General features: G+C 44.0%; 92 protein-coding genes, 1 rRNA gene, 1 pseudogene and 1 riboswitch (1 of these 95 running past the window's edge). Of the genes and pseudogenes, 74 read left to right on the top strand and 20 right to left on the bottom strand.

Annotated elements, in window-relative coordinates; translation table 11 throughout:
• From EL84_RS00640 to EL84_RS00615, 6 genes are all read left to right on the top strand, one after another.
• Window positions 1-303, top strand: the 3' end of a protein-coding gene (locus EL84_RS00640; RefSeq protein ID WP_047840301.1) for an arginase family protein. Its footprint begins 828 nt before the window's first position; 303 of the gene's 1,131 nt are visible here — the last part of the coding sequence; its start codon lies off the left edge, out of view; its stop codon occupies window positions 301-303.
• Window positions 300-1,277 carry a hypothetical protein gene (locus EL84_RS00635; RefSeq protein ID WP_047840300.1) on the top strand — a complete coding sequence of 326 codons (978 nt, stop codon included), beginning with the start codon at window positions 300-302 and terminating at the stop codon, window positions 1,275-1,277. The genes EL84_RS00640 and EL84_RS00635 overlap by 4 nt, the downstream gene beginning before the upstream one ends.
• 25 nt (window positions 1,278-1,302) lie before the next feature.
• Window positions 1,303-2,661 (top strand): insulinase family protein, encoded by a 1,359-nt coding sequence (locus tag EL84_RS00630; RefSeq protein WP_047840299.1) that lies wholly within the window; start codon window positions 1,303-1,305, stop codon window positions 2,659-2,661.
• Between the two features lie 15 nt (window positions 2,662-2,676).
• Complete coding sequence (locus tag EL84_RS00625) at window positions 2,677-3,894, top strand: M16 family metallopeptidase (RefSeq protein ID WP_047840298.1); 1,218 nt, start codon at window positions 2,677-2,679, stop codon at window positions 3,892-3,894.
• Between the two features lie 30 nt (window positions 3,895-3,924).
• Window positions 3,925-4,680 (top strand): 4'-phosphopantetheinyl transferase family protein, encoded by a 756-nt coding sequence (locus EL84_RS00620; protein ID WP_047840297.1) that lies wholly within the window; start codon window positions 3,925-3,927, stop codon window positions 4,678-4,680.
• Window positions 4,681-4,804: 124 nt separating this feature from the next.
• A complete protein-coding gene (locus EL84_RS00615) occupies window positions 4,805-6,616 on the top strand; it encodes a S9 family peptidase (protein ID WP_047840296.1) in 1,812 nt (603 codons plus the stop codon).
• A gap of 186 nt (window positions 6,617-6,802) precedes the next feature.
• Here EL84_RS00615 and EL84_RS00610 read toward each other — a convergent pair whose 3' ends face one another.
• The 4 genes from EL84_RS00610 to EL84_RS00595 all read right to left on the bottom strand — a co-directional run bounded on the left by EL84_RS00610 (window position 6,803) and on the right by EL84_RS00595 (window position 12,733).
• Complete coding sequence (locus tag EL84_RS00610) at window positions 6,803-7,837, bottom strand: phosphotransferase family protein (protein ID WP_047840295.1); 1,035 nt, start codon at window positions 7,835-7,837, stop codon at window positions 6,803-6,805.
• A gap of 21 nt (window positions 7,838-7,858) precedes the next feature.
• The gene (locus EL84_RS00605; protein ID WP_047840294.1) at window positions 7,859-8,833 is read right to left on the bottom strand and encodes an SMI1/KNR4 family protein; all 975 of its coding nucleotides are present in this window, start codon (window positions 8,831-8,833) and stop codon (window positions 7,859-7,861) included.
• Window positions 8,834-9,015: 182 nt separating this feature from the next.
• The gene (locus EL84_RS00600; protein WP_036607380.1) at window positions 9,016-10,047 is read right to left on the bottom strand and encodes a ribonucleotide-diphosphate reductase subunit beta; all 1,032 of its coding nucleotides are present in this window, start codon (window positions 10,045-10,047) and stop codon (window positions 9,016-9,018) included.
• A gap of 367 nt (window positions 10,048-10,414) precedes the next feature.
• Complete coding sequence (locus EL84_RS00595) at window positions 10,415-12,733, bottom strand: ribonucleoside-diphosphate reductase subunit alpha (RefSeq protein WP_047840293.1); 2,319 nt, start codon at window positions 12,731-12,733, stop codon at window positions 10,415-10,417.
• A 773-nt stretch (window positions 12,734-13,506) separates the two neighbouring features.
• Between EL84_RS00595 and EL84_RS00590 the strand changes: the two genes are divergently transcribed.
• The gene (locus tag EL84_RS00590; protein ID WP_036672111.1) at window positions 13,507-13,833 is read left to right on the top strand and encodes an MTH1187 family thiamine-binding protein; all 327 of its coding nucleotides are present in this window, start codon (window positions 13,507-13,509) and stop codon (window positions 13,831-13,833) included.
• Between the two features lie 180 nt (window positions 13,834-14,013).
• Here the strand turns inward: EL84_RS00590 and EL84_RS00585 are convergent, their stop codons facing one another.
• On the bottom strand, window positions 14,014-15,138 hold the full coding sequence (locus tag EL84_RS00585) for a PsbP-related protein (RefSeq protein ID WP_047840292.1): 1,125 nt from the start codon (window positions 15,136-15,138) through the stop codon (window positions 14,014-14,016).
• A 445-nt stretch (window positions 15,139-15,583) separates the two neighbouring features.
• On the opposite strand from EL84_RS00585, the gene EL84_RS32390 reads away from it, so the two are divergent.
• The 6 genes from EL84_RS32390 to EL84_RS00565 all read left to right on the top strand — a co-directional run bounded on the left by EL84_RS32390 (window position 15,584) and on the right by EL84_RS00565 (window position 20,668).
• Window positions 15,584-15,688, top strand: a complete 105-nt coding sequence (locus EL84_RS32390; RefSeq protein ID WP_017690880.1) for a hypothetical protein — start codon at window positions 15,584-15,586, stop codon at window positions 15,686-15,688.
• A gap of 43 nt (window positions 15,689-15,731) precedes the next feature.
• Window positions 15,732-15,839, top strand: a complete 108-nt coding sequence (locus EL84_RS32190; RefSeq protein WP_017690879.1) for a hypothetical protein — start codon at window positions 15,732-15,734, stop codon at window positions 15,837-15,839.
• A gap of 264 nt (window positions 15,840-16,103) precedes the next feature.
• On the top strand, window positions 16,104-16,415 hold the full coding sequence (locus tag EL84_RS32385) for a hypothetical protein (RefSeq protein ID WP_017690878.1): 312 nt from the start codon (window positions 16,104-16,106) through the stop codon (window positions 16,413-16,415).
• Window positions 16,416-17,433: 1,018 nt separating this feature from the next.
• A complete protein-coding gene (locus EL84_RS00575; protein ID WP_036607374.1) occupies window positions 17,434-18,030 on the top strand; it encodes an RNA polymerase sigma factor in 597 nt (198 codons plus the stop codon).
• The gene (locus EL84_RS00570) at window positions 18,027-18,965 is read left to right on the top strand and encodes an anti-sigma factor (protein ID WP_047840291.1); all 939 of its coding nucleotides are present in this window, start codon (window positions 18,027-18,029) and stop codon (window positions 18,963-18,965) included. The genes EL84_RS00575 and EL84_RS00570 overlap by 4 nt, the downstream gene beginning before the upstream one ends.
• Before the next feature lie 191 nt (window positions 18,966-19,156).
• On the top strand, window positions 19,157-20,668 hold the full coding sequence (locus tag EL84_RS00565; RefSeq protein ID WP_047840290.1) for an HD domain-containing phosphohydrolase: 1,512 nt from the start codon (window positions 19,157-19,159) through the stop codon (window positions 20,666-20,668).
• A 4-nt stretch (window positions 20,669-20,672) separates the two neighbouring features.
• Here EL84_RS00565 and EL84_RS00560 read toward each other — a convergent pair whose 3' ends face one another.
• Complete coding sequence (locus EL84_RS00560; protein ID WP_036607365.1) at window positions 20,673-21,326, bottom strand: phosphatase PAP2 family protein; 654 nt, start codon at window positions 21,324-21,326, stop codon at window positions 20,673-20,675.
• A 239-nt stretch (window positions 21,327-21,565) separates the two neighbouring features.
• Here EL84_RS00560 and EL84_RS00555 point away from each other — a divergent pair, with 239 nt between their 5' ends.
• From EL84_RS00555 to EL84_RS00540, 4 genes are all read left to right on the top strand, one after another.
• Window positions 21,566-22,981 carry a sensor histidine kinase gene (locus tag EL84_RS00555; RefSeq protein WP_047840289.1) on the top strand — a complete coding sequence of 472 codons (1,416 nt, stop codon included), beginning with the start codon at window positions 21,566-21,568 and terminating at the stop codon, window positions 22,979-22,981.
• Between the two features lie 208 nt (window positions 22,982-23,189).
• The gene (locus tag EL84_RS00550; RefSeq protein ID WP_235431468.1) at window positions 23,190-24,347 is read left to right on the top strand and encodes an MFS transporter; all 1,158 of its coding nucleotides are present in this window, start codon (window positions 23,190-23,192) and stop codon (window positions 24,345-24,347) included.
• A gap of 137 nt (window positions 24,348-24,484) precedes the next feature.
• Window positions 24,485-25,141: an oxidoreductase gene (locus EL84_RS00545; protein WP_047840456.1), complete on the top strand. Its 657-nt coding sequence runs from the start codon at window positions 24,485-24,487 to the stop codon at window positions 25,139-25,141.
• A gap of 148 nt (window positions 25,142-25,289) precedes the next feature.
• Window positions 25,290-25,664: a RidA family protein gene (locus tag EL84_RS00540; RefSeq protein ID WP_017690870.1), complete on the top strand. Its 375-nt coding sequence runs from the start codon at window positions 25,290-25,292 to the stop codon at window positions 25,662-25,664.
• Between the two features lie 115 nt (window positions 25,665-25,779).
• On the opposite strand, the gene EL84_RS00535 is transcribed toward EL84_RS00540, so the two are convergent.
• Window positions 25,780-26,538, bottom strand: coding sequence for a tryptophan-rich sensory protein (locus EL84_RS00535; RefSeq protein ID WP_047840287.1), 759 nt, complete (start codon window positions 26,536-26,538; stop codon window positions 25,780-25,782).
• Between the two features lie 226 nt (window positions 26,539-26,764).
• On the opposite strand from EL84_RS00535, the gene EL84_RS00530 reads away from it, so the two are divergent.
• A complete protein-coding gene (locus tag EL84_RS00530) occupies window positions 26,765-27,730 on the top strand; it encodes an arsenic resistance protein (RefSeq protein WP_047840286.1) in 966 nt (321 codons plus the stop codon).
• 360 nt (window positions 27,731-28,090) lie between these two features.
• Here EL84_RS00530 and EL84_RS00525 read toward each other — a convergent pair whose 3' ends face one another.
• Together EL84_RS00525 and EL84_RS00520 are read right to left on the bottom strand one after the other, a co-directional pair.
• Window positions 28,091-29,719, bottom strand: coding sequence for a response regulator (locus EL84_RS00525; RefSeq protein WP_047840285.1), 1,629 nt, complete (start codon window positions 29,717-29,719; stop codon window positions 28,091-28,093).
• 5 nt (window positions 29,720-29,724) lie between these two features.
• On the bottom strand, window positions 29,725-31,554 hold the full coding sequence (locus EL84_RS00520; protein ID WP_047840284.1) for a sensor histidine kinase: 1,830 nt from the start codon (window positions 31,552-31,554) through the stop codon (window positions 29,725-29,727).
• Between the two features lie 143 nt (window positions 31,555-31,697).
• On the opposite strand from EL84_RS00520, the gene EL84_RS00515 reads away from it, so the two are divergent.
• The 11 genes from EL84_RS00515 to EL84_RS00465 all read left to right on the top strand — a co-directional run bounded on the left by EL84_RS00515 (window position 31,698) and on the right by EL84_RS00465 (window position 46,968).
• Complete coding sequence (locus tag EL84_RS00515) at window positions 31,698-32,579, top strand: carbohydrate ABC transporter permease (RefSeq protein ID WP_036607341.1); 882 nt, start codon at window positions 31,698-31,700, stop codon at window positions 32,577-32,579.
• Entirely contained in the window at window positions 32,579-33,415 is an 837-nt protein-coding gene (locus EL84_RS00510; RefSeq protein ID WP_047840283.1) for a carbohydrate ABC transporter permease, read from the top strand. Before EL84_RS00515 ends, EL84_RS00510 begins: the two co-directional genes overlap by 1 nt.
• A gap of 643 nt (window positions 33,416-34,058) precedes the next feature.
• Entirely contained in the window at window positions 34,059-35,357 is a 1,299-nt protein-coding gene (locus tag EL84_RS00505) for an ABC transporter substrate-binding protein (protein WP_047840282.1), read from the top strand.
• Window positions 35,358-35,789: 432 nt separating this feature from the next.
• A complete protein-coding gene (locus EL84_RS00500; RefSeq protein ID WP_036607516.1) occupies window positions 35,790-36,356 on the top strand; it encodes a TetR/AcrR family transcriptional regulator in 567 nt (188 codons plus the stop codon).
• 60 nt (window positions 36,357-36,416) lie between these two features.
• Window positions 36,417-38,408, top strand: a complete 1,992-nt coding sequence (locus EL84_RS00495; RefSeq protein ID WP_053061331.1) for an alpha/beta fold hydrolase — start codon at window positions 36,417-36,419, stop codon at window positions 38,406-38,408.
• A 93-nt stretch (window positions 38,409-38,501) separates the two neighbouring features.
• On the top strand, window positions 38,502-39,449 hold the full coding sequence (locus EL84_RS00490; protein ID WP_047840281.1) for an aminopeptidase: 948 nt from the start codon (window positions 38,502-38,504) through the stop codon (window positions 39,447-39,449).
• 612 nt (window positions 39,450-40,061) lie between these two features.
• On the top strand, window positions 40,062-40,493 hold the full coding sequence (locus tag EL84_RS00485; protein ID WP_017690859.1) for a chemotaxis protein CheW: 432 nt from the start codon (window positions 40,062-40,064) through the stop codon (window positions 40,491-40,493).
• Between the two features lie 227 nt (window positions 40,494-40,720).
• Window positions 40,721-43,924 carry a DEAD/DEAH box helicase gene (locus EL84_RS00480; protein ID WP_047840280.1) on the top strand — a complete coding sequence of 1,068 codons (3,204 nt, stop codon included), beginning with the start codon at window positions 40,721-40,723 and terminating at the stop codon, window positions 43,922-43,924.
• 46 nt (window positions 43,925-43,970) lie between these two features.
• Window positions 43,971-44,783 (top strand): hypothetical protein, encoded by an 813-nt coding sequence (locus tag EL84_RS00475; protein WP_053061330.1) that lies wholly within the window; start codon window positions 43,971-43,973, stop codon window positions 44,781-44,783.
• 574 nt (window positions 44,784-45,357) lie between these two features.
• Window positions 45,358-46,332 carry a D-alanyl-D-alanine carboxypeptidase family protein gene (locus tag EL84_RS00470; protein ID WP_047840279.1) on the top strand — a complete coding sequence of 325 codons (975 nt, stop codon included), beginning with the start codon at window positions 45,358-45,360 and terminating at the stop codon, window positions 46,330-46,332.
• Window positions 46,333-46,566: 234 nt separating this feature from the next.
• Window positions 46,567-46,968 carry a RidA family protein gene (locus EL84_RS00465; RefSeq protein ID WP_047840278.1) on the top strand — a complete coding sequence of 134 codons (402 nt, stop codon included), beginning with the start codon at window positions 46,567-46,569 and terminating at the stop codon, window positions 46,966-46,968.
• A 630-nt stretch (window positions 46,969-47,598) separates the two neighbouring features.
• Here EL84_RS00465 and EL84_RS00460 read toward each other — a convergent pair.
• On the bottom strand, window positions 47,599-48,669 hold the full coding sequence (locus EL84_RS00460) for a copper amine oxidase N-terminal domain-containing protein (protein WP_047840277.1): 1,071 nt from the start codon (window positions 48,667-48,669) through the stop codon (window positions 47,599-47,601).
• Between the two features lie 249 nt (window positions 48,670-48,918).
• Between EL84_RS00460 and EL84_RS00455 the strand changes: the two genes are divergently transcribed.
• Window positions 48,919-49,395: a GNAT family N-acetyltransferase gene (locus EL84_RS00455; RefSeq protein WP_047840276.1), complete on the top strand. Its 477-nt coding sequence runs from the start codon at window positions 48,919-48,921 to the stop codon at window positions 49,393-49,395.
• Between the two features lie 47 nt (window positions 49,396-49,442).
• The gene (locus EL84_RS00450; protein ID WP_047840275.1) at window positions 49,443-50,513 is read left to right on the top strand and encodes a Gfo/Idh/MocA family protein; all 1,071 of its coding nucleotides are present in this window, start codon (window positions 49,443-49,445) and stop codon (window positions 50,511-50,513) included.
• A gap of 90 nt (window positions 50,514-50,603) precedes the next feature.
• Here the strand turns inward: EL84_RS00450 and EL84_RS00445 are convergent, their stop codons facing one another.
• On the bottom strand, window positions 50,604-50,972 hold the full coding sequence (locus EL84_RS00445) for a hypothetical protein (RefSeq protein WP_036668594.1): 369 nt from the start codon (window positions 50,970-50,972) through the stop codon (window positions 50,604-50,606).
• A 94-nt stretch (window positions 50,973-51,066) separates the two neighbouring features.
• On the bottom strand, window positions 51,067-53,646 hold the full coding sequence (locus EL84_RS00440; protein WP_047840274.1) for a UvrD-helicase domain-containing protein: 2,580 nt from the start codon (window positions 53,644-53,646) through the stop codon (window positions 51,067-51,069).
• Between the two features lie 349 nt (window positions 53,647-53,995).
• On the opposite strand from EL84_RS00440, the gene EL84_RS00435 reads away from it, so the two are divergent.
• Both EL84_RS00435 and EL84_RS00430 read left to right on the top strand, forming a co-directional pair.
• Window positions 53,996-54,808, top strand: a complete 813-nt coding sequence (locus EL84_RS00435) for a zinc ribbon domain-containing protein (protein ID WP_047840273.1) — start codon at window positions 53,996-53,998, stop codon at window positions 54,806-54,808.
• 73 nt (window positions 54,809-54,881) lie between these two features.
• A complete protein-coding gene (locus EL84_RS00430; RefSeq protein WP_036613206.1) occupies window positions 54,882-55,688 on the top strand; it encodes a TrmB family transcriptional regulator in 807 nt (268 codons plus the stop codon).
• Between the two features lie 269 nt (window positions 55,689-55,957).
• On the opposite strand, the gene EL84_RS00425 is transcribed toward EL84_RS00430, so the two are convergent.
• Window positions 55,958-56,650 (bottom strand): NUDIX hydrolase, encoded by a 693-nt coding sequence (locus tag EL84_RS00425; protein ID WP_047840272.1) that lies wholly within the window; start codon window positions 56,648-56,650, stop codon window positions 55,958-55,960.
• A 79-nt stretch (window positions 56,651-56,729) separates the two neighbouring features.
• Between EL84_RS00425 and EL84_RS00420 the strand changes: the two genes are divergently transcribed.
• A complete protein-coding gene (locus EL84_RS00420; RefSeq protein ID WP_047840271.1) occupies window positions 56,730-57,032 on the top strand; it encodes a hypothetical protein in 303 nt (100 codons plus the stop codon).
• 241 nt (window positions 57,033-57,273) lie between these two features.
• Here EL84_RS00420 and mscL read toward each other — a convergent pair whose 3' ends face one another.
• The gene (gene mscL / locus EL84_RS00415; protein ID WP_047840270.1) at window positions 57,274-57,768 is read right to left on the bottom strand and encodes a large conductance mechanosensitive channel protein MscL; all 495 of its coding nucleotides are present in this window, start codon (window positions 57,766-57,768) and stop codon (window positions 57,274-57,276) included.
• 271 nt (window positions 57,769-58,039) lie between these two features.
• Window positions 58,040-58,139, top strand: a riboswitch (purine riboswitch).
• A gap of 300 nt (window positions 58,140-58,439) precedes the next feature.
• Between mscL and EL84_RS00410 the strand changes: the two genes are divergently transcribed.
• The 3 genes from EL84_RS00410 (at window position 58,440) to EL84_RS00400 (ending at window position 61,931) form a co-directional block, all read left to right on the top strand.
• Entirely contained in the window at window positions 58,440-59,027 is a 588-nt protein-coding gene (locus EL84_RS00410; protein ID WP_036613196.1) for a xanthine phosphoribosyltransferase, read from the top strand.
• A 1-nt stretch (window position 59,028) separates the two neighbouring features.
• A complete protein-coding gene (locus EL84_RS00405) occupies window positions 59,029-60,390 on the top strand; it encodes a nucleobase:cation symporter-2 family protein (protein ID WP_036613194.1) in 1,362 nt (453 codons plus the stop codon).
• A gap of 728 nt (window positions 60,391-61,118) precedes the next feature.
• Window positions 61,119-61,931 carry a DUF418 domain-containing protein gene (locus EL84_RS00400; RefSeq protein ID WP_161799392.1) on the top strand — a complete coding sequence of 271 codons (813 nt, stop codon included), beginning with the start codon at window positions 61,119-61,121 and terminating at the stop codon, window positions 61,929-61,931.
• Between the two features lie 96 nt (window positions 61,932-62,027).
• On the opposite strand, the gene EL84_RS00395 is transcribed toward EL84_RS00400, so the two are convergent.
• Both EL84_RS00395 and EL84_RS00390 read right to left on the bottom strand, forming a co-directional pair.
• Window positions 62,028-62,366 carry a DUF4870 domain-containing protein gene (locus EL84_RS00395; protein ID WP_047840268.1) on the bottom strand — a complete coding sequence of 113 codons (339 nt, stop codon included), beginning with the start codon at window positions 62,364-62,366 and terminating at the stop codon, window positions 62,028-62,030.
• 195 nt (window positions 62,367-62,561) lie between these two features.
• Complete coding sequence (locus tag EL84_RS00390) at window positions 62,562-62,837, bottom strand: hypothetical protein (protein WP_036613189.1); 276 nt, start codon at window positions 62,835-62,837, stop codon at window positions 62,562-62,564.
• 399 nt (window positions 62,838-63,236) lie between these two features.
• Between EL84_RS00390 and EL84_RS00385 the strand changes: the two genes are divergently transcribed.
• From EL84_RS00385 to EL84_RS00345, 9 genes are all read left to right on the top strand, one after another.
• Window positions 63,237-63,425, top strand: a complete 189-nt coding sequence (locus EL84_RS00385; protein WP_017690840.1) for a hypothetical protein — start codon at window positions 63,237-63,239, stop codon at window positions 63,423-63,425.
• 133 nt (window positions 63,426-63,558) lie between these two features.
• Window positions 63,559-64,320 (top strand): type I methionyl aminopeptidase, encoded by a 762-nt coding sequence (gene map, locus EL84_RS00380; protein ID WP_047840267.1) that lies wholly within the window; start codon window positions 63,559-63,561, stop codon window positions 64,318-64,320.
• Between the two features lie 565 nt (window positions 64,321-64,885).
• Window positions 64,886-65,938 (top strand): cytochrome c oxidase subunit II, encoded by a 1,053-nt coding sequence (gene coxB / locus EL84_RS00375; RefSeq protein ID WP_047840266.1) that lies wholly within the window; start codon window positions 64,886-64,888, stop codon window positions 65,936-65,938.
• Between the two features lie 71 nt (window positions 65,939-66,009).
• Window positions 66,010-67,860 carry a cytochrome c oxidase subunit I gene (gene ctaD / locus EL84_RS00370; RefSeq protein WP_397376306.1) on the top strand — a complete coding sequence of 617 codons (1,851 nt, stop codon included), beginning with the start codon at window positions 66,010-66,012 and terminating at the stop codon, window positions 67,858-67,860.
• Window positions 67,857-68,483, top strand: coding sequence for a cytochrome c oxidase subunit 3 (locus tag EL84_RS00365; RefSeq protein ID WP_047840264.1), 627 nt, complete (start codon window positions 67,857-67,859; stop codon window positions 68,481-68,483). The genes ctaD and EL84_RS00365 overlap by 4 nt, the downstream gene beginning before the upstream one ends.
• Before the next feature lie 3 nt (window positions 68,484-68,486).
• A complete protein-coding gene (locus tag EL84_RS00360; protein ID WP_036613178.1) occupies window positions 68,487-68,807 on the top strand; it encodes a cytochrome C oxidase subunit IV family protein in 321 nt (106 codons plus the stop codon).
• A 108-nt stretch (window positions 68,808-68,915) separates the two neighbouring features.
• Window positions 68,916-69,839, top strand: coding sequence for a cytochrome c oxidase assembly factor CtaG (ctaG, locus tag EL84_RS00355; RefSeq protein WP_047840263.1), 924 nt, complete (start codon window positions 68,916-68,918; stop codon window positions 69,837-69,839).
• 34 nt (window positions 69,840-69,873) lie between these two features.
• Window positions 69,874-70,338: a DUF420 domain-containing protein gene (locus EL84_RS00350; protein WP_036613174.1), complete on the top strand. Its 465-nt coding sequence runs from the start codon at window positions 69,874-69,876 to the stop codon at window positions 70,336-70,338.
• Between the two features lie 142 nt (window positions 70,339-70,480).
• The gene (locus EL84_RS00345) at window positions 70,481-70,852 is read left to right on the top strand and encodes a hypothetical protein (RefSeq protein ID WP_036613171.1); all 372 of its coding nucleotides are present in this window, start codon (window positions 70,481-70,483) and stop codon (window positions 70,850-70,852) included.
• A gap of 110 nt (window positions 70,853-70,962) precedes the next feature.
• On the opposite strand, the gene EL84_RS00340 is transcribed toward EL84_RS00345, so the two are convergent.
• Entirely contained in the window at window positions 70,963-71,292 is a 330-nt protein-coding gene (locus tag EL84_RS00340; RefSeq protein ID WP_047840262.1) for a hypothetical protein, read from the bottom strand.
• Window positions 71,293-71,492: 200 nt separating this feature from the next.
• On the opposite strand from EL84_RS00340, the gene EL84_RS00335 reads away from it, so the two are divergent.
• The 5 genes from EL84_RS00335 (at window position 71,493) to EL84_RS00315 (ending at window position 75,808) form a co-directional block, all read left to right on the top strand.
• Complete coding sequence (locus EL84_RS00335; RefSeq protein WP_047840453.1) at window positions 71,493-72,206, top strand: hypothetical protein; 714 nt, start codon at window positions 71,493-71,495, stop codon at window positions 72,204-72,206.
• A gap of 89 nt (window positions 72,207-72,295) precedes the next feature.
• Window positions 72,296-72,685 (top strand): GntR family transcriptional regulator, encoded by a 390-nt coding sequence (locus EL84_RS00330; protein WP_036613231.1) that lies wholly within the window; start codon window positions 72,296-72,298, stop codon window positions 72,683-72,685.
• A gap of 15 nt (window positions 72,686-72,700) precedes the next feature.
• On the top strand, window positions 72,701-73,597 hold the full coding sequence (locus EL84_RS00325; RefSeq protein ID WP_047840261.1) for an ABC transporter ATP-binding protein: 897 nt from the start codon (window positions 72,701-72,703) through the stop codon (window positions 73,595-73,597).
• Window positions 73,598-73,617: 20 nt separating this feature from the next.
• Window positions 73,618-74,520, top strand: coding sequence for an ABC transporter ATP-binding protein (locus tag EL84_RS00320; RefSeq protein WP_036668607.1), 903 nt, complete (start codon window positions 73,618-73,620; stop codon window positions 74,518-74,520).
• Complete coding sequence (locus tag EL84_RS00315) at window positions 74,513-75,808, top strand: ABC transporter permease (protein ID WP_047840260.1); 1,296 nt, start codon at window positions 74,513-74,515, stop codon at window positions 75,806-75,808. The genes EL84_RS00320 and EL84_RS00315 overlap by 8 nt, the downstream gene beginning before the upstream one ends.
• 1,506 nt (window positions 75,809-77,314) lie before the next feature.
• On the opposite strand, the gene EL84_RS00310 is transcribed toward EL84_RS00315, so the two are convergent.
• The 3 genes from EL84_RS00310 to EL84_RS00300 are packed head-to-tail and all read right to left on the bottom strand — an operon-like array spanning window position 77,315 to window position 79,497.
• Entirely contained in the window at window positions 77,315-78,163 is an 849-nt protein-coding gene (locus tag EL84_RS00310; RefSeq protein WP_047840259.1) for a hypothetical protein, read from the bottom strand.
• Window positions 78,164-78,176: 13 nt separating this feature from the next.
• Entirely contained in the window at window positions 78,177-78,743 is a 567-nt protein-coding gene (locus EL84_RS00305; RefSeq protein WP_047840258.1) for a hypothetical protein, read from the bottom strand.
• Between the two features lie 43 nt (window positions 78,744-78,786).
• Complete coding sequence (locus tag EL84_RS00300; RefSeq protein ID WP_047840257.1) at window positions 78,787-79,497, bottom strand: hypothetical protein; 711 nt, start codon at window positions 79,495-79,497, stop codon at window positions 78,787-78,789.
• Window positions 79,498-80,234: 737 nt separating this feature from the next.
• On the opposite strand from EL84_RS00300, the gene EL84_RS00290 reads away from it, so the two are divergent.
• The 23 genes and pseudogenes from EL84_RS00290 to EL84_RS30620 form a co-directional block, all read left to right on the top strand.
• On the top strand, window positions 80,235-80,918 hold the full coding sequence (locus EL84_RS00290; protein ID WP_161799391.1) for an RES family NAD+ phosphorylase: 684 nt from the start codon (window positions 80,235-80,237) through the stop codon (window positions 80,916-80,918).
• 920 nt (window positions 80,919-81,838) lie between these two features.
• Window positions 81,839-82,642 carry a hypothetical protein gene (locus EL84_RS00285; protein WP_047840254.1) on the top strand — a complete coding sequence of 268 codons (804 nt, stop codon included), beginning with the start codon at window positions 81,839-81,841 and terminating at the stop codon, window positions 82,640-82,642.
• Complete coding sequence (locus tag EL84_RS00280; RefSeq protein WP_047840253.1) at window positions 82,639-83,685, top strand: type II glyceraldehyde-3-phosphate dehydrogenase; 1,047 nt, start codon at window positions 82,639-82,641, stop codon at window positions 83,683-83,685. Before EL84_RS00285 ends, EL84_RS00280 begins: the two co-directional genes overlap by 4 nt.
• Before the next feature lie 104 nt (window positions 83,686-83,789).
• Window positions 83,790-84,479: a ribose-5-phosphate isomerase RpiA gene (gene rpiA, locus EL84_RS00275; RefSeq protein ID WP_047840252.1), complete on the top strand. Its 690-nt coding sequence runs from the start codon at window positions 83,790-83,792 to the stop codon at window positions 84,477-84,479.
• 5 nt (window positions 84,480-84,484) lie between these two features.
• On the top strand, window positions 84,485-85,396 hold the full coding sequence (locus EL84_RS00270) for an isocitrate lyase/phosphoenolpyruvate mutase family protein (protein WP_047840251.1): 912 nt from the start codon (window positions 84,485-84,487) through the stop codon (window positions 85,394-85,396).
• A gap of 16 nt (window positions 85,397-85,412) precedes the next feature.
• Window positions 85,413-85,907, top strand: coding sequence for a phosphoribosyltransferase (locus EL84_RS00265; RefSeq protein ID WP_047840250.1), 495 nt, complete (start codon window positions 85,413-85,415; stop codon window positions 85,905-85,907).
• Between the two features lie 19 nt (window positions 85,908-85,926).
• Window positions 85,927-86,874 (top strand): NAD(P)-dependent oxidoreductase, encoded by a 948-nt coding sequence (locus tag EL84_RS00260; protein ID WP_053061328.1) that lies wholly within the window; start codon window positions 85,927-85,929, stop codon window positions 86,872-86,874.
• Window positions 86,871-88,073: pseudogene (locus EL84_RS00255) on the top strand (phosphoglycerate kinase). Before EL84_RS00260 ends, EL84_RS00255 begins: the two are co-directional and overlap by 4 nt.
• Before the next feature lie 7 nt (window positions 88,074-88,080).
• Window positions 88,081-88,986, top strand: coding sequence for a ribose-phosphate diphosphokinase (gene prs / locus EL84_RS00250; protein WP_047840249.1), 906 nt, complete (start codon window positions 88,081-88,083; stop codon window positions 88,984-88,986).
• Window positions 88,987-88,992: 6 nt separating this feature from the next.
• On the top strand, window positions 88,993-89,664 hold the full coding sequence (gene rpe / locus EL84_RS00245; protein ID WP_047840248.1) for a ribulose-phosphate 3-epimerase: 672 nt from the start codon (window positions 88,993-88,995) through the stop codon (window positions 89,662-89,664).
• Between the two features lie 133 nt (window positions 89,665-89,797).
• Complete coding sequence (locus EL84_RS00240; RefSeq protein ID WP_047840247.1) at window positions 89,798-90,745, top strand: DMT family transporter; 948 nt, start codon at window positions 89,798-89,800, stop codon at window positions 90,743-90,745.
• A 170-nt stretch (window positions 90,746-90,915) separates the two neighbouring features.
• A complete protein-coding gene (locus EL84_RS32705; RefSeq protein ID WP_268794670.1) occupies window positions 90,916-91,041 on the top strand; it encodes a hypothetical protein in 126 nt (41 codons plus the stop codon).
• Window positions 91,042-91,068: 27 nt separating this feature from the next.
• Window positions 91,069-91,929 (top strand): Cof-type HAD-IIB family hydrolase, encoded by an 861-nt coding sequence (locus tag EL84_RS00235; protein WP_161799390.1) that lies wholly within the window; start codon window positions 91,069-91,071, stop codon window positions 91,927-91,929.
• Window positions 91,930-92,556: 627 nt separating this feature from the next.
• Window positions 92,557-93,411, top strand: coding sequence for a pentapeptide repeat-containing protein (locus EL84_RS00225; RefSeq protein ID WP_047840245.1), 855 nt, complete (start codon window positions 92,557-92,559; stop codon window positions 93,409-93,411).
• 652 nt (window positions 93,412-94,063) lie between these two features.
• Window positions 94,064-98,962 carry a toxin C-terminal domain-containing protein gene (locus EL84_RS00220; protein WP_047840244.1) on the top strand — a complete coding sequence of 1,633 codons (4,899 nt, stop codon included), beginning with the start codon at window positions 94,064-94,066 and terminating at the stop codon, window positions 98,960-98,962.
• 5 nt (window positions 98,963-98,967) lie between these two features.
• On the top strand, window positions 98,968-99,480 hold the full coding sequence (locus tag EL84_RS00215; protein WP_047840243.1) for a hypothetical protein: 513 nt from the start codon (window positions 98,968-98,970) through the stop codon (window positions 99,478-99,480).
• A gap of 407 nt (window positions 99,481-99,887) precedes the next feature.
• Window positions 99,888-102,362, top strand: coding sequence for a chitobiase/beta-hexosaminidase C-terminal domain-containing protein (locus tag EL84_RS00210; RefSeq protein WP_053061325.1), 2,475 nt, complete (start codon window positions 99,888-99,890; stop codon window positions 102,360-102,362).
• Window positions 102,363-102,383: 21 nt separating this feature from the next.
• Window positions 102,384-108,671: a polymorphic toxin-type HINT domain-containing protein gene (locus EL84_RS00205; RefSeq protein ID WP_047840242.1), complete on the top strand. Its 6,288-nt coding sequence runs from the start codon at window positions 102,384-102,386 to the stop codon at window positions 108,669-108,671.
• Window positions 108,672-109,252: 581 nt separating this feature from the next.
• A complete protein-coding gene (locus tag EL84_RS32995; RefSeq protein WP_082218764.1) occupies window positions 109,253-109,399 on the top strand; it encodes a transposase in 147 nt (48 codons plus the stop codon).
• A 1,207-nt stretch (window positions 109,400-110,606) separates the two neighbouring features.
• A complete protein-coding gene (locus tag EL84_RS00200) occupies window positions 110,607-110,951 on the top strand; it encodes a DoxX family protein (protein WP_036613160.1) in 345 nt (114 codons plus the stop codon).
• A 92-nt stretch (window positions 110,952-111,043) separates the two neighbouring features.
• Window positions 111,044-111,469, top strand: coding sequence for a MarR family winged helix-turn-helix transcriptional regulator (locus EL84_RS00195; protein ID WP_047840241.1), 426 nt, complete (start codon window positions 111,044-111,046; stop codon window positions 111,467-111,469).
• Between the two features lie 1,106 nt (window positions 111,470-112,575).
• A complete protein-coding gene (locus EL84_RS00190; protein WP_047840240.1) occupies window positions 112,576-113,796 on the top strand; it encodes a TraB/GumN family protein in 1,221 nt (406 codons plus the stop codon).
• 539 nt (window positions 113,797-114,335) lie between these two features.
• Window positions 114,336-115,343, top strand: a 16S ribosomal RNA gene (locus EL84_RS30620); the annotation flags it as partial.

Genomic DNA, 115,343 nt, shown 5'->3' with positions numbered 1-115,343 from the left:
TCGTTTGATTTAGATTGTCTTGATCCTGGGAGTTTTCCTTATGTTGATTTTCCTATCAGTGGAGGCCCGTCATGGTTTAACACCCGAAACTGTGTGGTCGCAGCGCTGGAATCCTCCTTGCCTTACGTGGGCTTTGATATGGTGGAAGGGCAGGAAGCAGAATCGGATGAACGCATTCCGGGGCAATATGAGATGGCCCTCAGAATGCTTACGTATATGATGGATGGCATGCATCGAAATTACCTGCGACATGGAAAGGATGCTCTTAGAGTGTCTCAAGCCTTGGAGGGGACACGTAGATGATGAACTTTAGATCTTTATATGATATGTACCGTGAACAGGTCAGAGATGAACTTCATAAGGAGCGACAGGATGGCATTCATTTGGGGTCCTTTTATGCACTGATGAACATTATCAAGGAGATGGCTCCGCTTAAGCCGAAGCAGTCTGCTGAGTCCATCTGGATGGACTATCTCGCATTTCTTCGTACAATTAATGAGCACAAGAAAAGCCCCTATTCGTTTATGGAGTGGGATGAGGTAGAGGGGCGGGAACATCTGCAGGCAACGTTGCGTGAAGGTGGGGCGTTATTAACCTGGCATTATGGTTTTGTGAGGCACAATATGATTACGATTGGACAGGAAATACGTGCAGGCCATATGTCTGCCAAGCTTCCATTCTATCTGATCGCCGAGCAGGAAACAGTGGAACAGGAGAAGAAGCTATCCGGTTGGGAGGCCATCCGCAAGTATGCAGGTGCGGAACTGCTCAATGCGGAGGATGAGATGATTGGCATCAGGCTGTATTCCCATTTGCGGAAAGGTGGATCATTCAGTCTTTTTGTAGATGGACAGACCGGATTCAATACGGATAACCATGCTGTTGAACTACCTTTTCTAAGTTCGAAAATTCGCACTCGAAGTGGTATTTTTCGTATTTTGGCCAAAACACAAAAGCCAGTATGTGTATACTTTATGACCCTTACAGAGGACTTTCGTTCCAAGATCGTTTTTCTGCCACCGGTTGTATTGGATCAGGATATTCAGGCTTCTGCTGATAGGATATACGAGCCATTTCGCGAGCAACTGTTAAGCCAACCAGCATTGTGGCGTTTCTGGGACAGGCATCACCAGCAGGTCATTCACTTGCGAGATGATGAAACGTCAATTACTGATGAAGCAGTCAGCCGTGTGGACTGGATTTCCAAGCCACTTGATGGTTTTGGACAGCTCGGTCTGAACACGGACAGTGGAGCAATCTATAATATCAGTTCGTAGATGGAAGTGAGAGGAGGGGCGAAAGATGCAGTCTTTTACTACTGAGAGGCGTAACAATCTGTCGGTGCATGTGCTGCCAACACACCAATATGCCAATTATTATGTACAGATTAATCTGATCAATGCTCAGCAAACCATACCCTCAGCTATATTTGTCATGATAGTCCGTTTGTTAATGAACAGCTGTCGTCGCTTTCCATCGAACAGGCTACTCCAGCAACAGTTATGGTCCCTGTATGGTGCAGACCTGACCTGTCGTTTTGATTACAAAGGCGATACTCAGATTGCCTCGATCACAATGCGCATACCTCGTATAACAGAAGATAAGTTAATAACTGGAACGCAGATGGAAGCCATACATAGCGCTGTGCAATTACTCGCAGGCTTGTTGTATGACCCAGCGGTTGATGATCATGGCATGTTCGATGAGATGCAAGTACAGGATGAAATGGCTTGGACTGAACATCATATCGCGCATGATGGAACGGATTGGGACAAGGTGGTGCAGAGCCGCTGTCTGGAATGGATGGGATATGAAGGGCAGAACCGTCAATTGGCTCTGGATGAACTACGGCATTGTGTCATATCTCATGAGTTGTGTCGGCACTATCAGGCATTGATCCAAATTCCGATCCATGTTCATGTTCTTGGCGATATCTATCCTGGGCGAATTATGGATCTGATCTGGGAACAATTTGAATGTGGGAACAGGGAAGTGTTCAAACGCTGTTGTTCGGAGAGGGAATCAGAACTACACCCAATCAACACACAATATCCAGGAGAGGATGAAGTAGAGGGGCGACAAGGTAATCCTGCCGAGCAGCGGGAGGCTGAAGCCATGATGATGGAACTGTTGGACATTCAACAGTGCAAGATCAATGTTACTTATAGTACAGATATTCGATATGGCTCTGCTTTATATCCGGCTTTGTTTGTATTCCATACCTTATTTGGAGCGACACCCGCGTCCCGGTTGCAGGTTGAATTACGTGAACGTTCCCAGTTGGTATATCAAGTTACCAGCACATTGGATGATTTTCGGGAAACGCTTCACATTACAACGGGCACCAGCAGTGCTAACGTGACGGCTGTTCTCGAAGGAATCGATATGGAATGGAAGAGAATCTGTGACGGAGATGTATCCGAGAGGGAGTTATATACCGCTGTGCAGAATGTGATGCATTATGTTCAGGTCGGATTCGATCTGCCACATCAGGTCATTACAAATCATATGGATCAGGTGTTGAGCGAAAGTCAGATGACGACTGTACAATTCCTTGAAGAAATAGCAGAAGTAACTCCTGAAAGGGTGGCTTCCGTTGCTACCGAGTTGAGGAAAGAAGTCACATGGATTCTGTACCCTGAGAGTGAATATTCCGCATAGTACAGGAGGGAAATCATGAGTACTACTATATTAAATTCATGTGTCTGCAAGCGTTTATCCAACGGCCTGAACGTGAGTATACTGCCACAACCCAAATATAGTCATACATTTGTATCCTGTTCTGTACCCTATGGGTCCATTCACGATATTGCCCTTGCGGGTACGGCACATTTCCTTGAACACATGATGTTTTATAATCCCGATGGTCAGTCCGTCAAATCACTTCTTCATGCCGAAGGGGCCTCAACGTCGGCGCTGACGCGTTATGATGTAACGACGTACCAACTTGCTTGTACAGGCAATCTAAGGAACAGCCTTCAACTTTTTATGAATATGATTGCAACTCCCTATTTCACGAAAGGAAACATTGAGCGTGAGCGGGCGGCGATTCATCAGGAACTGGAAATGTACAAGGATCAACCCTCCTGGCTGGCTCTTCAGCAATTGTTGCAGATGATGTATGGTAACGACCATCCAATCACACAGGATGTTGCGGGCACACCGGAGAGTATTGCCGACATTACCGTAGAATTGCTGAGCAATGCCTATACAAGTCATTATGCGGCTTCTAGAATGTCTGTGGCAGTAGTGGGACCTGTTGAACCGGCGGAGATATTCGAATGGTTAGAGAACTTTTCGATGGATCAACCCAAGATCATGTCCCCTACTCCATTCATTCAGCCGTTGCAGGAACAGGACGAGACTTATAAGGAAATGAATGGTGGATCTTCGATACCTCTTGTCCGGTTTGGCTTTCAGGAAGAGAGGCCGGTTACGCAATTGGAGACTCAGGTTGCAACCATGATTGGTATCGAAGCCCTTCTAGGAGAGACTTCAACATTCTTCACAGAGAGTGTGAAGTCAGGTTTGCTCGGGAAGGGGAGTCATTGGGATCACTATTACAGGCAGGAATTTGCTTTCTCCAATGTCTGTGGGTATTCCGTTGATCCCGTTGAATTACATCAACGAGTTAAGGAAGAATGCAGTCGCATTCAGGACCGTACACTCTCTTCCGAAGATATATACTATGCTCGGATGAAGTGGATCAGTAATCACTATGCAGATATGGATTCATTGAAAAAACGTTGCATGCACGTCTCTGAATATGGCGTTATCGGGCTGGATTACATGCAAATGAGCGAATGTGCTATGAAACTGACGGATGAGGAGATCGGAATCCACCTAAAACGTATAGCGAAACCGAGTCATCTGAGGATGTCCGTTGTTCGTTGAGCAAGAAGAGCAGGGAGAGGGGGTGACCTTGTGAAGCCTGTAGTTACAGGATGGAAGGAATCCGCTGCGGTTTATTTTGTGGCAAATGAAGTACATATCTGGACGCAGCCTCTTCCGCACAAGGGAGAGGATTTTTTGTCAAGGTTGGATATAGACACCTGTGTACTGAGCCAGGATGAAATTGAACGTGTACAGAGAAAACAGAAACAATCCATGCATGATGCTCAAAAGCTGGTTATGTCGCGTACATTTCTGAGAGAAGTACTGGCAATGTACACGGGACAATCAGCGTCAGATATTTATATTGAATATGGTGCTTCAGGCAAACCTTATGTTCAGAGCGGACCACAGTTTAACCTTTCTCATACCGAAGGATGTTGTGTACTGGCATTAGCGGCTCATACAGAGCTGGGAATTGATCTTGAGTATGTACGTCCGTTGTTGCGGATGAGCGCGGTGATCAGGCGATTTTTGACGGAAGATGAGAAGTGTTATGTACTGAATCACAGGGAGGAAGAACAGGTAACGATCCGGCGTGTTTGGCAAGTCCTCACACAAAAAGAGGCTTGGATTAAGGTGTGTGGTCAATCTCTGTCCGGACAGTGGCGAAAACTGAATACGATGGGAGAAGGATTAGATGGGCATCACGTTGTGGAACGGGAAGGGCAACATTATAATTTTCAGTCTTTGAACGTAGGTCCGAATTACTCCGCTACCCTATGCACTACAGGGAAGACAAGACCGCTTGTACGCTGGATGAATGTTGCTGATGATAAACAAAGCTAAGGATAATTTTAAATTATAACTCACATATCTATTGTCTAAACATTGGCATTACCTATAATATGGACAAATGGTACCTTAATTTACCAATGTTAAATTCATTGGTTCAATTCCAAGGAGGTTTGTCATGATTCAGTTCCCTAAACCGGATGTTGAGCAATATTTTCAGACGTACCGTATTTCACATTTTGCCGTATCGGCAGACGAGAAACGTTTGTTCATGGACAGCAATCTGAACGGTCAGCCGAATATTTGGGCGATGGATTTGCCTGGAGGATACCCGTATCCTTTAACGTACTTGAATCAGAGCAGTCAATTTATCAAAGCAGACCCGCAAGGACGTCATCTTCTTACCGCGTTTGATCGGGATGGAGATGAGAACTATCATCTATATGCACTCCCACCCGAGGGTGGTGTTCCACTGCCTGTGGTTCCGGCGGAACCGAATGATCGCTGTTATTTCGCTGAGTTGTCCGAGGATGGACAGCGTCTCTATTATGTTACCAGCGCGGGTAATCCGAATTATCTGAATTCACGCCGCATCGATCTGGAGACAGGGGAAGATGAACTGTTATACAGTGGAGAAGAGGTTACGAGCAGCCTGGTTGCTGTAAGTCCTGACGAGAAGAGTTATGTCATTTTAAAAATGTACTCCAATACGTATCAGACGGCGCATCTGTATCGTAACAATGAAGAAATGGTGATTCTGCCAGCTTCAGAACGTTATAGTCAGGTATCTGATCTGATTTTTGCAGATGATAATCGTCTTCTGTTCATTACCAATGATGACTCCGCTTACGCCTATGTGGCTGAGTATTGTATCGATACCCGTGAATTCCGTTTATTGTGCAGAATCGAAGGGGAAGATGTGGAGTTCATCCGCTGGCATCAGGCTTCCGAAACCTTATATTTCTGGACACTTACAGGGCCGGAGAATCGTATGTACGTATTGGGCAAAAATGCCGATGAGCCTCGGCGCATAGAGATGCCGCTGGATACGATAGAGCAGGTGAACGTTACAAAGGCTGGCAATGTGTATATCCTTGGACGTGGAGCGATTCAACCGCATAATATATATCGCAAAATAGCAGGTGCTGAGTCCTGGGAGCCGCTGACCGCCAATCGGGTAACCGGACTGGACCCAAGTGATCTCGTGTACCCTGACGTTATTCGGTATAACTCCTACGACGGACTGGAGATCGAAGCTCTCTTGTTCAAAGCAAAACCAGAGCAGGCCAATGGCTACACCGTATTTTGGCCTCATGGTGGGCCGCAATCTTCCGAAGCAAAGTTTTTTCGGCCGATGTTCCAGATGATGCTCGCTCAGGGCTATCATATCTTTGCACCTAACTTCCGTGGCAGTACCGGATATGGTGCGGAATTCGTCAAATTGGTTGAGCGGGATTGGGGCGAAGGCCCAAGGCTGGACTGTGTTGCCGGGATCAACTGGTTGTTTGATCAGGGAATTACATCGCCAGAGCGGTTGTTTGTGGTAGGTGGAAGTTATGGGGGATATATGACCCTGTTATTGGCAGGTCGCCATCCGGAGCTCTTCCGGGCAGCGGTCGATATTTTTGGGCCAAGTAACTTGTTCACATTCCTGGAATCCGTACCGGAAGATTGGAAACCGATGATGGATAACTGGCTGGGTGATCCGGTCCGTGACCGCGAACGTTTAACGAAGGATTCACCGATTACGTATCTCGATCAGATGGTGAATCCAATGCTGGTCATTCAGGGTGCTAATGATCCAAGGGTCGTGAAGGCCGAATCCGATCAGATCGTGGCTGCGCTCCAGTCCAAGGGAATTGATGTGGAATACATCGTTCTGGATGATGAGGGTCATGGCTTCTCCAGAAAAACAAATGAGATTCTCGTGTACCGCCGGATGCTGGAGTTTTTGCAGAAACATCAGGAGTCACCCGTTGCACAAGCTTAAGTTGAGAGATTCCATCGTTGATCGAAGTATATAGTGGTATGAAGAAAACCGCCGGAGATCGTCCTTGATCTTTGGCGGTTTTATGCGTATACCCGTATGTTGGGCGACATATATGGAATGATACATACGTTAGTTTGGAAGGTCGCTATCCATTGAGCGACCTGTCCAAATCTACTAACTAATCTACTAATCTAACAATGCGACAATCGAATTAATGGACTGCTGCGCCCACTGTGCAAAAGGCAGGTCGGCTGCCCAAGTCACTTGTCCTGTGGCGTTGGCTTCCCCCCACCACAAGATACGTTGATAGAGCAGATGCATGCGGAGACGTGTGTGGAAGTGTTGGCATTTCTCCGCATCTGCTGCACAGACCAGATCCCGGTAGCAGCGAAGGAACTGTGCGGCCAGTTCTGGTTGACCCTCACGAACATACCTGGTGGATATTTTGGTTAGGTCGGCTGTACCGTCTCCGAAATAGGCCGTTGTAAAATCGAACAGACCACTAATCTGCCACCCTGAAGAACGGTCGTCCAGATTTTGTATCAGAATATTCTCGACCTTGAAGTCTCCCATAACAAAACACGGAACAGCCCTGGACCGAAATGCCGGTTCAGCATTCTTGAATTGCTCGTCCACCCACTGAACATCTTCATCCGTAATCACCGAGTACTGTTCAGCATCATGTAACCAGTGACGAATGGTTCCGTACAACCAGTCCAGATAATCGCCTGCAAAGGAAACAATCTGCTGCGCTACAGGATCATATTCCCCGGCATCAGGCACCTTCCAGCGATGCAGTTCAGCCAAAGTATGGGCAAACATACAGGCGATCTCTTCCTGATCTTGCTGTGACAGTGAAGCCTGGAATGCTGGATCATACAGGTGATTCCCGGGCAGGCGTGGCATTATGGCATAACTCCAGCCTAGCAGATGGGTATCTTCATGTAACAAATATGGATCAGGGACAGGGATGGACGTATGTTTTGCCAGTTGTTCTACAAAGAACTTTTCTTCCTGTAACTGTCCTGCATATAAAGGATTGCCTTTCAGAATATACTCTCCACGGGAAGAGCGAATGAGCAGTGTCTGACCCATAACCCCTTTATCTGTTCGTTGATAATCTTCAAGGGTTCCCAGGTCAAGCTCATTCAGCGCATCCTGCAATGGAACTGCGGCCACTTCGCCAAGTTGATTGGAACCAAAATATATACGGGTTGTCATATGGCGGGACCCTCCTGGGTTTTAGTCCTCATTCTCTTCGTCAGACAGGTCATACGTATCCTCATCGACCAATCCACGGATGAAAGCTTCAAAATTGGGCGCAAGATATGTAATCTCATAATCATTTTCCTGATCGACATGAACTACACAGGGTTCACCTTCAGGGCCACAGAAGCGATAATCCAGCATAACAACATCATGACCAGCGGATGGACAATCACAGATCACAATCCCCAGGTCGGGGTATCCCCAATCCTCGATCATGAACCGACTTCCCAGCTCACCAGCGAGTGCGTATATTTTATCGTGTCCAATTCCCATAATGCTTGAAATGGCAATGTGATCCTCAGCCCAGGAAGTCGCTTCTTTGGTGGGAAATACAGTGAGCGCAGGGATACCGCCGTTTTGCGTATTCATCAGTTGAATATAGGAAGCGGGCAGCTTGTAACCCAATTCTTTCTCAATAGTCAAAATCTCTTCTTCATCAAAAGGTTCTGATACATGATTGTCCTGCGCATAATCACTCTGTACCCAGAACGTTGCGGGATCATAAGTCCCTGAAGCGGCTCTTAGATGGTTCTGTGTACCGCTCTGCTCCAATGCTGCGATATTCTCTTCATGACGCTGGCGATCTTGACGCATCTTGTCCGCTTCGGGACGAATCTCGCGAAGGAATTCAAGGGTAGATTCATCATGGGGCAGAAGTTCATCAGCTCTCTCAAAAGCCAGTAGTGCCTGTTCATAACTCGCTATATGACAGTATGCATAACCCAAGCGGTATTGCCAGAGCGGGTCGCTTACCCCTTGCTCCTGGACAGACAACAAATGTTGAATGGCTTCGCGGTAACGTGCGTCATTGTTATAAGCTCTGGCGAGTTGACCAATCAGATCATAATTCCGCTCTGAGACGGGGATTCGTTCAATATGTTCAATAATGAGACTAAATTGGTCCTGCTCATGCCACAAGTTGATTTGTTCCATCAGTTCTCTTTCCATGAATAGGCCTCACTTCCGTAGGAGGGGTATGAATCTCTTTCAAAACTATCTTACAAGGTTAAGAGACAAAAAAACACTCCCGCATGCAGATAGCCATGAAGGCATTCTATCAAAGGGAGTGCTTTAATTTGTGTTTATTTATACCGGATATACTCAAGTAGTAGATACCCGATCAGAAGATTTTACAAATCGTCAAATCCGTTATCGTCGCCAACTTTACCGTAGTTACGGGATTTAGCTTCGAAGAAGTCGGTTTTGGTTGCATTTAGTGCTTCATCGGAGAATGGCTTAATCCAAGGCATGCAGTTTACATCCACACCTTCATATGCTTTTTCCATACCCATCAGACGCAGGCGTTTGTTGGCGATATACTTGATGTAATCTTCCAACTCGTTCAGGTCAATACCACGTACGTTGCTGAGTGTGTAATGTGCCCAGTTGGTTTCAAGCTCAACAGCACGATGGATGGTTGTGTATACGTAGTCCATGTTCTCAGGTGTGTTCAGTTCAGGGAAGTCTACCAGCAACTGTTTATACACTTCAGCGAAGAAGTAACAGTGTTGGTTTTCATCCCGCTGGATATACGAGATCATCTGGCTGGTTGCCATCATTTTCTGGTCACGGGCCAGGTTGTAGAAGAAGGCAAACGTACTATAGAAGAAGATACCTTCGAGTACCAGATCGGCTACCATGGCCTGGAAGAACGTCTGTGGAGACGGCTCGTCCCGGAATGTTTGGTAAATGTCTGCGATGAAACGGTTACGGTCAAGCAGGACTGGATCATGTTTCCAGTATTCAAAAATTTCCTTTTGCTCCCGATCAGATACGATCGAAGACAGGACGTAGGAGTAGGATTGGTTATGAACGACTTCCTGTTGTCCGATAATGGCCGAGATCGCTTCGAGTGAAGAATCGGTAAAGTAACGTTTTACGTCACCAACAAACATCGTCTGCATGGAATCAAGTACCGCGAGCAGGGAGATGTTGATTTTAAACGTACGTTGCTCTTCCTCATCCAGTTGAGCAAACTGGGAAGCATCTTTGGACATTGGAATCTCGTCTGCAATCCAGTGGTTGAGCAGCAGTACTTTGTACAATTTGTACATATGAGGCATGCGAATGTCGTTCCAGTTCAGGATACCGGAGCATTCACCTTCAATAATACGGGTTGATTGGTTAGGGGCTTCGGTGTTGAAAATTTTCTGTACTTGCATTGTTCCGTTCACTCCTTGAATGAATTTGCACTGTATAACTACGATGACAGAACAACCTTCCGATCGCTGTTATCCCTGATTTTTTTGATTCCCTCTTTTAAAGGGGAAAATCCGGTGATAAAGGCGAGCGCTCCGCTTCTTCAGCTTTGTTCTGTCCTCTTCGTTATCGTGTAATCATTAATTCTTTTATATATATTAGGGTTGTATAATGTGGCATCTATATCAACATCTTGCGATGCTGTGATCGTTTTTTAGGCAAAAAAGAACCAGGGCAACGCCATTTTGCAATCAAAACAGGATGCCCTGGTGGTCACCTCGAATCTAGTAAATCTTCTCTATCATGGATAAAGCGTAACTTGCGCAAAAATCAAGATTCTTCAATCGTTAATGCACGGCTACGAACATAATAAGTAGATTTCATGCCGGCTCTCCAGGCGTGCAGGTGCAATTCCAGGAATTCTGTTGCTTTGATATCTGGTCGAACGTAGAAGTTGAAACTTTGTCCCTGATCGACGTGGCGCTGACGGGCAGCCGCCATATTAATGGAAGCATGTTGGTCCACCTGGAACGCCGTTTGGTAATAAGGGCTTGTTTTTTCGGACAGATCCGGAGCCGGATTGGCAATTTTGTAAGTTGTTTTCTCTTCATAAGATAACAGCTCATAGAGCGGATCAATACTAGCCGTTGAACCGGCAATAATGGACGTGGAACCGTTAGGTGCAATGGCGAACAACCAAGCATTACGTACACCGTTTTGTCGTACTTCGGCTTGCAGTTCTTTCCACTGTTCGGTTGTCACGAACTCGCCTACGCGCTCACCTGATGTGTACTCGCGTTGGTCGAAGTAATGACCACTTTCCCAATCGGAACCTTTGAATTTCGGATAATGTCCTTTTTCTTTGGACAGCTCCATACTGGATTTCACGAGCAGGTAGTTAATTTTTTCATACAGATTATCGTTATACGTTACAGCTTCTTCAGACTCCCAATGAATGCCTTCGAGAGCAAGCAGGTGGTGAAGTCCAAACGTTCCCAGACCGACTGCGCGATATTGGCTGTTGGTATATTGGGCTTGCAACACTTCAATGTTGTTAATGTCGATAACGTTGTCCAGCATGCGCACCTGAATTGGAACGAGACGCTCCAATACATTATGAGGTATAGCACGTGCCAGATGGATGGAGTTCAGGTTGCAGACAACAAAGTCGCCAGGCACTTTGGAAATCACGATGCGAGTTTGTCCATCCTTGGTTACGAGTTCTTCCTTTTCAATTACAGTGGCAGACTGGTTCTGCATAATTTCGGTACACAGGTTGGAGGAGTATACCATACCGTGTGCACGGTTAGGATTCGAGCGGTTAACCGTATCCCGGTAGAACATGTATGGCGTACCTGTCTCCAGTTGGGATTTAAGTACACGCTTCATGATGTCAATCGCCTGTACTGTAATCCGGGACAGCAGTGGGTGATTCACTGCTTCTTCGTATTTATCACGGAACGCACCTTCGCCAAAGGACTCATCATAGAAATCTTCCAGTCCGAGTGCACGACCATTCTCGTCCTTCCAGCCCATCACTTTCTTTGTTTCGTGCGGACAGAACAGGCTCCATTCGCCGCGAGTGGATACCCGCTCCATGAACAAGTCAGGCAGACAGATGCCGTGGAATACGTCATGCGCACGCATACGCTCGTCGCCGTTGTTCAGCTTCAGATCGAGGAAGGCCAGAATGTCTTTGTGGAAAACGTCCAGGTACACGGCAATGGCACCTTTACGTGTACCGAGCTGGTCTACGCTGACCGCTGTATTGTTCAGTTGGCGAATCCAAGGGATTACACCGGAACTTGTATTTTGGTGACCACGGATATCCGAACCACGAGCTCTGACTTTGCCGAGGTAAACGCCGATGCCGCCACCCATTTTGCTCAGACGAGCTACATCCGTGTTGGAATCGAAGATACCTTCGAGTGAGTCGTCCACCGTATCAATGAAGCAGCTGGAGAGCTGACCGGCTACTTTTTTACCTGCATTGGACATCGTAGGAGTAGCTGCGGTCATGTACATGTTGCTCATTGCCCAGTATGCTTCCTTGACGAGATCCATACGTTTCTCGGCAGGCTCTTGGTGCATTAGGAACATGGCGATAACCATATAACGCTCTTGTGGCAGTTCCATTACTTTTCCATCAAAATCGTGTGCGAGGTAACGCTCTGCCAGTGTGAGCAAGCCGATGTAATCGAAGAGCAGATCGTTGCGGTAGTCAATGCACTCAGCAAGTTCGTCGATCTGTTCCTTGGTGTAACATTCCAGCAATTCTTCGCGGTAGATACCTTTCTTCACGAGATCTACAAGAAGAGGGTGGAATGCGCCATAAGGCTCGTCCGGGTAAGACTTGTATCTGCGGTTGGTAGCCGCTTTTTTGTAAAGGGAAGTGAGCAGGGAGCGTGCCGCTGCAAATTTCCAGTTAGGCTCCTCTTTGGTTACCAGTTCCAGTGCGCTCATGATAAAAGCGTTGCTGATTTCGTCTCCGGTAACTTCATCACGGCGGAGCTTGCTGTTTACCCCACGTACAAGACGTTCCTTGTCCAGCATTTCCAGTCCTTCCAAAGTACGGTCGGCATATACCGAGATGCGCATATCATCAAAGGCAAGCTGGCGGTTGTTCGGCTTGGTCACAACTTGTGGCATGAATATTCCTCGCTTTCGCATGTTTAAGAGATAAATTGGAGAAATTCTTTATATAAAGAATTGAGTGTTGTCTTACGGTGAGAAAAAGGTAAAGGTTGCTTTTGGCAGACTGAAACGGCGGTGACAAGTTCATGTCTTAAATCGCTCAACTTGCGGAGCACAAAACAGCACAATGCAGAACATGCTCATATAAAAAGCATTCTCCCGCCTCGCGGCTGAAAATGCCCATGGATGCTCTGGCTTCCTTACTGTCTTAGAGGTTCAGGATATCGACAGAAAAGGGTGCTTATGTAAGCTTTGGTCTATTGCAGATGTGCCTGTAGTTTGAGGATACCGGATGCAGTCCAAACAGCCCCGTTAACCTCCATGTCAACTCTGTTTCGAGAAAGCGATTTACACCTACAGGGACGTGCCTTTGGAGGTGATTTCATCCTGTTTTTCGCGAGAATGCAGAAGGTGACTAATAGAAGCGGAGAAATCTAGTGTTACTACATTTTGTAGCTGTCAACATACTGTAACCCAACATATTGTGTTTGTAAAGTGGGCCGATACAGTAAAACGTAATTCCGAGTATACCATTTAAGCCAGGAATCCGCAAAGGAAAAGGACTGGAAGATTTGAAGATTTATCAAAAAAAATTTTTGACCAATTTGAATGACGTCTTCACGTCAGTTTGAATTGTAACGCATTCAACTGGTAGAATAAAAATAGTCAAAAATCAACTAAAATTAGCGGCAGCGGTTGTTCACGGGGCCCAGAGGAGGCGGAGCAAAATGGCAATAGCAGAAGTGACTGTAATTCCAATCGGAACGGGTACAACCAGTCTAAGCAGTTATGTGGCGGACATGCAAAAGGTATTGGAACATCAACGGGGCATTACATATCAGTTAACTTCGATGAGCACCATTATTGAGGGACCGCTTAACGAGATCTTTACAGCAATTGCGGCTCTGCATGAAGCGCCGTTTCTGTCAGGAGCTCAGCGTGTTTCCACATCCGTCAAAATTGACGACCGTCGTGATAAACCGGATGCCTCAAGTATACAGAAGTTACAATCGGTTCAGGATAAACTGACGTCACATCAGGCGAGACCTAATTAATGGATTAGTGTAAACATCCGTATATTCGGTTATTCAGTATGTTATAAGTCATTAATTAAAGCTTAGATTGTGTATATTGTGTAGCTAACGTGAATTTCTGACATTTATAAACTGAAAGACAAAAAAGGACCAGCTTAGCGTTCATAAGCTGGTCCTTTGTGTACACACATTTATCATCAATTAATCTGCAACTACCAATGAGGCTCCAATCAAAGTGGCGTTGGTGTAACCACCGCCAACATTTTCAAAAGAGAAGTTGGTAATTGGTGCACCGATAACCGTGGCGTAATCACCATCAAGCAAATCTCCGGTCGTTGCAGGATATAACGCTATAATATCGTTTCCGTTCTCATCCATGACATGAACGATAGAGAAGGTTGCTCCGAGCGAGCTATCTTCTTCAACGGAAATGACTTCACCGCTAACTTGCACGAATTGATCATAATAGTTAGCCACATTTTTATTCAGATGGCGGGTCGTCACATTGGTGTCAACGAGATCCTTCGCCTTTTTGCGGAGTTCTGCTGTGCTGGCAGGGAATACATCGCTATGCTTGCCAAAGAAATCATAGGAAGCCTGCTCCATGAAGGCTGTATCTTCCGTAATGTACGGAGTTAACTCATTAAAGAAATCGGCAGCTGATGCTGTGGCAGATGAATTTCCAGTCGTTGCAGTTGGTGCTGTTTGCTCCAGAGGAGCAGTAATGCTCAGGGAATCAAGGATATCTTTGATCTCATCCTGATTATAAGTATCCTTGGCGTAGGTTAACGTCATGGTATAGAGTTCTGTATTGGTCGGAATCAGATACTGCACAAGGATAACATCTGTACCCGAGGAATGCTTATAGGCTCCTTCCAAGACACCAGCGCTATATTCTTTATAAGGCTTGTTTGTGTAGCTGGTTTTTTTATAATCGGAAATGCCGATGCTTGAACCGCTTTGTGTGTAATAATCCACTATATTATTGGCGTATTCTTCAGGATTAATTGAACCGGTTGAGCTGGCCTCAATCGTCAGATTCATATTATCTGCAAATGTGACTGATGAAGATTGGTCTGAAAAAGCAGCTTTAATGGATGGAGCATTCATTTGACTTGTATCTACGCTTTTCCAGGATTCAGGATATGCAAAAGAAAATCCTTCTCCACTATATGTAGTGTATTTCGTAGCTTTAGCTTCTGTTGAGACAGTTTCAGTTGCCTTGGATGCTTCGGTCGTTTGGCTATTGGTTGTTGTATTTGTTTCTGAATTACCACAAGCACTAAGCAATGTGGCTAATGCCAAAATCGTAATAAGTTTCTTCATTATGTCTAATTTCTCCTAATGTGCTTCCCATCGGTTGGGATTTTTTCTAAGGTCATCATTTCGTTTGGGATAATCTGGTTTAGGTGGTGGGCATGGAAACTCCTTTCTATTTTATTAGTAAAATAATAACATAAATAAAGATTTCAGTATTCATAATTACTAAAAAGATAATTTATCTGTATTTAACAAGTTAAAAGCTAATAATATACCGTATGGGTATCCATTTTGAGTGATAGTACATACATTTGGTTGATATAACCGTGGGATTTATTTATGAATTAAACATATATGAACATAACATTCCGGCTTAAGAACTAACCCTTTATGTAGGTGCAATTAGCGAATAGTCGGTGGAAAAAAAACAGCCCATTTTCGACCTGAGCCCGGTCCCATGTGTGATTGGTGCATATAGTGAACTGTACCTCAAATCAAAGGAGGGGTTTACATGAGTGGAGTAGTAGGTGGATACGGCGGCGCATGGACATCGACTGGCGCGATCTTGGTTCTCTTTATCTTGTTGGTCATCATCTCTAAAGCATTCTTGATCTAATAAACCGCTTGGACCCTAATATATTTGTAAAGGAGGGTTCTGCATGAGCAACGTAGTTGAAGGCGTAGGATACGGCGGCTGGACATCGACTGGAGCAATCCTGGTTCTGTTCATTCTTCTCGTAATCATCACTAAATCTTTCTGGGTATAATTTGGCGAGCTCTGCCGGGCAACCGGTGGGGTTTTTTTTTCTAGAGGACAAGCATGGTGGAGAGCCAGGCAGATAAGATAGCTTGTGGTTGAATGGAAGAATTGGTGGAATTCAAGAAATGGAAGGACGGCGTATGCTTCGAAAATGGGGAAGGTACCTCATGGCTAAACGCCCATTTTGTCAAAATGAGGGCGATAGCCCGGTCCATAGGTAGGCTGAATACATAGCTTAGGGGTGTAGGCAAATGTTAAGGAGGAATGAACAATGAGCGAAGTAAAACCGAATTCACCGAACGGACAGGGACACGTATACGGACATATGGGAGGTTATGAGCATATGCAAGGATACCAATACACAGGTCATGAAATGCATGGGTATGGATATGGTTGTGGAACAATGCCAATGGGATATGGCTATGGATACGGACACCATGCCAATCAGGCTCCAATGATGCACGGCTATCAACAGGGTTGTGGAGTATCCTATGGTCATGGCGGCGGAAGCTGGGGTTCCATGGGTACGATCCTTGTACTGTTCATCTTGCTGGTCATCATCTCCAAAACGATGTTTATCTAAGGATTTATGAGTGCAAGGGGACTTTGCTGATCGTGGATCGTTGTGATAGATGCTCCAAATAAACTCCGAGTTTGAGTTCCATGTTGGGGCATAACGTACCTATGATTCAGAGCGGGACAGCGTAGGATTTCATCCTGCGGTGTCCCTTTTTTATTAGAAGTGAAGGATCGTTGGGATTACTTTCTTTAACGAACTCCACAGACGCTATTCCATGCATTTTTGCCATTTCAAAAGTTTAACGAATCGTAGACGTCTTATTTCCTCAATTTGGGCATGTTTGGAGCTTATATTCATGAAGTGGCATGGATTAACGTGGCTGAGATTCGTTAGATTTTACATAGCACAGAAATCCTTAATATAAGGTGTGCAGGATTCGTTAGCGTCTGGTGAGCGTAAACATTTAAAAGCATATCCGAATTTATCTGATTATCTGATAAGTGGAAGGAAGACTTTTCTCAATGAAGAGGGGAGCAATTGCCTGTAGATGGTGCTAAATTGGATATGTAGACATGGATAAACACCCGGAACCCAATTCCGGGTGCTTTGTGTATGTTTTCAATCTTCTCAAGAATAAGTGATATCCAAAACAACAAAAGCCCTACCTCTCTTTTGTCCTTGCGGCTCCGATGACCGCGCCAGTGTGAATGGGAACATCTTGTGAAACTCTGTACTACCGGGTTATTGTGATTCAGGTTCTTCAATCTTCATAGGTTAATTGTGCTTAGAGTTCGCTGCGGTCGCAGCATGAAGAAAATATTCCGGGGTTTAAAGAAGACAGAAATCATATGAGGTTGTTTAATACAACTCTTATAGTATACCACAGGTTGTAATTATCTGCAATAAAAAGGAAAGCGTGACCAGAGCAACATGTTTTCGAACTGTTTTTAAGTTGGAAAGTGAAAGGTTAGTTTGAAAAGATACAGAAAATTTCTCAGACTATTTCTTCATAGGGGTAATCCTCTTCAAAAGATTCTGCGTAGGTTATAATAAGAGGGAAGAAACAGAAAGGGGCCCTCGCATGACTGAATCGATGGAGGACAGCAGGTTAATGCGGCAGATTGCGGAACGTGATGCCTCCGCACTGGAGCTTTTATATGACCGTTATGAGCGAGCGGTGTATTCTTTTGCCTATCGGATCGTTGGTGATCCCATGACGGCAGAAGAGACCGTTCAGGAACTTTTTATGCGGGTCTGGAATAATGCTGAACGTTACGATGCCTCACAGGGGAAGCTGACCACATGGATGTTTGCGATTACGCGTAACATTGCAGTGGACATGCTGAGGCGGAAATCAAAAGGGGCAGCGACTACTTCAGTTGAACACGAGACACTGGCGGCCTATGCCGATGAACATACAAACACGGAAGAAGAAGTGCAGCGTAAATGGGAAGGTACCCGGATTAAAGAGGCGTTGTCTCAATTGAACGGTGATCAGCAACAAGTTATAGAATCGATTTATTATGCGGGATTAACCCAGCAGGAAGTATCCAGCCGATTCGGGATTCCGCTGGGTACAGTAAAGAGCCGTGTCAGGCTTGCCATGCGACAGCTCCAAAAGTTGCTGGCCGATGCTGAATTGCATCCGGACGCGGGAAGGGAGGGCATACATCCATGATAGAACGACATGAGGAGTGGTCTGATCTGGCACCGATGTATGTGCTGGGCGGACTGGAAGCAGAGGAAGTGGCGGCGTTTGAAGCGCATATGGCAACTTGCGAACCTTGCCGCCAGGAGGTAAGGGAATTGCAGGAAGTGACTGGCTTCCTGCCACTTGCGGCGGAACCTGTAGCACCGCCGCAAGGCATGCGAGCACGTGTGCTGGGCAACGTGCTCGGACATGGGCAGGAGAGCGCCGAGGCGAAGCCAGCGGCTGCTCCTGCAGAGCCTGAAGCACCCGTGGTGCTTCAGGAGGATCTTGCGCCGCAGTACAAACGTGCGGCCCGGGTGGAAGAGGCTGCCCAGGCACAGCCATGGCAGCCACAAGCGCGCGCGCGTGCGCGCAACAGCAGCGCCTGGCGCATAGCCAGTGCCGGCCTAGCGGCCGCGGCACTGTTGCTGGGCGTGTACACGGCGCAGCTGCGGAGCCAGATCGACTCGCTGACGCAGCAAGCGGCGGGCTCGTCGGCTACGCAAGAGCAACTGGTGCAGGCACAGGCGCAGAATGCACAGCTGCAAGAGCAGCTGGCATCAGCTCTGAAGCCCGCACAGGGCATGCAGACTGGCGAGGCAGTGAAGCTGAATCCTGCAACGCAGGACATTGTAGCTCAGGGTCTCGCAACCATCGTTATTGACAGCAAAGGCACTCACCTGGTTGTGCAGGCTGAGAACCTGCCGAACCTGGAAGGCAACGAGGCTTTTCAGGTCTGGTTGATCAAAGGAGATACCCCTCAGAATGCGGGTACTTTCCTTAGTCGTGACGGAACGGGAGCGGTATATTACACATTGGATTCGGCCAACGACTATGATACGGTTGCCATCACGCTTGAACCGGATGCAATGGGAGATGAGCCGCGCGGTACAATGATTCTGGCTGCCAGGATTAAAGGATAAATATAGGATATATCACCAAAGGCTGCTCCGTCGTGGAGCAGCCTTTTTGTGTTTTCCAGTTCTGATGCCCATCCATTGGATTTTATTAATTTTTTTAGTCGGAGCAACCGATAAACAAATAGAAGGCAATACCCTTAATCTCCCTGTATCTCAAGGGAGAACTGGTTGCACATAGAGAGTGAGGGGTTCAGTTGGAAGCATACCGTTCATTTATCTTTCGCCTGATACGCAATTATCTGATCGGTTCACTGGCAGCTGTTTTTGTTGTCGGTACAGTAGTTATGGTATCTACTCTGCAAATACCCAATATTCAATTTGTTCGGCTCATCTTCATTGTACTGATTTCACTCTTGTTCATGCTGGTTGCAGAATTAATTACGCTGTGGGTGCAGCTAGGCCCCATAAGACAATTTTTCACTTCCGAGCATCACGAGAGAGACGAATTGAACCACATGTATGAGAAAATTCATCGTTTTCCGGGACAGACCATATATCGGATCATGGGTCCGCACATGCTTGGTTTCTCACTTCCGGCAGCCGGATTAACATTATGGATGATATCCACAGGGTGGCTTGAATTTCCTTACTTCTATACTGTCGTGGCCGCTGCGTGTGCCTTTCTGATTGCCATCATGCATGCGCTGATTGAGTATTACTTAACGGTGCGGGCGATTAGACCCCTGTTACTTGAGATTCGACATCGAGGCAAAGTCCAATACGGGATGGAACCTTCACTGGGAGGGCGAATCCTGGTATCGATCCAGCGTAAATTTCAGCTAAGTACGGCACTGATTGGCTTATTTCCTCTATTTCTATTTTTCCTGGCTACATATATCAGACTTCAGTATATGGACAGTGAATTTGCGAAAGAGTACATACTGTGGGGAATTCTCATCGTTGTTCTGGGCGCGGGGTTTGCGCTGGTGGGAAGTTGGCTGTTGATTCGTGATGTTCGTGATCCAGTTGCTGAACTGACGCATGAGATGAACCGAATTCAGGGGGGAGATCTTGGCAGACGAGCCCCGGATCTATATGCGGATGAGTTTTCGGCACTGATCTCCGGCTTTAATATGATGATTAATCGGCTGGAGATGAGACAGGAGCGCAATCGACAGCTGTTGCAAAGTTATTTTTCTACGCTGGCTGCTGCTTTAGACGCCCGAGATAAGTACACGGCAGGACATTCCATGCGTGTGGCAGAGTATTCGCTGATGATTGGTAAGCTGAGCGGAATGAGTGAGGAACAGGCGGATTTATTGTACAAATCAGCCCTGCTTCATGATATCGGGAAAATCGGCATACCTGATGAGGTGCTGCTGAAGGATGGAAAACTAAGCGATGAAGAATTCGCAATTATTCGGACACATCCCGTGCAGGGAGAGAGTATTTTGCTCCAGATAGAACCCATTGATGCCATGGCTGACTTTCTGCCTGGTGTACGATCTCACCATGAGAGATATGATGGCAAAGGATACCCGGATGGGATGGCTGGTGACGATATTCCCCTTTTTGGCCGCATCATTGCGGTAGCGGATGCCTTTGATGCCATGACGTCTGATCGACCATATCGGAATGGGATGAGTCACGAGAAAGCGCTAACGATTTTGGAAGAAGGAAAAGGGACCCAATGGGACCCCTATTTTGCAGGTTTGTTTATTGATGAATGGAGACGACAACAGCATCTTCAGAAACCATCGAAGTGAGGGATCAGCTGATTCCCTCTGTCCACTTCGATTCTTTTCTGCGTCTCCGGTGTAGAGCGAGGCCAGTTATGATGGTGAGAACACATTCGCCGAGTATGACCGCACCCAAGGCGTCATAGATCACATGTTGTTTGATCATTAGCGTGGATACTATAATGGTTGCTGCCCCGGCGGCCACCAAAATCTTGATGGGTTTGCGGATGCTTGGAACCGAGAGAACAGCACGCATAACCAGATAAGAGTGAAGAGAATGAATACTTGGAAAACAATTATAAGGACGATCCTGACTATAGAGCCATCCGAGGACAGATGCTCCCAGGCCTGTACCCGTTAGTTCCGGGCGCGGTACCATGGTCTGAAAGTTGAAGTAGATCAGATAACATATCCAGACACAGATATTCATGGATAACAAGACACGGTAATACGTCAGGCGATCCTTGGCACACAGGTAAGCGAGCACACCGAATACAAACGGGTACCAGCCCAAATATGGAATGGACATGCCAGGCACGTAGGGAATGATCCGGTCGAGCGGCGAATCAAGCACTACGAACCCGCGTTCTGGACTATTAAGAATATCATAGAAGAGCCCCATGACGGCCAAAGACAGCATTAAACTCAATGACAGCCAATAGGATTTGCTTTTTAACAATTGCACAACATCTTTCTCCTTTCATTCATGTTCCGACGAACATGACCCCAGCAAATAACTAATTCAAATTTAAACAACAATATATTCTACTACGACCAGCGCACAAATTGAATCCTGATTTGTGTATTTTTGTGTATTTTTTTGACGAAGAAGGAATGCGGAAGTTTCAATGGGCATGATATGATAGAGACACATACGGACGAAGGCACTTTGGCCAGTAAAGTCGGTACAACAGGAGTGAGTGAATGCAATTTTCAAAAATGTTCGTATTGAATATGGGGATGCTTATTACCATTGCATATCTTGCTAGTGTGTTCTATAAATATGTCGTAATACGTACCTCTTCCCGAGTGAAGCAGATCAGTTCCGTGCTTGTCCTTATATTTGCAGGTTGGATCAGTACGGTTTTTGGGTTTCAACTCACCGAAGAAGTGGTCTTTGATCTTCGATATGTTCCTTTAATTGTTGCCGTTCTAACGTATAGACAACCCTATAGCGTAATCATCGTGGGTATTGGAATTGGGCTGTCGAGGCTGACTTTTGGCATCACGGATGCTACATTGGCGGCAGTACTTAACATGTCTGTTTTGGGCGTGATATGTGCAGGTCTGAATATATGGATGAGACGCAGCAACTACAGGCTGATTATTAAAGGAATCCTTGTTACAGTTATCGTCAATGTAGTCAATAGTGTAAACATTGCTATCGTTGGTGTGATCCCGGCTACATACTTCTTTTCACATATTATGCCTTATACACTCCCTACAGGCATTTTGCTGAGCCTTATTTTTGCATTTATTTTACGTGATTTTCAGAATGAACAGAATCGAATTTTGCTGATCCAGAGTACAAACCGGCTATTGTCTGTGCAAAAGGAAGAGTTACAGAAAGCCCAGATTGTACTGGAGGATCGAGCGAAACAATTGATGATTGCCTCACAGTACAAATCGGAATTTCTCGCCAATATGTCCCATGAACTGCGTACACCGCTCAATAGTGTCATTAACTTTGCCCAGATGATCAGCGAGAATGCCGACACGATGGATCAGGAGGATATTGTACGTTTTGCCAATATGATCGACCACTCCGGGCAGGAACTGCTCACGCTCATTAACGATATTCTGGATCTCTCCAAAGTAGAAGCGGGGCGGCTGGATATTGTACTCGAGGATATCAGTGTCGCACAACTTACAGAAGATGCCATGAGCCACTTTCAGCTTGTTGCCGAGAAAAAAGGTATTCAGTTGGTTCTGGACAAAAAACAGGGACTGCCTGAGACGCTCTGGTCTGATCCCCAGCGGGTTCAACAGATTTTGCGGAATCTGATGTCCAATGCCATCAAGTTCACTCACCGGGGGAAGGTCACGCTGATCGTAAGCACCAAGCAGATTAAGAATGCAGGTATTCAGAATCGATGGCTTATTTTCTCCGTTCAGGACACAGGCATTGGTATTTCGGAGGACAAGCATCATTCCATATTTGAAGCATTTCAGCAGGCTGACGGGTCGATTAGTCGAAAATTTGGCGGTACCGGACTTGGCCTGTCAATCAGTCGGGATTTAGCGAGATTACTGGGGGGATCGATTGAACTGGAGAGCGCTGAAGGTAAAGGAAGCACCTTCCATCTCTATCTCCCGTTGGACCGTGAAAAAATGAGTTGACAACCTTCGCGCCGTGAGTAGAATTTGGGATGACAACTAGCATCGACCGGCTCTTGAGACCCGGTCTAAGGAGTGTATCCCCATACAGAAGACGGTCAACGTTAACCCTCCCCCGTTAGCAAGCAAACCACGGCGCAAGGGTTCGACACAACGCACGAATTTATCGATTGCAACATGGGAGGGTGTACCGGCAATTATTTTACAGACCTTGCTGGGAGGCCCATTTTTAACCGGATTTCTGCTGTACCTTGGGGCCGGGTCGAGACATATCGGCTTTGTGCTCGCGATTACGACGTTTGTGAACATTGCCCAGATCGGAGCAGCTTACTGGATGCAGCGTATTCGCAGCCGTAAACGTATGCTGCTGTTATTTGTGGGCACACATCGCATCTTGTGGAGTGCAACGGGACTGATCCCGTTTATATTCCCCAAAGAGTGGTGGGTAAGTGTATATATTGGCGTGTATACGGTTGCTTTTATATCAAATACCATCGGCGGTATGATCTGGACTTCACTGATTGGCGATATCGTACCTGCTAAGGTGAGAGGGCGTTATTTTGGAATTCGAAATACGATTCTGAATGCTCTTGGAAGCGTATGCTTATTTGCAGGCGGTATTGTTTTGGATCGTTACCCTGGAGAAATGGGCTTTCTGATCCTGTTTATTCCGGTGTGGATATGTGCTATTGCCAATACAGTCATCTATTTTTTCTATCCGGACGTTCCCTTTGAACGTTCTACCGAAAAGGTTTTCTGGCGCATGTTCATCAAGCCGTTCCAGGATCGTTCTTTCCTGAAAGCAACGCTGTTCTTGGCTTCATGGTTATTGATCCAGACCTTGATTGTTCCGCTTTATTCCTATGTTATGCTCGATTTATTGAACATCAATTATCAGACGGTATCCCTGATCACGGTAGTCCAGACGCTGGTTATGATGGCCGGTTTCTATGTTTGGGGCAATCTGAATGCCAGATTCAGTAACAAAACCCTCCTATTTTGGACATTGCCAGTCATTGCACTCTCCTGTTTGTCGTGGGGTTTAATGTCGTTCATGCCTGTATTGACTGCACTATTTCTATCTCATATCTTCCTTGGGATCGGTGTAGGTGGATTCAACCAGCTGGCATTTAACTTTACGATTGGAGACACACCCAAAAGTGAAAGACCGATGTTTGTCGCGGTGTATTCGGCTCTGACCGGAGTAACTTCGTTTCTCGGGCCGTTGTTGGGTGGCTGGTTGTATGAAAAGATGGAAACCTGGTCCGATGCGCTGGCCTGGATCTCAGCCTATGGATTTCAGATGGGGGTTGGTGTCGTGATGCTGATTCTGACATTTACCCTTGGACGTCGTGTACTGTTAAAATAGATATTGAATATTTACACGGGCACTTCGATGACAGAACAACCTTGTAAATGATTAGGTTGATCATATATATCTGGTATGACTTCAAAAAAAGATGGCGAAGTGGAGGGATGTAATTGAATCGTCTCGAACGGAAAGCCATGGTGATTGGAGCCACGGGGCTTGTAGGTGAATTACTGGTTCATAGTCTGCTGGAGCACCCAGCATACAGCTTGGTTCGCGTTCTGGTTAGACGTCCGCTTGAGCTGCAACATCCCAAACTGGAACAGCATGTGGTGGACTGGGAACAGCTGGAGAGCCAAGACCACTTATTCGATGGAATCGATGACCTGTACTGTTGTTTGGGGACAACGATCAAAAAAGCAGGCAGTCAGGAGAATTTCCGTCAGGTAGATTATCATTACCCGGTTCGTGCAGCTACTATTGCGAAGCAACATGGTGTATTACAGATGCTGGTGATCTCCTCCATGGGAGCGAGTGCAGGTTCTCGGGTCTTTTACAGTCGGACCAAAGGGGAAATGGAGGATGCATTGTCCGATATCGGTTTTCCGTCATTGCATATCTTCCGCCCTTCCTTAATTCTGGGAGATCGAAACGAGAAGCGGTTTGGTGAGCAGATGGCTGCCTATGCCATGAAGTTTCTGGATCGCTGGATGAAAGGCAGAGCGGACAAATACCGGGCGGTCCACGCCGCAACCATTGCACAGGCCATGACCAATATTGCGCTGGTGCAAGCCAAGGGAAACCATGTGTATTCAAATGAAGTCATTCATGTCCTTGGTGTGGACGGGGGCTAAGAAACCTTTGAACGAGCTGTTTGCTTCATGTGGCTAGTGAGGAGCGTTTCTCGCTTGAAGTAGATCGTGGTATAATAGGCAACAAAAATGAGTTCGAACCCTGACTCCATGCGGCAGCAGGATAACGAACACAAAGGAGAACTCGTCCATGAAAAAACCAATCTCTACCGATCAGGCGCCAGGCGCCATTGGTCCATACAGTCAAGCCGTTGATGCAGGCGATTTCATCTACACTTCCGGACAGCTTGGTCTCAATCCTCAAACGGGAGAGTTCGGCGCAGATGTACAGGAGCAGACACGTCTGTCCTTGAGCAATGTGAAGGCTATCCTTGAAGCAGCAGGTACAAGTATGGATAAAATCGTGAAAACGACGGTGTTCCTGAAGGACATGAACGACTTCGTTCCTGTGAATGAAGTGTATAGCACGTTCTTCGAACAGCCTTATCCTGCACGCAGTGCAGTGGAAGTTGCTCGTTTACCAAAAGATGCACTGGTTGAGATTGAAGTTATTGCCCTGAAATAGGACAACCTATTCGTTCTTTTATACATAAACAGCCGATTTCAGGTCGAAGACCAGAATCGGCTGTTTGCGTTACGTGTTTTCGTTATATTTAAGCGTTATATATGATGTAAACTACTCAATCGCGATCCTGATTCCGGGCGAAGAACAGCCATACCGCATAGATGGCCAGGACGATCGCAATGATGATTGCCGTATAATATACGGAAGTGACATCCTTTTGTTTAAGTGCAATGGCGATATATGCCCATGTAAATACAAGAGGATATACACTGTCCCGATAACGGAAGCTAACGAGTACAGCCAGCACCATACCGACAATCAGCATAATAATCGTCCAGGTTGGTTCGCTGATACCAAAACCATCCCAGCCAATTTTATATAACAGTACAGCTGCATTGACAATCGTTGCCACGCTAATCCATCCGAGATAGATGCTGAATGGCAGCTTCACAAGCCAGATCTCAGCAGTGGTTGGAACCGTAATGGTACGTGTTTTTACATACAGCATGATCAGGCACAACAGAAGCAGTACAATAATTAGTAAAGCGAGACCGGTCTGCAAGTTTTGAAAAGCAAAAATCCAGGCTACGTTGAAAGCGCAGCTCGCCAGGAACCAATACCCGAGACGGGTAATCGAATCCCTTTTCCAGGAAGCGGGCACGAACTGATAGATCACAAACCCTGCCAACAGCAAGTAGATCAGACCCCATATAGAGAAGGCATAGCCAGAAGGTGTGAGCAGCACAGGGTACATATCCGATACTTCTTTATTGGTCTTGCCTCCGATCGGCCGAGCGTTGGAGAGGTAGTTCACGATAATTACAGCGATAAAACCAATGGCGTTTAACCACTTGTACGGATTGTTACGTGACATTGTGTTTCCTCCTTGGTTTAACGAATGAATGAACCACGGGTCAGTCTACAATGAATATACCCAGTTCTTGCACATTCTAATAACAGCCGCAAAAAATTCACAAGTTGATCCTTCAGATCCTTGTGCTCTGCCGCTTATGTTGGAACGGCACTCTGTCCCAATGTACGCGAAACGAAGCAGAAATATGTCCATGCCCACGATGTCCCACTGGAAGAGGAGGAAGAGAATGCTCACAAGAGAAACGATGGAGCAACAGCAAACCTGGTTCTATGTAGTTGCACTGTTCGTAGGAGCAGTGATAGGGCTGAGTAATCCGGTATGGGGGAATGTTTTACACTACACCGTGTCCCCGGTTCTTGCCGTTCTGTTATACAGCATGTTTGTACAGATTCCCTTTTTACAGTTAAAAGAGTCTTGGTCCAACCTTCGATTTATGGGGGCGCTACTGGTGGCTAATTTTATCGTTGTACCTGTAGTTGTATGGTTGCTCACACTTGTCTTTCCGCAATCACCAGGTGTTCTGATCGGAGTCTATCTGGTACTGTTAACACCCTGTATTGATTACGTCATTGTGTTCACACAACTCGGCAGGGGCAATGAGAAACTGATGCTTGCCGCAACACCTCTTTTATTTGTTATACAAATGATAGTGTTGCCGTTTTATTTATGGTTATTGATGGGTACCGAGGTAGCGCAGATCATGCAGTTAGGGCCGTTTGTAGAGGCTTTTCTGTTCCTGATCGTAATTCCACTGCTGCTCGCTGTTGTTACACAAGTTTTCTCCAGAGGTACAGTGAGCGGGGAGCGGGTCATAAATGCGACGGCATGGCTCCCGGTTCCGATGATGGCACTTGCGCTGATCGTGGTTGTCGCTTCCCAGATTGGCAAAGTCTACAATGATATGGCGATCATCGTAAACGTGATCCCGATCTATGTTGCTTTTCTAATCCTTATGCCTTGGATATCTCGGCTCATTGCTACTTGGTTTGGATTGAATCCAGCCGCCGGGCGGGCGTTGATTTTCAGTTCAGCCACACGGAATTCGCTGGTTGTTCTGCCGTTGGCGCTGTCACTCCCGCCAGAATGGGCAACCATAGCTGCGGCAGTCATCGTTACACAGACGATGGTGGAGCTTGCAGGGGAATTAATCTACATTCGACTTGTACCTGCGGTGATTTTGCGGGATCGGTAAGCGTACTAGGGTGTATCTATGTTATGATATATTACAATTAATAAAACCATTTTTGGTAAATAAAAGGGGAGGTGAGAATCCCTATTTATCGGAAGATTATGTTCTACCTGGATATTGTCCTATTACTGTTCAGCCTCATCTATTTCCCCGTAGTAGCTCATAAGACAGGAAATAATATGGCTTATGGATTTATGGCTGTAATTTTAATAGGTACAATCTCTCGGATCGTATCCTATCTTAGAAAAGAAAGAGTCAACAAATCGTCATGATATAGGCTATTTTCTGTAAAAGTAAAATTAAAAAGAGTACTTCCGATGGGTCATGCCGGGAGTACTCTTTTTAATTCGGATCAGGTACTCGTTACGTACTAGCCTCCAATAATGTTTTACGATATTCCGCTGGCGTGATGCCCTCCATCTTTTTAAACACTTTGCTGAAATACTTTTCATCCTGAAATCCAACCATCTCCGAGATTTTGGCGACTCGCAGGGAAGGATTTTGCAGTAACAGCTTGGCGTTGTTGATCCGCAGTTTGCCCAGATATTCCGACCAGTTCAGACCAAATTGCTGTTTGAATTTGCGTGAAATATACTCCCGGCTCAGATAGAAACGCGCGGCAATCTGCTGTAAGGACAGGTCTTCCTGATAATGGGCGTCCATATAACGTGCAATCTCACTCATGGGATCAGGATTGGCGTGGTGATGAGCGGTGAGCGCCTTTCCTGCGGCAAGTAGTCGTTGTTCCAATAATGAACGAAGCAGGGGGAAGGATAACAGTCCTTCAGAGTCCAAAGGTAACTCGGCAAAGGGAATAGACTGTTCCTCCGTCACTTCTTCCTCTTTGAATGACGAACCTGCCGTAACATCAAGCCAGCGGCTCAGCATCCATTCCAGCTCATCGATCCATTGCTGGATCTGCTCAGCACTGACAACCTCAAGATCAGTAATCGGGTCAAGCCACTCGGCGACCGCAGCAGATACACTGGAAGCCCGGCAACTCATGGCTGCCATTCGCAGGGGTTCTTCATGGGCGGTTAAACGCCTGATTTTATTCCCATTTGATGATTCCACTGAGGCATGGATTCGCTGTTTAATTTGCACAGCATTGCGTCGCCACAACCTTGAACTTGCTTCCAGATAGGCTGCTGATATTCCGCCAGGGTAGGACTCACAGGTGGAGATGCCAAAATGAAGCCGGCGCTGAATCGTCTGCTCCAATCCATGATTGACCTTGTCCAGAATATGTTCCAATGAAGTGGATGGACCCCAATGCAGCAGAACAATCTCGTCCGGTTGATCCAACTGACGAAACATTACGCCTTCGTCTGGTGTGGATAACATCTCGGCACAGATATTGAGTACCGAGAACACAAGCAGGTCGGGTTGACTGCGGTATTTTGCCAGACAATCTGCATCCAGATGGGACAGGCTGGTGACAGCGACACTACAGACAGAGATTAGACGGGGGAGATTTAACTCATCCTGCAATCGCTGCATGTGTGATGGGCTGTTGCCTCTTCCGACGGCAAGTTCGGTGAGCAGACGATCCTGGTAGTGGGGGCGCATTCGATTAACGACAATGGATTGCCTGGTGGATTGTATCCGAATGGCGTCTTCCTCTTCCCAAGCTGTAACGGCCTTTAATAGAGATGCATTCAGCTCATCTGCTTCCACAGGTTTCAGGAGATAGTCCATGCCACCATGTCTGATTGCATGCCTCACGAGTTCAAAATCATCATATCCACTAATAACCAGCACCTTGCTGTGCGGGGTATGAGCCGATATCCATTCAAGCAATGCCATACCGTCCTTGCCCGGCATACGCATGTCACTGAGTATGATTTGAGGTTGATGTGCCGTGATGGCGGCGATGGCTTCATCCCCGTCTGCTGCTTCAAGTAATGTATCAATGCCAAACTCTTCCCAATGACCAAGCAACCTTATGGCATCGCGGACATGTTTTTCATCATCTACAAGCAGTGCCTTCATGTTGTTCACTCTCCCGCGTATAGTTTAACCGTGATCTTCACACCATTGGGTTCCCGATTGTTGATCTCAAGCCTGGCTGAGTGACCGGGATGTGAGTTCAATTGAAGTCGGCGTATTACATTTCGTAGACCGATGGATTCAGACTCGTCGGATTCTTGTGTGGATATCCCGGTTGTTGTATGACTTTGATGCAGCCATCCGCGGATCTCCAGTAATTTATCTTCAGGTATGGATGGGCCATTATTATTCAGTTCGATTTCAATCCAATGATCGTTGATCCGGCGGCTGGACAGGGATATGTGACCTTTGCCAGGCTGAATATCTGCTCCATGTTTAAAATAGTTCTCAATTAAAGGTTGTAACGTCATTCTTGGCATTTCGACAGATAGGGTATCTTCGGCAAAATCCAAATCCACCTCAAGGCGGTCACCAAACCGCTCCTGCTGCAGTTCCAGATATAACCGGGCATGCTCCGCCTCTTCGCGTAAGGTCACGCAGGTCTGATCCCGCATGCTATAGCGCAGCATTTTGGAAAGGCTAGAGAGTAGTGTATACGCCCGTTGTCCTTGCTGTTGAAGGGCAAGTGTACCGATCGATTGCAGTGTATTATACAGAAAATGCGGATGAATCTGCGCTTGCAATGCTTTGAGTTGATTTGTCTTATTGGCGATTTCGAGTCGATATTCCCGCAGAATAAGATTATTTACCGTATCCATCATATCCCGGAAATGACGAGCGAGCACCCCAAATTCATCTCGGCTGGATAGATGGATATCCACATGCAGACGCCCGGCTTGAATCTGGTTCATATACCGCATGAGTTGCTTGAGTGGACCGGTGATTCGGATGGAGATGAACAAGGTTGCAACAATGACCAATACAAGTGCCGCAATGGCAATCATCGCGTTATTCCACGTAAGTGTGGTGGCTCTGGCATATAACGTCTCATTCGGGATCTGTTTGACGATGGTCCAGTCAGCGTACGTGCTGCCAAGTTGCTGGTATACATACATGGAACGATCCTGTTCAAAATGTCCTGCGACATTCTGGGCTGTACCAGCGCCAGATCGTGCGATATTCAGTTCACTAGCCGTTTCCTCTCGTAGTGCATCCGTATGATTGACCTCGGAACGACCTTGGTAAATGATCTGATTCTGACCATCCACAACATAGATCTGTTCCTTAGCCGGATCATACAGCCTGCCACAGATTGCTGCAATGGTATTCATATTCAGATCAATGGCGAGTACACCCAGGCGCTCGGTGGACGGAATATCCTTGATCACCCGATGCAGGGTAATGACCGTTCTGGCAGGGTCATCGGGGGAGGCAGCCTTGAATCCGTACGTGTGACTCATATGGGCCGATTCCACCCAGATATCCGGGCTGTCACCGCCTGTTTTTCCATGAAGCGAGCCGGAATAGGCCTGTTTGCGTTCCTCCCGCTTCGGAAAGGGGTTCGTAATTAAGGTGGATTGATTGGCGGCAAAAGAGTGCAAATACAGCTGGAATACATCCGGCACAGCCGCGCGTATCGTCTGCAAAGTGGTGTACACCTCGGCAACCGCACGATAATCACCAGGAATTTTTGCCAAGTTACGCAGAAAGTTCGGGTCGTTATACACAGCGAGCGACGCTCTGGCCACGTTATCCACATAGTTGTTGAGATTGGTGGACGCTTGGTAGATCAGGCGTTTGTTTTCTTCCACAGCTTGTTCCCGCAGGGCTGTCTTGGTCTGGATAAACGTCATGCTGATCGATGCGAGCAGTGGAAGTGTGGTAGCAATGAGCATAAAGGCAATCAATTTGGTGCGTATACTGTAGTATTTGGACATCGGAACACCCCTTCTGGTTGCAGGTTAAGAGAGGACAATATTTTACCCCCAACTGTTCACAAGGGTCGGTGTTTCCCTCGGCGATAATGGGGTTTAATAGAAAAAGAGACCAATTTCATCCATCTATAGAAGGGGAGAACGATATGAAGCATCGCAAATCTTCACAGCTGTTACAGCAGCTTGTGTTCGTGGGTCCCTCCATCGTGTTTTTTATTCTCATCATCGTGGTCCCTTTCCTGCTTGGCATGGTGTATTCCTTTACGGATTGGAACGGGGTATCCGAGAACATTAATTGGGTAGGGTTTGATAACTTCGTGCATGTTTTTGCGAATGATCCCAAGTTCCAAACGGCGTTTTGGTTTACGGTGCGCTTCACCGTGGTTGGTGTGGTACTGACCAATGTGATTGGTTTTTTCCTGGCGTATTTCCTGACCAAACCGCTCAAGACGAGAAACATTCTGCGTACGATCTTTTTTATGCCTAACGTGATCGGTGGGTTGTTGCTCGGCTTTATCTGGCAGTTCATATTTGTGAAAGGGTTTTCAGCAGTAGGCGATGTAACCGGCTGGTCCTTCTTCAACCTTCCTTGGCTGGGAGACGAACCAACCGCCTTCTGGGGAATCGTGATTGTGTTTGTATGGCAGACCGCAGGATATCTGATGGTTATCTACATCTCATCTCTGACAAATGTATCCCCTGATCTGCTGGAAGCCGCTGAGATTGATGGCGCAAGTCGCTGGCAGGTACTGCGGAGCATCATTCTTCCGCTCATTATGCCAGGTGTAACGATCTGTCTGTTCCTAGCGATCTCCTGGTCGTTCAAAATGTTCGATCTCAATCTGTCGCTAACCAAAGGTGGACCGTTCGGATCAACAGAGTCGGTTGCACTTAATATTTACAATGAAGCCTTTGTGAATAACAGATATGGCATCGGAACCGCCAAAGCACTCGTGTTCTTCGTAATCGTTGCCATCATCACCATGATTCAGGTACGTCTGACGAAGAGCAAGGAGGTAGAAGCCTAATGGAGACGACGAAAAATTACCGCTTCAGTACCATTGTAACCGAGATTGTCATGGTACTCCTTGGACTTTTATTCCTGGTTCCGTTTTACTTCCTGTTTGTGAATTCGGTCAAAACCTTCGGTGATCTACTCACCAATTCGGCTGCATGGCCGGAAGTATTTCAGTGGGGCAATTATGCTAACGCTTGGGAGAAAATTAACTTCCCGTCCGCGCTGATGAACTCGCTTATCGTTACTGTGGTCAGCAATCTGTTGCTTGTGCTGATCAGTTCCATGGCCGCGTACCGAATGGTCCGCAGCGATACCCGGTTCAACCGTATTTTGTTCGGCATGTTCATTGCCGCGATGGTGATTCCGTTCCAGTCTATCATGATTCCACTTGTTACTGTAACCAGTAATCTGGGATTGATCGACAGCCTTGGCGGCCTCATTATCTGTTATCTCGGTTTCGGGGCACCGATGTCTGTCTTCCTGTTCCACGGATTCGTAAAATCCGTCCCACTGGAGATTGAGGAAGCGGCTAGGGTAGATGGAAGCTCTGCCTACGGGGTGTTCTTCCGGATCGTATTTCCACTCATGAAACCGATGTATGTAACCGTCATCATTCTGAACACACTCTGGATCTGGAATGATTATCTACTACCATCCCTGATCCTGCAAAGCTCCAACCTGCGTACAATCCCGATTGCGACCTTTGCACTCTTCGGTCAGTACACGAAGCAATGGGATCTGGCTTTGCCAGCACTTGTACTTGGCATTATGCCGATCATTATCTTCTTCCTGCTGATGCAGAAGTACATCATTCAGGGGATTACGGCTGGATCAGTTAAAGGGTAAGTGCGAGGGAAGGGTCGCTGTGGTGCGAGTGCGAGCACAAGGTCGCTGCGGGATCAAGTTGCGCTTTCGGTCGCTGTTGCTCCTCGGTGGCCTGAATGTATTAGGGCAAGGAAGCCACCGAGTATCAAAGGCGAACGCTCCGCTCCTACATCGCATCCTGATCCCTTTGCTCCCACCTCGCATGGAGGTGTGCAAAGGGAGCCATGCCCGTATAGCTTGGGCATGACTCCTAGGGAAGAGAGCAATAAAGGGAAAAGAGCAATAAAGAGAAATGACCAAGAAAGACGCTTGTATAGCCAGGAACTTCTTCTACAGAGTGATGGTATGCTCCCTATTCAAAGCGCTAACGAATCCACCGCATCTTAATAGGTGGATAATCAAGGAATACAAATTGTAACGAATCTCAGCAACGTTATTCGGGTACAAGACGGCGTCAGAGCCCTAAAAATTGACCAAATCGACGAAATAACGTCGCTGTGATTCGTTAAAATTGGAACCTGTGCAAATAGGTGCGAATAACGTGCGCTCGGTTCGTTAGAATGAAAACACGCTTCAAGGGAAGGTTATTCTGTCATCGGAGTGCCAGTGTAAATATTCATTAGTGGAACGGTTATACTGAAACTACTATAGGGAGAGTGTATGTATGAAAAGAATGACAAAGTTGACGTTGCTTATGCTGATTGCTTTTTCGGTAATGCTCGCGGGTTGTGGCAATGGGGACAAGAGTGGCAGTCCGGTCAACACGGATACTCAAGGTGGTGGCGAGGCTGCTGCTGGAGATAAAACCATTAAAATCTTCCAATTCAAAGTCGAAATTGCGGAAGCGCTCAATCGCCTCAAAGCGGAATATGAATCCTCCCATCCAGGGGTCAAACTGGACATTCAGACTGTAGGTGGCGGCAGTGACTACGGTGCTGCATTAAAAGCCAAGTTTGCCGCTGGAGAACAACCGGACATTTTCAACGTAGGTGGTTATCGTGAATTGGATACATGGCTTGAATATCTGGAAGATCTGTCTGGAGAATCATGGGCCAAGGATGCACTCGAAGTAGCCAAAGAGCCAATGACCAAAGACGGCAAACTCTACGGACAGCCGCTCGCGCTGGAGGGTTATGGTTTCATTTATAACAAAGACCTCTTCCAAAAAGCAGGTATTACCGAAATTCCAACGACACTGGAACAATTGGATCAAGCTGCACAGAAACTTCAAGCCGCAGGCATTACCCCATTCTCTAATGGGTATCAAGAGTGGTGGGTGCTGGGCAATCATAACGTAAACGTCGCATTTGCAAATCAGGCAGATCCGGTGAAATTCATCCAAGGACTCAATGAAAGTACGGAGAAGATTCCTGGCAACCAAGTGTTCGCCGACTGGATCAACTTGCTCGACTTAACGCTGAAATACAGCAACAAAAACCCGCTGACAACCGACTACAATACGCAAGTTACGTTGTTTGCGAGTGGAGAAGCGGCGATGATGCAACAAGGGAACTGGACTCAAGTACAGATCGATGGAATCGATCCAGATCTGAATCTGGGTATCCTCCCAATGCCAATTAACAATGAACCCAATGACAAATTGTTTGTCGGTGTGCCGAACTATTGGGTTGTGAACAAGAATTCCCAAGTGAAACCGGAAGCAAAAGAGTTTTTGGAATGGCTCGTAACTTCGGATATCGGGAAACAATACATGACAAAAGAATTCAAATTCATTCCGGCGTTCAGTTCCATCACGGCATCCGAAGAGGATCTGGGTGACCTCGCTACAGAGATCATGAAGTATAGCCAGGAAAATAAAACACTCAGCTGGAACTTCAACCGTTTCCCTGAAGGGGTTCCACAGGAGTATGGAAGCACAATTCAAGCTTACGTTGCAGGCAAATCGGATAAAACCGGATTGCTCGACGCATTGCAACAGAACTGGGATAGTCTGAAAAAATAATCCAGATCATGGACGGTATCCACAGGTTACCGAAAACTGTTCAGAAATCTTCGGATAGAAAAGTTAGTCTATCGGATATATGAGTTAATTGAAACAGGTTAGCCAGAAATCTTATTCTGGTTGGCCTGTTTTTGTTTTCCGAGGAGCCAATGACGCTCTCTGAAAAGTTCAAAGTCAGCTATATCCCTGAAATGTGGATAACCCCAAAGCAGTTTAATGATCTAATGACATATTTAACACAGAGTTAATACTATATGTGGATATCCTGTGTGTATAACACTCTAAATGTGGACAAGTATGGAGTAGCTGGATTGGGAGGTCCTCTTTTGTTAACAGAAATACTTGTTTTCAACTGATTAGTACTGTATAGTTCTAAATATGACAAATCCAAAAATGAATACGGGACCCGCCAAATCCAAAAGTTCCAATCCGGTGAACCGGACCAAGGCAGTTGAAGTGGCGGCACAATTATTTCTGCGTCAGGGGTACAGCTACGTCAGCATGGATGAAGTCGTGCGCGTGAGTGGGGTATCCAAGTCAAATATTTATTATCATTTTAAAAACAAGGAGGAGCTGCTCCAGGCCGTGGTACAATACTGGATTGCCCAGTATGAGTCGGAGCTGTATCTGCTGCTCAGTCAGCGTGAGCGAGGAGTGGAGGAGCGTATCTACTCATTCATGGCATTGTTGTCGGCAGGCATTGAGGGCCGAAATTACGAAGGGAGCTGTCCTTTTGTTACGTTATATATGCAGACACCGGACAGTGCACCCCAAGTGAAGGAAAGCATATCCAGATTCTTTCGTGAGCTTAGACCGATGGTGGAGAAGTTGTTTCAGCAAGGTTTGGATCGCGGTGAATTTCGCAAAGAGATCGAGCCGGGACCGGCTGCGTTGTTGTTTATTGCAGCACTGGAAGGTTCGCTAATCCTAGCGGGAACTGCCCGTGATGTTGGGATTATAGAACAATCGGCACGTACGTTTTGTCAGATGCTTCGTTAATCGAAGCTCTTTTTTTGAATATAACTAGTACTGTATGGTACTAAAAGGAGCCGAAACAGAATGGTTGTACATACTAACCGTGTATCCAATGAAGAAAACACAGCAGCAAATTCAACAAACATGAATCAGGTAATAAGCAAGTCTGATATTGCAGCCAAGACCATTTTTATGACAGGTAGTACAGGTTTTATTGGCAAAGAAACGGTCAAACAACTCACGCAGGGAGACGCACAATTGCTCTTGCTGGTTCGTTCGGAACAGCGAGCCAGAACTGTGCTGAAGGCTTATGGAGTGAAGGATTTCAAGCGGATTACCTTTATTACAGGTGATTTGTCCATTTCGGGTCTTGGCCTTACCGCAGCGGGTCGGGAGCGTGCTCTTGAAGCAAATGTGATCATTCATGCGGGAGGAACGATGGACGTCACTTTGGAACGAAAAGTAGCCGAGCAGATATTCATGAACGGGGCCAGAGAACTGGCACAGCTAGCACAGGAAATCCATCGTACTCATGGATTGAGACACTTTATCCACGTTGTTGGTTATATGAGTCCTTATGGAGAGCGGAATGAACAGGGGAATTATCTACAGGTTGAGCATGTGGATAACAATGAAAGTGCATATGAAGAGATGAAGTTCCATGCCGATCTGCATATTCGCGAGCATGCAGAACAGCATCGCTATCCCTTATCCGTTGTAAATCCGAGTACAGTGGTTGGGCCACGTCCCACAGGTGAAACCGAGCAAACGGGTGGGATTGGACTGCTCATTCAGGCGATTCAGAAAGGACTTATGCCGGTAGTGCCGGGAGGTTCATCCTATTGGTTACCGCTTGTGGAGAATGACATTGTTGCAGAGACACTAGTTTTTCTATCCAGGGAAGCTGCTCCAGTCGGAGGAACTTATCCACTGTTGGCGCGGAGGGAAGACAGTCCCAATATGAAGGAACTGCTGCAACTCTTGGCGCAGCAATTGGACGTACCCAAGCCCAAAGGGGCTGTGCCATTACCATGGATTCGATGGATCATGAAATCAGGTGGTTCACGTATCAGTGGTGTTCCAGCGGAGTCGGTTGCTTTTATTACCAACAGGTCATTCCCGGTTGAAGAGACGGAGGCTCTGTTTACACGTATGGGGCAATCCTGGCCGGACATCCGGGAACAGCTTCCGCTGGTTACAGCCGATCTGGACTATCGTTTTCGGTATACGCCGTTACCTGAGGGTTTTCCGACAGATTATATTCGGTCGCGAAGTGGAAATATGGCTATGCTTGGTTGGGAGGGTGAGGGAGAGCCTTGGATTATTGTACATGGTTTGCTTCAATCTGCGGATGAGATGTTACCGTTAGGAAAACAGCTTAGGGAACGGACCGGGAACCCGGTATGGTTAATCGATCTCGCTGGATTCGGACGGTCCCCGGTACATCAGGGAGATGAAGCGTTTGAAGGTCAGGTGGATGCACTGCTTACGGCTCTTGGTGAGTTTGAAGGTCCGGTGAAGCTGGTTGGTCATTCGATCGGGGCTGCTATTGCAGCTGCGGCACAGATGCGTAGCGGACGGACAGACATTCGGCTGGGGTTGCTCCAGCCAGTTGCCAACAATTCGAATCCGAATGTGCTGAGATGGATTTCTCGTTTGCCAAGAGGGGTGATGCGCTCCCTGCTGCGTGGCAGATCGGAGAAAAGTTGGAATCAAATGTTCAGTTCACATAGCGGCGTAGGCGACAGCAGTGTTATGGCCGATACCATGGGCAAGAGAATACGCTCCAGTCTCCAGTCCCCTCGTATTGCAGGAGCACATGCAGACTTGTTGCGCTGGATCCACTCGGGTCAGAGGAAAGGCGCCAGATCAACGTTGTGGGCGAAAATGGAAAGTCAGCATTATGCCAAGAATGTATTAGTTGTGTGGGCCAATCAAGATCAGGAATATCACTATCCCCAGGATATGAACTCACAGGTCAAACGGATAGATGTCCCCTATGGACATTACTTTCCGACGTTTCAGTATAAGGAAACAGCTGCAATCCTCGCCGAATGGGCCGATACCTTGAGGTGAGTTCAGGTTTGGACATGCAGGAATCCCGTGCTAATTGTCGAAAGGGTCAAGTCGACTTTTGAGAGCCGAACCAAAGACAGGAGAGATGAATGTATGAGCAAGCAACGTGTGGAAATCAGTAAAAATGTGCTAACGGAATGTCTCGGACTGCGCAGCGGAGAGAATCTGGTAGTTATCGCAGACGATATGAAACGGGATCTGGCTGAATCCATCTATGAGGCAGGCAAAGCACTTGGAGCAGAATCAGTCCTGTTAATCATGGAGGAACGCAGCAGATCCGGCGAAGAGCCTCCTGCGCCAATTGCAGAGGCCATGATTCGAGCAGATGTAGCCGTGTGTGTAACGAAATATTCATTAACACATACCCAGGCACGCAAAAAAGCCGCTGCTTCAGGGACCCGAGTGGCAACCATGCCCGGCATGACAGAGGATATGTTTGTGAACGGAGCCATTACAGCTGAATATTCGCAAGTACAGGCGTTGACCGAGAAGGTAACGGCTCTATTAACCGCAGGTCGCCATGTGCGAATAGAGAAGCAGGGCCATAGTCTTTCCTTTTCCATAGAGAATCGTAACGGTGTACCAAGCACAGGCATGTATTTGAATCCCGGTGAATCGGGCAACTTGCCGTCAGGAGAAGCTTATATTGCTCCCGTCGAGGGCAAGGGCGAGGGCAGTATTGTTGTAGATGGTTCCATTGCTGGAATTGGGGCACTCCGTGAACCGATGTTATTGACCGTTAGTGAAGGACGGTTGGTGTCAGCCGAAGGAACAGATGGGGCTCAATTACTGGAAACGCTGGGTGAGGGCGATGGTCGTTTTCTCGGCGAATTCGGGATCGGTACCAATAACAAGGCGCGAATCACGGGTGTGGTGCTGGAAGATGAGAAGGTGTACGGCACAATTCATGTGGCCTTTGGCAGCAATAACACATTTGGTGGAACGATTGCCGCAGGTGTTCATATTGATGCAGTTGTACAAAAGCCGGACGTGTACATCGATGACAGGCTAATCATGCGTCAGGGTGAATTGGTCGAATAACTACAGCGAAGGAAATTGGGCATGTCCACAACGTGTCCACAGTAATGGATAACTGAAGCGGAAATTCGGATTTTACGTCAGATTTACAAACAAATACACAACATGTCCACATTAAATTAATGAATATCCACATGAAACGCTAAAGATATCCACAGCATGTGTGCAATATGTGCACAACTTATCCACAAATCAGGTATAACTCGTATTTTCATGTGATAAAACAGTCGTTTTGGAGTAATGAAACAAGTTATCCACAGGAATTTCACTTTTTTGTTCCAAGTATTTGAAAACATAGAAACAGATCCATAATATATGGGGATAAAAAAGACCAAAAATCGGCATAAAGCTGATCTTGGGTCTTTTTTTGAATATAATTTTTCAATCCAATGTCAGGTTACTTACGCTCTATTCTAAAACGACTGGCTTCCACCACCCTCCACAACAGGGCAAATTAGCAGAGCGGAGACAGCAACCGTAATGCAACGTCTGTTGAAGTTGGCAAAATTGATCTGAAGCCTAAACATTTGATCAAAAATAACCGATACACCAAAGTAACATCTAATGGGACGAAAGTAGTCTGATTATACGGAATGAGAGGATATGGGGATAACTATGGACGAGGGAATGCAATATATTAATTTTTCGGTAGGAGACCAGATCTTTGCACTACGAATTGATGAAGTTCATGAGATCATCAGAATGGTGCAGGTGACAACAGTTCCATTTGGAAGCCCGGAGATCCGAGGTTTTGCTTCGCTGTACGGTAAGGTCGTTTCGGTGGTGAGTCTTCGTGTATTGTTAGGCATGCCAGACCAGGAGGATACCTCTTCTACACGTATTATTGTGGTGCCTTACAAAGGTGGATTTGTACCGCTGATCGTAGATATGGTCGATTCTGTCGTAAGTTACGATCGTTTCGAGGAACCAGCTGAGGAACACCGTCGTTTCATGCTTGGCGTTTTTGACAAAATCGGGTTCTGTGAAGATCATCGTGCAGGTATTTTGAACCTCGATGTATTACTGGGCAGCTTGATCAGATCATAGGAGTATAACGATCCGTAATTCTTTCAATATTCAGTATTATCCTTCGGTTTACCCAAATGTTCCTCATCCGCTTTTCGGGAGAAGGGACATTTTTTTGTGCCGCTAGGGCGTTTTCAGACACGCCCTAACCATCGAAATAACCACTTTTTATGGGCAAAGGTTTTTAAATCCGGTCATTTTCGTATATGATGGAGAGTAACAATGCGAAGGGATGACGGGAGACTTTAATGATGCAATCGCTGTATGGAGTATGGCTTGGTGACGTATTTTTTTGTTTTTCCGGTGAAACATCGGAACCACGTGTGGATGCATGGAGCCACGTGGTAAGAAGGTTGAATTTTGGCGACGGGGGTCGTCTGTTTCAGCCTGCCGCTCTGCGTCTTGCGGAGCTGCGCTGGCCGAATCCGCTGAGGAACACGGCTGAAGCGAAGAACACGAAGCGGCGTCAACTGCTTGGACGCACATTGGAAGGATTGGCAGTCTCGCCTAAGGATGCCTTCAGGCTGCTGTTGCAATGGGATGACCGTTTGTTAAATGCAGCCGGAATTCAGGTTGGAGAAGAGATGCGTTACTGGATCAAGGCGGCGCAGTTCACACAGGAGCTGCTGTTGCGGGGAGCAATTGCTCCATCGGCTGAATTCGCAGCAAAGACCGGAGCACGGCGACGGACCGGGCAAGAGACATTAACAGGTGTATGGCGGCCACGTTTGCAGGAGGAGGAGGACATTGAACGCTTCCGCGATCTTGCTGAAGCGATGCCTCCGATTGGATTGGCTGCTCCTGGAGCTTATGCTTCATTGGAACCGGAAACGCGTGAAGAAGCAGGGGCTGCGGTATTATTTTCATTCATGAGTGGCATGATTCATGCTGTGGTGACAAGTGAACTGGAGGGCATGGACAGTGAACTGTCCCGTTACCGCACCCCATATCGACGCGGATCTTCGCCAGTAGCCGAACTCTGGTGGAACAGTCTGATCTCGATGTTCCGTCCTGTGACGGTGCAAGGGCCGACGGACGATATGACAGCGTTTATTCATACGTTGCAAGAAGTTGGTGGAACGTCAATGCCAATTGTGGGAGCAGAAGAGATGGCGCCTGCTGAAGGCCAATTGAAGCTGGTGCTCCGCTTGGAGCCACCGCTGGGCGAACATGAAACGATCTGGGGAATAAGCTTTTGGGTGGACAGTGAGCAGGAACCAAGCCTGAGGTTGCCTGCACGGACTATCTGGGCACATCCAGAGAGAGATCTGGACCGGGGGAAAGTGTTATATACCTCGGCGGCAGAGCAATTATTGATGGCACTCGGGCAAGCAGCAGAAATGGCACCTGAACTGGAGACGGCGCTGCTTACCGCTCGTCCGGAGGAAATTAAGCTGGAGCAGCAGGGTTTCTTTGAGTTTCTCACGCATGCGGTTCCACGTTTGCAGAAGGCCGGGATAACCGTTCTCATGCCTTCAAGGTGGAGTCGAGCCGGGAAACGTCGTGCGGGACTGCGTCTGCAGATGTTGAATCGGGGAACAGAGCGGTTGCCTGGAGCCACATCGGCACTGGGCATGGAACAATTGGTTGCTTTCAAAGCGGAGCCTATGCTAGATGGTAAACCGGTCACGGCGGAGGAACTGGCAGCATTGGCTGAATCCACAGTTCCGTATGTCATGTTCCGTGGTGAATGGATTGAAGTGGATACAAAAGAGATTCGCCAAGTCCTGCGTTATATGAAAAAAGAAGAAGAACAATATATGCCTCTCTCCGAATGGCTGCATCTGGCAGCGGATGAAGGGGAGGATTCCGCATGGAAGGGCCTCTCCGTCTTTGGTGCCGAATCTGATGGGATGCTTGCTTTCCTGCTCGATGGACAGGTGCTTCGCAGTATTGAGCCTCGTCAGGTTCCGGCAGAATTGCATGGTGAACTAAGACCTTATCAGGAACGGGGCTACCAATGGTTATCCGCGATGCGTGAGCTGGGCTTTGGCGTATGTCTCGCGGACGATATGGGACTTGGGAAGACGATTCAAGTAATTACCTGTCTGCTAGACCGCAAACACGAGGAACGCCAGGCAGCTGAAGAGGAAGCCCATGAGAATGAGCTGTTGAATGGATCAGATCATTCTTTCCCAGCGGATCAGCACACGCATGAGCAGCCTGTTCATCTGCCTGCACTTATTGTGTGTCCTACCTCGCTGCTTGGAAACTGGCAGCGAGAGCTGAAGCGGTTTGCCCCGGATCTGTCGCTATATATTCATCATGGCGGACAACGGCTGCACGGGAACGAATTCCAGGCAGAAGCGCAGACGCATGACATTGTACTGACGACCTATCATCTGGCAGGCAGAGATGGCCCGGATCTGGCTTCGTTGCACTGGTCCACCATTGTGCTGGATGAGGCACAATATATTAAGAATTACCGTACCAAACAAGCGCAAAGCGTAATGCGCCTGTCTACACTTCATCGTATTGCGATGACGGGAACGCCTGTAGAGAACCGGCTGAGCGAACTTTGGTCGATTTTCCAGTTTCTCAATCCGGGGTATCTGGGCACAGCTTCATCGTTCCGCCAGCGATATACGGGACTGGGGCCATCCGAAGAAAATGCAGCATCCTTGCGTGAGCTTCATCGACTGGTATCTCCATTCATGCTGCGCAGGCTGAAAAGTGATCCGGATATTCGCAAGGATCTGCCAGAGAAGCTTGAACTGAAATCCTATTGTTCCCTGACGCCGGAGCAGACGGTGTTGTACCAGCGTGTGGTGGATGATCTGATGGGGGGGCTGGACGGCAGAAATGGCATTGCCCGTAAGGGGATTGTGCTGTCCTCCCTGACCAAGCTCAAGCAGATCTGTGATCATCCGGTGCTGGCGGACAGCAATCGGAAAGACCATGGCAAGGCTGAGGCATCCGGTAAGATGGAGCGTTTGCTTGAACTGCTGGACGCCATCCGTGATAACGGGGAATCTGCCTTGATTTTCACGCAGTATGTTGCTATGGGAGATCTGCTGGTATCGAGGTTGAAACAGCGATATGAGGAAGAACCTTATTTCCTGCATGGTGGTGTGTCGAAGGCGCAAAGAGATGATATGGTGGAGACTTTCCAAAAAGGAGAGGGGCCGTCCATGTTTGTTCTATCTCTTCGTGCCGGAGGTGTGGGTCTGAATCTGACACGGGCGAGTCATGTTGTTCACTATGATCGGTGGTGGAATCCCGCGGTTGAGAACCAGGCGACGGACCGTGTATTCCGAATCGGGCAGAATCGCAATGTGCAGGTGCATAAGCTGATCTGTCAGGGAACACTGGAGGAACGGATTGATGAGCTGATCGAAAGTAAGAAGGCACTCTCCGAGCAGGTCGTTGGTTCGGGTGAGAACTGGCTGACCGAGATGTCGGATGATGAGCTGCGTGGCCTGATTTCTCTTCAGGGTGAGACGTGGCTGTGACCTTGAACATTCAGGGGAATATAGATGTTGAGAAAGGGGGATTGTTGTGAGCGAAAAATGGAAGATCGAGCTGCATATGTCCCCCGGTGGATGGACAGCAGAAGTCAATACAGCAGCGGATGCGGATCAGGAAGTTTCCGTTTCCGCTTCCGTTGCTGAGGGCAAGACCGGATCAGCCGCAGGCATGTTCACGGTCACGGGAACGCCGGCGCGACTGAGCGAGGCCCAGCGCGAGGCTGTACTGGCTCAGCTGCGCAAGCGCCCGCTGACGCTGTACGCCCTGCTGCGCGGCGGCCCGGCGCCCGAGGAGCTTGCCGGGCTGCTGCCGGCTACGCAAGCGCCCGATGGCTCGCCAGGCGCAACAACGGTCAGCGCGGCCGTGGCATGCACCTGCGGCCGCCCGGGCTGCGCGCATGCCACGGCCGCTGAGCGCGCCGTAGCCGCGCGCCTCGCGGCCGAGCCGCTGCTGCAGCTGGCGCACGCCGGCCTGCCGCGCGAAGCGCTGCTCGCCGGCGTGCTGGGGGCATGGGCGGAGGAACTCGCCCATGATCCCAGCGGCCCCGGCCGCGCAGCGGAAACGGCTGGCCGCCCGCAAGTGCGGGGCGGCGAAGGCGGCGCTGCCGTCGGCGAGTGGATCGCCGAGGCCGCCGCGGACGGCGCCATGCACCAGCCGGGGCCGGGCTTTGGCGCCGTTGAGGTGCGCCTCGCGCAGCCGGGCAAGCCGCCGGCCTTGCCGGAGCTGACGGCGTTGCTGCCGGGCGTGCCGGCCACCGCAGGGCTGGATTTGATCCGCGAGCGTGTAGCCGCGCGGATGTGGCAGGCTGTCCAGAAGAAGACGGACAGCCCGGCAACCAAATGATGCACCCATCAGAGCGGGGGAGATCTCAGATCACCCCTGCTTGTTTTTATTGCGGCATGTTGCATTATTTGATTTAATTCATTTCCCGGTACAAGATGAATTTTGTCTTTATCCAACAATGCTAATGCTCATTAATAAAGTGCATCTCGGTATAATCAATTTTTTGCATATTGGATATATGAAGGTATATTCCCATTTCAATTCTATTGTGTACAGCACGGGGATGTTGCTCTAAAAGTCCAAAAAACGATCATACAGGCTGTACAGCCCGTATATGTTCATTCGGATCTCTTCTAAAGGAGGTCTTTACCGGTGGAGCTTCGCTCCCAATTAAGGTATACTGTCGCAGGGAACATTGCACGCAGAGAACTATTTGTGTACAGCACGGGGATGTTGCTCTAAAAGTCCAAAAAACGATCATACAGGCTGTACAGCCCGTATATGTTCATTCGGATCTCTTCTAAAGGAGGTCTTTACCGGTGGAGCTTCGCTCCCAATTAAGGTATACTGTCGCAGGGAACATTGCACGCAGAGAACTATATAACATTTATATTATTGCGATAGGAGTTTTTACATGAAATCAACTACAGGAAGACAGCGCCGCATGGTGGTTATACTGTCCTCATTGATGATATGCGGAGCATTGCTTGCCGCGTGCCAGAACGGTTCAGGCACAGAGGAAAGCCAGAATCCGAATGGAACAGGTAACACACAACAGGAGACGGACGGCACAACGGTTCATTTTACGGAGGATAAAGGAACGGATGGCGACAATGCTGGCGGGGATGACACATCATCTTCTGGCAACAGCGGTGAAGGCACGGATAGCGAGTCTGGGAATGCTTCAGCGGGCGAAGGGCAGGGCTCTTCGGACAATGGTAATGGCGCGACAGGGGAAGATCCATTGCTGGAGAAACGCAGTATCAGCGCACTGCAAACGACGATTGATGCACAATCCGTGGTGACCAATGCCGAGTCTATGACCGTCATTGTGAACAAACAACGGAGTCTGCCTGACGGGTACGAGCCGGACGATCTGGTAGAGCCGAATGTACCGTTCTCCTTCGACGAACCACACGAGAAGCGGCATATGCGCAAGGAAGCTGCGGAGGCACTGGAGAAGTTGTTTGCAGGTGCAAAAGCGGATGGCATTGAGCTTCGTGCGGTATCCGGTTATCGTTCATATCAGCGTCAGGTATCCATCTATAACAATAATGTCAAAACCAAAGGTCAAGAATACACAGATCGTGTGAGTTCTGTGCCAGGCCGAAGTGAACATCAGACGGGTCTTGCCATCGATGTATCGAGTCCGAGTGTGGGCAATGTGCTGGAAGAGGTATTTGGCACATCGAAGGAAGGCCAGTGGTTGGCTGAACACGCTGCAGAATATGGATATGTCATCCGTTATCTGCAAGGTGAAGAAGATACCACAGGCTACGTCTATGAGCCTTGGCATATCCGGTACATCGGTACAGATTTGGCACCGGATGTGGCGAAGAGTGGGTTAACTCTGGAAGAATACTTCGATGAGGCTAATATCAAGTTGTAATTTGGATGTTTCATCCTTAAAGAAAAAGACAAGATACTAATTCTCATAAATCCCCGAATGAACCGTCCTTGATCCAACCAATGGGCAGTCATTCAGGGGATTTTTTTCTGTGCAAAAATGTTAATGGAGTTAAAATAGAATTAAACTTGATTCCATTGTCCGAGATGTTGGGGGACTGATATAATTCATGTTTAATCTGAAGAGACAAATACAACCAAAGCGAGGGACGAGAGAATGAGCAGACAGCAGGTATTTACCGGCTCCCCATGGGAACCGTTGGTGGGATATTGCCGTGCCATCCGTGTAGGGAACCGAATTGAAGTGGCGGGTACAACCGCGATGCAAGATGGTGTAGTTGTTGGGGCAGGTGATCCGTATGCACAGACAAGGTTCGTTTTGCAGACGATCGAGAATGCACTGAAAGAACTGGGGGCTGACATGTCGCATGTGGTGAGAACCCGGATGTTTGTGACCGATATCTCCAGATGGGAGGAAGTTGGCAAGGCGCACGGTGAATTTTTTGGACAGATCCAGCCTGTAGCCACCATGGTTGAAGTTAGCGCACTCATTGATCCCTTGTTGATGGTTGAGATTGAAGTGGAAGCGATCGTTGAAGATGAAACCCAAGCCGATTGATTCTGACCGTTATCCAGAAGATATCTAAGGAACACAGGACGTCTTATTTGGCCATCAGGTCCTCTTGCTAAAATGTAAAGAACTTCAGACACGTTATTTCCCAAATTCCTCTGATTAAAATGCTATAAACAGCTATTTATTCAAATTAGCGTGCCTGAGATTCCTTAGATTTCTGCGGGTGCTTCAAATCCATGAATAAGATGCCTCAGATTCCTTAGCATTAACTCCGCTTGCTCTTACATTCGGTAAGCAATGCATTTCGTATGCAGTGCACATCGCACGTGTCTGCTCCGGACAAGTTTCAGATACCCTTCGGTTTGAAGCAGTTTGTAGACACACTCTAAAAAACCAGAACCAGAACAAAACCAAAAACTAAAACCCCCAAAAAAAAACAACCTTATCCATGCCTGTCAAAAGACAAGCGGATAAGGTTGTTTTGAATTGACTTCGCCGCCTGGCCGCACGGCTGAGCTCTTGATGCGCCAAACTCATTACACCGCGCGCCAGGAGCTACATGCGGATGGCTGGTCATTATGATGCTCCACACTCATGACCCCGCGCTAAGCGATGCACGCGGTCGTCTGCAACAACATATAACATGTGTTTCAGCCAGACGTTTTTCTAACCGTATTATTTCGCTTCCAGCTCTGCTGCAGGTGTTTCAACAACCACTTTCCAAGCTGTTCCGATTGGAGGCAGGCTGCGTGTCAACACAGGGCTGTAGAATCCAATGACTTTAGCGCCTTTGGTCAGTTCTTCAGCTTTCACCGTTTCACCTTCGTGGTTCACGATCAGCGTGTCTTTAGCAATGTTCAGTATGACATGGTCAGGAGCTGTTTCTGTTAACCGTGTACCTGTAATCTCAATCTGTGAGATGCTGCCTTCAGCTGTTGTTACATTTTCAATTGTACCCGCTGTACCCAGAAGCTCTTTAGGTTGTGTCTCAGATGCTGTAGCTGCATCCAATACAGTGACTGTATAGGTCGGCGTTTGTGGTGGCAGACTGCGAGTGGTGATCAGGGAATGCTCAGCTTCCACGTTCATGCCAATGGCCAGATCAGTCAGTGCAATCTCTTTCCCCTCAACTGAGATGAATTTTGTCTCATCGCTCAGATTGAGCACAATACCATCCGTACCTGCACCGCCAATCTGGATGGACTTATATTTATCTTGGTTCGAGATTCTGGTAATTACACCACGTTCAGTAACCGTCTTCATGTCCTCTTCACTGGAGATAGTCACCTGATTTCCTGTTGTGTTCACTTGTCCATGCAGTGCTTTCTCAGCAAATGAAATCGGTACATACAATTTGCCGCCTGTGATTTCGGGCGCTGTACCCAGCGTGAGCGACATTTTATTCACGGAATATTGATCCTTGCCTGTGATTACCTGTGTCCAGAGAGCACCGCGAGTCAGCTCTGCAGTTTTAGTTTCTTTATTCCATTCCAGTTCAATACCCAGTGCGTCGGTAAGATCACGCAGCGGGATCATGGCTACTTTGCTATCTTTGTTCCAATAACCATCAGAGATGGATGCACCATTCACGGATACGTTTACTACACTCGCTGCGTTACTATCTGCTGAAACGGATGTTTGATGGACTGGTTGTGTGTTGTCCAGTGTTGCAGCATAAGCGGCTCCACCACCCAATGCCATGGATAGGGCCATCAGTGCACTTACTTTTTTCATGTTGTTGTTCATCAATATTCATCCCTTCTAATCTGTGTACTGACGCGGTAAAATCTTCCTTAGGGCCGCGCTTCAAGTTAATAGACGGGACAAATCGTCTAAGTGTTGCAGTTGAAATCTAATGAATGTAAGCGGTAGGTTAGTTTAAATTAGAAATATCGCTTGTATTGCAGGTTATCCGCAGCAGGATCAGGTTAATTTCAGGTAAGTGGCCAAACCTTTGTCCTATTTCACATTCAAGTACGAGGAGGAACGGATTAGATGAGTGATATGTTGGTAGCGCTCTATCGTTTGCCGGAGCAAGAGAGTGGACTGAGAGCGTTGGAGGAATCCTCCATTGTGATTCGAAGAGCCATTGCCCCAGAGAAACAGCTTGTACTGGATTGGGTGAGGGCACATTTTAGTCAGGCTTGGGTGGATGAATGTGAGGTCGCTTTTGCGCGTCAGCCGGTGTCCTGTTATATTGCGGTTGAGCATGGGAAAATGATTGGATTTGCCTGTTACGAAGCGACATGTCGCAACTTCTTTGGACCGACAGGTGTGAGCCAGGATGCACGGGGCAAAGGTGTAGGTACAGCCCTGTTACTGGCCTGTATGCATGCGATGAAGGCGGACGGTTACGGGTATGCCATTATCGGATCAGCGGGACCTGTGGATTTCTATGCCCGGACGCTGGGTGCCGTGAAGATTGAAAATTCAATGCCGGGTATTTACGAAGGCATGCTGCGGGCAGACTAGACCATAATGATGTTGTGGAAGTTGTGGAAAAGGAAGGGAGGACGATGATGAGCACGAAACAAATGTTGCACATCGGAATGATCGGTACGGGATCAATCTCGGATCTTCATATGAGGTGTTATGCCAAAAACGAGGATGCCGTCATCTATGCGATCTGCGATCTGAACGAAGAACGGGCTAAAGCTGCGGCACAGAAGTATGATGCTCAATCCGTGTACACCGATTATCGGGAGATGCTGGAGGACCCGCATGTGGATGCCGTCAGTATCTGTACCTGGAATAATACACACGCCGAATTTGCCATTGCTGCACTGGAGGCAGGCAAGCATGTGTTGCTGGAGAAACCGGTGGCAACCAATGTGGAAGATGCACTGCGGATTGAAGAAGCGGTGAAGAAGAGCGGACGTACGTTTATCGTTGGTTTTGTGCGGCGTTATGATAACAATATGCAGATGATGCGCAGATTCATTGATGCCGGGGAGTTTGGTGAACTGTATTATGCCAAAGCCTCCATTCTGCGGCGTCACGGCAATCCAGGCGGTTGGTTTGCTGATAAAAGCCGTTCCGGCGGCGGCCCCCTGATTGATCTCGGCGTACATATTATCGACCAATGTTGGTATCTCATGGGCAGGCCGAAACCTGTTTCGGTCAGTGGTAATACGTATCGGAAGCTGGGCAATCGTGCCCATATCGAACATCTTTCTTTTTACAAAGCAGCCGACTACAGCGCAGCTGTGAATGACGTGGAAGATATGGCGAATGCACTTATTCGGTTTGAGAACGGGGCTTCGCTGGCGGTGGATGTGAGCTTTACCCTGCATGCACGCGGAGATGAGTCATCGGTGAAATTATACGGTGAGCGTGGTGGGTTCGAACTGGAGCCGGAGACACTGATCGTCACGGAAAAAAATAATACGATCCTGAATATTGAACCCCAGACGGATAACACGGGTCTCCATATTCATAGTGCATTCCAGAACCAGATTGACCACTTTGTGGATTGTTGCCTGAACGGTACAGAGCCGATCAGCCCAATTGCGGATGGTGTGGCTTCCACGCGCATGTTGTGCGGAATCTACGAATCCGCTGAGAAAGGGCAGGAGATTCGTCTGGATTGAGTTCATTTTACATGGCAGTTGTCCTTCATCATATTAAAAAGCATGCGTCTTCCGCGTGATCTGCGGTTACGCATGCTTTTTGGCATAAGGTCATTTATTCAGTGGTGAATTCTCGTATCCAGGGTCATCATAATCCGTATCCTGCAGCCTTGGAAGCACGTTCATGGTTTCAATTGCCTGCCGGGTATCCGGCGTGCCGTGGTCATACAGAAAGGTGTACAGCAAGGTCATGCCATCCGAAAACTGCTCCGTTGCCTCATCATGGTCTGCCGATTTGTAGGGTACTGGCGCCCGTTGCAATGTATAGGCATCGTCATCCTCCAGCACCTTCATCAGATCTTTCAATCGGCCCAACTGTTCGTCATCCACCAACACCTCAAAGGGTGTAGATTCGTTCTTTGTTTGCTCAATAAGATTATGTGTTACCGATACATACAGATGTTGTTTGCCGTCCTGCATATTCCAACCCCCATTCTGAAATGGAAAAAAGACGCTTCTACTGTTAATAAACAGCAAAAAGCGCCCTGAAACGAGCTACTATGCTCGTATTATTTTATTTCCCGAATCTCCCCGTTACGGGCACCTGGCGGGTGCCGGCCTCCATCGATCCTGAACACAGGGGACAGGCGGGAGAGCCCGAGGATGCCTTCTTGGTTGCTTTTGAAGGTACAGCTGGCTTCTGTCTTAGCCACGCTTTACAGGTGGACGAACTGCATTTCCAGACCGCAACGGTCTCCGTACGCTCAGCATTCCCTGAACCTGAAGTGTGCGACTGTGAACTGGAGGAATTCGCAGCTGTCGGTCTCACACCAGTGGTGCTGAACGCCTTATGGTTGCGAATCTCCCCACTGCCACGTCGTTCACCGAGGCGATCCTCATCACGTTCGTTGTGGACCTCGTAGTCACGACGGTCACTGTGGCTGATGGCACGACGCTGTGCCACATCCCGACCTTCGGAACGGGTACCCGAGCCCGAGCGGGCGTACTGTCCATTACCTTTACCATATGAAGTCTGACTGCTCGTCCGGCTCTCCTCACGAGGTTTACGTTTGTCCGGAACTTCCATGCCGAAGGCTTCAAGCAGGAAACGGGACACATCCGCTGGTTTTCCATGATGGCTCGCCGGTGAGGTGACATACAAGTACTGCTTGGCCCGTGTGATGGCAACGTAGGCGAGCCTGCGTTCTTCCTCCAGCGCCATGTCCAGTTCGGCATCTGTCTGCTGCACAGCAAGCGCAGCTTTCTGATCCTCGGGAATATCCTGACGCAGTGCGGTACTGTGAGGCACAATGCCTTCACTGGCTCCGATCCAGTACACACAAGGGAACTCCAGTCCTTTGGCCCGGTGAATGGTCATCAGTTGTACCGCGTCACTATCCTGCGCACGGCGCAAAGATTCCATCTCACGGTGTCTGCGGGACAGCTCATCCGCGAATTGAATAAATTCTTCTACCGTTTCGAATTTTTTGACGGCAGCTTCGAATTCATCCAGAGTTTCCAGCATCGTTTCCTTATAATGGGTAAAGATGCTGGGATCACCACTTTCCATATACTTGTCGTAGAACTGCCTGCGCATCTCCTGAATGGCGATGATGGGTTTTAGTTTGTGCAGTGATTTGATCAGTTTGATGCGTTCCTTGACCTGTTCCTGCTGGAACGGTTTCAGCTTGTCCCATTTCACCAGATGGATGAGCGGGTATTTCTTCGCCTGTTGTTGTTCACAACGCTGTATCCATTCCAGTCCTGTATCTCGTGATACATAGAGCGGTCCTAATGCACTTGGGAGAGCATCCATGGCACGTGGATCAAGAGACAGACGCAAATGATCCATCAGGGGTCTGATGAGAGACTGGTCATAGAACACCGGAGAAGCACCATGCTGTACAAAAGGCACATCTTTCAACACAAGCTGCTCGAATACAGCCCGGCTACTGCTGGCTGTCCGGTGAAGAATCGCAATATCACGATAGGTGTGTTGTCCTTCTTCAACCTGCTGGCACAGCTGATTTACAACCCAAGCCGCTTCTTCCTCCGCATTGGAAGGTGTAGCGAAACGGGGCGCATCGCCGCGGTTTCCGGCGGCACGCAGCCGTTTGTCACGTCTGCGTTTATTGCGGGCGACCAGCTCACTTCCGAGTCCAAGGATGCGTGCATCACTGCGATAATTGATATCCAGCGTCACAATGCGTGCACCGGGGTATACTTTATCGAATTCCAAAATTGATTCCTGGCGTGCGCCATTAAAGGTATAGATCGTCTGGTCATCGTCTCCCACAACCATCAGATTGCGGTGAGCGGAAGCCAGTTTTTGCACAATTTCATACTGCAGATGGTTGGTATCCTGGAACTCATCCACCATAATGTACTGGAAACGCTTCTGAAGCGGCCCCAGAACAGCAGGATCACGAAGCAGCGCGGCTGCCCGTAGTAAAATATCATCAAAATCCATTTTGCCGCGATCCTGCTTCCAGGCTTCGTAACCAAGCAGAACACGCTTGGCATCGCGTTCTTCCTGTGATTTTTCAGGCAGATCGGTTGTTTCCGATCCTTGCATCTTCCATGCGGACAGCATAGCCAGCAGACTTTCAGGCTGGAAAGCTTCACTCATGCCATTCTGGCGAAGAAGCATCTTCAGCACCGTATGCTGGGCTCGCGACTCGCCAAAGATCTCTTCCTGCACACCGTAATGACGCAATAATGTCAGCGCAAAAGAGTGGAAGGTGCGAGCCTGTACGGCTCTCGCGGCTGCCGGGCGTATACCTGGCAATGCGGCGATCCGGTCTTTCATCTCGGTGGCGGCTTTGTTCGTGAACGTCACCAGCAGGATACTGCCTGCATGTACGCCACTGACCTCTATGAGGTAGCCGGCTCTTGCAGCCAGTACAGTTGTTTTGCCACAACCGGCTCCGGCGAGCGTCAGAATCGGTCCTCTGCCGTGACGAACTGCCGAGATTTGTGGTGCGTTTAACTTGATGCCGGCCTCTTCCAGAGAGCGAAAATAAAAGGCATCCTGTTGCTCATTACCCACGAGTTGCCGACTGGTCTCCAGCGGAGCAGATGGGGACTGGGGCAGGGACGCCGCCGGGGTAACCCCGAGCGGACGGGGGTAGAACGTTGAGTTCGGACTTAACATGTTTCATCCACCTCTGTATGCATTCAGGGATAGGACTATCCCGGCTAAAAGTAAACCATTTGCCCTTTTCACAATCGCATTGTAAATTGGTATGATAGAGTTAGTCGCCTAATCAGGCGGTTAAGTAGGGCCAAAGCTTCATTATACCCGAACATATGGTCTTGACGAAAGCCCCCGATTTCATCCAGTATCGGTATAAAACGGGCACCTGCACGAGATTACGCAACTTTTTGGCATGATATCGTATAAGTTATATGCCTGAGCATTTTGCATGAAAGATGTAATATGCTAATTTACTACTAAATAGAAATGATAATATTGGTTTTGACGGGACAGAGGAGGAATGGTCATGAAACTGCTTCAGCGCATCAAAGACGGAGCGAACAAAGCAACAGAGCGTGCCCAGCACGCCGTTGAGATTGGGAAACTGAACAACCAGATTGTGGGCTTGCAACAGGAACAGGAAGTCCATTTTACAGATATGGGTCGCATCTTCTATGAGGGTTATCGGGCACAGGATATGACGCGTGCAGAAAAAGAGATGGTGGATCTGTCGCAGCTCTGCGACGAATTGCAGGACGAGATTGATGGTCTGCGCAACAAGATTGCACAACTCAAGAACGAACGGTTGTGCGAGTGTGGACACGTCGCTTCCCTGGATGCCAACTTCTGCCCTAAATGCGGACGCAAGTTGGGTGAACTCAAGACAGCAGCGCCTAAAGTAGCAGCAGGAGTTGCAGGAGCCACCACAGCCGCAAGACAGGAGGCAGCTGTAGCTCAGAACCCAACTCCAGAGCCGGACTTCTACGATGCGCCACCTGAGTTGGAACTGGAGGAAGACGAGCCGTACCATACGGTCATTCCGTCCATAGCGGATCTGGAAACGGAATCGGAATATAACAGTACGGAATTTACCCAGGAAGAAAAGGAAGCGTTTGATGCCGAGTGGGAACGTCGCAGAGATGAAGAGATGCAACGGGAACGTGAGCGTCAGCAGGAACTGGACGAACGCATCCGCTACTGGAAAGAAAACAACCCGATCGTGAATACGGTGGACGTACAGACCGAAGTGTCACGCGAAATGGTGAATTGTCAGATTTGTGCAGCCGAGCTACCCAAAGGGTCGAAGTGGTGCCCGCGCTGTGGTGCCGAACAGATTTGATCTGATGCAGTAGAAGCACTGCCGCATCAGTGTGAGGCAGTGCGGGTTGCTGACAGCATGGGGGGACGGGAATATGGACCAACTGCTGCATCATTTGCGTCATCTCGGATTTACCGAGATGGAATCTAAAATTATGGTGGAACTCGCTCGTCAGGGATCAGCCTCAGGATATGAGGTTGCGAAGCGGCTGGGCGTGTCCCGTTCCAATGTATATGCGACCCTGCAACGGCTGGAGCAGCGTGGGTTCTTGCGGTGTAGTCCGGGGGAACCAGCGAAGTATAGTGTGCTGAAGCCAGAGGAGATGACACGTATGATCTCCGATCAAATGCGTACCTCGCTGGATTATGTCCAGAGCAGCATGCCCAAGAGTGAACCGGAGAAGCCTGTCTTCTATAACGTCGAAGGTGACAAAAATGTGTTTGAGAATCTGAGCCGTGAATTGGCCGAGGCTCAGCATGAGATTGTCGTAGACGTTTGGCGTGAAGAGGCAGAGTTGCTACGTAATGACTTACAGCAGGCTGAAGCTCGGGGTGTGCGGCTGTTATGGTCGTGTGATGGTGGCGAAGGCATGCTTGATCAGCCTGTCCCTTGGCCGGGTTTGCCTATGTATGGTACAGGTAATGGTCGGAAATTTTCCCTGGTGGTCGATCGCCGCTGGTGCATGTTAGGCATGCGCGGTGAATCATGCGCCACACAGGCACTAGTTACGGAGCATCCGGTAATGACCGGGCTGCTGCTGAATCATTTTGCTCAAGAGCTGGTGTTGTACGAATTGGAACAGGATATGGGGGAGGAACTGGAGTCCCGCTATGGGCACCGGTACGAAGAACTCTCTGCGCGTTATTGGTCTTCTCCTTCAGGAGAGGTTGACCAGAGCTAGACAGATCGGCGACTAATTCACCTCTGATGGAGTGAACATGCCAGCACATAGGTACCTATCTTGACGAAACGAATACGTGTGTACATAAAGCAGGCGCTGCCCGAAGGCAGACGCCTGTTTGTGCTGGTTTGAGATATGACAGTGATGTTCGTCACAGCATCTGTTCCCAGTCAAGTCGATAGTAAAGGTATGAAGTTATGCTATTTTTGAGAAAATGAAGCTATGAACATTCGATTGAACTAGATCGGGTTGAACAGGATACTACATGATCACTCTTTTGGCACGTGATATAGAGCTTCGAGCACATCCGTATAATAAGCTGTACCATGGGGTACAAATTCCGTTGCCCGAATCTCGCGAACGATACGTTCCTGCTCATAAGCTACATGATCACTTAATGGGTCCTTATGACCGATGGAATGTGGCGGTGATGTCAACGGCTGAGTCTGAACTCCGGTAGCTTGAATGACGTCGATCTCATTACGAAACAAAGCGAGTAGGTCATCCAGCGGCACTTCATACAGGCTATCCACCTCGCTGGGCTGCAGAACGTAGGCTTGGAGCGGCTGGTTCAGACATAATCCATAGACCGCGCTGAATTCCCGATCTATGAATGGGACACCACGCACCTCTCCTTGGAGCTGCTGTGTAGCCGTGAGTAGATAGGTTAGTGCCTCGAATGGAGTATAAACACCCAGTTCTTCCTCCAGCTCACGACTGGCGTCTTGCAGTTGTTCACCTGCGGTAAGATGACCTGCTGCTGTAATGTCGTAACATCCGGGGAAGGTATCCTTAATATCACGCCGCCGCTGAAAAAGAACCCGTCGTTGCTCGCCTTCGTCACGCACGATCCAGCAGTGGAATGAACGGTGCCAATATCCTTTGGCATGGACCTCGCTGCGTAGTGAAGTGCCGATCCAATTTTGCTGATCGTCATAAATGTCGAAACGTTCTGGGGTCATGAAACGTATCTCCTTATATAGCAGATTTTAAAGTTCGAAATTTCACAAAGTATGTTTTAAACGAAAGGGGAACCATCGTATGGAATGCATTGTACACTTTCAGGTGATTTATCCGCAACCTCAGGAACGTAAAAGTCTTAGAGGACTTATATTTGTAGGGCAAGGTCAGGAACCGGCTAACAGTCAGTTAAGCAGCATGTTTAAGGATATGGGATTTAATGTACGTTTGGAAGATGAGGCCCAATTGTTGTTCAAGCCAGTGGATGTTTCGGCAAACTTTGAATATATTCGTGTGACAGAGCTTGATACTGGGGAAGAAGTTTACAAAGAAGATAAAGATCTGAAGTCGATCCTGGAGCATTTGTTGCCACGCCGCTTCTAATTCATGAGATGGCCGCCAATGAAATTCATGGGGGAGCATATGTAATACATGTATGTTAGGCACAAAAAAAGGCCCCACCTTTACGGTGGAACCTTCAAACCTTTAAGCTACTCAACCCATAGTTAATGAAGCCCATATGGCTAGCTTTTCATACATAAACCCTAGCACGTAAGAGGTTGTCCCCCGCATCAGGATTTATATCCGTAATTCAACTCGGTGCGTCTTTAAACGTTCATCGTGATTATGCTAGAGCACCGGTGCCTTCAGCTTCGAGCTCTGAAGTACAGTGCGAGCAGCGGGTGGCCGCGGCTGGAATTTCTGATAGGCAATACTTGCAAGCCTTGGTCGTTTTTTGCGGCTCGGGCTTTTTGTGTTCTTTGCTTTTGATGTAGTTGATGCCCTTCACAAGCATGAAGATACAGAACGCAACGATAAGAAAATCAATCATGACGTTGATGAACTGACCATAAGCAATCACGGTAGCCCCAGCTTCGTTGGCTTGAGCGAGGGTGGTGATGTCCTGTCCGTTTGCTGTTTTAATATCCCCGTCCAGGTTGATGATTTTCTGACTGAAGTCGATTCCACCCATCAGTTTTCCAACCGGGGGCATGATGATATCATTCACAAGGGATGTGACGATTTTACCAAAAGCAGCCCCAATAATGACACCGACCGCCAGATCGATGACGTTGCCGCGGACGGCAAATTCCTTGAATTCGTTAAGTACGCCTTTCATGTTTGCATATCTCCTTTGATCATTCAATTCAAAATGTAGGCCGCGTTTCCATCCATTCTCCGTTCAGATCCGCGCTTCCGTTCTCATATTGTACATAAAAAATAGATTCCAATCACCCCCTGTTTGCAAATTAAGACAAGTTTCCGCAACTTCCATGAAAATACTTCTTTATTTCACGCCGTCGATTCGGTATACTTCTAACATTGTCAGTTATGTTTAACCTTTTACATTCAGGTTCGCGATCATACATTGTAACGAATCATGGAGCCAAAAAATTAAATATGCCGTTACTCGTATATGTGCAGGAATAGGCCTGCATGTCTCTACCTGATCACCGGAATGATCGGACTACGGGAAAGATGTTGCAATGTTTTGTATGGTTGGCATGAGATCATTCTCAGACAGTTTGACTGAAGAGCAGGTTCAAGTGGCTTTTATCTGTTTCCGATTACACTGTTTGAGGTTTCTCAGAGCAGGATTGAACTCCTGTCATTCTGTCCATCCAGCACACTTGCAGCATCCATACGGCTTGTCCATATACGTACAAGTCCGTCTTTCCCGTCTCCGGTTATTCCGCAGCGTGTGAAAAGGCGGGCTTTTTGCTTTTTTACCATGCGATTGGAAGAGCATGTGAGCTTCTGTGCGGAGGGCATTCAGGGGGAAGAATTACAATGCAATTGTTAAAAGACAAGGTGAGACAGGAAGGTATTGTCCTGTCCGAGCAAGTACTCAAAGTGGATTCATTCCTGAACCACCAGATGGACCCGGTTTTGATGAAGGAAGTGGGCAAGGAGTTCATTCGCCGCTTTGAAGGCGAGAATATTACTCGCGTGCTGACGATTGAGTCGTCAGGGATCGCCCCAGGTATCATGACTGCGTTGGAGCTGAACGTGCCGCTGATCTTTGCACGGAAGCAGAAGTCCCTCACACTGACGGAAGACATTCTGGTAGAGAAGGTCTACTCCTTCACGAAGCAGGAGACCAATGAAATTACCGTTGCCAAGAAGTTCATGAAGCCTGGTGATCGCGTGCTGATCATTGATGATTTTCTGGCGAATGGCGAAGCAGCATTTGGTCTGGCTCGCATTGTGGAGCAGGTTGGAGCTGAAGTGGTGGGTATCGGTATTGTGATTGAAAAAGCATTCCAGCCGGGAGGTCGCTTGCTGAAAGAAGCAGGATACCGTGTGGAATCATTGGTTCGCATCGGGGCACTGTCGGATGGACAGGTTACATTTGCGGACGAGGAGGGCACGAACTAATATGGCACGCGAACGTATCTTTCAACGGCATCGGCATCCAATCAAAACGTTCTCCCTCGGACTACAGCATGTGCTTGCGATGTATGCAGGAGCTGTTGTCGTTCCATTGATCGTCAGTAACGCATTGGGTTTTACACAGGAACAACTAACCTATCTCATTGCCATTGACTTGCTCGCATGTGGTGTGGCTACACTGCTTCAGGTATGGGGAAATAAATATTTCGGCGTAGGGCTGCCTGTCATGCTCGGCTGTGCATTTCAGGCTGTGTCTCCGATGATCCTAATCGGGATGAACAGTGGAGTATCTGCCATTTACGGAGCGATTATTGCCTCAGGGCTGTTCGTATTGATCTTCTCCGGAATCTTTGGGAAGCTTATTCGGCTCTTTCCACCAGTGGTTACGGGTTCGGTGGTTACGATCATCGGTTTAACCTTGATTCCCGTTGCTTTCCACGATCTGGGCGGCGGTCAGGGATCAGAAGATTTTGGCAGCGGAGTTAATCTCATGCTCGGTTTTGGCGTGCTGCTCTTTATCATTCTAATGACTCGTTTTACAACCGGTTTTATCCGTTCCATCTCAGTATTGATTGGTCTGCTTGTAGGTACGATTGCGGCAGGGTTTATGGGCGAGGTTAATTTTGCTCCTATCCGCGATGCAAGTTGGTTCCACGTTGTTCAGCCGTTTTACTTCGGCAGACCGACATTTGAGATTGTACCGATCCTGACGATGATTCTGGTGGCGATTGTCAGTGTGGCCGAGTCCACAGGTGTATTTATGGCTCTGGGCAAAATCCTGGACAAGGACCTTTCTTCCAAGGATCTGGCGCGCGGTTATCGCGCAGAGGGTCTAGCCATTGTGTTAGGCGGTATTTTCAACTCGTTCCCGTATACAACGTATTCGCAAAATGTAGGACTTGTACAGATGACACGTGTGAAGACACGTGATGTCATTGTGGTGGCTGGTGGAATCCTGGTGGTCATTGGATTTGTACCAAAAATTGCAGCCCTCGCACAGCTCGTTCCAGGGGCAGTACTTGGCGGAGCCATGGTGGCCTTGTTTGGCATGGTGGTATCATCAGGCATTCGGATTATCGGCAGTCAGGTTGATCTGAACCGACATGAGAATCTGTTTGTCATCGCTTGTTCTGTAGGTATGGGGCTTGGGGTTACCGTTGTACCTGAGTTGTTCGCAGGAGCACCGGCCTGGGCTCAGATTATGCTCGGTAATGGTATCATTGCAGGCAGCTTCACGGCGATCTTCATGAACCTGCTGTTTAATGGTCTGGGTACCAAGGAAACAGCCGCCAAAATGGCTGAACAACAGGCAGATGCCATCCTTGGAGAGACGGGCAAGTCAGCTTAATTAGCCGAATTAGACCAGGCTTATCATCCAGCAGGATTGTTATGTTAACTGTTATAAATAGACGATTCACAAGATGGATAATGAATCAGGTTAATCATGAAGATATACAGCATGAATGGTTTATGACATACATCATTTATGCTATGAATATTCAATCGCATGAACAAGCCCTCTTTATATGTGAAACACCGAAGATACAGACTCAGCAGAGTCGTGTTTTCGGTGTTTTTTTGCTTTGTTTATCATCAGCATAGCGTCCAATGTGCCGCTGTACAGGAACAATACAGGAACAAGACCTTATGCCGGATGTAAGAAGTTATTCACCTAATTCGATGGCAAGCCAAGTTGAATGAAGGATAGACTGTTATCATGCACGGGGGTATACAGCCAAGAGATAAGTGATCCAATCGCTTTTTGATTACATAACAATAATTTCACTGGGAGGAACGATGAATTATCAACCTGTATCAAAACAAGATCGAATGAAGTTTCTGGATTTGTTTCGAGGGTTTTCCTTGATAGGCCTACCATTCGTAAATATATTGGCATTGTGGGTTATGTTGAAGCCGGATACTCGTGTAGATTTTTGGATCCAACGAGCATTATATTTTTTGGTGGAGGCACGTTTTTACGATATCTTCTGTTTTTTATTTGGCCTTGGATTTTATCTTTTTCTAAGCCGGTCAGCTCCCAAAAGTCAAACCAAGCTGTTTCTCTATATCCGCAGGATGCTTATTTTATTAGCGCTGGGATATATTCATCAACAGTATCAGTCTGGAGAAGCTTTATTTCTTTATGCCATCATAGGGCTGGTTGTCATTCCGTTATATTGGGCACCTCGAACTGTGAATTTGGTGATCGGTGTGGTGGGATTTATTGCAGCCGCCGCGATAGGTGTCAAAATGCTAACGATTCCTTTTTTAATTATACTGGGATTGTCAGCAGGTCAATATCAACTGATGGAGAAGATCCAGAAAGGATTTCCGTATCTGGTCAGAATCTGGTTCATTTCATTCATCGCTTCTATCGTGGGGATCGGTATCATGTGGTGGGTTGCTCCTCCGGATGCGATGAGTCCGTTTCTATACGAAGTGATTGGTGCGAGCCTGCCTGTTGCTGAGCAAGCCAATATGGATGCTGCTTTTCAATTAGAACATATCGGTGTGGCAATTGGTCCGGTGGTATCCATCTTTTATCTAAGTACATTACTGAGATTGAACCAGAACATGACCTTTGCCAAAATGTTAAGTCCCCTGCATGCATTCGGACGAATGGCCCTGACCAATTATATTGCACAGACCATCATTTTGTTGGTGGTATACCAACTCATATTTGCAGATGCTGCTGTATCGTATACGGTGTCTACCCTTGTGTGCATTGGCATGGTTATTGTACAAGTCATCGCGAGTAATCTGTGGATGCGCTGGTTACAGTATGGGCCGCTGGAATGGGTATGGAGATGTGGTACTTATCTAAGTTTCATTCCGATCCGTAAAAAGCATTCTAAGCCACGTGTTCATGACACAAGGGTGAGAGGTTGACTCTTTTTCCTCGTTATAATCAAAGACGATCCACATCCGGTTGAACGGAAATGGATCGTCTTTTCTTTTTGGAACACGTCTACCTTCTGCCTGAAGTTACAGATGACGCAGCTGTTTTTCTGCAAAATCGCCAACCCACGGCAGTTTTAGCCATTTCCCCTGTAAGCTGGTAACGACCATAATAAGCCAGACCACTACACCAAGCAGGGATAACAGCGATGCCACCAGTGGTCCGAACAACGGAAGGAAAGCCGATAATACATGCCCGACCATAATGATGCCAAAGACCGTTACAGATTGCAACGCATGAAATAACACGAACCGGCTCCGCTTCTCCACAGCGAGAAAGACAATCCCACCTACAAAGGTAAACAGATAACAAAGCATACCGGCAATATTTTCATCCAGACCGCTAGACGATTTCATGGGGGACATCCGGTCCAGCCTCCTTTGACCTTTTTAACTAGGTTATGAGAGAGATGGACAGAACTGAACCGATGAATTTATTTGCCTGTGAACGGGTTGGGGATGCAACACATAGGAAATAGCAAACAGGGGCAGAGCAAGCCATTGTACAGCCTACTCTGCCCCTGTTGTCGTGGCGATTAAACTTTGCTTTAAACGAAATCGTTATCCGCCCTCGATCTGTCTGCGAGGGTTTGTGATCTTGCCCATTTTATCGGTGTCGTTTTCTTTGGGAACCAACCGCTCATCGGTTCTTCCTTCGTGATGATTATCATATGCATATTCCGTCAGTTTCCATTCCGACTTGCCAAGAACGGGATCAGCCGGGAAATGTTGCCCCCGGTGCAGATGTTCCTCACGTCCGGCTTCATTGATGTAAACTCCGTCTACTTCCACCTTTTCATGCGAAAGGGGCAGCATATCTTGTTCTTTGCGGTCCATGAGACGACGCCTCCTTTGGATACCAGTAATTTAACTGTATGGGTTGTCCGTGATAATATCCCCCGAATAGTTCAGTGTTATGCTGGATATATTAATTCCGTATAGAATGGTGGCAATCTTAACATATGATTCGGAATTAAACTTTTTGGGCATGAAAACCGTTATATTTATTAGAGGAAATCGTCAAGTCGTAAGATACTTCCGAATATGCTACAATAAGATTATGATTCATTCCGAATCATATCGGGTATTTATAGTGTCAGGTACTTGCTTTCTAGCGAGGTTCCCGACCTAAAGCTTGCTTTAAGCCGCGCACACAACTTCATGGATGGCATTTAAGACTTATTCGGCATTCTCTAAACGGAGCATTCACTTTCAACGTTTTGGGAGGGAATTACAATGGCAACGAAAGGTCACAATGAGGTCAAAGAAAGTTTGAGGGAAATGACTCGGATTTTCCGTCCTAAAGATCCAAAAAAATTCGTGAAGGAGTACGTGAGAAAATACCGGATTACGGGTGGATACGAGGAAGAATTGACTTCTGTGGTTGAGCATGAGCTTGTCAAGATGGATTCTTCCGTGTCCTGAAACAACACACAACTCTGATTATACTGTTCCGATAATGAATAGAACCGTCTCCCGGGCGATAAGCTCCGGCAGGCGGTTTTTTTTGCGTTCCTGCTGCATATATATGGGAGTACACCTACAGCGGGAAGGATGAATGCATGTGGACCCTATTTTGAAAACCAAAGAAGAGATTGGCTACATGCGGGAAGCTGGACGAATTTTGCGAAGTTGTCACCAGCATATTGAGCAGTGGATGGTCCCTGGTATCACGACAGCAGCGATTAATGAGCGGGTGGAAGAGTTTCTGGCAGCACGAGGAGCCACACCGGAGCAAAAAGGGTATAAAGGATATCCTTACGCGACGTGTGCCTCTGTTAATGAAGTGGTCTGCCACGGATTTCCTGGGGAAGAGGAGTTGGCGAGCGGGGATGTAGTGACCATCGATATGGTGGTGAACAAAGACGGCTGGCTTGCTGACTCGGCCTGGACATATGGAATTGGTGAAACAAGCAGATCCATTCGCAAGCTGATGAGGCGCACGGAGAAGGCACTTGAGCGGGCGATTGCCCAGGCAGTTCCAGGGAATACACTAGGAGATATTGGAAGTGCCATTGAACGAACAGCCAGACTGTATCGGTACGGGATTGTGAAGCCTCTCATCGGTCATGGGATTGGTCAATATATTCATGAACCCCCAAATGTTCTGCCTTATGGCAAACGTAGAACGGGCACGATGCTCACCGAGGGCATGGTTATTACGATTGAACCAATCTTTACAAAAGGCAGTTCTGGGGCCGTTGTCTGGGATGAAGATGGATGGACGGTAAGGACGGTAGATGGCAGCTGGGGGGTCCAGTATGAGCATACGGTTGCGATTACTGGGAATGGCCCCTTGATTCTGACCGATGGCACGTGAGATGAACTCAGTGAAGAAGAGGGCTTGAGTTGAACTTTCTCCGAAATGCTCCATGCTGTTTTGAGCTTGAAGATAGCGGTATGGAGCGATAGGCATGTCTTCTGAATGGATATGGAAGAGGTTTTCCATAAATTCTGATCTTTCTTTTGCATAATAGCACATGTTTTCAATGTGAGAAAAATCACCAATAAATCGAGTTTTATCACCGAAATTTGGCAAAAATTTTCAAATGTAGAGTGTAATACTTTTAACTGAAATCGTTTGCAAATCAAGTTGTAGAGCGGTTTTTTACATAAAGTGAACAATTTGTGAACATGTGTCCAAAGATTGACAAAATCATACCCTCAACTTATATTTAATAAGTGATTGAAGCATATAGAATGAATTGGAAGAATGCGCAGACATGCCCTGAGCAGGAAATCACGGGAGTACTGGAAGCGTTATTTTTCTAAGCGTTCTGTATGATGAAGAGGATTATGCGTATCGTGCTGAAACGTACCTTTTGTTGCCTTTCTACCGAACGACAACGGTAATCTACGAAAACGTAAAAAAGTGGGGTAGATCAATGATGAAACAGTGGCAGGTTGCAAAGCGAATTCTCCCCTTGCTGGCGGTGTTCTCTTTGCTGCTATCCGCATGCGGGCGGGAAGACTTGTCGGTAATGAAACCTCAGGGTCCTGTAGCGCAAGGCCAATATGATCTGATGAAGTTATCCATCGCGATTATGATCGTGGTGCTCATCATTGTATTTGCCATAGCGGCCTATGTTCTGATCCGGTTTCGTAGACGAGCCGGGCAGACTGAGATGCCCGAACAGGTTGAAGGTAATTTCAAGCTGGAAGTAATCTGGACAGCCATTCCGTTATTGCTGGTTATTGTTCTGGCAGTACCGACGGTCCAAACGATTTTTGCCCAAGGCGAAGATCTGTCCAATGACAAAAATGCACTTAAGGTCCAAGTCACCTCACATCAGTACTGGTGGGAATTCACTTATCCTCAATATGACGTAACCACCGCTCAAGATCTCATCATCCCGACCGGAACCAAAATCGCATTCGAATTAAAAACCGCTGACGTGCTTCACTCCTTCTGGGTGCCGTCACTTGCGGGCAAAATGGACACAAACCCGGATGGAACACTTAACAAGTTCAGCTTCTCTGCACCGAATGAAGGCGTTTACCGTGGTAAATGTGCCGAATTATGTGGCAGATCGCATGCTTTCATGGAGTTTAAGGTAAAAGCAGTGAGTCAGGAATCGTTTGACAGATGGGTGAACCAGATGAAAGCACCTGCAGTCCTTCCTGAAGACACCCAATTGGCCGAAAAGTTCAAAACAAACTGCCTTTCTTGCCACGCTGTTGGTGATCAAGGTGGACCGGTTGCACCTAACCTGACGGGAATCGGCGGCAAGGAATCTGTCGCAGGCATTTTGCTGAATTCTCGCGAGGGACAGGAAGAAGGTAGTCCGGTACTGGATAACATGAAAGAATGGCTCCATGATCCACAATCCGTGAAGCCGGGCAATACCATGCCGAATCCCAAAGATCTTGGGTTGACGGATGAAGAAATCGACGGAATTGCCGAATATCTGGCCAACTACAAATTGGACTATGAATAGAACAGCAAGGACGAAGAAGGGGGTACACAACCTTGGCTCATGCGCATAGCGTCAAGAGGTACAGGGGCTTGATGGATTGGATCACCACCGTCGATCACAAAAAAATTGCCATTCTCTATTTGGTTGCGGGTGGATTTTTCTTTGGAATCGGCGGCATTGAAGCCATTTTGATTCGGATTCAACTGATGAAGCCTATGAATGATTTTGTATCGGCACAGGTCTTCAACGAATTGATTACAATGCATGGAACAACGATGATTTTCCTTGGTGTCATGCCACTTATTTTTGCCATTATGAATGCTGTCGTGCCTTTGCAGATCGGGGCACGGGACGTTGCTTTCCCGTTTCTTAACGCGTTGGGTTTCTGGACATTCCTGTTTGGTGGATTGTTGCTGAACCTGAGCTGGGTTATGGGCGGAGCACCGGATGCGGGCTGGACCTCATATACGCCGCTTTCGGGCAGTGAGTATAGTGGAACGCATGGTGTGGATTTCTACACCATCGGCCTTCAGATCGCGGGTCTGGGAACGCTCATCGGGGGCATTAACTTTCTCGCAACAATTATTACAATGCGTGCTCCAGGCATGTCCTACATGCGGATGCCGATGTTTACATGGACGACATTTATTACATCTGCCATTATCCTTTTTGCTTTTCCTGCCATCACGGTAGGGCTTGTACTTTTGACGTTTGACCGTATACTGGGAGCGAATTTCTTCGATGTCGCAGGTGGCGGTAACCCCGTACTCTGGCAGCACATCTTCTGGATCTTCGGGCACCCGGAAGTATACATTCTGATTCTGCCGGCATTTGGTATTATCTCGGAGGTTATTCCGACCTTCTCGCGTAAACGGTTGTTCGGATACAGCTCCATGGTATTTGCTACCATCCTGATTGCCTTCCTGGGCTTCATGGTATGGGCGCATCACATGTTTACAACAGGTCTGGGTAATGTAGCCAACGCGCTTTTCTCCATCTCCACGATGTTGATTGCCGTACCTACCGGGATCAAAATCTTTAACTGGCTCTTTACGATGTGGGGTGGACAGATCCGCTTTACCGCGGCAAACCTGTTTGCTGTTGGATTCGTCCCAACCTTCGTTATGGGTGGTGTTACAGGCGTTATGCTGGCATCTGCTCCGGCAGACTTCCAGTTCCATGATACGTACTTTGTTGTAGCCCACTTCCACTACGTTATTGTAGGTGGACTCGTACTTGGATTGTTCTCGGGACTGCATTACTGGTGGCCGAAGATGTTCGGACGTATTCTCAGCGAAACACTGGGCAAATGGACGTTCTGGACATTTATGATCGGTTTCCAATTAACGTTCTTTGTACAGCATTTCCTCGGTCTGATGGGGATGCAGCGCCGGATCGTTACATACTTGCCGAATCAGGACTTTGACCTGCTCAATCTGGTCAGCTCTGTCGGTGCGTTTCTAATGGGTGTTGGGGTTATCATGTTCCTCGTGAATATCGTAATCACAATGAGAAAACCGGCTGGCGCGCCAAACGATCCGTGGGAAGACGGCCGTACACTGGAATGGTCTATTCCATCTCCGCCGCCGGAATATAATTTCAAGCAGACGCCGCTGGTACGCGGAATTGATGCATATTGGAAGGAAAAAATGGCAGGACATACGGAGATGACACCGGCAGAACCTGTAGGTTCGATTCATATGCCTTCAGCAACGCCGTTGCCGTTTGTAATGTCAGTAGGTATCTTTATCGCCGGACTTGGCTTGATGTTCAGCAATGATGAATTTGGTAATGCATTTATGAATGTCATTTTCAACAATTATATTGTAGTTATTATTGGTCTCGTAATCACATTTGGTGCAATGGCACTTCGTTCACTTTATGATGATCATGGCTGGCATATTGAACCGGAGGATCAGGATGAGAAGGGGGCTAGAACATGACAACCTCACATGCCGAACCGGTGAACGACAAATTGCCGCATGAACCGGAGAAAGCAACGCTGGAAGGCCGTAACAAGCTTATCGCCTTCTGGTTGTTCCTTGGCGGCGAGACGGTACTGTTCGGTACACTCTTTGCTACCTTCCTGGCTCTTCGTGGCCAAACCAATGATGGACCTACGGCGAATGAACTGTTCCACCTGCCACTTGTGGCCGCTGCAACGTTCATTCTCCTGGTCAGTAGTTTGACGAGTGTATTTGCGATTCAGGCCATGCATAAGGGCAAGCGAGATGCACTAGCGTTGTGGCTTGGCATCACGGTAGTACTGGGTATGGGATTTCTCGCACTGGAAATTTACGAGTTCTACGAGTATGTGAAACATAAAGAGTTTGGCATGACCACGAGTGCATTCAGTTCAGCATTCTATACACTGGTCGGGTTCCACGGAGCCCACGTTGCTTTTGGTATTGTGTGGATCGGAATCATTATCGGTCAGCTGTTCAAAAAAGGATTGACGGTCGTAACCGCACCTAAAGTATACGTCTCCGCAATGTACTGGCACTTTATTGACGTGGTATGGGTGTTCATCTTTACGGTCGTGTACCTGCTCGGAAAGGTGGGGTAGCACATGTCGGCACAGGATAAGACAGATCAACAGCCTGTGAAACACCGTCACCGGACGGAAGGGCCACAGAAACACGTCGTGGTGTTTATCTTCTCCATTATTCTTACGCTGATTGCGTTTGCGGCTGCTTCTGCCGGAGGGGTCAACACAACCTTTATCATTATTATTTTGCTCGTCATGGCTATTCTTCAAGTATTCGTTCAATTGGGTTATTGGATGCACTTGAAGGACAAAGGGCACTTGATGCCGATTCTGTTCATGGCCTTTGGCTTTTTCGTAGCCTTTACGTGCATCATTATGGCACTCTATTGGGTCTGGTGGTAAAAGAGATGGCGGCGGCGCAATGCCGCCGTCTTTTCCCCTTTTTGGCGAATGAATCTTCACAAAGTAATGAAGGCAACAACCAAATCAGGTCACGGGGAGGTTTCCCGTATGCTCGGGTTGCAATATTTTAGCTTCAATGATTTATGGAGTCCGCTTATATTGGCTGTATTTCTGATCATTGCTGCGGCTTATCTGGTGCTTGTGGGACCGTTAAGCGAGCAAATAAAGGATGCAGAACCTGCGACTGCTGCACAGAAAATCATGTTTATTACAGGACTGTTTGTCCTGTATCTGGCTCAGGCTGGACCCTTTAATTTGCTCGGTCACGTAATGTTTAGCTTCCACATGGTGAGCATGGCGTTCTCCTATCTGGTAGCCCCGCCGCTGATGATGAAAGGTTTGCCGATCTGGGTATGGCGCAGAATCGTACGCTGGTTGCCTACACGCCAGCTATCGTTCCTGGCTCATCCGATCGTTGCGGCAGTGCTCTTTAACGGGCTGTTCTCGCTGTATCACCTACCGATTGTACATGATTACGTCATGCTGAATTTTACCGTTCACCGGTTGTATTATATTGCACTGTTCATCACCTCGATGCTCATGTGGTGGACATTGCTGAATCCGTTGCCAGAAGGCAGACAAGCATCGGGGTTATCCAAGATCGGTTTTATTTTTCTGAATATGGTACTGCTTACGCCTGCGTGTGGATTGATTATTTTTGCGTCCGAGCCGTTGTATCAGACGTACAGCAACCCGGCAGTATGGGCTGAAGCAATGCGGTATTGTGTGTCTGGAGATTCTACGGCGTTACTTCGCTCATTCGGTGGGCCTGCGTTCTTCAACTTTTTGTCTTCCGCGAAGGAAGATCAGCAGGTCGGTGGCATTGTCATGAAGTTTATTCAGGAAGGAATCTTCGCCTCGATGTTAGCCTATGTCTTTTTCCAATGGTATCGGAAAGAGAAGCAGGAAGATGATGATGATTCTTATCCTGCAGGAGGCGCAGGGGGGCCGCTCAATCCGGCTGCCAAATAATGAAGTAATGTTCTGACAAGAGGGGGAACACACGATGGATATGTATTTTTGGCTACCAACGATCAGTACTTCTTTCATTGTGATTAGTGCAGTACTGGTGGGGATTGGATGGGTACTGATTATTCGGGGTAAACGTGAGGCTCATCAGTCCGCCATGGTAGCAGGTGCGATTGCAGCTCTAATCTTCTTTGTGATCTATATGTCTCGTACAGTGTTCGTGGGTAATACAGCTTGGGGCGGGGACCCGGATCTGGAGATCTTTTATCGGATATTTCTGATCTTTCATATTATCCTCGCTACCGTGGCAGCGATATTTGGCATCTCCACATTGGTGCTGGGGTTCAAAAAGAAGTTCGGAACACATCGTCGCTGGGGCAAGTTCACGTCCATGATCTGGTTTGGGTCAGCGCTAACAGGTGTTGTTGTGTATGTTCTTTTATATCTCTTATATCCTGGTGGTCATACACGTCCGGTATGGGAAGTTATCCTCGGCGTATAAAAGTAGAGATATAACCTCCGGTTACTCGGGCGTGCGTCACTACTCTCTTCTGAAAATATGAAAATGGACGAATCTAGCAGATCATTCGTCCACGCTTCCTCTCTCATTCATTCATAGAATGAGTTCGAGAGGGGGAAACAAAATGAAAAAAACAGTCAACGTCAGTCAGACGTATCCACGTCTTACCGTGTATTCAGAAGAGAACTACAGAGGGAGAAGCCGCATCTATCGTGGCAACACGGGTCTTCGTAACCTGGACAATATTTTGGATGGGGTGGAGAGCCTGCGCTTTTTCTCAACAAGTTCCAATGCAACACTGGTTGTGTTTACACGTCCTAACTTCCAAGGTGGATTCCGTGTCTTCCGAGGCAACACCAACTTGAGAGATTTGGATGATCTGATCCGTGGCAATGATGTGGAATCCCTGATCTCCACCAATCAACGGTTAACGCTGGCTCAGATTCGCGCAATCCGCAGGGATCGCAGTCTGCCTAGTGGCTATAACCTCGTTTAATCGTAAGGCCTCTTCTTCTAACAGGTGCTAGAGAGCGGCAAAGGGCTGTACCCGAATTGTGTTTACACAATAACGGGTACAGCCCTTCTTTTGTGATTGGGGAATGATGTTTAATCCCCGCCACCCCCACTGTCTCCGCCGCCACTATCTCCACCGCTGTCATTGCTGCTACCACTATCGCTGTTCTGATGAGAATGTGTGCCTCCTGAAGAATCCGAATCATGATGTTTGTGACCCGGTGTGTGTCTAGCATGTCGATCGTAGGAGTCATCTCCCATAATGACCGGATATCCCGAAGCAGAGTCGGTATAACCGTTGTTGCGGCGGATGCGGTGTCTGCCTTTTTTGGCAGAATGACGATGAGGCTCATCCCGGAGGACCAACCAGATTACGACGATAAGGAAAAGGAGGACAAATCCGATCTCTACCAGCCAATCCATAGCTGTAACCTTCCTTTCTATGATTCGTTACTATAATTTATTTTAACGTAAATTCGTACTGTGTCCCATCCCGTCTTCCTGATTCAGGAAAATTAGGGGTTGACGGGATGAGAAATAGGTCTGTATACTGTGTATATTGATATATACAGTAATCACAGTAAGCAACATGAGTGAATGACAGGTGAAAGGCAGGCATGCATATGAACGAATGGAAGCAGGCGTGGTGGTTGACCCGCAGCCAGATGAGTAAGGATAGGCTCCAATGGCTATGGTCTGCATTATTCATGATATACACTGGCGGTATGAGCGGTGTGATGTTTTTAGGACAACAACAGACAGATATTATTAATCCAGTAGTGGATTCCTTCTTTTTAATCATGTTGCCATTTCAAGGGTTTATGTTCTGCAGGCGCTCCTTCCGTTACATACAGGAAGATTCTTATACGCAGATGCTGGCCTACTATCGTAGAATTCCCATTCCTGAACAAGTGGTGATGTGGTCCAGGCTACAGCAGTCTCTGATGGCGTTTACGTACAATGGAATCTTTTTCTACGGATCGTTATACGTGGTTAACCTTCATGCCGAAGGATTCCGATGGGATCAGTATCTGGCCTTTAGCCTTACCTGTACAGGTTATGGCCTTTTGGTAACAGGGTTCTATATTTACGGAGAGTTTCTGAACAGTGGCAAGAAATACTTGCTTCTCAGTATGCTTTTTATACCATTCGCCATTGGCATATCCATACTGATTCGAATATCAGGCAGTTACGGATTGCGGATTGTAATGGATGGAAGTAAATCATGGGGGCTGCTTTCCCCGATCATGTGGATTTCTCTGGTGGCTGGCGTAGCGGGATTATGGCTGTCTAGTCGTTTTACGCTGAAGAAGCTGGTTCATCGGGATTTGAATTAAAATGAGAATTGAGCTTATGTACGAATACAGGATGAAACCGGCACGGTCAGGTAACAGACTGGAGTGTACCGGAGGGCGAGGTGCAAGATGTGAAAATACCCATTCAAATTAATGAAAATAGCGCTGAACCTTTATACCACCAAATTGAAAATCAGTTAAGATCGTTAATTATTACGGGTCAGTTGGGGGAGGGAACACATTTGCCGTCCATTCGTGAGTTCGCCGGAGCACTGAATTGCAGTGTTATTACGGTTAGACGGGTCTATCAGGATCTGGAGAATGAAGGCTTGCTTCGTACGAAGCAGGGGACAGGTACATTTGTGGCCCAGGTAGAAGCCGGTGACAGAGAAAATTATAGATTAAAGGCCGCACAGGAAGCGATGCAGGCAGCGGTGCAGTCCGGGAAATCGGTAGGCTGTACGGAAGAAGAGATGGAGAGCCTATTCCGGGAAGTCCTGAAGGCTATTTACGTGAAGTAAGGGAGTGATTCATACGTGGAACCCATAGCAATCCAGTTGAACGGCGTATCCAAAATGCGAAAACGCAGAGTTATCGGCCCAATTGATCTGACCATCCCGGAAGGATATATAGTGGCTATTCTCGGTCACAACGGTTCAGGCAAAAGCACCCTTCTTAACATGTTACAGCAAGTGGTGCTGCCAGATGCTGGGCAGATTATATGGTTTGGTCAGGAACATGATGGGCCACTTCCCATTGAACTGAGACAACAGATTGGTTTTGTGGCAGATAACGCTGGTTCAGAAGAGAACCGGATAACAGCACAAGAAGCGGCCCATTTCCGGGCGTACTGGTACCCACGTTGGGATATGAAGTTGTTCGACCAACTGATTCAGGATATGGAAGTACCTGTTGATGTGAAGCTGAACAAGATGTCCAAGGGAGAAAGGCGAAAATTTGAGATTGCAGCTGCAATTGCAGCTCGCCCAAGACTATTGCTTTTGGATGAGCCTTCATCAGGATTGGACCCCTTTGCCTGGAAAGTGATGGTTGAGCAGTTCCGTACCTTCATGGCGGGGGGAGACACCACGATTCTGATTGCCACACATATTGCAGACGAAGTCAAAAGGCTTGCGGATTACATCGTATTGATGCACCGTGGTCAGTCACTGGGGATGGCCGAGAAAGATATGGTGCTCGATCAGTGGAAAGAAGTCTGGTATGAAGGAGATTTAAGGCCAGAAAGTATTCCTGGTGTTGTGGAATCTTCTATAGAAGAGGGAGGTCTGGTTCGCGTAATTACAACCCGGGTCAGCGAGGCGCAGGAGAGGCTGGAGCTGTCCAATAACCGGGTATTGAGAATCCGTAACTTGGAATTGGATGAAGTGCTGGCATTCTGGATTGCCGGGTATGCACCCGTACAGTGGAAATAACCGAAGGGAGACGATAAATGATGAACCGATTGGAATTGAAGCAAGTCGTCAAGCAATATGCAGACAAAACAGCCGTTAATGGAGTCACGCTCAATGTAAAAGAGGGGGAGATTTACGGACTGCTCGGAGCCAATGGTGCAGGTAAAACAACCACAATGCGTATGGTGCTTGGACTGATTCACCCTGACGGAGGGAATATCCTGTACAACGGCAAGCCCTATAATACGGAGCTGCAACAGATTATGGGTTATCTTCCGGAAGAGCGCGGATTGTATCCGAAGGTGAAAGTCAGCGAACAGATTAATTACCTGGCACGACTTCGTGGCATGAATGGTAAGGACGCAGATCAGAGCCTCAAGTATTGGCTGAATCGGTTTGAGGTACCTGAGTATTACGATAAGAAGATCGAGGAGTTATCCAAAGGTAATCAGCAGAAAATGGGCTTTATCGCGGCTGTAGTGCATAGACCGCAGATTCTCATTCTGGATGAAGCGTTCAGCGGACTGGATCCTGTCAACGTGGAATTACTCAAATCCACCGTCAAGGAGCTACGTGACGAAGGCACGGCCATTCTGTTCTCAACACACCGTATGGAGCACGTTGAAGAGTTATGTCGTCAGATCACCATTCTGCATCGTTCCAACACGGTGGTACAAGGAGAGATCAAGGAGATCAAGAGCCGGTATCCGCGTGAACAGGTATTCCTGGGTACGATTGGTAGTGTGGAAGGACTTGAACAGTTGTCTGGTGTGAAGAAAGTCGAGCGGAATGAGCGTGGGTACCTGATACATATTAGTCAGGTGGAAGCGGCTCAAGAGATTCTGAGAACAGCCATGACTCAGACGACAGTGGAACACTTTGAACTGAAGGAACCAACGCTTAACCAAATCTTTATTCGTGAGGTAGGTGAGTCGAATGAATAAAATGGGAACGATTACGGGTTTTACATTTAAAAACAAAGTTAAAACGAAATCATTCATGGTAACGACCATTGTACTTGCACTTTTAATTTCAATCGGACTCAATGTCCCGTATTTCATTACCTTATTTAATGGGGGTTCCATTGGTGGAGCTTCAAGCAGTAATCCTGTAAATATTGGTCTTTTGAGTACAGGGCAGCCTGAAGTTTCCGAGAAACTGGAGAGCTTCTCTGCGGCTCAAGGAGATCAGGCCTATCGATTCATTGCCAGTGGTGACAAAGATGAGGCTGCTCTTGCGGCGGATGCGGAAGCAGGGCTTACCGATGGTTATCTGAAGTTTGAAGCTGTTTCCGGGCAAGAGTTCCCGCAGCCCATTCTATATTCAGCAGAAGACGTATCACCTCAGATCATTGCATCCATTGAAGCAGCGTTGCAGAGTGTGAAGCTGGATGTGGTTGTGAAGGATGTACTCACAGCGGAGCAGAAGGAACTTATTACAACACCTGTGAAGCTCACTGAGCAAAGTTTGAGTACAGATGAGAGCGGAGCAGGTACTGAGTCTGAAGGTAAAATGAGCCCGATTAACTATATTGTGGTGTACTTGCTGATCATCCTGCTGTTTACCTCAACGATGATGACAGGTAACATGATTGCCTCCGAGATCACAGCTGAGAAGAGCTCACGTATTATGGAGATTCTGATTACGAGTGTATCACCGCTCAGTCAGATGTTTGGTAAAATCATCGGTATTTTCATGGTGGGGATGCTGCAAATCGGGATCTTCGGAGCGGTGGTTGCCGGAAATATCTTGCTGCCGCATAACCGTGCAGTATTAGGTGATTTCAATATGAGTGTAAGTGATGTGAATAGTGCAGTTATTGTGTACGGACTCATATTCTACATTCTGGGTTACTTCCTGTATGCCGTGTTGTTTGCTGCCATTGGTTCAATGGTAAGCCGTACTGAAGAACTCGGTCAGGCTGTTCTGCCGATTACGATGTTGTCGCTTGTTTCCTTCTATATTGCGATCTTCAGTATTTCTACGCCGAACATTCTGTTGTTGAAAATCGCAAGCTTCATTCCATTCACGTCGCCGACCGCGATTCTGGTACGAATTGGCGCAGGAGTTGCGCCAACTTGGGAGATTCTAACGTCCTTAGCGATTCTCATTGTATCCATTATCATCTTCGGATGGCTTGCAGCCAAAATTTATCGCACAGGTGTGTTGATGTACGGTAAACGTCCAACCTTTAAGGAATTGTTTAAAGCCATGAAGGCTTATAAGATCTAAGATAGATGGTGGTTGGTGGTGGTGTCATAATCAGTGAAAATATTTTCATAATTAATGAGACAACTTTTTCATAATTAGTGAGAATTGAATATTCATGCACGTGTATACATCGGTTCGAATCGTTTTAGCTCTTTGAGCGTTTTAAGGGTGGTTTATTCTATATATATCAGTGAATAAACTAATTCAGATAAACGAAGGGACTGAAAAAATCAGTCCCTTCGTTTATTTTCTTGTTTCAATGAATTGTAAATAAAAAGACTTAAGTACACTTTTGTAGCTTTGCTAACGCATTGAATGCAATTATTACTAGATGGTATTAACATGGTACAGAATTGGTTCAGGAAGGGCGCTGGATCAAATGTAGCTAAAAATAGGAAAAGAGTGGAGAGAGAAAACTCTCTCCACATTTACATTTATGGAGGTGTCATGTTCCAATGTTCCTGCTCGGCATGCGCGCTGCCAGAATCGGTACGTTTTGCAATCCTAGAGCGATGCGACGTATGTATCTTTTTGATTTTGATAGGGATGACGCTTAAACATACGATGTAGTGATGCCACAATTCGACGAGTAAGGATGGTCCGGTATCGCATCAAAGATACGCTATGAGGAAGTTGCTTACACACTGACACATTTAAGCCTTGATCTCTGTATACAAAAGAACCAACCGCATCAGCCTGTTTGATAACTTCGAGGCCGTCGACCGTCTCTCACTTATTAATTACCACCTAAACCAAAGCGGAATTTGTACTACGGTCTGGGGCTGTTTGGCCGCGCTGGCGTGCTCGTTATTTGTTGCTCAGTCCGTTTTCTCTTGAGTAATTTCGCAGAGAGCCAATTCGCACATACTACGGATATGGACAAACTTGTCTTGGAGTGGGCAGCCAAGAAATAGGAAAAGATAACTCAAAAATATTCGAGGAAAGAGCATCTAATAGGGCATAGGGCCACTATTAAGAGAATAAAGAGGCATTCTACTCATTTAACAAAGGTTAAATGTATTGAAACATTTGAAGTTTATGAGCAAAGTAGCTATTCTGTTACTAAACTGAGTATCGATAAAGTCGACTTTCATTATCTCTTTAAATTTGCATCTAATAACAAAGGGATATTGTACTTAATGAAGTGAAGAGATTAACTCTACTATTTATGTAGGGACTCGACGTATAGTCCTCTAGGTAGATGAGCATTATATTATTAGTGAAACTAAAGTTAGATCAAACTTATCCATTTTAAGGAGAGGGGGAATGATAATTTTGAAGGTAATAGAAGTGAGTATGGCTTGGATACGAGCGAAAACAGATGGAATTGGATAGCTCATTGACCAATAGAGAAGTGGGAGATAAGCGATAACTCCGATTTTTTCCTAACACAATCCAGATTCAGTTAAATATATTCGTTACATCTATACTAATATTATTGTATTGTGGAAGCGGTTTGGGCCAGATTGCTTAATGAGAAAAGCAGCAAACTAAGACTTTTCCTTTGTCTTAGTTTGCTGCTTTCATTTAGAAACTATATAGTTCTCCAAAGCCTCTAAAGGTGGTTACTGTATCCTTGCTATTTTCAATAGTAAATTTGATATAACAATTAGTTGCTTTTAACGTATCACCAAAAATTTCAGTTTTAAAGCCAGTTCCCTTTTTCTCTCCATACACATCCGTGTATCCCCAAAGATTATCTCCAAAGAACTTAGTTTCAAAAATTTCATATTTTATAAGTGGGATGAGTTTATCTTTATGATCGTTATACTGCTGCAGATTCAAAGTCGTTCTATAGTCCTTAGTAGCCAAATCAAATTTTTTACACAAAGAGGTAAATGTGCGTCCATCGACTCTCTCTGAGAAACTCCAAGTACATTTTGTGCTTGGTTGAGGATCGGCGAAAGCTTGATTCTTTTGGATATTCAAATTATCGTCAGCGTGCTCAATTATTTCGTAACCTTCTTGCTCGTTAATTGGCTGTGTTGTTATAATTACTTTCCAACTTTCATTGACATATTGCATATTTATAGGAAGGTTTATTGTTTCATTGTCTGGAAACTCCAACTTCACATTATAATTATAATCCTCATCACTTACTCTTTGTTGATCAATGATTGTAAATGAAAGAGGAACTTCTGAAGGATTTTCGAGAGAAGACTTATATTCTTGTTTCTTCTCTTCTAAGCTGGTAAAACGTTGGTCTTCAGTCAGTGTACTAAGTTTTTCATAGTCTTTATTAACTGAGGCTTCGAAATACTCTCTCAATACAGACTCAGAAGCTTCATTGCTTGGAATAGACTCTTTAGCGAAACTAGTCGAGGAAATTCCAAACATAAGTACACAAACTATACTAAGTATTTTTAGTCTTTGCATGTGAAAATTCGCCTCACAGTTCTTTCGAATATGTTTGTTTTAGCAACTCTATTGTTTCAGAGAGGAAGCTCATTGTTTTTTTGCTCGTATGAATTTTGTATTTATTCATAAGAGTATAAAAATTAGATGCTCCATTCATGAGGTGTTGAAGAAAATCACGCTCTTCCAAAATAAAGCTAGTTATCGTTTTTTTTACGTGTAACGGATCATATTTTAGAATTACTTCGATTGAACTCTTACCATTTTTTTCAAAGCAGATCAACTTGGGATCTATGCCATACATCGCTTCTCCATATGTGAATCCACTTTTAATATAACTATTCAAGGCTGATAAATAACACCCCCACAAATCTAGTCCCCACTGTTCAAATCCAATTAGTTGTTGGTGATCATCTTGAATAATAACGGCAATATTAAGCTCATTAATCTTCAGGGGAATATCATCACTCCAGATAGCATAAACACTTTCAAAATGTTCAGCAGTAATAAAAAGCTTTTGCAACTGATCAGTTCCCATACAAGCGTACACTTCCGGAAGTGATTGTTGCGGTGGAATAAGAAACGTTTGAATGGAAACCATAAGCCCTCCCAATATCTTTTTTTGAAATATTATTCAGCATAAATTATTGAGATTCAGCTACGTTCCAACCCAAAGGATATAAAGTTACCACTTCATAATCGCTGCTTACTACAAGCCTATACTGTTTACCATCATAGGTACCATCTACCGAAACGTTACCACTGTTATTAGCAATTATTTTATTTTTATTGTTTTGAGTTTGATTTGCTACGACAATAGCAATCTCTACAATCTCTCTCATGCTAGTAGTGTCGTTGAAAAATGAGTTATATTCTCTATATCCTAGGCCAGTCCAATATTTAGGATGATGTTTACTTAGAATATGTTCCAACCCTCTGTCACTAGTACCGAACTTTAGCTCCACATATTCGCTCGTACCAATAAGCCAAAACTCCTTAATTATTGAATTCCTCGTGACCAAGAAAGGAAGTTCAGCTTCAAACTCATTTTCAATAGCTTTTTCAACATAGGCCTCTGTAACTTTATTATATGTTTTCGTTGCTCCAAAGAGCAATTTAGCTGCCTGCATAACAATTCTAACAATACTTGCTGCGCGAACTTCACTCTGAGGCTGAACTGCATTCGAACCTCCATAGTTTTCAATTATCTCTAATGTATCATTTTGTATTTCTTCAGTAAGCACTCTTTCATTATTGAGATTTGGACTCTCGGCACCGCTAGCAAATGCCTGTGGAACAGATACTGTAAACAACGAAACACAAAGTAGCACCGATATGATTTTTTTTCTAAGCAAGTTTTTTTCCTCCTGTACATCTTTATTATGGGGTATTTACTATTTATCCCTTTGAATATATTACCATCAAAATAAAAATTGTAAATATACAAATATATTAATATATATGTAAATAAATACATTTATAGTTTTTGGTTATACTTAATCCGCCCGTTAATTCATTAAGCTTAACGGGAGTTAACTTAATGAACGATGTTAAAATAAAGAAAATATAAGAATGAATTCAGGTAAGAGATTGAAAACAAAGAAAAGTATGAGACAGATATGTCAAAAGTGTGGGTATGAGAATTGTGTTCCCAAACTGTATATCGACAATTTCAAATATCCTTCTGGTTCAATTTTGAGATGTAAATCACTTTTTTCGCTTAAAAATGGAGGATGGATCTTTGGAAGGAATGGGAATGAGTTAACGGGAATCGCTAAATCATTAATACAAAGAAAGCAGCTGATCAATCAGAAGAAATTCATAAGAAAAAGAGTAATTAAAAGACTGAAACATAGTTCGGGCTTCTTAAAGAAGAACATCGGTGCATCAAACCAGGCACAGGCTGAAGGGATTGCTGAGGCAAAGAAAAGGGAGAAGCACCTGAGGCGTCCTCGAATTAATCTAGACACTTTTGTACCAGGGCAAATGGACTGAGCATGGCATTGTTGGAAAATTCCTTGCAAATAAACACTATGATATGAAAAATCCACATTTATTCGACTTATTAGAGAATCATGGAGTTCTGTCGAAAGTGGTCCGGATTAAATTAAAACAATTAAATGAGACAGAGAAATTATTGCTTCAAGAATTCTGTACGGCTGGCAACGCATATTTAAGATTTACTCCAATTAGAGGAATTGGTAGTCACAGTGAAGAGGAACTCAGTGTATACAGAAAGAATTTAACCAACAAAAACATATATGACCTCTTAGGCCAATGGAAGCATTATAAAAGGATATACTCTAGCTTTGTTGAACAGTATGCATTTAAACTTTATGATATTGGTGTAGAAAGTGAATTGTTGAATTTGTGGATTGAGTTTAAAGAAGGACTTAAACACAAAAGTAGATTTGCTTTTACACTGAATACAAAGTTAAAGGATGCTTTGCTAAACATTATGGAAATAAACTTAGTTGTAATTGAAGAGAACTCTATTCTTTATAGAGCAAGAAACGGAGCGCCATCAAAATTTTCTGCTTATAAAGAAAAAGACATTATGTGCCCTCCAAAAGAATTAGTTGGTAACGGTCGAATTAACTCAAAAGGGATCCCTTACTTGTACACTGCATCAGATGCTGAAACTGCAATTGCTGAAGTAAGACCATCAAAAGCTGTACCTGTTTCAGTAGCAAAACTTGCAACTACAAAATCACATCGTTTTGTGAAGCTTGATAATGTTAAATTTAGTACCGATTTACCTCTTTATATACAATAAGAATTATATCAACTAGCAAATGTTATTAATTCAGAATTATCTAAACCGATTGATGCTTCTACAAGTGATTTTGGCTATTTAGCGACCAAATTTATTGCAGAACTTGCAGATAGTAAAGGTTTTGAAGGTTTAGCCTTTAAGAGTTCGTTAGCGGAAGGTACTAACTATGTATTTTTCCTTGAAGATAATATTAAATTTGTAGATAGTGAAATCTTTGATGTAGTCGATATTAAATATGTTACGCAATCAAAGAACCTTTCATTATCTGCATTAACTGATGAAGATTTCAAATTTTAGCAGATAACTAATACTACATTGTCAAACCTGTAACCCAAACGAGCCAAGGCATAAACAATGAAAGAAGGTGTCACAAGACACGAACATATTCCCATTGAAGTCGCTATTTTAGCGACTTTTTTATATTCCGCTTGATATCATGATTCCATTTATAGATTCGGATTTATCATGTAAGTCTGAAGTGAACTCAATAGATATCTGCCCGAATCTTTGCTTACATAGCAAAAATCTCCTCCAGTTTTAAGTGTTGAAATCCTTCTAACATTATCTCTGCTCTTGTTACCATCCTGGCAGGGAATACATGATTCGGGATGGCAAGAAGAAGAGTTTTTCTATCTGGACCCTAGCATGAGTCATGGTCCGTTTTTTTCGGTAAGCTTCACACTTCACATTACAATGCATTTTTAACAAGAGGATAACAATTTAAGTTTTGTAAAAACAATGTAAAAGTTGTGTAAAATTGGATATTTTTGTTGATATTTATAATTTGAATGCATATAATTATATTTACTTACAGAAGTTTCTTGTTTGCATAAGGAGGAGATATTATTAAACACATTAGTGTAGTTGGCAAAGGACCTATTTCAAACGCACTCGTTCATGCAATCCAGTTACAAAAAGATATGAAATTTGTTACCTCTTCCTCACATGAAAAGATCGATGCTTATTTTTATGTCAGGGAAGAAGCATTATTAATCCCAGAGCACATCCCCACCCAAGGAATACCCATAGTAACTATTGGTGGTACAAAAGAAGACATACCTTTTTTTCTTCTAACAAGGAAAGAAAGTGATATTCCGACTTCTAATGTTATAAACATACCAAACATTCAAAATATTTCTCTTTTGCGTATTTTATTTTCAATATCTAATATTATCTCGATGCATGTGACGTCTATAGAACCGACAGATGGAAGTGAAAAACGGGGACCAATTGACGCACTCGTACCCCTCGATCTACCCTGGCTATCTCAACTAGAACCTCATTTTAATATAGATTTCAGTGGACAATCGATACTTGCGCAGCATACGCGATCATTTCTCTTAGGTATAAATATTAGATTGAACACTCCTGCTTCTAAAGAAGAAATAGTAAAGCTATTAACTAATGCCGATCGAATATTAATGACTCCTAATGGTTTGCACATGAATAATACGGCTTTAGTCTCTGAGTTTTTCCGTGATATAGGACGACCTGTAGGAGCATTTTACGAAACGGTTATTATAGGCGAAAGTCTTAAAGTAGAAGCTGAAAAAGTGAGTTTCTGGATGGTGAGTCATAAGCTTTCTATTGTATTAGAATCCATTGATGCAATGAGATTCATGCTGAAAACTGAATATAACTCCAATGACTCTCGCACACTGACGAATAACACACTTGGAGTTTTTTCAAATCTATCTCCAAGAGAAATGAGGGAGAGAGTATGACACTACGAGTAGGAGTAGTAGGTCTTGGAACAATTGGGAAACGGGTTGCTGATGCCGTGTTATCTCAGCCAGACATGGAGCTAGTTGGGGTTGGGATAAGAACGCCAAATCCCACCGCACTTTCTGTAAACTGGAAAGGTGTGAAAATTTATTGTACCGAGAATGAAAGACTACCTTTATTTAAAGAGTGTAACTTAGATGTTTCAGGTAATTTGTCAGACTTGCTGAACGAGATCGATGTTGTTGTAGATTGTGCGCAAGCAGGAGAAGGTGTAAAGCGTCTCTCTCAATATAAAGCACATGGTGTCTATACCATTCTTCAAGGTGGTGAGAAACACGATACTACAGATTTTACATTTAGCACTTTTGGTAATTATCATCAAGCATATGGCCGACAAGCAATGCGAGTTAGTAGTTGTAACACAACGGGATTAGTACGTTTAATCAGTGTTCTTGATTTTCACTACAAAGTTCTTCATGTAGATGGTGCTATAGTACGCTGTTCAACTGATCCTGACAAAGCTCAAAATGGAATTCCAAATGGTATAGCCCCTGTATTCGGCGTCTCACATCATGGTCCAGACCTCCAATTAGTTTTGCCTCATATATCAATCTATACACAAGCTGCTGCCGCACCAATGTATTACTCACATTTACAGATGATTTCTATAGAGTTGGAAAATCCATTAACAAGGCTAAAGATTATCGAGACCTTAAATCAGTACCCTCGTATTCTTATCCAAACAAAACAAGAAGCAGGAGTTAATACAGCTCAGCTATTTAATAGTTTTAACAATAGTTCCCGTAAACGTGGTGATCGCCCAGAATTATTTTTATGGGAAGAATCCATACAGTTAGTAGGAAACCGACTACATTTAATGACCTCAATTGATATGCAATGTATTACTATTCCCGAGACGATTGATGCCATTCGCGCTATTACAGGAATAGAGAAAGATCGCGATAAATGTATGATACTAACAGATGAAGCACTAAACATTGTTAAGAAAGAATCCAGTTACAAGATTGAAGTTGGGATTTAATTTTTTTTCTTACTTTCTGTGATTCATTAGTTTAATTATTTTTCTATATCAAATATCAAGCTACATAAATTAGTCATCGTGGCTGATAAAACGGAGAGATAACTATGAATGGAAAAAAGCTTGCAGGTGAAAATGCTGCTAATTTAGTTCAAGATGGGATGACTGTTGGGTTAGGTACAGGATCTACGGTCCACTATACAATTCAAAAATTAGCAGAAAGAATAGCGAATGAAGGCTTAAGAATAACTGGGGTGGCTACTTCCAAACATACTGAAAGACTTGCACAAGATCTAGGTATCCCTCTAGTTGCACTTGCAGATGTAGACTTTATTGATATTACAATCGATGGGGCAGATGAAGTTACTCCTACTCTTGATTTAGTTAAAGGAGGGGGAGGTGCACTGTTTCGAGAAAAGTTGGTGGCTGTTCAATCAAAGCGTCTCGTCGTCGTAGCCGACCAAGTAAAACGAGTTGATAAACTAGGTGCATTTCCAGTTCCTATTGAAGTTGTACCATTTGCTTGGGAAATTATCATGCGCGGGTTGTTACACTTAGGAGCTAAGCCAAAATTAAGAATACTTGTTGATGAGCCTTATGTTACTGATAACGGAAATTATATACTGGACACGTCATTTGAACAAATAGATAACCCGAAAGCACTGGAGCAGCACCTAAAACTCATGAATGGGGTAGTAGAATCAGGTCTCTTTGTTGGAATCGCAGATACTGCTTTTATAGGTTCAAATGATAATGTAATCGTTCTTAACAATGTTAATAATTCGAAGGGAAGATAAATAATATGAAAAAAACAACTATGCTTCGTAAATTAATTTCTTCAGATAAACTCATTCAGGTTATTGGGGCAAATGATGGACTCACAGCTATTCTTACAGAGAAGAATGGTTTTGATGCTTTATGGGCTAGTGGTTTAGCCATATCAACTTCGGCTGGGGTCCCAGATGCATCAATCTTAACAATGACGGAATTTTTGAATGCAGCTTCATATATGAATAAGGCATCAAATCTTCCAGTGATAGCTGATTGCGACACTGGTTTCGGAGGGGTTAATAACATTATTCGTATGGTTAGCGAATATGAGGCTGCTGGAATAGCAGGTGTCTGCATTGAAGATAAAAACTTTCCAAAACGTAATTCATTCTTGGAAGGTCATGAACTAGCTGATATGCATGAGTTTAGTGCAAAGATTAGATTAGCAAAGTCAGCACAAAAAGATCCTGATTTTGTAGTTATTGCTCGGCTAGAATCTTTAATCGCCGGAAAAGGTTTGGACGATGCAATGAATCGTGCTATAGCATATTCGGAAGCTGGGGCCGATCTGATACTAGTTCATTCTAAATCAAAATCTGCGGATGAAATAATCATGTTTGCACATGAATGGAAAAAGAAAGGTATTTCAACTCCGTTAGTAGTTGTGCCTACTACATATTATTCAATAAATAAGGAGCAGTTAGAAGGAATTGGGATAAAAATGGTTATTTACGCCAATCAACTATTGCGCTCAGCTGTTCCCGCTATGAATGATGCACTTAAAACTTTATATGAAGCGGGGACTACAGCACCGTTAGAAGAGAAAATGAGTTCTGTTAAAGAAGTATTTTCTATTGTGAAAACGGAAGAGCTTGATACAGTTGAAGATTTATATTCAAAATATATTCAAAATCATCGAGAATACCGGACCACAATCGTTTAAAGGGAGAGCTGAAAATATGATAGAAAAGCTGGATTGGAATACGTTCGAAAGTTACGCTCAGGATCTCTCCAATCATTTATGTGATAAAGAAATTGATTTGATTGTCGGAGCTTCAAGAGGTGGACTACCGCTAGCAGTTTTCCTATCTCATCATTTACAGTGCAGGGATTTTGGTATTGTTCATATAAAAAAAACAGCTTCTGATCATGAGTTTTCAGTAAAAAGAGATAGTAAACTTGAGGTGATTGGTTCGATTTTTCCACCAATTAAACCAAAGAATATACTACTTGTTGATGATATTGTTACTTACGGTGATCTATTTTCTACAATTCATCAACTTGTATACCAGGAATATGGGGAAGATATTCAAGTTTATTATGCGACACTATTCTCAGACAGAAAGCAAATACAAGAGGGCATATTCTCCAACGTATTAGATAATTTACATTCAAGCAAAGACATTGATAATACAACAAATTGGATCGTATTTCCTTGGGAAAGAAATGACTAATCCGGATTGGAGATGCAAAATGCGTATTCTATTATTGGGGAACTATAATGAGGTTTTTCTAGATGACTTAAATACGAATACCCATGTTGTATTTCATTTTCCGAATCGATCGGACAAAGAAATACTAGAGATTATTCCAAGTATAGATATTGTTGTGGTTCGATCTCCTCACATTATTTCTGATGAAATGATTAAATCGGCTGCTCAATTGAAATGGATTTTGCGAGCAGGATCAGGAACAGATAACATATCACCTCTCTATAAGGAAAGGGGGATAGAATTATTTTGTTTTCCTGAGAATTCACGTTCGGTTGCTGAATTGGTATTAGGAATGATTCTTTCCCTTTATCGAAGTCTTAATATGGCTCACTTATCGATGGGGAGGGGAGAGTGGATGAAAAATCAATTAATTGGTAGAGAAGTGTTTGGGAAGACCATTGGAATTATTGGATATGGAAATATTGGACAGATATTAGGAGATTTAAGCAATGGGTTAGGGATGAAAGTTATCGTAACCGATCATAGTTCACACAAGTCTCAGAAACGTGAGGCCCTGGAACGTGTTAAAGCAACTGTGTTAAATCTAGAATCGCTATTAGGAACCGCTGACATAGTTGTTCTTACTGTTCCACTTACTAGTTCGACCCACCATATTATTAACGGACAAACACTAGGAATGATGAAGTCAGATGCTCTATTAATTAATGTTGGTCGTGGGGGCTTAGTTGATACAGCTGCCCTTTACAATAATTTAAAGAATAGATTATTGGGAGGAGCCGGTCTAGACACTCACGAACAGGAACCTACAAGTACACATCCTATATTCGAATTACCTTCCGTTATTGCCTCACCACATATTGGTGCGCAGACTCAAGAAGCAAAAAATAGGATAGGAACTATGATTCTACTTAAAGTAAAAGAAATTACAGAACTACAAACGAAAAATGAAACGAAATCAATAATATGAACCATATAAACTCATGGAATATCCCCTCGGTCCGTGATATTGATCTAAAAGAAAAACGTGTATTTTGCAGATTTGATTTTAATGTTCCCATAAAGGATGGCAAGATCTTGGATGATTACCGAGTACGCCGTGCACTTCCAACTATTCATTATTTAATAAATGAGGGTGCGAAAATTATTATTGCTACTCATCTAGGATATCCAAAAGGGAAAATAGTTGAGGACTTGCGAACTGAACAAATAGCTATTCATCTTTCTAATTTATTGGGTCGACCCGTCCTCGCTTGCCGTGAATCTGTAGGTTACGTTGTAGAACAAGCGATTTCCAATCTTCAAGCAGGGGATTTAATTATGCTTGAAAATGTAAGATTTCTTCCAGAAGAAGAAAAGAATAATGTGGATCTAGCTTTAAAGTGGTCGCGTATGGCGGATATATATGTAAATGATGCTTTTGCTACTTCACACAGATCTCACACTTCTGTTTCTTATTTAGCTAATTGTCTACCTGCAGTAGGAGGGTTGTTATTAGAGTCAGAGTTGACAACATTAAAAAAATTATTCCAAAGCCCTCAATCTCCATTTATCTCTGTTATCGGTGGATCAAAGGTTTTTACGAAGATAGACGTAATTAAATCATTATTGAAGGTATCTGATACTTTAATTGTAGGTGGTATGGTAGCAAATACATTTTTAGTATCCAAGGGTTATTCAATGGACATAACTTCATATGAACCTAAAAAAGTAGAAACTGCCAAACAGATATTAGAATTAGCAAACAATATTGGAAAATAAATCCTTCTGCCAGTAGATTTAAAAGTAGAAGATTGTAGCACAAAAGAAATAACTACAAAAAGTATTAATAACTTAACGCCTTCGGATAAGCCTCTTGATGTGGGTCCAATGACCTCATCACTAATTCGTAGTGCTATTACTCAATCGAAACAAATACTTTGGAATGGCCCCATGGGGAAATATGAAGATGCAGAATACACAGCGGGTACACGAGATCTAATGACTGCAATGGCGAATTCAAGTGCACTAACTGTTTGTGGAGGAGGGGATACCCTGGCTGCAATAAGATATTTTCAATTTGACTCTTTTATGAATTACTTATCAACTGGTGGTGGTGCTCTTTTAGAATCTTTGAAAGGCATAGATCTACCAGGAATACTACCTCTATTAACATCAAAGGATGTGTGATCTCGTTATGAATGAAGTTATCCTTTGTATTGGTCCAGGAGGAGCTCAAATTGGTGAAGAGTTGATTCAAAAAACAGGGTTCACCAATGCCGATGTCTCTCGTCGCGTATTCCCTGACTCCGAGATATGCATGAGGATTAATACCTCTCTGGTCAATAAAACAGTTGTTGTATTTCAGAATACATTACCACCACAGGATCTTCATTTACAACAACTCTATCAAATGGTTGAAATCTCTAAAAGTAGAGGGGCAGCTTATATTATCTGTGTTGTGCCCTATCTTGCTTACTCTCGTCAAGATCGTCGATCAAACGAAGGGGAACCCGAGTCCGGGTTGGTTGTTTTACGAACACTCGCTATGCTAGGTGCTAATGAGGTAGTAACTATAGACATTCATAGCGAAAAGTTAGTAGAAAAATCCCCAATACCACTCATTAGTTTAAGTACAGAGATTGTTTTTGCTGAATACTTTAAAACACTCAACTTAAATAAACCAATTATTATTTCACCAGATAGTGGGGGAGCGCAAAGGGTTAAGGCAGTATCAGCACATACTAAATACCCAATTTTGGTTTTAGACAAGCATAAGAATGAAGAAGGATACACGTGGTATAACAAAAATAAATTGGATATAAACGGGTATGATGCGATCGTTCTTGATGACTTATGTTCTTCAGGGTCTACATTTATACCTCTTGCACGTTACCTGAATGAAATGAATGCTCAAAGCATTTATTACGGTGTTACTCATTTTTTTGCAGATGGGAATTATATAAAACAGGAAATTGGGAGTCCCGTTCATCTAATAGGAAGTAATTCTATACCCTCACAATGGACCAAAATCTCTGTAACAGATTTAATCGTAAAATGGCTAGAAATGAAATTCATAATCCCAAAAATCAATATGAGGTGAATATAAATGGCTAATATCTATCCTTCTGTCATGTGTGCAAATTATTTATCGTTAGGAGAACAGATTAGGTCTGTTGAGGAAGGTGGTGCGGATGGACTTCATTTGGACATAATGGATGGACACTTCGTACCTGGATTCACATTCGGGTCAGATCTGATAAAGCAGTTAAGCCAATTCACTTCACTTCCGATGGATGTTCATCTAATGAGTGATCGCCCATTTGATCATATGCAAGAGTTTCTACAACTCAACATTCGATCTCTTACAATCCATGCTGAATCTACTTATGATTTATACCGATGTATCTACACGATCAAAAATTCGGGAGTTCAAGCAGGTATTGCGCTTAATCCAGGGACTCCTATTTCTATTCTTGAAGAACTTCTCCCAGAACTTGATAAAGTAGTAATTATGACAGTAATACCTGGTTTTATAGGGCAAGATCTTATTAAATCCGCTTTAAAGAAAGCAGAGACTTTAGTGAAAAAGTTAAAAGAAATGGATCTTGAAAATATTGAAGTTATTGTGGATGGTGGGGTTAAGATACACAATATTTCAGAAATATCTGCATTAGGTATTCATGGTGTGGTTTCTGGTACAGGAATTTTTGGATATCCCAATATCACAGAAGCTACAAGAAAGATGAAAACATTATCAAATATTAATGAAGGATTGTAATATGATGTGCCACACTTACTGGAAGTAAACAAAACAGGGCCCAGGGACGAAGTTGTGTTTAATTCACCACAACACTATAAATGAGATATAGATAACCTGAAACGCTATTTATAGCAAAAGGAGATAGCATTAGATGAGCCGTACAGTTGCTGTTTGGATAGGAGTATTTGTAACTTTTCTTTGGTCATCATCATATATATTGAACAAACTAGCCTTTAATGAGGGAATTAGTCCTATTATGCTGGCTGGTTTGCGTTATTCTATTGCAGTAATCGCAATATTTATTCTATCTTATTTTTTACAGAGACGTAAGAATAGGAGAGAACAACTTTCTACAGTAACTAAGGTTCCTGAAACAAAATTGAAAATGTGGCACTATATTTTACTGGGGATAACCGGATATTTAATGGCCCAAGGTTTACAGTATGCTGGCCAATATTTTATATCTCCTACGCAAACCAGTATGATGCTTAGCATAGGAAACAATTTATTCATTATTCTTTTAGACATAATATGGTTGCGTGAAGTTAAAAGTCGAGGGATTTTCATTGGCGTTTTCGGTTTAATAGTTGGTATTATATTGTACTATTATCCTTGGCATTTTGAGACAGGGGCCTTAATTGGAATAGGTTTAGTTCTTCTATCATCCATTGGTTATTCTATAAATTTGATGGCAAATCGTTATTTTATCTCAAATGGTATGGCTCAAGCAAAACATCTTGTTCTACGGCCAATGCTTATTGGAGCGTTATTCATGGTATTTGTCGGTTTATTGCAGGCAGGTATCCCAACAATTTCTCTTAAACTCTGGATTCTTTTATTGTGGCTTGGAATTATCAATGGTGCCTTAGCTTTCTATTTATGGACTTGGATTCAAAAAACATTACGAGCATATGAAAGTAGTGTCCTTAATAACCTAGTTTTGGTCCAGGTAGCTGTTCTTGATGTTATCGTTCTAAATCAAAGTTTGAGTATTCTTCAAATTATTGCCTTAATTTTATTATTAGCCTCTGTTTGTTATGTATCGCTTGAACCGAATTTGAAAAAAATTCGGCCTAAGAACAAGACATTATCGTCATAACGAATATATGTGAGACTAACTCTAAAAAAGGAAGGTTAGTCCAACGAAAAGTCAAGACTGCATGAGAATATTCGTTCGAGACTCATCGTCCAATCTTTTATTGGTAACGATGGGTCTTTGTGTATTAAGTGCTGACTACGTGAGGGACAAGGCATGCTGGACAGGCCAATGTGAAGCAGCTCGTACTCGTGCATCTGCCCGGCAACGGTAAGTTGGAGTTCATGCGTGATGAAGCAAGTCGGACCTTCCACGGACCGGTGGACATCCCTGAGCCACTGCGCATGAATACCCTATGATACATTGAACAGGAAGGAATGGTTGAGTTGCATAGATTGCTTGCTCTTGATTTGGATGGAACCATGTTAAATCCGAATAAAGTCATTACGTCAGAAACGCGAAACTCCATCCAGCAATTAATGGCGAATGGAGTAGCTGTCACCATCGCATCCGGGCGGTTTCCCGCATCGGTATGGCTACATGCGAAGGAAATCCTATTGAATTTTACTCTGGTCGCAGTGAATGGTGCCGTGACCGTTGATCCAAAAACAGGACAAATGATTGAAGGATTCCCGCTGGAGACAACATCACTTTTATACATGCTAGATGTGATTGAGGAAGAAGGTGCCTACGTCCATTTCTATGGCTACAATGCCCTATATGTACGGCAAATCAATGATTTGAATCGGAGCTGGCCAATGAATAATGTTGTTGTGCGACCAGAACTGCCATGGACGGAAGATCATTATAGAGATCAAACTGAACTGATCCGTTTGGTTGAAGTCGGTTCCGATTTCAGAACGTTCGTAAACAGCATGCCTGGCATGATCTACAAAGCGGCCGTCATTTGCACAAACCTTGCCGCCCGCGAAAGGATATTTAAGCGACTTGAAGCATCGGGGATGTTTCAATGCACTAAAACAGGCAGTTTGCGATTTGACGTAAACGCGGTCGGAATCAGCAAGCGCGATGCACTTGAGCGCCTGTGCCGCGAGCAAGGTATCGATCGACAAGAGGTAGCTGTAGCAGGAGATTATGACAATGATCTGGACATGCTACAGTGGGCTGGATTAGGTATCGCAATGGGCAATGCTGAGCCCCATGTCAAAGCGTTCGCAAACGTCATTACAGGTACAAACGAACAGGATGGAGTCGCCATGGCAATCCGCAATTACCTGCTTAAATAACCATTTCAATGACCTTAGTTGCAATTCAGAATCATAGTCATTCGAAGTTCTGGATCGATGTTAAGGCGGCAACGCATTGTAAAAGAAACTATTGAAATGAACAAGAGGTCTGAATATTAAATCATGTTCAAGAGCTTTGTTATGTCCATAGTTTTGCTTCAAAGGGTTATAACATTAAGTCTATTGTTCACACGTCAATAGTTATCTTTGAGGGAACCTTTGATTTCACCATTAAAATTCTTGGTTTCTTGCCTTTCACTGTGGGAGTGGGATCATTAGTGATGCTTTACCTTAATCTCATATTCTTTGGAAACAGTGTTGTCACTTTCCGTTTGTAACATCTAAAACATTTTACTCTGCAACGATGGTATGAAGCTGAAGTGTAAAATTTGACGGAAATCTTATTATCAAATATACTATAATTACGGCAGTAGCTTAATTGGTTAAAGCGTTCTGATATATCATCAGAAAGATGCAGGTTCGAATCCTGTTTGTTTTAGAGAGTTAGTTATTAACTCTCTAAAACAAACAGGATTAGGTTAATGAAGAATTAAACCGCTAAACATATTTGGCGGTTTTTTTTATATGTTTTGATTTATATATACAAAATAATTAGGGGAGTTATCTGTGAAAAAACCATCTATAGGAATTTTTCGTAACGAATTTGCTTTAATGGTGATGATCTTGATTTTATTTTTATTTGTTACCATAATTCTCACACTTCTTTATGATTATGTTCCAATTATGGTACATAAAAGTATTTACCAAGAATCCTCTTTCTGGGAAGGCTTCTTAGTTAACCTTCACAACTCGGTATTTGATTTCTTGATTCTTGGAGTAATTCTATACTACTTTACGAATCGTATTAATGAGAAACAAAAGGTACAAGAGTATCATGAGAATATCGATGATGTTAGATTTTGGTTTACAGAAGAGGCTACAAGCAAAATTGTTGCTAATATCAATCGCTTAAATCAAAGAGGAAAAACTAAAATTAATTTATCGAAATGTTATTTAAAAGGAGCTTATCTTAAAGAGGCACGTCTGAATAATAGTAAATTAATGGGTGCAGTATTGCAAGGTGCAAATCTTCGAAGTGCACAACTAGATGGTTCTGATTTTAATGGTGCAAAGCTTGAAAAAGCTAACTTTCGAGGGGCCTCATTAATTGAGGCAAATATGAAATATATTTTTTGTGAAGAAACAACTTTTACAGGATCTAATCTAACTGATTCAAATTTAAGACAAGCAAGATTAATAAATTCAGATTTCAAGAGTGTTATATTTAAAGGTGCAGATTTCAAAGGAGCAGAGTTCAATGGTTCATCATTTGTTAAAGCTAACTTCATGGGTGCTAAAAATATTGATATAAATTGTATCATGAAAGCAAAAACCTTGGTGAGTTCAAAATTTGATCCTCATATAAAAGTGGAAATTGAAAAATTTAAGCCTGAGTTATTCATTCCTCAACAGGATAATTAAATCCTATAAACACTTCAACTTTCTTCTAACATTCGTTATAAAGAGTTGAGGTTTTTTCATTTTCAAATTTTACTGGAAAAGGTCTATGGCCATTCGAAAATTGATAATTATACATTTAATATAGGGCCATTAAGATGTATAAGGCTGAAAAGTAATAATATCGAAGAATGGGCGTTCCAGCTAGGGTTACATAGTGTTAAAAGCATTGATCTTTTGAAAGGAAGGAAAGCTCGAGTGCCAATCATTACATGGAAGCAATCAGCTTAACGCGAAAATAGTTATTTCAAGATAGAGATCTTCTTCTGAGAAGGTCTTTTTTTGTTACAGACCGATGTAACAGCTCCACCGTAAAGTTTTTGAGTTTATCCTCCTTCATAAGTCGAGGGACAAGAATATGGTCCCATTGAAGTCGCTATTTTAGCGGCTTTTTTATTTTAGCGGTACAAGTTCTAGTCCCGAGCAAAGGACAAGAACTTGTACCGATTACCGTATTGGACAAGAACATGTTCCTTTTGCCGATTGGGCCTGTATCTAATCAATACAATAATTATATGTTGAAAAGATTAACATTGGAAAAATTTTCACTTAGAAAATATTCCAAGTATATGGTATAACTCTTCTTGCTGTAAAAAAATAGACAAGGGGATACAACATGAATAAGAAACACAAGTTTTGGAATAAGGTCCTCAGCTTAATTATTGCTGGTTCCTTAATCTCTACATCATCGCTCAATAATACCACTGCTTGGGGGAGCCCCTCGACCGAAAGATCAACGCTTCAAGAAAGCAACATTTCCGACGATTCTAACTTGTCATCCAACAACACCCCAAAAGAGATCGCTTCGCTCCGAAGTGAGAAATCGAAGACATTCGCCAATGAAAACGGAACGTACACAACTCAAATTTCTGAAACTCCCATTCACTATCAAGATCCCTCAAATCAAGAGTGGAAGCCTATTGATAACCGTTTAAACACGACGAGTCAAACGGCTTACAATAATGAACATGAATTCAAAGTAGAAATGAACAAGAAACATTCTGTTTCTGATAATTTGATAGAGATCAAAGAGGATAAATTCCGCATTGGTCTAAACCCCATATCGGAAACAAATACGGTAACAACTACGCAAAGCATCTCTAGCACAAAGCCGGCAGGGATTGTTAAGAATAATGTAATGACGTATAAGGGGCTTTATCCCGATACTGATTTAATTTATACCCTGGGAAACGATAGACTCAAAGAAGAGCTTAAACTCAGCAAAAAGCCGACAGGCAAAAAGTCAGTGATTTACTCCTTTGCTTTAACCTTAGGCAATCTAGAATATCGTCAGGAGCAAGATGGATCTGTTTCCTTGGTCAATCCATCTACTGGTAATATTGAATATATAATCGACAAACCGTTGATGTATGATTCCTTTGAGCCTGAAGGTTATCAGCAAGTAGAGGGAGTTAATGCTTTCCCTGAAGAATCTCTTTCCTACGATATTCACTATGAATTGAAAGAGAAGAAGGGACAGCTATACATTGACGTGATTCCCAGTCTCGCATGGCTTAATGATGCGTCACGTGTATACCCAGTCACCATCGATCCGACCATTGTTAAATTCCAACCGACATACCGCTTAGCGGATACCAATATACGTAGTGCTTTCCCCAAACAAACCGGAGCAACCGATACGACACTAGGTGTTGGTCTATATAAAGACGCTACTACCTCTAATGTCATCCGTTCTCTCATTCAGTTTGATACATCGACAATTCCACAGGGGGCAAAGGTATTAACGGCTGACTTGAACCTCTGGTTAGCGTCCGTTTCAAATAATACCAATGTAGATATCACACTAAATAGTGTCAATACAGCATGGACGGAATACTCTGCATCCTGGATGTATGCAGATGCTACAAACTTGTGGAGTAAACAGGGTGGAGATTTCAATGCTTCGCAGGTGGCTACAACTGCAGTAGGTCCATTAACCTCACTTGCAGCAAATTATAAGTGGTCCTTGCCTGCCAATATGTTAGAAAAGTGGATAAATGACCCCACAACAAACAAAGGTTTTATGTTGAAAAGTAATTCAGAGACAACAAATAGCTACAAAAAGTTTATATCCGGTGATGACACGGCTAATCCGGATTACACGCCGCTCTTAAGCGTGACATACTCCTCAGCTAGTCGACTTGGTCTAAAGGATTATTGGACGTATGATAGTCATCCGATAGCTAACGGAACAAGTTACACCAATTTGGGTACGGGGAACAATGTCATCCAGTTCAATGATTATTCCTTAACTGGTAGAGGTGACACCTCCGTAGACTTTATGCGGACATATAACTCTAAATCTAGCGAATCATCACCCTTCGGCTATGGATGGTATTTTTCAGGTGGGGAAACCATTGTAGATGCATACAAAACCGGAGACGTATTGTTTACAGACCACACTGGAGCTGCTTATGAATTTAAATATAACGCATCAAACAATACGTATACACCTTCAGCGGGCGATTATCTGACACTAAAAAAGGTAAATAGTAGCGCAGGGGCCACGACCGGTTATGAGTTAACAGACAAACATGGATACCTAATGCATTTTGATACGGTTTCCAATGATGATCAAGTAAGCATCACTCAGGCCAAACTCAGTTATGAACAAGATTTGCATGGAAACCGAATTACGTATAAAAGGAATGGGAATGGAGCACTAACGGGTATAGAAGACCCTTCAGGACGTACCATTACATTTGAGTATACTTCAGATGGTTTAGTTGATTATGCCATGTTAGAAGGGCGTAAAACGGATTATACGTATCAAAATGGAAAGTTAGTCACTGTAGATCAGTATAGTGAGGATGGCACTTATAGCCGAACTCAGTTTAGTTATGGTGGCAATTACATTAAAACCATTTTTGACCCGAATAATCGATTAACCACTTTTTCCTATGATCAAGAGTACTTGGTTAAAGTGCAGGAACCTTCAACGGTTTCGGTTACAGATGCAAGTGATCGGCCGGCAACCCAGTACAAATATGACACCACTGCACGTACAGCAGACGTAACAGATGCAAATGGCCATACGACAAACTATACGCTCAACGCTAATTTCGTGGCGGAGAAAATCCAAGATGCCAAAGGTGAAATCACTCAGTTTGTCCTAGACGCAAACTACAATGTCAAGAAAGTAACCAATCCGGATGGAACTGTTGCTGAGCAGACATATGATAGTAAAGGTAATGTTCTGACTCAAATTGATGAGGTTGGAAATGTTACAACATATGAGTACAATGGCCTGAATCATGTTCTCAAAGAAATTGATCCTAGACAAAATGTTACCAATTACTCGTATACCGCAGCTGGTGATTTGGAAACCATCGTGGATGCCAAGCAAAATGTTACGCGTTATGAATATGACGCCTATGGAAACTTAAAAAAGACGACGTATCCAGACCAATCGATAGAAACTTACAGCTACGATGATAAAGGTAACGATATCAAATCGGTAATTGATGCAGCAGGGAACACAACAACAGTGACAACAGATGCGGTTGGGAATATGATCGCAAATACCGACGGAAATAACAATCGTACTGATTACCATTATGATAAGTTAAATCGTCTGAAAGTTGTAATTGATCCGAAGCAAAAAGAGACAACGTATGAGTATGATACAGCCGGAAACTTGACTAAAACGATTAATCCAAAACAGGCTGTAGTTCAGTATGAGTACAATGGACAAAATCAGTTAATGAAAAAGACAGATGCCATTGGCAAGGTGACCAATAACAAATATGATTCAAATGGCAACCTAATGGAGACCACGACTCCTAATGGGAACACAATCTCTTCAACATTCACGGCTTTGGATCAACTCAAAACTATAAGTATAGATGGGCAACAAAAGTGGTCTTATGAATATGATGAAAATGGATTACTGGTCAATGTAAACAATGGTGCTCGTTCCTTTACGTATAAGCCTGATGGGTTACCTGAAACAGAGGTAGATAGAGGACATCAAAAGTCGTATATCTATAATGCGAATAGTGGACTTCAGGAACTTTCATATGCAACCGGTGCACATTCGTCTACTGTAAGTTATGATTACACCGAGTTAGATCAAGTCAAAAGCATTAGCAAGGATAATCAAAACCTCATTTCTTATCAGTACAATGATATGGCTGCAATGGAACAAGCCGATCGGGCAAACGGAATTGTAACCAAGGCTCACTACGATACGGGGAAACAGTTGCGCACTTACGGTGATTACTCCAGCACAGGAAGTATACTTCGCGAGTACGAATACACGTATGACTCTAATGAGAATGTAAAGACAATTCATTCGGAATTAGGTGATACAACGTATGAGTACGATGCGCTTAACCAACTCCAACAAGAAACTCTACCCGACGGTACCACAATTAAATACGACTATGACGACGTGGGTAATCGGAAACAAAAAGTCGTTGTCACCAATGGGCAGGAGCAAATCACTGTATACGAGCATAATAACGCCAACCAATTAACTTCTGTTAATGGACAAGCTTATCAGTATGACAATAATGGAAACCTATTAAACGATGGAAAACAAACGTATATATATGATGAACTGGATCAATTAATTGAAGTGCAAGATCAATCTGGTCAGAGAATACAACACTATAGTTATGATGAACAAGGGCGACGTATCCAGTCCATTGGTCAGTCCGGAACGACGAATTTCTTCTATGATGGCGATGAAGTCATCTATGAAACGGATGGAAATAACAAAACACTTCGAGAGTATACGTGGGATGATAGTGGAAGTCCGGTAGCAATGACTAAAGATGGGCATACCTATTATTACCACTTGAACGGTCATGGAGATGTCGTTAGTTTAACGGATCAGGCTGGTAACAAAGTAGCTCAGTATGAATATGACGCATGGGGGAATATTGTAAATCAGAGTGGCTCGCTTGCGGATGAAAATCCATACCGTTATGCTAGTTATAGATACAATACAGAAACTGGCTTATATTATCTGATGTCCAGAAACTATAACCCGCAAATCGGTTCCTTTATTTCATTGGACTCTGAACAGGATTTGGATCTGAATAATCCACTAAATCGAAATGGATACAGCTATGCATTAAATAATCCAGTTGCGTTTGTGGATGATGATGGAAATAACCCATTTATAATATTTATAATTGTAGTTGTTGTTAAAGTCGTCGCCAAGAAAGTAATAAAAGCCGTAGTAAAAAAAGCAGCTAAAAAGGCAGCTGCAAAAGCAATTAAGAATTCTACTTCTAGCAAGAATAAGCTGAAGTTGAATTTGCAGCAGTTTGCCCGAAGTATGAATACTAAAGAAGCAACAGCTGCAGCAAAAGAACTTGGATACACTAAGACAAAATTTAAATCTCATGATCAACCTGTCTTTAAAAAGGGGAATAAATACATTACTCCTGATGTTGATGGTCATAACGGGGGGATTTGGAAAATGGCTAGTTCAGTGAAAAATCTAGGAAGTAAGCGTACCAGATCGGGTACTTATGATAAAAATTTAAATAGGATTGGAGATTAAAAAGAATGCATTGTTGGAGAGTTACAAAGTATAACCCCGTTTTTCGCGATAATGAAGGAAACTTTAAAAAAGAAGATTGGACATCATATTATGATATCGGGAAAGTTTACGAAGGAAAAGAATTCACACTATCAGACTATCTATCTTTTGAGAATAGATATATCGATGCAATAGTAACTCTAATGCAATGTATGAACGTTTCTTCGTTTAAAATTACAAACGTAGAAAAATACGATGATAATGTTACTCAGAATCTGTCTATTTCGAGTAACATGGTTGATTTGTTTGCAAACGTAAAAGATGGTGATACCATTGATAACTCAAATTTATCCGATATATGTAAACTAATTCTCCGAGAACATTTATGGGGTAAACTGTCCGTGTCATCCATGTTTGTTCATTTCGGTAATGACTACTATATGTACATTGGACTACAAGAAGAATGTGTGGAAAAACTCAATGAAATCAGGAATTCAGGGTTGTTTGTTGAAACATATACTTCTCCGTATCAAAGCTAGATTGATAAAGTATAAGTCGATATGACACGGGACAAGTACATCATGCAATTTAAAGTCGCAATTTCAGCAGTTTTTTGAATTATCAGGCCTGCCAGTAAATACTGGTTGGCCTGTTTTTATACTCGTTTAACGGTTGGGCGAGCATAAAGATCGTAGCGCTTTAATTGGTCAGCTCCTCAAAAAAACATTCTCTCACGACCTCCAAAAGAATGTGTTTAGGCTAATAGCCTCCTTTTAGTTCTCTAACTTTGACCGTTTTCTCGGATTCTATCGGGAAACGGTCTTTATAATATCGAAGACAACCATTAATCATTAAATAGAGTTAAAATTTTCATTGTAAAATTTTGAAAAAAACATATAATAGTAAATTGTTATATATAAAAATTTTCTTATAAGGGAGCGAGAAAGTGATTTCGAAAAAAGTAGCATTATGTATGGCATTTATTTTAAGTTTTCAACTGGTGTTTAATAGTTCCTATGTGAGTTTTGCAGAGGACAATGTTTCAAATGAACAAGAACTACAAGAACTAAAGGAAAATAATGAGATCCTTAGGGCTAAAGAAACAGCCCATGATGATTCGGAGATTCAAGATATATCGGATTCATATGCAGTTCAATTAAAAAAATGGAAGCAAGAATTCCCTGATTATGAACCTCAAAAGACTCCAATAAATAAATCACTCCTTCAGTCAAAACTAGCCGTATCTTCTAAAATATCGTCCACTCATGATAATGAAGTTTATAAACTCCAACCCAAATATTTAACCAATAACTTCTCATTTTCAATGATGGCTTCAACAATTACAAACGGAAATACAGTTACAACTATGGGGAACTTTCGTAAGCCTTCGGATCTTAGCGGAATGAGTTGGGAATCTATAGACCACTATAGTCACCCAAATTTAAAGTATCCAACCGATAGTAATTTTTCAGACGTCACTTTAAGTTACACTTACAATTTATACGGAAACGTACCGGACATGAATTCGACCCTTGCGCCTGCGCTGACAATAGAAACAAATGCTGGTGAGATTTACTATGCCCGGTTGTGGAATTATGTCACCAATCGGCCTCAAGATGATTGGGAGCAAGAGAATAATATTATATTTCCGGCGGGAAGATCAGCTGGTGTAGCCACTGGTACACAAGGAAATATAAAGATTGATTTTAATAATCTTTATGCTGGCTGGCAACCTTATCAAAAAGAATACAAAGTCATAACTGATAAAGATGGAAAAAAAGAATATCTTGAAGAATGGGTTAAAAATCCAGAATGGAGAAAAATACCTGTTAATGACATTAAGAAAATCATGTGGGCTTATGTACCAACTCAATACGATGGTACAGCAGCCAATGAATATTTAACCGATTCTGAAAAGTTCATGGTTAAGATGACAAACTGGAACGTGTCCGGGAATGATTATCTAGGTGAGGAGCCAAAAACTAGACCGACACAGGCTCTTCGTATTACTGATGATTACGATGACATCTACAATTTGACTCCCGAACGAGTCGTATCAGATTATCAAAAGTTAGGATTTAACGGTTATGTGACCATGTATGTGGGTGCATCACATTACTACGACAAAAAGTATTCGAATGGTGCAATGGAAGTCATTACAGATTACCCATTCAATTCAGGATTTGAACAGTGGTATGACAACTATATTAAGAGATTGAGTGAGAATGATTTCAAGCTTATTAATTCTATCTCTATGGAAAGTGTTGATGCCCCTGCTGACTGGTGGCAACGCACATGGGACAATACACCAGCTACAAGTGGGTGGGTGCCCGTTCCTCATCTATTGAGTTTTACAAATCCAGACGTACAGAAATTTTATAAAAAATATGTATTAGAGCTAGCAAGAATGTCTGTTAAAAATGGAATGGAGCCAATGATTCAGGAAGGGGAGCCTTGGTGGTGGTTCATGGAAGGTCTGAAGGATAAACCACCCACATTTTATGATAAAGCCACCAAAGATCTTTACCAAAAAGAGACAGGTAAACGAATGTATGAGTTTAAGTCTAGTTTGGAGTCAATTAAAGGTCACGAGGATATGCTGTATTGGTTGAGGAATAAAAACGGTGAGTTTACATTAATGCTCAGAGACGCAGTTAAAAAAGTTTACCCCGATGCAAAGTTTACCGTGTTGTTCTTTACTCCTTCTGTAGTTGACCGGGATAGAGTACCTCAAATGATGAGTATCGTTAATTTCCCTTATAAACAATGGAAGTATCCAAATCTAGATTTCTTCATGCTCGAAGATTACGATTATCTGATTTATGACCAAAAGGACAAACACATCAAATCGTTGACTTATGTACAGTCTCATCTTAAATATCCCGTTGAGCTCATACATTATTTTGCAGGTTTTGTTAACGACGTTGAGCATTTAGGTGTTTGGGACAACATTAATCAAGCTATAAATGATGGTTTTAATCAAGGTTTTGGTGAAGTTTATGTTTGGGCATATGCACAAGTTAAACGGGATGGTTGGACATTGCCAGATTTGATTAAAGTTAATAAACCAACAGGTCTGTACGAAAAACCATTTAACCTAACACTTTCAACAACGGCAGACAAGATCGTGTATACCAGTGATGGTTCGAAACCTACCTTAACCCATGGAACAGTTTATACTACGCCCATTCATATTTCCGGCTCAACAAATATAAATGCTGCTGTTATTAAAAATGGACAAGTCACACAAATCTACAATTTCACTTATGATATCGGGATAAAAAAATACGAATATGATGCGTTTAATAGGATCATTTCTGAAAGAATTGCTAAAGACGATAAGCTTTATATCATAGACTATATTTTTGATGCGCTCGGTAACATGATAAAACAAGATCGTATGATTATTGATAATAAATAGGTTAAATAGGAGATAATGAATTTGAAAAAAACAAATCGATTACAAACGATATTATCGTTTTTGATGATAATCAGCTTAGTGTTGAACCCATTTGCAGATATCAAAGTTTTTGCTGATCCAATGGAGGGAGAAAAAGTTCAAGAAAACTCATTTAAGAGTATCTCATCTTTTGCTAAATTTGATGAACAACAATTAAAAGAAATAGAGTCTTTATTTTCAAAAGATATGCTTTTAGTTGCTGCTTATTACTATTCGGATGTGATTTCTTTATTGGATACCGATTCACTAGTAGTACTATTAGATTTGAGTAAAGAAAAAGTTATTCAAATTATGAATGGATTATCTGAACCCGAAAAACAATTATTATCAAAGTACACACCAGTATCCATGCAAGTGTATAACTTTGAAAAGAATGAGAAAGCAACAACAGCATATTGGAATTCGATTCAAAGTCCTACTGTAGATTTCCCCACAGTAACCGATTCAGTCTACCAAAATAATACTGGAGATGTAAAAGACGTTGAAGATACAAAAGGCGTTGAAGATGCAAAAGACGTTAAAGATACAAAAGACGTCGAAGATACAAAAGGCGTTGAAGATGCAAAAGACGTTAAAGATACAAAAGATGTCGAAGATACAAAAGATGTCGAAGATACAAAAGACGTCGAAGATACAAAAGACGTCGAAGATACAAAAGACGTCGAAGATATAAAAGACGTCGAAGATATAAAAGACGTCGAAGATATAAAAGACGTCGAAGATATAAAAGACGTCGAAGATATAAAAGACGTCGAAGATACAAAAGACGTCGAAGATACAAAAGACGTCGAAGATACAAAAGACGTTGAAGGTTCCGTATCTCTGGATTCACAATCATTTATGATGCAATCGTTAGGCTCGTTACCAGATCGATTTAAGTTTACAGATCGTAACAGTTCGTTTGTGTTTCAAAGTGACACTAACTCAGATGTCAACTCCACTTATAAAACTGCAACGCAAAGTAAAGTCGATTTATACCTAAAAGGAAAAGCCAATTTGGATTTTTCCTTAATCCGTACCTATGATTCTATAAATGCAAAAACGACAAACCCATCGTATGAAGCGACGCAAGTTTGCGACCAAGGGAATAGTGATTTTGATACCACTTCTCCAGCTTCAGATTGCATGGGAAATACAGTAAGTCAGGCAATTGATCAATTGACAAACACTGATTATTATATCGCGACAGGTTGGAGTATGTCTCTACCTGTCATGCACACAAGTTATATATTTGAGTCCATTCCAATTACTTTTCAACCAGGTGTAACTTATGATTCGTATAATCGGAGTTACAATTACGATCACGGCGTTCGCCGATTTTCGCTCGAAGATGGTACTACTTATGAATTTAATTTGAATTCGGAAGATGTGCAAAAGCATCCGGAAAACTATCCTTATGATAATGTTGTTTATCAATTAGATAATGACGGAAATCATGCACTAACTATAAATGATCAAGTTACGTACGCATTTAATGATGAAGGTGAGATATTATACAAGAAGAATCAATTCGGGGATCGAATTACGTATCATTATTCTAGCGATGGTATTAACATTATTGATTCGGTTGGTAAACACATCGACATTAAAACTAACAACGGGGTCATTGAAGGATACACAGTAGCCTCATCAAACGGAGATCAATTGTATAAGATGTTGTATGATACAACCCTAATGGATCATACCGCCTCTTTAAGGATAGCCGTACAAGATCAAGTAGACAAATATGAATTGCAAGAAGTTCCGGCTTCATATTATCAACTGAATGCAGTGAAAGATACACTAAATAATCGTACCATTGAATCTTATTCTTATTATTCACCAGATGTGAATTCCCATGCGGATTTCAATTTTGAAGATGATTACTATTATAACTTTGACGAGAATTATAAACCGATTCTCGACCAAGAAGGAGCAGAAGCGAGTCCGATCTTTAATCGTGATCGAGCAACGTACGGTGAAATTGAATACCTTCTTTTAAAACAAGTTGAAAATGATCAAGGGTTTAGAACGCATTACAGATATTCTTCCTATGATAAATCTTGGTCCCTTCAAGAAAAATGGAGTGATCAAGCAGAACTTCGCGGAACGATTCGCAACTATCTTGATGCCAACGTATTGACTTACATTGGCTATCATCCGGTCAGCTCGGTTTATTACACCTTTGCAGACAACAAAGATAGCTTAAAATTCCTTCAAAAAACGATAAAAGGGAATACGAAGGATGCTCAAGAAGTATGGAATGTTTCGAGAATGGATGAGGAGCTTGCTTACTTCAGACTTTCAAATAGTTCTTTTCGTACTGGGGACAACATCACTACAAAAACAAGCTACAATTATGGTGACTATGTATCAACCACGACAAATCGTTATACTCCGAACACTTATGGAACATTAAAAGAAACTTATGCCACGACGGAATTCTCAAATATACAAAACGCACTAACACACTCTTTTGGTAACGCTGATACTGACTTTGCAAATACAGAAGTAACATCGACATTTTACAAAGACGGATTCAATCCATCCCTGGTTAAAATGTTTACCGATGGATTGTCTTCAGATCCACGCCCTGATAATGTGAAAAATGAGCTCTATTGGGGAGATAACACGTCAGTTATAAAAAATTACACAGCTATGCAATCATTCCAATATGACAGTTACGGCTATCCCAAGAGAGTCGTTGATATCTTAGGTAATGTAACGTCTTACTTATATAATGGCCCATTCCATCAGGTGAGCTATTTGGAGAAGACGGCTGCAGACACAGACAGTTCAACAAGACAGTCTTTTGATTACAATGCAGATGGTACCGTTTATAAAAGTACTGAGATTAAAGTTTATTCTAATCAAGGAAAAAGTTCGACAGATACACTCGTTACGGAATATCTCGATTACAATGCTGTTCACCAACCCACGCACATTAAACAATCAAGTTCAGGGGATGGATATGGAAAATACCGAGAAAGTAATCAATACCTTGTTTATGATGATAGTGGCTTACATGTAACGAAGCAAACTGCATATTTAACTTTAAAAGATGGATCATCACCAGAACCGATCAGTTACTTGTATACGTATGATCCCTACGGGCGACAAACATCTATGACATATCCTGATAGCAGTAAAGTCCAGTTTAGTTACGATATTCAAAACCGAGTTATTGGAGAAAAGTATTTACCAGCCGACGGGAGTAAGGCCTTGGATTATACGTACTCATATAACAACGGTAACCGAGAGATTACCGCAACAGAGCCGAGCGGGATTAGTACTGTAACAGCTTATACTCCTTTTGGAGAAGTTGAAACTCAGACAGCTGTCTCAAATGGAAGCACAAGAACATTGGTAGAGAATATCTTTAATAATAGTGGCGTTTTATTAACTTCTACTTTACCTTATGGAGATGAGAAACAGAAAACCATATATAAGTATGGTTCTAATGGAGATCTTGCTAAAGAAATTGATGCTGAAGGAAATATTACAAGCTATTCTTATGGTAATACCGTAAAAGAAGCTTCAACAATCCTCCCAAAAAATTCAGTTAAAATTGTGCATCCTAATGGTAAGGTGGAAGCTAAACTCGATACTCTATCTGGACAACCCACAAGGATTCAAGAAAAAAGTGCAACTAAGAATAGAGAGACCTTATTTACGTTTAACTCGCTAGATCAGAACACGAAAACAATTGTAACTATGGATGATGGACAGCAGATCACACATTACAGCTATGAACCAAGTGGCAATCTGGTAGCTATGAAGGATGCTGAGGGAACAAATTATACGTACACGTATGACGTGAGTGGCTCACTTACAAAACAATTCATAAATGGTGAATTACAACAAGAAAGTACTTATAATGAATCCGGCTGGCAGTTATCATCAAAAAAAATACAAAAAAGTGATACACCCGATCTAAAAGATACAATTAGAGAAAATCACTATGAATATACACCTATTGGGTTACTTGCTAATTATAAAAATGAACTCAATGAAACGCATTCTTTCCATTATAACGGATATGATCAGCCAGAGTTAATTGATATTAGAGATGCACAAGATCACACGATTTATAGTGTTAATAAAACGTATGATGCGAACAATCTCATGCTCACCTCGCTGAAATCAAGTAGTGAAAACGAGGCTATACAATATTCCTATGATACATGGAATCGTTTGAGTTCTCAAACGGTCGGAGGCCATAAGTATGATTTAACTTATAACAAATCCGATCAATTAGAAAGTCTAGCTTATCCAGATGGTAAGAGTGTCCAGTATGGATATGATACTTTAAATCGGATCTCTTCTGTCTCTTATCCAGATATGGGTACGGTAAAGATAAACTATACCATTGGTGAGGATTCCAGCCGTTTAACGACCGAGTTTCCGAATCATCAAAAGCAATCCTTAACACTTAATGCATTTGATGAATTAGTTTCAAATCAGTTTGACGGTTATAATCAGCAAATTAACTATGACGGATTCAGTAATATAACTCAGAAACTAACAAATTCTAAAATTACTTCATTTCAATATGATCAACTGAATCGTATACAAATGGAAAAGGGCAATCTAGGAAATAAAACCTACAGGTATGATGTTAAAGGAAACATAGCATCCACTGAAGAGGATAATCCAGTCATCTTCAAAGAAGGAAGCACTGACTTACAGTATGATGGGCTGAATCAACTGGCTAAGGTAACTACAACGAATGGGCAAGATGTTGAAACTTCGACACGATACACCTATTATGGGGATGGACTCCGTGCAACTAAAACTGTTGAGAACAAGAAGACTCAGTATATTTACTTGAATGACCAAATTATTGAGGAACTAGATGGTCAGGGAAACACTAAGGCGAGAAATATATGGGGAAACACATTACTATTCCGTGTTAATGGTTCGCAAGGTGGCTATTATTACTACAACGATCATGGGGATGTCGTCGAGATTAAAGATTCGGCTGGAAACAAGCTGAATTCGTATGAATATGACATTTGGGGCAATTTAGTTTCAGAACAAGAAGCGTTCGAGAATTCATTTAAGTACGCGGGAGAAATGTACGATGAAGAAACGGGTTATTATTATTTAAGAGCTCGATATTATGATCCCCATGAAAAACGATTTATTACTGAGGATACGTATGAAGGCGAATTGAACAATCCACTATCTTTGAACCTATACACGTATGCATTAAACAATTCACTTAGATATGTAGATCCTAGTGGTCATATGGTAGAGCCTAATTATGCTTCAGAGCTCAGATATTTTCTGAAGGATACGAAGGGCAAAGGGTATAAAATAAATAGTTCCAATTATAACCTTTATAAAATTACGCTTCGAGATCGATATAACTTTAATGATTTTAAACGGTTTGATTTCTTGTACGATATGGCTGTAGGTGTAAGTCCTTATTCTAAAAAAGAGGGGGCTATCGGCTGGGCAACTGAAGAGTTAGTAAGCGAGTTGATTAAAGGAAAAGAAGCAGAATACGCTGCAGCACTCGCTATGGGACTCGTCCCAGGTATTACTCCTAAAACTAAAGGAGGAACTTCAGGTAAGACTAAAGCGCCTGCTACAAAAGGTTGTAACTGCTTTGTGGGAGGGACTAAGGTTCAAACAGACAAAGGAGAAAAGAACATCGAAGACATTGAAGTCGGAGATAAGGTACTATCTAAGGATGAGGATACTGGTGAATTAGCATACAAAGAGGTTACAGCTACGTTCAACCATGAGACGGATGAGATTTATCAAATTCATGTGGGTGAGCAAATTATTGAATCAACCTTTAACCATCCGTTTTGGGTTGATAAAAAGGGCTGGACGTATGTTAAAGATCTTGAAATTGGAGACTTGCTTGTTCAGAATAATGGGAATAGTCTCGAAATAGAGAGTATTAACTTGTTACACAAGAAGGTAAAGGTATTCAATTTGACAGTCGATGTGTTTCATACTTACTTTGTAAGCAACCTTATGATATGGGTGCATAATACTGGACCTTGTAATTGGGCATATAGCAGCACACTACAAGATCATTATACTCGGCATGGTAGAGCAGTCGGTGCGACAAGTGCAAATGATTATGCTCAAAAGGCTAACCAATTTTATAATAATAGAAGTAGCTATCAAATTAAAACTGATTCGAATGGTGTCATTAGGGTGTACGATTCGGCAACTAATACATTCGGTTCATATAACCGTAATGGGACTACTAGAACGTTCTTTAAGCCAACGGCTAGACAAGCATATTATGATAGACAACCAGGAAGTTGATGAGAGGGTGTTCTGAAGGATGAAAAAGATTTGTTTAGTGTGCAATTATCAAGGTCTGTATGAAGCACCATATGATCATAGAGGTGTACCCTCTGACGAAATATGTCCTTGCTGCGGATTTCAGTATGGATTTGATGATGATGGATTTTGCAATAATGAGGAATCATATCGAATATGGAGAGAAATCTGGATAAGCAATGGTTGTAACTGGTTTTCAGAAGGAAGAAAACCTCCTGAGAATTGGAATGCACAATCACAATTAAAAATATAGGTAACAATTAAGCAATGAAAAGTACGTTCATTATTGTTAAATTCTTAATTGAAAAAGGAATCTATTCAATGAGAACTTGCTAACTAAATCATAGTTTTTAACTAAATTAAAAAGCGACCGTGTCCCAGTTTCAATATAGGGAACGGTCGCTTTTTTGGGGGCTCAGACAGACAAACGATCATAGTATCTGTCTTGAACCGTCCTTTTTTTTGTGTGTATAAAAGTTAATTTTTATGACCAAACTAAAGACATGCCAACAATGGCAGCGAGTTCAAGATTGGTTTTCATCTGAACGAAAACCACAAGGAGGATGCCTCGTTTTGGAAACCGGAATCATGTTAAATTAAATGCTATGGGTTGCACGTTCAGGTGCCCATGGCGTAATCTACCCTATCACTTTCCCCATTGGAAATCTGTCTACACCCGCTTACGACGATGGCAGAAAGCAGGAATTTAGGATGAGGTGCTGTAGCATGTGTCTCCAAGAATACGAACGAAGAAAGGGGTATGATTGAATTGTATACAGAGCACGTCATTTAGTAGAATACTTTTTTGAACAATTTGAAAAATTATCGTCTGGCACTCGCTACCTTAAATTAGTATACGTTGACTCTTTAATGTAATACTAGTACATATTTTATTGGACCCTCTATAATGTGGTTGAAATTCCTAGGGATATATCTCAAAGGGTGCTTCTATTTTATTCTTGTGTTGGTCAGCCTAATATAATTTAATGAAAAGTCAGAGTTAAACTAGCTTATGGATGCTAGTATATTTAATACTACATAATCTGGATTAAGTTTTTATATTTCTGTAGAAGATTACAAGGGTGAAATGATTTTAATTAAGTGAATAGAGTATGTTAAATTGAGACTGTTATCTAATACTAGATAGTGGTTTTTTTTGCTTTTGCTTATAATTAAGAATAAAAAAAATGCAAAAACCGTATCCATAATCATGCATAAAAATGTAAAGTGAGTTTTGCGCTTTTTCTCACCCATTATGAAAATCATTGAGCAATATAAATTGAAAAATAAATTTCTCTCAATAATTATGAAAATTTGTATTGATATATAAGCTTTTTTTTTGATTTTGTCTCACTAATTATGACAACGCACACATAATTAGCGAGATATGCATATTTATTCATAAATATGCATATCTCTTTTTGAAATTAGCTTGCAGCCATTGGTGGCCAATTTAATGTTGAACGCGCTACATGTTGTTTAATGGTGTTCGATACAAACAGTCAAGAACGAATAATTACTTAGAAGTTATATTTAATTTGGGATGGTTGATTTTTGTATAAACAAGCTAAATTATATTCCGTAGGTCGAATTGACAATAAGTTAAGTAAATTACCTTTGTTTGTTACTAAATTTATTGAAAGTAAGAAGCATAGGCTTTTAATTGGCTGATTACAGAGAAATTTACCACAGTTCAACAAAGAACAGAAATTGGATTATCCATGCTAGAAATATTAACGATATGTGAAAATGAAAGCTTCCTTTGGAACGATAATCTAAGAAAAATTAAAAGGACATAAGAGGGCTATAATCTATAAAGCTTTATTTTAGGGTTGACAATATATAAAATTTCAAACAAAATACATGCTATAGCATATATTAAATTCATATGCATAACTTTATGAAAGAGGGGTAGATATGTTCATTTTTATCACAGTTTTACAGGTTCTATTAGGTGTTTTTTTCCTTTTTACAGGAAGCAAAATTATTTCCGGTAAAATGGCCAATGAGTTTAAACGTTTTGGACTGCCATCGTTCTTTAATGTTTTGACTGGTTCGTTCGAGATTGTGGGGGCAGCTGGTATGATCGTTGGCATCTGGATGCCTGTCGCAGCAATTTTAGCTGGCTTGCTTCTAGCCGGAACAATGCTTGCTGGAGCGTTTACTTTAATAGTCTTAGCTAAAGACCCGATTCAGAAGGCCATTCCAGCACTCATTTTGTTCATACTTAGCTTGATTGTATCCATGTATCATTTTTTCTAAACGAAATTAACGAATTTTTGACGGATTTCATGTGTAACCTTTGAGAGATCGACTATATTTGATTTAAGAAAATGATAAATGAGGGTACTGCAATGGACTTATATAATATTACCGGCTTCTTGATCCATCGTACAGATGTCAAGCTTACAAACTATTTTACGAAACAATTAAAGCCCTACAAGGTGACACCGGAGCAGTGGAGCATTATCTCCTGTCTTGATATAGATAAAGCTATGACTCAAAAAGAGCTGGCGGAGGCCATCGATCGGGATCAAACAACGGTAGTGAGAATGATACATTCTTTAGAACGCAAGGGCATGGTTCGACGTATTGTTCATGATCAAGATAAGCGCTCACATTATTTATATTTGTCCTCTAAAGGTCAAGAAGTTAAAGGAAAGCTGTTGTTAACAGTTAAAAACGCGCATGACTATGTTACACGAGGTTTGGAAGACGATGAATTAAATCAGTTAAAAACGATATTAGATAAACTGTACCGAAATGTGCAAGAAGATTAGTTAGACTCTATACCAGAGGATGAATCATGACAACTACATGCCGAAGCACAAAATTTGTGAGATTCTTTCCGAATGAAGCAGCAAGAATAAGGATCCAGCTTCTACTTACTTTAGAAGGAGCTATCAGAAATATATGGTCGAATATCATCGTTCACTGAATATTTAATTCCATCAATTCGATTATCCCAGCAATATTTTTAGTTGTACTCAAGCTGATAGGAGCTGCTTGATGTTTTCCTGAACATATTACTAGAGAAAGAAGGGAAGGAAAGATCACTGGATTATGATTCTAACTGGTTTTGAGATAGCGGCAATTCGCATACGATTAAGTATTTATGTTTCTGTAGAAGAATAGAAGACGGAATGATTTTAATTTAAATGAATAAAGTATTCTAAAATGAGACTGTTATCTAATACTAGATAGTGGTCTTTTTGCTATGTATAATTAAGATAAAATATCGAAAAAATCCGTATACATTATCATATATGAAGATGCAAAATGAGTTTTGCGCTTTTCCTACTTATCATGAAAATATGTCCTGATAGATAAGCTTTATTGATGACTTTTTCTCACTATTATGACAAGTGGTGTGCTGTGTCGGTGGTCATATTAAATCGAGTTCAGAAGAGGGTCGATGATCATGCAGCAGTTAAAAGGGTTCTATATACAGTTTTTGAGGGAACCTCTGTGGTTTAAAGCATTGTTCGATCCTGACTACAACTACTACTTTCAATTGTATTTAGCAGTTAAGCCTTTTCAGAGCAGGGCAACTACCAAAGCATCTCTAAATTAGCTATCGCTATTTTCTTCGTCGCATATGGAGTGAAGCTGTGGGGCAATCCGAAGGTTTCTATAGCATTCTTTTTCCTGGCTCTGATCAGTATCTATTTATCTTGGCATAGCTTGGATTTTGCGAATATCTAGCATTAAACCTATACGACGGTTTCGTTTTTATTGTTTCTTATCTAATGAGAGTAATGAAGGGAGAAAGTGCTGCTCCGTTTTGGAGTGGCACCAATTCCCATCTTTAACCGTAGTATCTAAGTATGTCTATTCTATTAAAAAATGGATTGGCAACTATATTCAATAAAGGAGATTACATAATATGAAGAATTGGAAACGCATGCTCTTATCTCTTACCATCTCAGTAGGGTTGCTCGCATCTGCAGTACCAGCTATGGCTGCTCCACAAGGAACTTCCGTCAAGGTTAATGACCAAGCTGTGAAATATGCTACAGGAGCGCCGATCCTGGAGAAAGGTACAACATTGGTTCCGCTGCGGACTACGCTGGATGCTATGGATGTGAAGCTAACAACTGCGACAGAAGATACGATCACGGCTGTAGTAGATGGCAAAACGATTACACTTAAAAGCAAGCTTACGCGCATCAACGGTGTAACGTATGCTCCAATCCGCATCGTTGGTGATGCAGCAGGTTACGAAGTTCGCTGGAATGCTGCAACGCGCACGGTGCTGTTGGTATCCAAAGGTGGAGCAACCGAAACTGCTCAAACCGGTGGACGCGGATTCATGTGGGAAGTTGAAAGCAATGGCAACACGGTCTATCTGGTAGGGTCCATGCATATTGCGGATGAGAGCTTCTATCCATTGCGTCCGGAGTTTGAAGAAGCCTTTGCGGAAGCTGACTATCTCGGGGTAGAGATTGATATTAGCAAAGCCGCTGATGAAGAGCAGCAAAAGCTGGTTCTAAGTCTGGGTTCGTATCAAGATGGAACAACACTGAAAGATCACATCTCCAGTGAAACGTATACTAAGCTGGGTGATGTATTGAAGAAAAATGGTCTGGAGTCTAACGCCTTGGATGCATTTAAGCCTTGGGTAGTAGAGAGCACACTTGCAAGTTTGAAGTCCACAACGGCAGGATACGAAGCGTCAGCAGGAGTGGATCTGTATTTCATCCAGAAAGCGATCGAGCGCAAACTTCCAGTTATCGAGTTGGAGAGTTATCAATCTCAACTTGGCATGTTTAACGACTTTTCCAAAGAAACACAAGAGGAAACACTGAAAGCGACAATCGAAAACTTCGACGTGTTGGATAACAGTGTGAAAGAAATGGCTGAGATGTGGAAAACGGGTAATGACGAGCAACTGCTTGAACTGACAAACAGCTTCTCCACTAACGAGGAATATAACAAAGCAATGCTGGTTGATCGTAACATTGGTATGGCGGACAAAATCGATGGTTACTTGAAAAACGGCAAAGGTGAGGAGTATTTCATTGTTGTTGGTGCGGCACACTACTTGGGCGATCACGGCATCGTGAAACTGCTTGAGGATAAAGGATATAAAGTAGAACGGAAATAAATATAGATTACTATAGAAGGTAACCCTTTCGTCTCGAATATAAGAGTTGAGAGGGTTGCCTTCTTATATATAGAAGAAAGACAGATTTAAATAAAGAAGATTAAGCTGCAGGATAATAAAATTGAACCTAAGAGTTCATGGTAGATTGAAGGTCCTTAATATGGTTAGATCGTGGATTTGATAAGTTTTGAAATTAACTCTTTACAAGTGTGTGTTCTACATGGTATATTCTATTTCCGGCCAAAAAAACACGAGATATACGGTGCGGCAAGCGATTGAAATAAGCTTCGAAAGAAACTTAAAAAAAGAGCTTGCAAAGTTGGTTCGGACATGATATTATATAAGAGTTGCTGAAGAGAACAACATTCGGTAACGAAAACAAGTTTGATCTTTGAAAACTGAACAACGAGTGAGTAAACATTCTGCTTGCAGAATGAACGCGAAAGTTGGAGACAAGCCTTGGCTTGAATCGACTGGAGCACAAATGAGATTTTTAATCTCGTCAGATTCAAAATGAGCTTATCGCTCTTTTCAATACTTTATTGGAGAGTTTGATCCTGGCTCAGGACGAACGCTGGCGGCATGCCTAATACATGCAAGTCGAGCGGACTTGAAGAGAAGCTTGCTTCTCTGATGGTTAGCGGCGGACGGGTGAGTAACACGTAGGCAACCTGCCCTCAAGTTTGGGACAACTACCGGAAACGGTAGCTAATACCGAATAGTTGTTTTCTTCGCCTGAAGGAAACTGGAAAGACGGAGCAATCTGTCACTTGGGGATGGGCCTGCGGCGCATTAGCTAGTTGGTGAGGTAACGGCTCACCAAGGCGACGATGCGTAGCCGACCTGAGAGGGTGATCGGCCACACTGGGACTGAGACACGGCCCAGACTCCTACGGGAGGCAGCAGTAGGGAATCTTCCGCAATGGGCGAAAGCCTGACGGAGCAATGCCGCGTGAGTGATGAAGGTTTTCGGATCGTAAAGCTCTGTTGCCAGGGAAGAACGCTTGGGAGAGTAACTGCTCTCAAGGTGACGGTACCTGAGAAGAAAGCCCCGGCTAACTACGTGCCAGCAGCCGCGGTAATACGTAGGGGGCAAGCGTTGTCCGGAATTATTGGGCGTAAAGCGCGCGCAGGCGGTCATTTAAGTCTGGTGTTTAATCCCGGGGCTCAACCCCGGATCGCACTGGAAACTGGGTGACTTGAGTGCAGAAGAGGAGAGTGGAATTCCACGTGTAGCGGTGAAATGCGTAGATATGTGGAGGAACACCAGTGGCGAAGGCGACTCTCTGGGCTGTAACTGACGCTGAGGCGCGAAAGCGTGGGGAGCAAACAGGATTAGATACCCTGGTAGTCCACGCCGTAAACGATGAGTGCTAGGTGTTAGGGGTTTCGATACCCTTGGTGCCGAAGTTAACACATTAAGCACTCCGCCTGGGGAGTACGGTCGCAAGACTGAAACTCAAAGGAATTGACGGGGACCCGCACAAGCAGTGGAGTATGTGGTTTAATTCGAAGCAACGCGAAGAACCTTACCAGGTCTTGACATC

Origin of the sequence: Paenibacillus sp. VT-400 (assembly GCF_001029205.1) — a bacterium.
GTDB lineage: Bacteria > Bacillota > Bacilli > Paenibacillales > Paenibacillaceae > Paenibacillus > Paenibacillus amylolyticus.
The sequence above is the reverse complement of the archived record's forward strand: the minus strand, read 5'-3'. Positions and strand labels throughout refer to the sequence as shown.

Excerpts from the sequence above, each read along its gene's own strand:
- EL84_RS00260 (WP_053061328.1), top strand. The coding sequence starts at position 85,927 with ATGCGTATTCTATTATTGGGGAACTATAATGAGGTTTTTCTAGATGAC.
- EL84_RS00435 (WP_047840273.1), top strand. The coding sequence starts at position 53,996 with ATGAAACTGCTTCAGCGCATCAAAGACGGAGCGAACAAAGCAACAGAG.
- EL84_RS00385 (WP_017690840.1), top strand. The coding sequence starts at position 63,237 with ATGGCAACGAAAGGTCACAATGAGGTCAAAGAAAGTTTGAGGGAAATG.
- EL84_RS00410 (WP_036613196.1), top strand. The coding sequence starts at position 58,440 with ATGCAATTGTTAAAAGACAAGGTGAGACAGGAAGGTATTGTCCTGTCC.
- EL84_RS00285 (WP_047840254.1), top strand. The coding sequence starts at position 81,839 with ATGAAATTTGTTACCTCTTCCTCACATGAAAAGATCGATGCTTATTTT.
- EL84_RS00525 (WP_047840285.1), bottom strand. The coding sequence starts at position 29,719 with ATGAAGGCACTGCTTGTAGATGATGAAAAACATGTCCGCGATGCCATA.
- prs (WP_047840249.1), top strand. The coding sequence starts at position 88,081 with ATGAATGAAGTTATCCTTTGTATTGGTCCAGGAGGAGCTCAAATTGGT.
- EL84_RS00365 (WP_047840264.1), top strand. The coding sequence starts at position 67,857 with ATGACAACCTCACATGCCGAACCGGTGAACGACAAATTGCCGCATGAA.
- EL84_RS00240 (WP_047840247.1), top strand. The coding sequence starts at position 89,798 with ATGAGCCGTACAGTTGCTGTTTGGATAGGAGTATTTGTAACTTTTCTT.
- EL84_RS00535 (WP_047840287.1), bottom strand. The coding sequence starts at position 26,538 with ATGTCACGTAACAATCCGTACAAGTGGTTAAACGCCATTGGTTTTATC.
- EL84_RS00335 (WP_047840453.1), top strand. The coding sequence starts at position 71,493 with ATGAACGAATGGAAGCAGGCGTGGTGGTTGACCCGCAGCCAGATGAGT.
- EL84_RS00190 (WP_047840240.1), top strand. The coding sequence starts at position 112,576 with ATGAAGAATTGGAAACGCATGCTCTTATCTCTTACCATCTCAGTAGGG.
- EL84_RS00470 (WP_047840279.1), top strand. The coding sequence starts at position 45,358 with ATGAAATCAACTACAGGAAGACAGCGCCGCATGGTGGTTATACTGTCC.
- EL84_RS00430 (WP_036613206.1), top strand. The coding sequence starts at position 54,882 with ATGGACCAACTGCTGCATCATTTGCGTCATCTCGGATTTACCGAGATG.
- EL84_RS00360 (WP_036613178.1), top strand. The coding sequence starts at position 68,487 with ATGTCGGCACAGGATAAGACAGATCAACAGCCTGTGAAACACCGTCAC.
- EL84_RS00570 (WP_047840291.1), top strand. The coding sequence starts at position 18,027 with ATGATAGAACGACATGAGGAGTGGTCTGATCTGGCACCGATGTATGTG.
- EL84_RS00345 (WP_036613171.1), top strand. The coding sequence starts at position 70,481 with ATGAAAAAAACAGTCAACGTCAGTCAGACGTATCCACGTCTTACCGTG.
- EL84_RS00520 (WP_047840284.1), bottom strand. The coding sequence starts at position 31,554 with ATGTCCAAATACTACAGTATACGCACCAAATTGATTGCCTTTATGCTC.
- rpiA (WP_047840252.1), top strand. The coding sequence starts at position 83,790 with ATGAATGGAAAAAAGCTTGCAGGTGAAAATGCTGCTAATTTAGTTCAA.
- EL84_RS32190 (WP_017690879.1), top strand. The coding sequence starts at position 15,732 with ATGAGCAACGTAGTTGAAGGCGTAGGATACGGCGGCTGGACATCGACT.
- EL84_RS00600 (WP_036607380.1), bottom strand. The coding sequence starts at position 10,047 with ATGCAAGTACAGAAAATTTTCAACACCGAAGCCCCTAACCAATCAACC.
- EL84_RS00455 (WP_047840276.1), top strand. The coding sequence starts at position 48,919 with ATGAGTGATATGTTGGTAGCGCTCTATCGTTTGCCGGAGCAAGAGAGT.
- EL84_RS00320 (WP_036668607.1), top strand. The coding sequence starts at position 73,618 with ATGAACCGATTGGAATTGAAGCAAGTCGTCAAGCAATATGCAGACAAA.
- EL84_RS00595 (WP_047840293.1), bottom strand. The coding sequence starts at position 12,733 with ATGCCACAAGTTGTGACCAAGCCGAACAACCGCCAGCTTGCCTTTGAT.
- EL84_RS00480 (WP_047840280.1), top strand. The coding sequence starts at position 40,721 with ATGATGCAATCGCTGTATGGAGTATGGCTTGGTGACGTATTTTTTTGT.
- EL84_RS00310 (WP_047840259.1), bottom strand. The coding sequence starts at position 78,163 with ATGCAAAGACTAAAAATACTTAGTATAGTTTGTGTACTTATGTTTGGA.
- EL84_RS00220 (WP_047840244.1), top strand. The coding sequence starts at position 94,064 with ATGAATAAGAAACACAAGTTTTGGAATAAGGTCCTCAGCTTAATTATT.
- EL84_RS00270 (WP_047840251.1), top strand. The coding sequence starts at position 84,485 with ATGAAAAAAACAACTATGCTTCGTAAATTAATTTCTTCAGATAAACTC.
- EL84_RS00450 (WP_047840275.1), top strand. The coding sequence starts at position 49,443 with ATGAGCACGAAACAAATGTTGCACATCGGAATGATCGGTACGGGATCA.
- EL84_RS00510 (WP_047840283.1), top strand. The coding sequence starts at position 32,579 with ATGGAGACGACGAAAAATTACCGCTTCAGTACCATTGTAACCGAGATT.
- EL84_RS00530 (WP_047840286.1), top strand. The coding sequence starts at position 26,765 with ATGCTCACAAGAGAAACGATGGAGCAACAGCAAACCTGGTTCTATGTA.
- EL84_RS32995 (WP_082218764.1), top strand. The coding sequence starts at position 109,253 with ATGCCTCGTTTTGGAAACCGGAATCATGTTAAATTAAATGCTATGGGT.
- EL84_RS00280 (WP_047840253.1), top strand. The coding sequence starts at position 82,639 with ATGACACTACGAGTAGGAGTAGTAGGTCTTGGAACAATTGGGAAACGG.
- EL84_RS00635 (WP_047840300.1), top strand. The coding sequence starts at position 300 with ATGATGAACTTTAGATCTTTATATGATATGTACCGTGAACAGGTCAGA.
- EL84_RS00195 (WP_047840241.1), top strand. The coding sequence starts at position 111,044 with ATGGACTTATATAATATTACCGGCTTCTTGATCCATCGTACAGATGTC.
- map (WP_047840267.1), top strand. The coding sequence starts at position 63,559 with ATGCATGTGGACCCTATTTTGAAAACCAAAGAAGAGATTGGCTACATG.
- EL84_RS00420 (WP_047840271.1), top strand. The coding sequence starts at position 56,730 with ATGGAATGCATTGTACACTTTCAGGTGATTTATCCGCAACCTCAGGAA.
- EL84_RS32385 (WP_017690878.1), top strand. The coding sequence starts at position 16,104 with ATGAGCGAAGTAAAACCGAATTCACCGAACGGACAGGGACACGTATAC.
- rpe (WP_047840248.1), top strand. The coding sequence starts at position 88,993 with ATGGCTAATATCTATCCTTCTGTCATGTGTGCAAATTATTTATCGTTA.
- coxB (WP_047840266.1), top strand. The coding sequence starts at position 64,886 with ATGATGAAACAGTGGCAGGTTGCAAAGCGAATTCTCCCCTTGCTGGCG.
- EL84_RS00405 (WP_036613194.1), top strand. The coding sequence starts at position 59,029 with ATGGCACGCGAACGTATCTTTCAACGGCATCGGCATCCAATCAAAACG.
- EL84_RS00545 (WP_047840456.1), top strand. The coding sequence starts at position 24,485 with ATGGTGATTGGAGCCACGGGGCTTGTAGGTGAATTACTGGTTCATAGT.
- EL84_RS00400 (WP_161799392.1), top strand. The coding sequence starts at position 61,119 with ATGCTTATTTTATTAGCGCTGGGATATATTCATCAACAGTATCAGTCT.
- EL84_RS00485 (WP_017690859.1), top strand. The coding sequence starts at position 40,062 with ATGGACGAGGGAATGCAATATATTAATTTTTCGGTAGGAGACCAGATC.
- EL84_RS00625 (WP_047840298.1), top strand. The coding sequence starts at position 2,677 with ATGAGTACTACTATATTAAATTCATGTGTCTGCAAGCGTTTATCCAAC.
- EL84_RS00495 (WP_053061331.1), top strand. The coding sequence starts at position 36,417 with ATGGTTGTACATACTAACCGTGTATCCAATGAAGAAAACACAGCAGCA.
- EL84_RS00200 (WP_036613160.1), top strand. The coding sequence starts at position 110,607 with ATGTTCATTTTTATCACAGTTTTACAGGTTCTATTAGGTGTTTTTTTC.
- EL84_RS00575 (WP_036607374.1), top strand. The coding sequence starts at position 17,434 with ATGACTGAATCGATGGAGGACAGCAGGTTAATGCGGCAGATTGCGGAA.
- EL84_RS00315 (WP_047840260.1), top strand. The coding sequence starts at position 74,513 with ATGAATAAAATGGGAACGATTACGGGTTTTACATTTAAAAACAAAGTT.
- EL84_RS00440 (WP_047840274.1), bottom strand. The coding sequence starts at position 53,646 with ATGTTAAGTCCGAACTCAACGTTCTACCCCCGTCCGCTCGGGGTTACC.
- EL84_RS00505 (WP_047840282.1), top strand. The coding sequence starts at position 34,059 with ATGAAAAGAATGACAAAGTTGACGTTGCTTATGCTGATTGCTTTTTCG.
- ctaD (WP_397376306.1), top strand. The coding sequence starts at position 66,010 with ATGGATTGGATCACCACCGTCGATCACAAAAAAATTGCCATTCTCTAT.
- EL84_RS00610 (WP_047840295.1), bottom strand. The coding sequence starts at position 7,837 with ATGACAACCCGTATATATTTTGGTTCCAATCAACTTGGCGAAGTGGCC.
- EL84_RS00340 (WP_047840262.1), bottom strand. The coding sequence starts at position 71,292 with ATGGATTGGCTGGTAGAGATCGGATTTGTCCTCCTTTTCCTTATCGTC.
- EL84_RS00350 (WP_036613174.1), top strand. The coding sequence starts at position 69,874 with ATGGATATGTATTTTTGGCTACCAACGATCAGTACTTCTTTCATTGTG.
- EL84_RS00590 (WP_036672111.1), top strand. The coding sequence starts at position 13,507 with ATGGCAATAGCAGAAGTGACTGTAATTCCAATCGGAACGGGTACAACC.
- mscL (WP_047840270.1), bottom strand. The coding sequence starts at position 57,768 with ATGAAAGGCGTACTTAACGAATTCAAGGAATTTGCCGTCCGCGGCAAC.
- EL84_RS00630 (WP_047840299.1), top strand. The coding sequence starts at position 1,303 with ATGCAGTCTTTTACTACTGAGAGGCGTAACAATCTGTCGGTGCATGTG.
- EL84_RS00395 (WP_047840268.1), bottom strand. The coding sequence starts at position 62,366 with ATGTCCCCCATGAAATCGTCTAGCGGTCTGGATGAAAATATTGCCGGT.
- EL84_RS32390 (WP_017690880.1), top strand. The coding sequence starts at position 15,584 with ATGAGTGGAGTAGTAGGTGGATACGGCGGCGCATGGACATCGACTGGC.
- EL84_RS00465 (WP_047840278.1), top strand. The coding sequence starts at position 46,567 with ATGAGCAGACAGCAGGTATTTACCGGCTCCCCATGGGAACCGTTGGTG.
- EL84_RS00555 (WP_047840289.1), top strand. The coding sequence starts at position 21,566 with ATGCAATTTTCAAAAATGTTCGTATTGAATATGGGGATGCTTATTACC.
- EL84_RS00390 (WP_036613189.1), bottom strand. The coding sequence starts at position 62,837 with ATGGACCGCAAAGAACAAGATATGCTGCCCCTTTCGCATGAAAAGGTG.
- EL84_RS00615 (WP_047840296.1), top strand. The coding sequence starts at position 4,805 with ATGATTCAGTTCCCTAAACCGGATGTTGAGCAATATTTTCAGACGTAC.
- EL84_RS00445 (WP_036668594.1), bottom strand. The coding sequence starts at position 50,972 with ATGCAGGACGGCAAACAACATCTGTATGTATCGGTAACACATAATCTT.
- EL84_RS00460 (WP_047840277.1), bottom strand. The coding sequence starts at position 48,669 with ATGAACAACAACATGAAAAAAGTAAGTGCACTGATGGCCCTATCCATG.
- EL84_RS00265 (WP_047840250.1), top strand. The coding sequence starts at position 85,413 with ATGATAGAAAAGCTGGATTGGAATACGTTCGAAAGTTACGCTCAGGAT.
- EL84_RS00490 (WP_047840281.1), top strand. The coding sequence starts at position 38,502 with ATGAGCAAGCAACGTGTGGAAATCAGTAAAAATGTGCTAACGGAATGT.
- EL84_RS00425 (WP_047840272.1), bottom strand. The coding sequence starts at position 56,650 with ATGACCCCAGAACGTTTCGACATTTATGACGATCAGCAAAATTGGATC.
- EL84_RS00605 (WP_047840294.1), bottom strand. The coding sequence starts at position 8,833 with ATGGAAAGAGAACTGATGGAACAAATCAACTTGTGGCATGAGCAGGAC.
- EL84_RS00585 (WP_047840292.1), bottom strand. The coding sequence starts at position 15,138 with ATGAAGAAACTTATTACGATTTTGGCATTAGCCACATTGCTTAGTGCT.
- EL84_RS00515 (WP_036607341.1), top strand. The coding sequence starts at position 31,698 with ATGAAGCATCGCAAATCTTCACAGCTGTTACAGCAGCTTGTGTTCGTG.
- EL84_RS00305 (WP_047840258.1), bottom strand. The coding sequence starts at position 78,743 with ATGGTTTCCATTCAAACGTTTCTTATTCCACCGCAACAATCACTTCCG.
- EL84_RS00540 (WP_017690870.1), top strand. The coding sequence starts at position 25,290 with ATGAAAAAACCAATCTCTACCGATCAGGCGCCAGGCGCCATTGGTCCA.
- ctaG (WP_047840263.1), top strand. The coding sequence starts at position 68,916 with ATGCTCGGGTTGCAATATTTTAGCTTCAATGATTTATGGAGTCCGCTT.
- EL84_RS00215 (WP_047840243.1), top strand. The coding sequence starts at position 98,968 with ATGCATTGTTGGAGAGTTACAAAGTATAACCCCGTTTTTCGCGATAAT.